We start from the raw sequence: 111,707 nt of genomic DNA, 5'->3' as shown, positions 1-111,707 counted from the left end.
GCCCAACGGGCCGCCGGTGCCGTACCCGGTGCAGTTCCGCGTGATCGGCACCGAGCCCGCCCAGCTGCGCGCCCGCGCCGACGAGGTGAAGGCCGTGCTGCGCGAGAGCCCCAACATGCGCGGCGTGAACGACAACTGGAACGAGTCGGTCAAGGTGATCCGCCTCGAAATCGACCAGGCCAAGGCGCGCGCGCTCGGCGTGACCAGCCAGGCGATCGCCCAGGCTTCGCGCACCATGTTCAGCGGCACCACGGTCGGCCAGTACCGCGAGAACGACCTGCTGATCGACATCGTGCTGCGCCAGTCCGCCGACGAGCGCGAGGCGATTTCGGACATCGGCAACGCCTACATCCCGACGACCACGGGCCGTTCGATCCCGCTCACGCAGATCGCCCGTCCGGTGTTCACCTGGGAGCCCGGCGTGATGTGGCGCGAGAACCGCGACTACGCGATCACCGTGCAGGGCGACGTGGTGGAAGGCCTGCAGGGCGCCACCGTGACCGAGCAGCTGCTGCCGAAGCTGCGCCAGCTCGAAGCTGGCTGGCATGCGGCCGGGCAGGGTGGCTACCGCATCGAGGTGGCGGGCGCCGTGGAGGAAAGCTCCAAGGGCTCGGCCTCGATCGTGGCGGGCGTGCCGATCATGCTGTTCCTGGTGTTCACGCTGCTGATGCTGCAGCTGCACAGCTTCAGCCGCTCGCTGCTGGTGTTCATCACCGGCCCGATGGGCATCGCCGGCGTGGCCGCCGCGCTGCTGCTGCTGAACCGGCCTTTCGGCTTCGTGGCGCTGCTCGGCGTGATCGCGCTGATGGGCATGATCCAGCGCAACGCCGTGATCCTGATCGACCAGATCGAGCTCGACCGCGCCGCCGGCGTGCCGGCCTGGGACGCGATCGTCGAGTCGGCCGTGCGGCGCCTGCGTCCCATCGTGCTGACCGCCGCGGCGGCGGTGCTGGCGATGATCCCGCTGTCGCGCAGCGTGTTCTGGGGGCCGATGGCCGTGGCCATCATGGGCGGGCTGATCGTGGCCACCGTGCTGACGCTGCTGGCGCTGCCGGCGATGTACGCCGCGGCCTTCCGCATCAAGCGGGAGCCGCAAACCGCTGCCGCCTGACAAGGCGCTTTTCACGGGCCGTTGTCGCGCGGCCCGTATCCCTTGCACGAGAGTGGGTGAAATCCCCCAAAGGGGGAAGCCGGAAGGCCCCTATTCTTGCGTTTAAAATGCGCGGTTGACCGATTTCAGGCGGACGGTCTTGGGCCAGCGGTTTTTCCGCAGCGCCGAGGCCGTCCGCCTTTGCATTCACCTGAAATTTGGCATCGCGCGGGTGGCGAAATTGGTAGACGCACCAGGTTTAGGTCCTGACGTTCGCAAGAACGTGCCGGTTCGAGTCCGGCCCCGCGCACCAGCCACACCCCTCACAAGGAAGACACCATGACCGTGAACGTTGAAACTCTCGAGAAGCTCGAACGCAAGATCACGCTGACCCTGCCGGTCGGCACCATCCAGAACGAAGTCGATTCGCGCCTCAAGAAGCTCGCGCGCACCGTCAAGATGGACGGCTTCCGTCCCGGCAAGGTGCCGATGAACGTCGTGGCCCAGCGCTACGGCTACTCGGTGCACTACGAAGTCATGAACGACAAGGTCGGCGAGGCCTTCTCGCAAGCCGCCAACGAAGCCAAGCTGCGCGTCGCCGGCCAGCCCCGCATCACCGAGAAGGAAGAGTCGCCCGAAGGCCAGCTCGCCTTCGACGCGGTCTTCGAAGTGTTCCCCGAAGTCAAGATCAACGACCTGTCGGGCGCTGAAGTCGAGAAGCTGTCGGCCGAAGTCGGCGACGAAGCCATCGACAAGACCCTGGACATCCTGCGCAAGCAGCGCCGCACCTTCGCCCAGCGCGCCCAAGACGCCGTGGCCGAAGACAACGACCGCGTGACGGTCGACTTCGAAGGCAAGATCGACGGCGAACCCTTCCAGGGCGGCAAGGCCGAAGACTTCCAGTTCGTCGTCGGCGAAGGCCAGATGCTCAAGGAATTCGAAGACGCCGTGCGCGGCATGAAGTCCGGCGACAGCCGCACCTTCCCGCTGTCGTTCCCGGCCGACTACCACGGCAAGGACGTGGCCGGCAAGCAAGCCGACTTCATGGTCACCGTGAAGAAGATCGAAGCCTCGCACCTGCCCGAAGTCAACGAACAGCTGGCCAAGTCGCTCGGCATCGCCGAAGCCACCGTGGAAGGCCTGCGCGCCGACATCAAGCGCAACCTCGAGCGCGAAGTGAAGTTCCGCCTGCTGGCCCGCAACAAGAACGCCGTGATGGACGCCCTGGTGGCCAACGCCGAACTCGACCTGCCGAACGCCAGCGTGCAGTCGGAAGTCGCCCGCATGATCGAAGGCGCCCGCGCCGAACTCAAGCAGCGCGGCATCAAGGACGCCGACAAGGCCCCGATCCCCGAAGAAGTGTTCCGCCCGCAAGCCGAGCGCCGCGTGCGCCTGGGCCTGGTCGTGGCCGAGCTGGTGCGTGCCAACAACCTGCAGGCCAAGCCCGAGCAGATCAAGGCCCACATCGACGAGCTGGCCGCCAGCTACGAGAAGCCGCAAGACGTCGTGCGTTGGTACTTCAGCGACAACAACCGCCTGGCGGAAGTCGAAGCCGTGGTCATCGAAAACAACGTGACCGACTTCGTGCTGGGCAAGGCCAAGGTCAACGAAAAGTCGGTGTCGTTCGACGAACTGATGGCGCAGCAGCAGTAAGCTGGTTTCCGTCGCTGCATGCAGCAACGCCGATGGGGCTTGTGCTTTGCGGCACGAGCCCCATTTCACTCAGGCGTACAGTTCAATCAGAGCGAACGAATCCATTTTCCGGAGAGCAAATTCATGAGCGCACAGGAAATTCAAGGCCTCGGCATGATCCCGATGGTCGTCGAGCAGTCGGGCCGCGGCGAGCGGTCCTATGACATCTACTCGCGTCTCCTCAAGGAACGCATCATCTTCCTGGTGGGCGAGGTCAACGACCAGACGGCCAACCTCGTGGTGGCCCAGCTGCTGTTCCTCGAGAGCGAGAACCCGGACAAGGACATTTCGTTCTACATCAACTCCCCGGGCGGCAGCGTGAGCGCCGGCATGGCGATCTACGACACGATGCAGTTCATCAAGCCGTCGGTGTCGACCATGTGTCTGGGCTTCGCGGCCAGCATGGGCGCCTTCCTGTTGGCGGCCGGCGAGAAGGGCAAGCGTTTCTCGCTGCCCAACTCGAAGATCATGATCCACCAGGTGCTGGGCGGCGCACGCGGCCAGGCCACCGACATCGAGATCCATGCGCGCGACATCCTGCGCACCAAGGACCAGATGAACCGCATCCTGGCCGAACGCACCGGCCAGCCGCTGGAAAAGGTCAAGTCGGACACCGAGCGCGACTACTTCCTGACCGCTGACGAGGCCAAGGATTACGGCCTGGTCGACCAGGTCGTCTCCCAGCGCGGTTAATGCCGCCCGGCGCCTCGGGCGCCCAAAAGGCAAAAACGGCGTTTCCCACACGGGAAACGCCGTTTTTGTTTAGTTATCATTGTCCATACCCTGTCACGAGGCAAAAGTCCATGGCCGAAAAAAAAGGCACCTCCAGCGAAAAAACGCTTTATTGCTCGTTCTGCGGCAAGAGCCAGCATGAGGTCAAGAAGCTGATCGCGGGCCCTTCGGTCTTCATCTGCGACGAATGCATCGACCTGTGCAACGAAATCATCCGTGACGAGCTGCCGGCCGGTGAGGAAGCGCGCGACGCGCGCAGCGACCTGCCCACGCCGCTGGAGATCAAGACCAACCTCGACAACTACGTGATCGGCCAGGAGCCGGCCAAGCGCATGCTGTCGGTGGCGGTCTACAACCACTACAAGCGCCTGCGCCACAAGGAAAAGAACACCAAGGGCGACGAGGTCGAGCTCAGCAAGAGCAACATCCTCTTGATCGGCCCCACGGGTTCGGGCAAGACGCTGCTGGCGCAAACGCTTGCGCGCATGCTCGACGTGCCCTTCGTGATGGCCGACGCCACCACGCTGACCGAAGCCGGTTATGTGGGCGAGGACGTCGAGAACATCATCCAGAAGCTGCTGCAAAGCTGCAACTACGAGGTTGAGCGCGCCCAGCGCGGCATCGTCTACATCGACGAAATCGACAAGATCTCGCGCAAGTCCGACAACCCCTCGATCACGCGCGACGTGTCGGGCGAGGGCGTGCAGCAGGCGCTGCTCAAGCTCATCGAAGGCACCATGGCCAGCGTGCCGCCCCAGGGCGGGCGCAAGCACCCGAACCAGGACTTCCTGCAGATCGACACGACCAACATCCTGTTCATCTGCGGCGGCGCCTTTGCGGGCCTCGAGAAGGTCATCGAAAACCGCACCGAGGCCTCGGGTATCGGCTTCGGCGCCGCAGTGAAGAGCAAGGCCCAGCGCAGCATCACCGAGGTGTTCCGTGAAGTCGAGCCCGAAGACCTGATCAAGTTCGGCCTGATCCCCGAACTCGTGGGCCGCATGCCCGTGGTCGCCTCGCTGGCCGAGCTGAGTGAAGACGCGCTGGTGCAGATCCTGACCGAGCCCAAGAATGCGGTGGTGAAGCAGTTCACCAAGCTGCTGCAGATGGAGGGCGTGGACCTCGAAATCCGTCCCGCGGCGCTCAAGGCGATCGCCCGCAAGGCGCTGGCCCGCAAGACCGGTGCGCGCGGCCTGCGCTCGATCCTTGAACAGTCGCTGATCGACACCATGTTCGAATTGCCGAACGCGACCAATGTCGACAAGGTGGTGGTCGAGGAATCGACCATCGACGAAAACAAGCCCCCGCTGCTCGTGTACCGCGAAACGGCGAAAAAGGCCTAAAGGACAAGGACGCTCATGTCTGGTCATACCCCATTGCCCCCCGAAGCCCTCGACCTGCCGCTGCTGCCGCTGCGGGACGTCGTGGTGTTTCCCCACATGGTGATCCCGCTCTTCGTGGGTCGCCCGAAGAGCATCAAGGCGCTCGAGCTGGCGATGGAGGCCGAGCGCCGCATCATGCTGGTGGCCCAGAAGGCCGCTGCCAAGGACGAGCCCTCGGTCGAGGACATGTTCGAGGTCGGGTGCGTCTCGACCATCCTGCAGATGCTCAAGCTGCCCGACGGCACCGTGAAGGTGCTGGTTGAAGGCCAGCAGCGCGCCCGCGTGAACCGCATCGATGACGGCGAGACGCACTTCTCGGCCAACGTGACGCCCGTCGAGGCGCCCGAAGGCGGCGAGAAGGGCACCGAGGTCGAGGCGCTGCGCCGCGCGGTGATGCAGCAGTTCGACCAGTACGTCAAGCTGAACAAGAAGATTCCGCCCGAGATCCTCACCTCGATCTCGAGCATCGACGACGCCGGCCGTCTGGCCGACACCATCGCCGCCCACCTGCCGCTCAAGCTCGACAACAAGCAGGCCGTGCTCGACCTCGACGATGTCAAGGCGCGCCTGGAAAACCTGTTCGGCCAGCTCGAGCGCGAAGTCGACATCCTGAACGTCGACAAGAAGATCCGTGGCCGCGTGAAGCGCCAGATGGAGAAGAACCAACGCGACTTCTATCTCAACGAGCAGGTCAAGGCCATCCAGAAGGAGCTCGGCGAAGGCGAAGAGGGCGCGGACATCGAGGAGATCGAGAAGAAGATCAAGCTCGCCAAGATGTCCAAGGAAGGCCTGAAGAAGGCCGAGGGCGAGCTCAAGAAGCTCAAGCTCATGTCGCCCATGTCGGCCGAAGCCACGGTGGTGCGCAACTACATCGACGTGCTCATCAGCCTGCCGTGGAGCAAGAAGACCAAGATCAAGCACGACCTGGCCAATGCCGAGGCCGTGCTCAACGCCGACCACTACGGCCTCGAGAAGGTCAAGGACCGCATCCTCGAATACCTCGCGGTGCAGCAACGCGTCGACAAGGTGAAGGCACCCATCCTGTGCCTCGTGGGCCCACCGGGCGTCGGCAAGACCTCGCTGGGGCAGTCGATCGCGAAGGCGACCGGCCGCAAGTACACCCGCATGGCGCTGGGCGGCATGCGTGACGAAGCCGAGATCCGCGGCCACCGCCGCACCTACATTGGCGCGCTGCCGGGCAAGGTGCTGCAGGGGCTGAGCAAGATCGGCACGCGCAATCCGCTGTTCCTGCTGGACGAAATCGACAAGCTGGGCACGGACTTCCGCGGCGATCCGTCGAGCGCTCTGCTCGAAGTGCTCGACCCCGAGCAGAACCACACCTTCGGCGACCACTACGTGGAAGTCGACTTCGACCTGAGCGACGTGATGTTCGTCGCTACTTCGAATTCGATGAATATCCCGCCGGCGCTGCTGGACCGCATGGAAGTCATCCGCCTCTCGGGTTACACCGAGGACGAGAAGACCAACATCGCGATCAAGTACCTGCTGCCCAAGCAGATGAAGAACAACGGCGTGAAGGACGACGAACTGGCCGTCACCGAAGCCGCCGTGCGCGACATCGTGCGCTACTACACGCGTGAAGCCGGCGTGCGTTCGCTCGAGCGCGAGTTGTCCAAGATCTGCCGCAAGGTGGTGAAGGGTCTGCTGCTCAAGCAACTGACGCCCAAGGTCACGGTGGACGGCGAGAACCTCAACGAGTTCCTCGGCGTGCGCAAGTACAGCTTCGGCCTGGCCGAGAAGCAGAACCAGGTCGGCCAGGTGGTCGGCCTTGCGTGGACCGAAGTCGGCGGCGACCTGCTGACGATCGAAGCCGTGACCATGCCCGGCAAGGGCGTGATCAGCCGCACCGGTTCGCTGGGCGACGTGATGAAGGAATCGGTCGAGGCTGCGCGCACCGTGGTGCGCAGCCGCTCGCGCCGCCTGGGCATCAAGGACGAGGTGTTCGAGAAGCGCGACATCCACATCCACGTGCCCGACGGCGCCACGCCCAAGGACGGCCCGAGCGCGGGCGCTGCGATGACGACGGCCTTCGTGTCGGCGCTCACGGGCATCCCGGTGCGTGCCGACGTCGCGATGACCGGCGAGATCACGCTGCGCGGCGAAGTCACAGCCATCGGCGGCCTGAAGGAAAAGCTGCTGGCCGCATTGCGCGGCGGCATCAAGACCGTGCTGATCCCCGAAGAGAACGCCAAGGACCTGCAGGACATTCCCGAGAACGTGAAGAACGGCCTCGAGATCGTGCCGGTGAAGTGGATCGACAAGGTGCTCGAGATTGCGCTCGAGAAGATGCCCGAGCCGCTGTCCGACGAAGAGGTAGCCGCTTCGGCTGCTGCGGTGGCCGAACTGGCCAAGCAGCGCGCTGGAGCGCCGGCCGTCGAAGGCTCGGTCAAACATTGATCGATTGATTGCAGAACTTGTGAAGCCTCAAAAAATTGGTATATAATTTGAGGCTCGAAACGCGGGAATAGCTCAGTTGGTAGAGCGCAACCTTGCCAAGGTTGAGGTCGAGAGTTCGAGACTCTTTTCCCGCTCCAGTTTTGAAAAAGGGAAGCAAGCAGCTTCCCTTTTTTTCGCAGTTCGATTTCGTTATTCAGCGTGGCGCGATAGCAAAGCGGTTATGCAACGGATTGCAAATCCGTCTAGCCCGGTTCGACTCCGGGTCGCGCCTCCACCCTCTCGTCAAGACCGATCGGCTCCGATACACAAGCCCCGCCAACCGACGTTGCCGGGGCTTGTTTCATTTGGGTTATCGTCGATGTTCAACCCGAGGCCCGGATGGTGAAATTGGTAGACACATCGGACTTAAAATCCGCCGCTTCCTTAATCGGGGCATACGGGTTCGACCCCCGTTCCGGGTACCACCATATTTACAAGGGAGTATTTGATGCCTCGCTACAACGCTCCATTTGAGATCCATGTGCATGGCGATGTGCCGCTGCGCTCGGACGTGAGCTTCGAGCAGATCCAGGAGGCGCTGCGGCCGCTCTGGAAATACGCAGGCGCCAAATCGCTGGCCGACGGTGCCACCAGCACCTACGAAGAAGAACCCGGCATCCGCTTCGAGCAGAAGGACCACACGCTGCAGATCTGCTGGACCGTGCCGGGCGACGAAGACTTCCGCCAGGCGCTTGACGAGATGTGCATGGGCCTGAACGAACTCTCCGAGCGCGGTGCCGCGATCGAAGTCACCTTCTACGACACCGATTTCGACGAGGAAGAGGGCGACCCCGACGAAGAATCGCGCGACGACTTCCTGATGCTGTTCGTGGGTCCCAACCCGGCCGCGATCATGCAGGTGCAGCGCGACCTGCTGGTCGAAGACGTGGTCAATCTCATGGAGCGCCACTTCGACGGCGCCGAGTTGGGCGGCGTGGTCGCCGAAATCGATCGCCTTTTCAGCGACCGTTTCGACGCGCTCGTGAACTCGCTCGAAATCGGCAAGCGTCCGCGCGGCGCCGGTGGGGCCGGCGGCGGCAGCGGTGGTGGTCACGGCGGTGGCCGTCGTCCGCGCCACCTGCACTGATCCTTCACTCCGCCCGGTCCCAAGGCCGCATGGCCCTGTTCCCAGCCTCCGCGTTGCGCCCCGGCGTGCGCAAGCGCGAGGTGTTCGGCTGGGCGATGTACGACTTCGCGAACTCGGGCTACACCACGGTCGTGATCACGGCGGTGTTCGCCGCCTACTTCGTCGGCGGCATCGCCAAGGGCGCGCCCTGGGCCACCTTCGCGTGGACCGCGGCCCTCAGCACCTCGTACGCCATCGTGATGCTCACGATGCCCGCCATCGGCGCCTGGGCCGACTTGCGTGCCGCCAAGAAGCGCGTGCTGGTCATGACGACGACGGGCTGCGTGCTCGCCACGGCGGCTCTGGCGCTCACGCCGGGTTTCGCGGGTGGCTCCATGGGCGTCGCGCTCGCGATGGCGCTGGTGATCGTCTCCAACGCGTTCTATTCCTACGGCGAGTCGCTGACCGGTGCCTTCCTGCCCGAGCTGGCAACGGCCGAGGGCATGGGCAAGGTGAGCGGCTGGGGCTGGGCCTTCGGCTATGTTGGCGGCATGCTGGCGCTGGGGCTGTGCCTGGCGTACGTGCTGTGGTCGCAGGCCCATGGGCTGCCGGCGGCGCACTTCGTGCCGGTCACGATGCTGATCACGGCGGCAATCTACGGCGTGGCCGCCTGCGTTACCTTCGCGCTGCTGCCCGAACGCGCCGTGCCGCAGGCCAGTCGAGGCGAGGACAGTGCCTGGCGGCAGTTGCGCGCCACCTTCCAGCAGGCCCGTGCCTACCGCGACTTCATGTGGCTGCTGGTCTGCACCGTCTGCTACCAGGGCGGCGTGGCGGTCGCGATCACGCTGGCCGCGATCTATGCGGAGCAGGTGATCGGCTTCGTCGCGAGCGAGACGATGGTGCTGATCTTCGTGCTCAACGTTGCGGCGGCGGTCGGCGCCTTCGCCTTCGGCTACGTGCAGGACCGCATCGGCCACAAGGTGTCGCTGGCCGCCACGCTGCTCGCGTGGATCGCGGTCTGCGTGATCGCCGCGTGGGTCACGACCAAGGGCGGCTTCTGGTGGGCCGCCGCCATCGCAGGGCTGGCGATGGGCTCGAGCCAGTCGGCCGGGCGCGCGATGACCGGCTACCTCGCACCGCCACAGCAGCTGGCCGAGTTCTTCGGCCTCTGGACCTTCGCCACGCGCCTGGCCAGCATCATCGGCCCGCTGAGCTTCGGTGCCATCACCTGGGGCACCGGCGGCAACCAGCGCATCGCGATTCTCTCGACGGCCGTGCTGTTCATCGGCGGGCTGTTGCTGTTGTTGCCGATCGATATGCAACGCGGCCGCAAGGCCGCGCTGCAGGCTCGCTAGTTACTCAACGGCGCTCAGGGCAGCTTGTCGCCGAACAGGCTGTCGCGCGTGAGCGGGTAGCCGGCTTCCGGCGCATATCGCTGGACCCAGTTCGCCGGGTTCTTCACACGCGCCGCGAAGGCCGCCAGGTCCGAGCGGTCGAGCGAGCCGTTGTAGATCGCGTTGGTCTGATTGACCGGGCTCACGGTGAAGCTGAACGCCGTGCCGGCCGTCGTGAGCGCATCGGGAATCGCGCCGGCGGCGGCGCCGAGCGTGATGCTCGCCAGGTAGTTGCCGACCGCCGTGATCTTGCCGGCCTTGCCTTCGCCCAGGCCTTCGATCGTGCCGCCCGCGATGGCGTAGACGGTTTCCGACTTGCCGATGCCGCCCGGCGAGCCCAGCGTGAAGCCCTTGTCCGCGATCGGACTGCCCACGACGTCGGTCTGGATCGTCACGATGGTGCCGGCCGGCAGGTTCTGGTTCGCGGTCCAGAAGAAGGCCGTCTCGTTGGTGATGTCGGTGAACTCTGCCGCGTCCTTCTTGCGGTCGCGGTCGGTGAACAGCACCTGCGTGCCGCCATTCACCGCCTTCAGCAGCACGAAGGCATAGGCGTCGGGCACCTCGGCGTTGGCGGCCATGAAGAGCAGGTCGCCTGCCGCCAACGGCGTGGGCGTGCCGGCCGTCGTGAAGCCCAGTGTCGTCGTGTCGTTGATGCCCGCGAAGGCGTTGCCGGCGGCGTCGGTGATGGCGTCGGCATCGACCGTGACGTAGTAGCCGGCGTTCATCGCGAGCTTGGCCGTGGGCACCAGCGTCAGCACGTTGAACGCCACCTGCACGCGCGCGGCGGGGCTGTTGGCGTGGAAGGTCTCGACCACCGCACCGTCGGCTGCATGCAGCACGATGCGCCCGGACCCGAGGCGCACCGCCTCGTTGAACGACAGGATGATCGAGGTGTCGAGGTTGACGCCCACGCGGCCGGCCGGCGGCGACGCCTTCTGCAGCTTCGGCGCGGCCGTGTCGACCCACGGCGCGCCCAGGCGCACGACGAAGCCGTCGAACTTCTGCTCGGCGGCGGGCAGGTCCTTCGAGGCCGTCTTGCCATCCCACTTGGTGTCGCCGTTGTCCAGCAGCAGCTGCACTTGCGTGCCGGCCTTCACGGGGCCCGGCACCTCGACGACCGATTCGAAGCTGCCGCCCGTGGCCTTGCGCAGCGCGTCGAGGTCGTTCGACAGCTCGACCGGCGCGCTGTTCGGATTTCCGTCCCAGGCGAACAGGGCGAAGTTGCGCTCCACCTCCGGCACGGCCGCGCCCGCGGGCCCGGCAACGATCAGGTAGCTGCCGTCGGTGCCCTTGTCGATCGAGCGGATGCCGCGGCCGCCCAACTCCAGTTCGATGGGCGCGCCGAAGACGGCTTGCGTGGCGGTGCCGGCCATCAGCGCGGCATGGTTCTGCAGCGGCACGATCAGCGCCTTGGCGCGCACTGAGGCGCCGGTCTGCGGCGCGCGAAAGCCCAGCCACAGGGCGGTGTCGCCCGGCGCACTGGTCATGCCTTCGATCGAGAAGCCATCGACGCGCTCCGGCACGACGCCGGCAGCGGCCGACACGGCAAAGCCGAAGTGGTTGGCGCCGAGCCCGTGGGCGTTGCCCGTGTCCCAGGCGATGAGCTGCGCTTCGAGCAGCGAAAACTGGCCCACGTAGTCGAAGGTGGTGGCCGCGCCGGTGCCGCCGACTTTCACCGCGAAGAGGTGCGAGCGGTCGGCCGCCGCGTCGCCGCCGTCCTTCTTGTTGCTGTTGGAGCCGGTGAAGTACAGCGTGTCGCCGATGCGCGTGCCGGCTTCGAGGTCGAGCTCCTTGGCGAGCTTGGGGCCTTCGAGCTTGTAGCTCCACTCCTTCACCGCCGCGCCGCCGGCGCGCGGGTACACGCGCAGCACGTTCGATTCGTCGTCCGCCACCAGCATGAAATCGCCGGGCAGGGCGAGGGCGGTCGATGCGTCGGACGAGCCTTCGGTGGTGCCTGCGTTGGGCGTGAACTGCGCCTTCGAGACGAGCTGGTCGGGCTCGGGCTGCACCACGGTGGGCGGTGTGGTCGGCGGCGGGTTGGCGACAGGCGGGAAGAATCCGCTGAAGCCGCCAGCGTCACCGCCGCCGCCGCAGGCAGCGAGCAGGATCGAGAGGGTGCCGGCGAGCAGCATGGGGCGGAAGGGGATGCGGGTCGGGTGAGAAAGCGAACTCATGGTGCGTGGCCGTTCTTTGAAACAAACCGCGCATGCTGTTGCTTTCGTATGACGGGTCCGTGAATGACCCGCCGGGTTTCAAGTGCGCCTCAGGGCACCTGCTGCAGCGACTTGGGCACCTTGTAGCGCTCGCCGTCATAGCGCAGCGTCACGGTGCTGAACTTCGCGGGCAGCGCCTTCTCGACGCAACCCTGGTCTTCCTGTTCCTGCGCGCGGCTTTGCACCAGCGTGCGCGACAGCTGCAGGTCGGCCAAGCCGTTGCTCGTGGTGCGCGCGACCGACAGCATGGTGCGCAGCTTCTCGAAGTGGCCGGTGCAGGTGGCGTCCCAGCCGCCGTTGTCGTGATCGAGCTCGATCTCCTGCAGCACCTGCTGCAGCTTGTTGCCGCGCTGCACGTACAGGCGCACGGTCTCGCTGGCTTGCGGGCCCGAGGTCGTGCTGTTGCCGCGGTAGCGCACGCGCAGGCCGAAGGCGCGCGTGTCGGGCGACAGCACGTAGCGCGAGGTGTCGACGCGAATCTCCTGGATTGCGGTGGTGGCGTCTTCGTCGAGCGCCTCGGGCAGGAAGATCCGCCCGATCACCGTGTCGCGGTCGGTGTTGCCGTTGTCGGGCCGCTGGATCAGCAGCAGCGCGAGGTCGAAGACCTTGGCGCCCTTGTCCGTGGTCTCGCGCGGCATGGGCAGCACCACGATGCTGCGGCCGGGAAACGCCGGCCAGACCTTGCAGGCGGCCAGCCGCTCGTCGAGCGGCTGCTTCGGATAGAGCTTGGCGTGCATGCGCTCGGCCAGCCCGCTTTCGCAGGCGGCGTGGCCCAGGCCGGCGGCTGAGGCCAGGCCCAGCAGGACCAGTGCATGACGCAGGAAGAAGAGGGCGCGCATGGCGGGTGAGTGGATGTCAGGCCGCGTTCGCCGCCGGCACCGAAGCGCCTTGCGCGCGTGCGGGCAGCCAGCGCGCCGCGGCGGCTTCGAGCACCGCCAGGTCGCCGCTGCTCTCGAGCACCAACCCGCCTTCGCTGCCGTCGTCGGCAAGCCGGCCGAGTGACGCCAGCACGCGGCGCGTCTGCTGCGCGACCGGTGCGCCGGTGTCGATGAAGCGCAGCGTCGGCGGTGCGTGGCGCTGCAGCTCGTCTTTCACGAGCGGGTAGTGCGTGCAGCCGAGCACCACGGTGTCGACCTGACCCGCGCCGTCGCCGAACGGGCCGGCCTGCGCCATGTAGCGCGCGCACAGCGCGGCGATGCCGGGGTTGTCGAAGCCTTCGATGGCCTTCACGAGGCCGTCGCACGGCACGGGTCGCACCGTGGCCGAGCCGCCAAAGGATTCGCGCAAGGCCGCGTACCGGGCGCTGGCCAGCGTGCCGCGCGTGGCCAGCACCGCGATGTGACCGGTGCGGCTCGTCGCCACGGCGGGCTTGAGCGCCGGTTCCAGGCCCACGATGGGCAGCGCGGGGAATTCGGCGCGCAGCACGTGGATCGCCGCCGTGGTGGCCGTGTTGCAGGCCACCACCAGCGCCTTGATGTCGTGCGCGCGCAGCAGGTGTTCGACCACCTGGCGCGAGTGCGCGATGACGTAGGCGTCGCCGCGTTCGCCATACGGCGCGTTCGCGGTGTCGGCGAAGTAGACGAAGCGTTCCATCGGCAGCTCGGCCTGCAGCGCGGCGAGCGTGCTCAGCCCCCCGACGCCGCTGTCGAACACGCCGACCGGGTTCAAGCGACTTCCAGCGGAATGGTCTTGAACTCGCCGCTGGCGATGCGCTTTTGCCACTCGGCCGGGCCGGTGATGTGCGCGCTGGTGCCGCCGGCATCGACCGCCACGGTCACGGGCATGTCGACCACGTCGAATTCGTAGATGGCTTCCATGCCCAGGTCTTCGAAGCCCACCACCTTGGCGGTCTTGATGGCCTTGCTCACGAGGTAGGCGGCGCCGCCCACGGCCATGAGGTAGGCGCTCTTGTGCTTCTTGATCGCCTCGATGGCGACCGGGCCGCGCTCGGCCTTGCCGATCATGGCGATCAGGCCCGTTTCGGCCAGCATCATCTCGGTGAAGCCGTCCATGCGCGTGGCGGTGGTCGGGCCGGCGGGGCCCACGGCTTCGTTGCCGACCGGATCGACCGGGCCGACGTAGTAGATGACGCGGTTCTTGAAGTCCACCGGCAGCTTCTCGCCCTTGGCCAGCATGCCCTGGATGCGCTTGTGCGCGGCGTCGCGGCCGGTGAGCATCTTGCCGTTCAGCAGCAGCGTGTCGCCGGGCTTCCAGCTCGCCACTTCGGCGGGCGTGAGTTGGTCGAGGTTGACGCGCTTGCTCTTCTTTTCGTCGGGAGCCCAGTTCACGTCGGGCCACAGGTCCAGCGACGGCGGATCGAGGTAGACCGGGCCGCTGCCGTCCATCACGAAGTGCGCGTGGCGCGTGGCGGCGCAGTTGGGGATCATCGCCACGGGCTTGCTGGCCGCGTGCGTGGGGTACATCTGGATCTTGACGTCGAGCACGGTGGCTAGGCCGCCCAGGCCCTGCGCGCCGATGCCCAGGGCATTGACCTTCTCGAACAGTTCGAGGCGCAGCGCCTCGACCTTGCTGAGCTCGGCGCCCGAGGCGGCCTTGGCCTGCAGCTCGTGCATGTCCAGGTCGTCCATCAGACTTTCCTTGGCCATCAATGCGGCCTTCTCGGCCGTGCCGCCGATGCCGATGCCTAGCATGCCGGGCGGGCACCAGCCGGCGCCCATGGTCGGCACGGTCTTGAGCACCCAGTCGACCACGCTGTCGCCGGGGTTCAGCATGACCAGCTTGCTCTTGTTCTCGCTGCCGCCGCCCTTGGCGGCCACCGTCACCTCGACGGTGTTGCCCGGCACGATCTCGGTGAAGATCACCGCGGGCGTGTTGTCCTTGGTGTTCTTGCGATCGAACTGCGGGTCGCCCACGACCGAGGCGCGCAGCGTGTTGTCGGGGTGGTTGTAGCCGCGGCGCACGCCTTCGTTGATGGCGTCGTCCAGCGAACCGGTGAAGCCGCCCCAGCGCACGTCCATGCCCACCTTGAGGAACACGTTGACGATGCCGGTGTCCTGGCAGATCGGGCGGTGGCCCGTGGCGCTCATCTTGCTGTTGGTCAGGATCTGCGCAATGGCGTCCTTGGCGGCGGGGCTCTGCTCGCGCTCGTAGGCCTTGGCCAAGTGGGCAATGTAGTCCGCGGGGTGGTAGTAGCTGATGTACTGGAGCGCGGCGCTGATCGATTCGATCAGGTCGGCCTGCTGGATCGTGGTCGTCATGGTGGGGAGTCTTCTTGGAGGGGGAACGCCCTCGATTATCTCAGCCACCAATACCGCAGGCCGGCGCCGGGCGAAAGGGCGCCGGCGCGGGGGGAGGCCGTGTTACCGGGCCGCGGCGCGCGCCTGCGCAATCCAGCCGTCGAAGGTCGCCTGGTGCACCCGAATCCACCCGTCGGTGTGCCGCGTCACGTCCTGCATGCTGTTCGCGCCTTCGCTCATGCGCAGGTTCTGCGCGTTGATGTCGCTGATCGGCAGCTTCATCACCTCGAACAGGCGGCCGGCGGCGGGGTTCTTCTCGATGAAGGCCCGGTTGGCGACGATGCGCTGCTCGTTGGCCAGGAAGCCGTAGTTGCGGCCGTTGGGCAGCCGGGTGTCGACCTGTGCGCCGGCCTGCGCGGGCGAGAACGGCACCTGCAGCCAGACCACGTCCGCGCCCGGACGAAGCACGGCGCTCACCCAGTAGGGCGTCCAGGTGTAGTAGAGGATCGGCTTGTCCTGCTTGAAGCGCGCGATGGTGTCGGCCATGAGCGCGGCGTAGCTGCCCTGCTTGTGGGTCACGCTGTCGCGCAGCTGGTAGGCGCTCAGGTGGCCCTCGATGGCCAGTTCGCAGCCCCAGCCGGGGTTGCAGCCGGTGAGGTCGGCCTTGCCGTCGCCGTCGGCGTCGAACAGCTTGGCAATCGCCGGGTCCTTCAGCTGCGCGAGGTTGGTGATGTTGTATTGCTCGGCGGTCTTGCGGTCGATGAGGTAGCCCTGCACCGCGCCGTCGGAGTACGTGCCCTGGCGCCACAGCTTGGCGTCGCCGCCGCTGTTCTTATAGAAGTCGGCGTGCAGCAGGCTCCAGTGGTTGGCCATGAAGGTGGCGTCGCCGTTGGCAATGGCCAGGTGCTCGGTGGCGGGCTCCAGGTCTTTCATCGGTTCGACGGTGTAGCCGAGCTTTTCGAGCGCGCGCATCACCAGCAGCGTCTGGAAGGCTTCCTCGGCAAGCGAGCTTTTCAGCGGTTGCACGGTGATGCCCTGGCCGGGCAGGTCGTTGGCGGCCTGTGCGGTCGCACCGAAGGCGATAAGGCCCAGCGCCAGGAGGCCGCGGGCAAGGAAGAGGCGGGTGGTCTTCATGCGTGGATGTCCTCCGTGACGGTCAGTGCGCTTGCGTCGAAAGGGCGGGCACGGCGTCGTTGGCGTGTTGCTCGCCGCGCGAGGGCGTGCCCACGAGGCGCTGCAGCGTGCGCAGCGCGAAGCCGGCCGGGCCGGTGTGCCACCAGCGGTGGCCGGCGCTGCGGCGCGACTTGCCCATGGCCTGCGTCAGGCGGTCCAGCGTGATCGCCAGCAGCACGATGCCCAGGCCACCGACGGTGGCCAGGCCCATGTCGAGCCGGCCGATGCCGCGCAGCACCATCTGGCCCAGGCCGCCCACGGCGATCATCGAGGCGATCACCACCATCGACAGCGACAGCATCAGCGCCTGGTTGATGCCCGCCATGATCGAGGGCATGGCCAGCGGCAGCTTCACCTTCACGAGCATCTGCCAGGGCGAGGCGCCGTAGGCGCGCGCGGCCTCGATGAGGTCGGGGCGCACCTGGCGCAGGCCGAGGTTGGTCAGGCGCACCAGCGGGGCGAGCGCGAAGACGATGGTCACGATCACGCCCGGCACGTTGCCGATGCCGAACAGCATCACCACCGGCACGAGGTACACGAAGGCCGGCGTGGTCTGCATGGCGTCGAGCACCGGGCGCATCACGCGCTGGGCCCGGTCGCTGCTGGCCAGCAGCACGCCCAGCGGCAGGCCGATGACCATGCAGAACACCAATGAGGTCAGCACCAGCGACAGCGTGACCATGGCCTCGGGCCAGATGCCCAGCACGGTCACCAGCATCAGCGACACGACGGTGCCGATGGCCAGCGCGCGGCCGGCGAACTGCCAGGCGAGCAGGCCGATGAGCGCGATCATCGGCAGCGCGGGCAGGGCGGTGAGCAGGCCCTGCACCGAGTTGAGCGTGCTGTCGATCGGCAGGCGCACGGTCTGGAAGAAGGGCCGGAAATGCTCCACCACCCAGCCCAGGCCCTGGTTGATCCAGGCTTCGACGGGCAGCGAGCCGTCCCACAGGCGGTGCAGCGCGAAGCCGTTGGTGGCGGTGTCGGCTTGGCCCGCGAGGGCGTGCGCGGTGTTCGCCGGCGCATCGAGCCAGGCGCTGGCTGCCGAGGTGTCAGGCGCGGCGGAGATCGCTTCCCACGGGTCGAGGGCAACAGGGGGCGCGGCGGGCGTGTCCAGGACGGGGGTGTCCAGCAGGGGCGCGTTCAGGTCGGAAGGCAATGTGGTGTCGTTCATCGTTCAAGGTCCTTCGTGGATTCAGTGCGGCTCGGCGGCGAGTGCGGGCGCGGCATGCGGCGAGACGGGTTCGATCGGCGGCGTGTCGCGGTCGAGGAACTTGAGCAGCGTCGTCTTGCTGATCGCGCCGCAGAAGCGGCCGTCGCCGGCCACGACCGGCAGTGCGCAGGGCGCCTGCGCGAGCTGGCCGATCAGGCCGGCCACGGGGGCTTCGGCGTCGATGCGCGGCAGGTCCTCGAGGAAGGCGTGCTGCAACCCGAGCGGGCCCGAATGCCCGTCGAGCGCACCGCGCAGCGTGTCGGCCGAGACCACGCCCAGGAAGCGCTTGGTCGGGCTGGTCACGTAGGCGAAGTCGCGGTCCTGGTCTTCGAGCAGCTTGAGCGCCGCGCGTGCGCCGCGCTCGGGGTGCTCGCACACCACGGTGAGCGACTTGCGCGCGATGTCGGCCGCCTTGAACACCGCCGCCGCGTCCACGCCGCGCACGAAGCTGCGCACGTAGTCGTCGGCCGGCGTGCGCAGGATCTCGTCGGGCGTGCCGACCTGGATCACGTGGCCGTCCTTCATGATCGCGATGCGGTCGCCGATGCGCATGGCTTCGTCCAGGTCGTGCGAGATGAAGACGATGGTGCGCCGCTGCACCTGCTGCAGCCGCAGCAGCTCCGACTGCATCTCGGTGCGGATGATCGGGTCGAGCGCCGAGAAGGCCTCGTCCATCAGCAGGATCGAGGGGTCGGACGCCAGCGCGCGCGCCAGGCCCACGCGCTGCTGCATGCCGCCCGAGAGCTCGTCGGGGTAGCTGTCGCCCCAGCCCGAAAGGCCCACCTGCGCGAGCGCGAGGTCGGCTTGCGCGAGGCGGTCTTTCTTGCGCGTGCCCGACAGCTCCAGGCCGAAGGCGGTGTTCTCGCGCACCGTCATGTGCGGCATCAGCGCGAACGACTGGAACACCATGCTGATGTCCTTGCGGCGCAGCGCGCGCAGCTTGCTGTCGGAGTGCTCGTTGATGTCGGCGCCATCGATCACGATGCGCCCGGCGGTCGGCTCGATGAGCCGGTTCAACAGGCGCACCAGCGTCGACTTGCCCGAGCCCGACAGGCCCATGATCACGAAGATCTCGCCGGCCTGGATCTCGAAGGTGGCATCGAACACGCCGATCGACTGGCCGGTCTTCGCCAGGATCTCCTTCTTGGAAAAACCTTGGCGGACCAGCTCGAGGGCTTGCTCGGGCGAGTCGCCGAACACCTTGAAGACATGGTCGATGAGAATTCCTTTGGCCATATGCCGGGGCTCCTTGAGTGAAGGGTGGACTCAGCACCGCCCCGGAGGGCGGCAACGGCCACGCCATCAGCCCGATGAGGGAGCTGCCCGACAGCGCGCATGAAGATTGCGCATGCGCATGCAATGGCCCGGCGAGCCCCGAGGGCTGCCGACAGGCACTGAAGACGACTTGGCGACGAAGCCAGTGCCCGCCGGATGCTTCATTCGCAGACAACGGGCCTGGTCGAGGGGCGCCGCCTGGATGAGCGTGACGTGGCAATGGGGCCGGAAAAAAGATCCGGCCGGTTTGCCGGGCTGAGCCCGGCGTGAAGGGCCTTGCACCGCGACGGGATTCGCTGATCCGCGAGTAGTGCAAGGGTGACCAACATGACTTGTTGGTCGTCGGAAGCCGCTAATTATAACTTTTTGGCATGACGCGAGTCAACCCACGGGCGTATCGTGTCTGTGGGACCCGGGCGAAAGGCCTCGTCAGATGCGAGCCATTCTTATTGAGACCATACTCGGCACCGCGCCCGGTGAGCGGGCGCAACCATCCAAGACTGTGGAGCCATTTTTCTCATGACGACTTCTCCCAAGACCCGTGCCGAGCGCGACACCTTCGGCCCGATCGACGTGCCGGCCGACAAGCTGTGGGGCGCACAGACGCAGCGCTCGCTGCAGAACTTCGACATCTCCGGCGAGCAGCAGCCGCGCGAGATCATCAAGGCGCTGGCCCAGGTCAAGCGCGCATCGGCCGTGGTCAATCACGCGCTGGGCCTGCAGGACGAGAAGAAGACGAACGCCATCGTGGCCGCGGCCGACGAGGTCATCGCCGGCAAGCATCCGGGCGAGTTCCCGCTGGTGGTCTGGCAGACCGGCTCGGGCACGCAGAGCAACATGAACGTCAACGAGGTGCTGGCCAACCGCGCCAGCGAACTGCTCGGCGGCGAGCGTGGGGAAGGGCGCCTGGTGCACCCGAACGACGACGTGAACCGCAGCCAGTCGAGCAACGACGTGTTCCCCACCGCCATGCACGTGGCGGCCGTCGAGGCCATCACGCACAAGCTGCTGCCCGCCATCGCCAAGCTGCGCGGCACGCTGGCGAAAAAGGCCGAAGACTTTGCCGACATCGTGAAGATCGGCCGCACCCACCTGCAGGACGCCACGCCGCTCACGCTGGGCCAGGAGTTCTCGGGCTACGTGGCGCAGTTGGCGCACGGCGAGGCGCACGTGCGCGCCGCGCTGCCGCACCTGTGCGAACTGGCGCTGGGCGGCACGGCCGTCGGCACCGGGCTCAATGCGCCCAAGGGCTATGCGGAGCAGGTCGCGGCCGAACTCGCGAAGCTCACGAGCCTGCCGTTCGTGACCGCACCGAACAAGTTCGAAGCCATGGCCAGCGTCGACGCGCTGGTGCACGCCCACGGCGCGCTGAAGACGCTCGCCGCCAGCATGAACAAGATCGCCAACGATGTGCGCTGGCTCGCAAGCGGCCCGCGCAGCGGCATCGGCGAGCTGAGCATTCCCGAGAACGAACCGGGCTCGTCGATCATGCCGGGCAAGGTCAATCCGACCCAGAGCGAGGCCGTCACGATGCTGGCCGCGCAGGTGTTCGGCAATGACGTGGCGATCAACATCGGCGGTGCTTCGGGCAACTTCGAGCTGAACGTGTTCCGGCCGATGGTGGCGCACAACTTCCTGCAGAGCGTGCGCCTCTTGGCCGACGGCATGGTGAGCTTCAACGACCACTGTGCCGTGGGCATCGAGCCGAACCGCGAACGCATCACGGAGCTGGTGCAGCGCTCGCTGATGCTGGTGACGGCGCTGAACACGCACATCGGCTACGACAAGTCGGCCTACATCGCGAAGAAGGCGCACAAGGAAGGCACGAGCCTGCGCGAGGCGGCGATTGCGTCGGGGCACCTGACGGCCGAGCAGTTCGATGCGTGGGTGGTGCCGGAGAACATGACCGGTCGCTGATCCGCTCCGCAACCCCCAATGAAAAAAGGACCCGCGAGGGTCCTTTTTCGTTGCCGGCCGATCGATCAGTAGCCGATCGTGTAGCGCTGGCGCGAGTGCGCGGGCTTCTCGAGTTCGTCGATGAACGCGATCGCGTAGTCCTCGAAGGTGATCCAGCTGCGGCCTTCGGCGCTCACCAGCAGGTCGTCCTTGCCGAGGCGGAACTTGCCGGTGCGCTCGCCTTCGACGAATTCGGCGGAGGGCGACAGGAAGGTCCAGTCGAGGTCCTTTTCGCTGCGCAGCGCATCGAGGAACACGCCGCCGGCCGTGGCTTCGGCGCGGTAGGCATCCGGGAAGTTCGGCGTGTCGATCACTTTCAGGCCGGGCGCCGCGAACAGGCTGCCGGCACCGCCGACCACCAGCAGGCGCTTCACGCCCGCGCGCTTCACCGGCTCGATGACGGCCGCGGGCGGCACGGTGGCGAAGTGCGCGGCGCTGAACACGGCGTCATGGCCGGCCACGGCCTTTTCGAGGGCGGCGGCGTCGAGCGCGTCGACATCGACGGTCTTGACGTTGGCACGGCCCGCCAGCTTCGCGCTGGCGTGGCGGGCAATGGCCGTCACGGTGTGGCCGCGGCGCAGCGCTTCGTCGAGAAGGCGACCGCCGGCTCGTCCGGTGGCGCCGAGGATGGCGATGTGGCTCATGAGGGACTCCAGTCAAAAGTTGGGAAGGGGGTGAACCGCATCTTAGGTTTCTGGTTTCGAAAGAAATACCTCGAATTCCGCGCTTCTTTATTCCTAAAATCGTTCGAATGGACCGATTGAACGCAATGCGGGTGTTCGTGACCGTGGTGGACGCGGGCAGCCTCTCGGCCGCGGCCGACAAGCTCGACCTGTCGCGCCCGGTGGTCACGCGCTACGTGGCCGAACTGGAGCAATGGACCGGCGCACGCCTGCTGCACCGCACGACGCGCCGCCTCAGCCTCACGGCGGCGGGCGAAGAGCTGCTGCCGCGCTGCCGCCAGGTGCTCGAACTCGCGGGCGACATGCAGGCGGCGGTGCGCCATCCGGCCGACGCGCCGAGCGGGCAACTGCGCATCACCGCCAGCACCTCGTTCGCGCAGGCGCAGCTGGCCGGCGCCGTGGCCGACTACGTGCGGCGCTATCCGGGCGTGGCGGTCGACCTGGTGCTGCTCGACCGCGCGGTGAACCTGGTGGACGAGCGCATCGACCTCGCCATCCGCGTGTCGTCCGAGATCGACCCGAACCTCATCGCGCGCCGGCTCTCGGTGTGCCGTTCGGTGGTCTGTGCGACACCCGATTACCTGAAGGCACACGGCCAGCCGCAGCGCGTGGAAGAGCTGGCGCAGCGCAACTGCCTCACGCATTCGTATTTCGGCCGCAGCCTGTGGAACTTCACGCGCAAGGCCGACGGCCTGCCGGTCTCGGTGGCCGTGGCCGGCAACCTCTCGACCAACGACGCGGCCAGCCTGATGGCGCTGGCACGGGCCGGGGCGGGCATCGCGATGCTGCCCACCTATCTGACGTCGGGGTTGCTGCAATCGGGCGAGCTGGTGTCGCTCTTTCCCGATCACGAGCCGCAGGTGCTGGGGGTGTATGCGGTGTACGCCTCGCGCAAGCACATGCCGTCTGCGCTGCGCACCTTGCTCGATTTCCTGGCCGAGCGCTTCACCGAAGTGCCGGCCTGGGACACGCCTTCCTAGTGGTGGGCGTTGGCGGCGGCCGCCTCGTTCATCAGCTTGTCGGTGTAGGCGATGGCCATGGCCGAGAACAGGAACGCGATGTGGATCACGGTCTGCGCGATCAGCACCTTGTCGGTGTAGTTGTCCGCGTTGATGAAGGTCTTGAGCAGGTGGATCGAGCTGATGCCGATGATGGCGGTGGCCAGCTTCACCTTGAGCACCGAGGCGTTCACGTGGCTCAACCACTCGGGCTGGTCCTGGTGGCCTTCGAGGTCCATGCGGCTCACGAAGGTCTCGTAGCCGCCCACGATCACCATGATCAGCAGGTTGGAGATCATCACCACGTCGATCAGCGCCAGCACCACCAGCATGATCACCGTCTCGTTGAGCGCGCCGACCGGTGCGGTGGTCTTGTAGCCGATGCTCGCGATCAGGGCCTGCAGCGCATCCTTGTTGCCGAAGGCGGCTTCGACCAGGTGCAGCAGCTCGACCAGGAAGTGCACCACGTACACGCCCTGCGCCACGATCAGCCCCAGGTACAGCGGCAGCTGCAGCCAGCGGCTCGCGAAGATGAGCCGGGGCAGTGGCTTCAGCGGGGAACTGCGTGCTGGTACGGGCGCGTTCCGGGCGTCGAAAGGATCGGGGGCGGACATGAAGTAAGAAGACAGATGTAAAAAGTCGGGCGATTCTAGAGGTCTCCCAGTGACGCACTCGTGATAACCCTGCGAACTAACATCGACCCCGTCAGTGGCCCGTAAGTGCGTGCCCCGACATTACGGCCGCATTCAATCAGGAGACAAGAGCATGAGCAGCGCATCGAAGAACATTGAATCCGTCCTGGTCGAGAACCGCGTGTTCCCGCCCGACGCCCGCGCCACCGAAGGCGCCCGCATTGCCGGCATGGCCGCCTACGAGGCGCTGTGCAAGGAAGCCGAACAGGACTTCGAAGGCTTCTGGACCCGCCTGGCCAAGGACAACCTCCAGTGGACGAAGCCCTTCACCCGCACCCTGGACGAATCGAAGGCGCCGTTCTACGAATGGTTCGGCGACGGTGAGCTCAACGCCAGCGCCAACTGCCTGGACAAGCACATCGGCACCCCGGTCGAGAACAAGACCGCCATCGTCTTCGAAGCCGACGACGGCGCCGTCACCCGCGTCACCTACAAGGAACTGCTGGCCCGCGTGAGCCAGTTCGCCAACGCGCTCAAGGCGCAGGGCATCAACAAGGGCGACCGCGTCATCATCTACATGCCGATGACCATCGAAGGCGTGGTCGCCATGCAGGCCTGCGCGCGCATCGGCGCCACCCACAGCGTGGTGTTCGGCGGCTTCTCGGCCAAGGCGCTGCAGGAGCGCATCATCGACGCGGGCGCCGTGGCCGTCATCACCGCCAACTACCAGCTGCGCGGCGGCAAGGAACTGCCGCTGAAGGCCATCGTGGACGACGGCATCGCGCTGGGCGGCTGCGACACGCTCAAGACCGTGCTCGTGTACGAGCGCACGCCCACCGCGTGGAACCGCGTCGAGGGCCGCGACAAGACCTTCACCGAAGCGCTGGCCGGGCAGAGCACCGAGTGCGCGCCCGTGCCGGTCAATGCCGAGCACCCGCTGTTCATCCTCTACACCTCGGGCTCCACCGGCAAGCCCAAGGGCGTGCAGCACGCCACCGGCGGCTACCTGCTGTGGGCCAAGCTCACGATGGACTGGACCTTCGACATCCGCCCCGAAGACCTGTTCTGGTGCACCGCCGACATCGGCTGGATCACCGGCCACACCTACGTCGCCTACGGCCCGCTCGCGGCCGGCGCCACGCAGGTCGTGTTCGAAGGCATCCCCACCTTCCCGCATGCGGGCCGCTTCTGGGAAATGATCCAGAAGCACAAGGTCTCGATCTTCTATACCGCGCCCACCGCCATCCGCTCGCTCATCAAGGCGGCCGAAGGCGACGAAAAAGTGCACCCGAAGAACTGGGACCTGACCAGCCTGCGCATCCTCGGTTCGGTCGGCGAGCCGATCAACCCCGAGGCATGGATGTGGTACCACCGGAACATCGGCGGCGAGCGCTGCCCGATCGTCGACACCTTCTGGCAGACCGAAACGGGCGGCCACGTCATCACGCCGCTGCCGGGCGCCACGCCGCTGGTGCCGGGTTCGTGCACCTTGCCGCTGCCGGGCATCATGGCCGCCATCGTCGACGAGACGGGGAAAGACCTGCCCAACGGCGCCGGCGGCATGCTGGTGATCAAGCGGCCGTGGCCCTCGATGATCCGCACCATCTGGAACGACCCCGAGCGCTTCAAGAAGAGCTACTTCCCCGAAGAAATGGGCGGCACCATCTACCTGGCCGGCGACGGCGCGGTGCGCAGCGCCGACCGCGGCTACTTCCGCATCACGGGCCGCATCGACGACGTGCTGAACGTGTCGGGCCACCGCCTGGGCACGATGGAAATCGAATCGGCGCTGGTGTCCAAGACCGACCTCGTGGCCGAAGCCGCGGTGGTGGGGCGTCCCGACGACGTGACGGGCGAGGCCGTGTGCGCCTTCGTCGTGCTCAAGCGCGCGCGCCCGACCGGCGAGGAAGCCAAGCAGATCGCCAACGAGCTGCGTGCGTGGGTCGCCAAGGAAATCGGCCCCATCGCCAAGCCCAAGGACATCCGCTTCGGCGACAACCTGCCCAAGACGCGCAGCGGCAAGATCATGCGGCGTTTGCTGCGCAGCATTGCCAAGGGCGAGGCGATCACGCAGGACACCTCGACGCTGGAGAATCCGGCGATCCTCGACCAGCTGTCCGAGACGAACTGAACCCAGGGTTGGCCGAATCCGGCCAATCCGGAACAGTTGTCACGAACGCGCTGTACAGAGGTGTAGGACATGGCCGTTTGTGCGGCCATGTGCACCAAAGCGGGCTCCTTGCTGAGGTAAAACCGATGTCGTCACCGCGCGCCACGACAGGCGCGCGGCTTTTGTCATCGTGATCGGTTGTTTGCAAGGAGGCGCCACATGGGCGTGAGATCCGCTTTTCTTTTTGTCATCGTGCTGCTCATCGCGGGGCTTGCCGCGCTGAACTGGGGCACGTTGTCGGCACCCACCGACGTGTGGCTGGGCTTCATGAGCGTGTCGGCGCCGCTGGGGCTGATCATGCTGGGGCTCACGGCCGTGCTCGCGGCCTTCTTCCTCGTGTACGTGCTGTACCTGCACAGTTCGGTGCTGCTGGAGACCAAACGCCACACGAAGGAAATGCAGACCCAGCGCGACCTCGCCGACAAGGCCGAGGCCTCACGCTTCACCGAGCTGCGCAACTTCCTGGAAGCGCAGGAGAAGCAGCACATGTCGCACAACGCCGACCGGCACACGGCGCTGCTGGCGCGCATGGATCAGCTGGAAAGCGCGGTCAAGCTGCGTTCGGACCAGACTGACAACACGGTGGCGGCGCACATCGGGCAGCTCGAGGACCGCATCGAGCGCCGTCCGGTGCCCAGCGACATCAATCCGAGCATCTGACCGGGCGTGTCGCGCGCTTCGTTTTTCTTCTGATTACTTCGTCGACAACACCCAGGCTGCGAGCTTCTTCGCATCGGCTTCGCTGACCTGGTTGTTGGCCGGCATCGGCACCGGGCCCCACACGCCCGAGCCGCCCTTGATGATCTTGGTGGCCAGCGTGTTGGCCGCACCCTTGTCGTCCTTGTACTTGGCCGCGATGTCCTTGAACGACGGCCCGAGCACCTTGCGTTCGACCGCGTGGCAGCTCATGCAGTTCTTCGACGTGGCGAGGGCCAGGTCGGCAAAGGCGGGCGCCGCGAGGCCGAGGCCCAGGGCTGCCATCAACATCGTTCTTTTCATGGGGCTGTTTTCGTAAGGGCTGAGTTACATTCGATCCAACGCGATTGTAGGTAGCGCGGTGCACACGCACCGGCGGCGATACCGACCAACTCGGAGGGTATTCGCGATGTGGTTTCTGCTCTTGGGCCTGCTTGGTATAGCCCTCAAATATTTCGAAGTGGGCATGGTCGCCGGCTGGAGCTGGTGGATCGTGCTGAGCCCGTTCGCGCTGGCGCTGGCCTGGTGGGCCTGGGCCGATTCGTCGGGCTACACCAAGCGCAAGGTCATCGAGCGCGAAGAGCGACGCAAGCAGGCGCGCATCGACCGCCAGAAGACCAACATGGGCCTGCGCACCAGCAACGGTCAGCAGCGCCCGCGCCGCTGACCACGCGGCTCCGTCACCCGCGCCGCATGCCGACAGGACGCGCGCCATGGACGACGAAGCCGCCACCCACGCCTTGCTCGTCTTCGGGCTGTCGCTGCTGGTCGGGCCGGCCGTCGGTGCGCTGGTCGGGCGTTTCAAGACTTTCTTCTGGGGCGCAGGCATTGGCGCCTTGCTGATCGGCTGCGCAGGCCTGTACGGCGCGGTCACGGTGGGCTGGCAGCGCTACCAGTCGATCGCGGGCACGGCCAGCACGCAGGGCAGCCTGGTCGAGTTCGTGGAAGAGCGCAGCAAGGACAGCAAGGGCTACGTCACCACCACGCGCGCACCCCTCGTCGAATACACCGCCGCCGACGGGCAGAAACGCCGCGTCAAAGGGCTCGGCGGCAGCCTGTCGGACAAGGAGTGGGGCGATGCGGTCGAGGTGCGCTACAGCACCGCCGACCCGGCCCAGGCGCTGGTGGCCGACTTCCAGAACATGTGGGGCATCGTCTGGGGGCTCGGCCTCTTCGGCGGCTTTCCGACGATGTTCGGCCTGTTCTTCACCGGCATGGCGCTCAAGGAGGGCCGCAGGGGCCGGCCGGCGCCAGTGCGCGAGCCGACGCCCACGCAGAAGAAATGGCGCACGCGCGGCACGGTGCTGGCGAACGTGGTGTTCCTGGCCGGCTTCGCGCTGGTGTTTCTCTATCCCGACGACAGTGCGATGAAGCAGTTCGGTGCGGGTTTTCTCACCATCGGCGCGGGGGCGCTGCTGCACTTCGTCGTGCAGAGCTTTCCCCCGGCGATGGATTTCGAAGCCCGGGCCATCTTTGCGATCGTAGGTTTGGGCTTTGTCGCCTTCGGCTACGGCGCTTGGATGATGGGCTGAGTCCGCTTCAGAACTTGTCGAGCACCGCACCCGAGCTCGCGCTCGAGGCGTTGAACGCGAACTTGGCCTGCACGCCGCGCGTGTAGCGCGGGGCCGGCGGCGCCCAGCCTTCGCGGCGCTTGGCGAGTTCGGCTTCGGGCACGTTGAGTTCGAGCTTCAGTTCGTGCGCGTCGATGGTGATCGAGTCGCCTTCGTTGACGAACGCGATGGTGCCGCCCGCCGCCGCTTCGGGCGCGACGTGGCCGACCACCATGCCCCAGGTACCGCCCGAGAAGCGGCCGTCGGTGATGAGGCCGACGCTTTCGCCCAAGCCCGCGCCGATCAGCGCACCCGTGGGGGCCAGCATTTCCGGCATGCCCGGGCCGCCCTTGGGGCCGAGGTAGCGCAGCACCATCACGTCGCCGGCGACGATCTTGCCAGCCAGGATGGCCTGCAGCGCCGACTGCTCGTCGTCGAACACGCGGGCCGGGCCGGTGATGACCGGGTTCTTCAGGCCGGTGATCTTGGCCACGGCACCTTCGGGCGACAGGTTGCCCTTCAGGATGGCCAGGTGGCCTTCCTCGTACATCGGGTTGTCGATGGGGCGGATCACGTCCTGGTCGGCGCGCGGCACGTCGGGCACGTCCTTGAGCACTTCGGCGATGGTCTGGCCGCTGATGGTGATGCAGTCGCCGTGCAGCAGGCCGGCCTTGAGCAGCACCTTCATGACCTGCGGAATGCCGCCGGCCTGGTGCAGGTCGACCGCGAGGTACTTGCCCGAGGGCTTCAGGTCGCAGATCACGGGCACCTTCTTGCGCATGCGCTCGAAGTCGTCGATGGACCACTCCACGCCAGCGGCGTGAGCGATGGCCAGGAAGTGCAGCACCGCGTTGGTCGAGCCGCCGGTGGCCATGATGACCGCCACGGCGTTCTCGATGGCCTTCTTGGTCACGATGTCGCGCGGCTTCAGGTCTTTCTTGATCGCCTCGATCAGCACCTTGGCCGATTCTTTGGCCGAGTTGGCCTTTTCGTCGTGCGGGTTCGCCATGGTCGACGAGTAGGGCAGCGAGATGCCCAGCGCCTCGAACGCGCTCGACATCGTGTTGGCCGTGTACATGCCGCCGCACGAGCCCGTGCCGGGAATGGCGCGCTTCTCGATCTCGTGCAGATCTTCGTCGCTCATGTTGCCGGCGGCGTTCTGGCCCACGGCTTCGAACACGCTGACGATGTTCAGGTCCTGGCCCTTGTAGCGGCCCGGCAGGATGGTGCCGCCGTAGACGTAGATGGCGGGCACGTTGGCGCGCAGCATGCCCATGAGGCCGCCGGGCATGTTCTTGTCGCAGCCGCCGACCACCAGCACGCCGTCCATCCACTGGCCGCCGACGCAGGTCTCGATGCAGTCGGAGATGACCTCGCGGCTCACCAGCGAGTACTTCATGCCTTCGGTGCCCATCGCCATGCCGTCGGAGATGGTGGGCGTGCCGAACACCTGCGCGTTGCCGCCGGCTTCTTCGATGCCCGCGATGGCCGCGTCGGCCAGCTTCTGCAGGCCCGAGTTGCAGGGCGTGATGGTGCTGTGGCCGTTGGCGACGCCGACCATCGGCTTCTTGAAGTCGCCTTCCTCGTAGCCCATGGCGTAGAACATCGAGCGGTTGGGGGCGCGGCTCTTGCCTTCGGTGATGTTCGCGCTGCGGCGATTGATCTGGATGGTCTTGGTGTCCATGGTGTCTCTTCTGTCGTGGGAGATCGTGAGGGGAGCGCCAAGTATCGGACTTCTGATTGATTGGTTCCAATCCAATTTGAAGCGCGGATTGATATGCTTGGCATATGAATGAAGCCCTCATCGACCTGCGCGCCTGGCGCCAGTTCGTGGCCGTGGCCGAAGAACTGCACTTCGGCCGCGCCGCCCAGCGCCTGCACATGACGCAGCCGCCGGTCACGCAGGCCATTGCCCAGCTCGAAAAGACGCTGGGCGTGGTGCTGTTCGACCGCACCCGAAGGCGCGTGGCGCTCACGCCGGCCGGCGAGGCGTTGCTGCCCGACGTGCGCGAGCTGCTGGCGCGCGCCCAGGCGCTGCCGGCGCGGGCGCGTGCGGCGGCGGCAGGGCAGGTGGGGCGGGTGCGGATCGCCTTCGTCTCGACGGTCGGGTTCGAGCAACTGCCGGCCTGGGTGCGCGAGTTCCGCGTGCTGTGCCCCGAGGTGGCGCTGGAGCTGGTCGAAGCCACCGGCGACGTGCAGCTCGAAGCCTTCGCGCGCGGCGAGATCGACGCCGGCCTGATGCTGCATTCGCCGGGCGCCGCGCCGCCGGGGCTGGCCTGCCTGCCGGTCGAGGTGGAGCCGCTGGTGCTCGCATTGCCCGCCCAGCACCGGCTGGCCGAGGCGCGGCCGGTGCCGCTGGCCGAGGTGCTGGACGAGCCGCTGGTGATCTTTCCGCGCCGCATCGTGCCCTCGCTGCACGACGCGATCTTCGACCTGTACCACGCGGCCGGGCGCACGCCGCAGGTGGCGCAGGAGGCGATCCAGATGCAGACCATCGTCAACCTCGTGTCGGGCGGCATCGGCGCGGCCTGGGTGCCGCACAGCGTGATGCAGTTCCGGCGCGCGGGCGTGGTCTACCGGCAGGTCCACGAGTTCAAGGGCGTGGGGCGCCGCCGCGTGACCTTGCCGGTGTGCGAGACCAGCCTCGTATGGCCCGCGCAGGCGGCGCACCCGGCGCTGGCGCGCTTCGTGGCCTTCGTGCGCGAGCGAGCCGGTCGCGTGCCGGCGTAAGGCTCAGGCGCTGCGCGCCGTCCGGCCGGCCGGCGAGGGCGCATCGAGTGTGGCCGCCAGCAGCGTGTCGAGCCAGCCCGCGAAGGCCTGCACCCGCCGCGACAGGTTGCGCCGGTGCGGGTAGACGAGGTGCACCGGCAGCGGCTCGGCGCGCGCGTCGGGCAGCACTTCCACCAGCTCGCCGGCCGCGAGGTGCTCGCGCACGTCGTAGGCCGGGATCTGGATCAGCCCCAGCCCTGCCAGCGCGCAGGCGATGTAGGTCTCGGCGTTGTTCGCCGCCACCTGGCTGCGCAGGCGCAGCACCTGGGTCTCGCCGTCGCGCACTTGCCATTCCCACGGTGCGGCCCGGCCGCTGGTCGGCGAGGCGTAGTTGACCGCCATGTGCTGCGGCAGGTCGGCCGGCGTGCGCGGCGTGCCGTGGCGCGCGAGGTAGGCGGGGCTGGCGCAGTTGATGAGCGTGAAATGCCCCAGCGGCCGGGCCACGAGGCTGCTGCTGGCGAGCGGGCCGACGCGCAGGGCGCAGTCCACGCCTTCGAGCACGAGGTCGACCGCGCGGTCGCTGGAGCCCAGCTCGAGCTCGACCGCCGGGTGGCGTGCAAAGAAATCGGGCAGCGCAGGCGCGATCAGCAGGCGTGCGATGCGGCTGGGCACGTCGACCTTGAGCCGGCCGCTCACGCTGCTGTGCGCGGGCTGGAACTGCTGCTCCATGTCTTCCATGTCGGCCACCAGCGCGCGGGCCCGCTCGAGCAGCACCTCGCCGTCGGGCGTGAGGCCCACGCGGCGCGTGGTGCGGTGCAGCAGGCGCGAGCCCAGGCGGGCCTCGAGCTGTTGGATGGCGGTCGAGATGGTGGCGCGCGGAAGCGCCAACCGGTCGGCGGCGCGCGTGAAGCTGCCGGTTTCGGCCACGCGCAGGAAGACCTGGAGGAGTTCGATGCGGTCCATGGCGGCGGGGCTGATTGTTCGTGGTTTCAAGAACAGTTTAGCCTTGAATGAATGATTTATCTGCAACTTGGCGATCAATAGACTGGCGGCTCGTCACACATCCCGTCCCGGGTCTTTCACTCACTCAGAGGAATCCATCCATGTCCGCACGCACGCTCACGAACAAGGTCGCCGTCATCGCCGGCGGTGGCAAGAACCTCGGTGCCCTCATCGCCCACCAGCTGGTCGACGGCGGGGCCCGCGGCATCGCCATCCACTACAACAGCGACGGCTCGCGCGCCGAGGCCGAGCAGACGGCCGCCGCGCTGAAGGCCAAGGGCGCCGACACGCTGCTGGTGCAGGGCGACCTCGCGGTGGTCGAGAACAACGTGAAGCTGTTCGACCAGGCCGTGAAGCATTTCGGCCAGGTCGACCTGGCGATCAACACGGCGGGCGTGGTGATCAAGAAGCCGATCCTGGACATCACCGAGGCCGACTACGACAAGAGCTTCGACGCCAATTCGAAGGCCGCCTTCTTCTTCATCCAGCAGGCCGGCCGCACGCTGGCCGACGGCGGCAGCATCGTGACGCTGGTGAGCTCGCTGCTGGCGGCCTACACGCCGTTCTATGCCATCTACCCGGCGGCCAAGGCGGCGGTGGAGCACTTCACGCGCGCCGCCTCCAAGGAGTTCGGCGAGCGCGGCATCTCGGTGAACGCCATCGGCCCGGGCCCGATGGACACGCCGTTCTTCTACGGCCAGGAAAGCCCCGAGGCCGTGGCGTACCACAGCAGCGCCGCCGCGCTCAGCAAGTACTCGAAGAAGGGCCTCACCGACATCGAGGACATCGCGCCCATCGTGCGCTTCCTGGTCACCGAGGGCTGGTGGATCACGGGCCAGACGATCTTCGCCAACGGTGGCTACACCACGCGCTGACCCGCCGATATCCGGCAAGATGCGCCCAGGAGGACAACGCAGATGCACACAGTCATGGTGATGGGGGGCGGCTTCGCGCTGCTGGTGGTGTTTCTTCTGGGCGGCCGCTTTATGGGCGACGGCTCGGCGATGGCGCTGGCCGCGGCGGCCAAGTGGTTCATTCCGGCGTGGTTCGTCGGCGCGGGCATCAACATGGCCGTGGGCGTGCTCAAGGCCGGGTACTCGGTGGCCGAGGAGCTGCCGATCTTCCTGTTCATCTTCGCGGTGCCGGCCCTGGTGGCGGGGTTGCTGTGGTGGAAGTTCGGGCGCTGACATTGCCCTGAATGCCCCCGTGGCGGCGGCGTCATTGCGCCACGGCACAATCGTCGGATGCTCATGTATCCGCAGATCAATCCCATCGCCTTGCAGCTGGGGCCGGTGGCCATCCACTGGTACGGCCTGACCTACCTGGCGGCCTTCGCGCTGTTTTATTTCCTGGGCACGCGCCGCCTGCACCACGAGCCGTTCCGCTCGCTGGCCACGGCCGGCGTGTGGCAACGCAAGGACATCGAGGACATCCTGTTCCTGGGTGTCATGGGCGTGATCGTCGGCGGCCGGCTCGGCTACTGCCTGTTCTACAAGCCCGAGTACTACCTCACGCACCCGCTCGAGATCCTGTACGTGTGGCAGGGCGGCATGAGCTTCCATGGCGGCCTGCTCGGCGTGATCGGCGCCATGGTGTGGTTTGCGCGCTCGCGTGCGCGGCCGTTCTGGCAGGTGATGGACTTCGTCGCGCCCTGCGTGCCGACCGGCCTGGCCGCGGGCCGCGTGGGCAACTTCATCAACGGCGAGCTGTGGGGCCGCTTCAGCAGCCCCGAGCTGCCGTGGGGCATGGTGTTCCCGCAAAGCGGTTCGATGCTGCCGCGTCATCCGTCGCAGGTCTACCAGTTCCTGCTCGAAGGGCTGCTGCTGTTCGTCGTGATGTGGCTCTATGCGCGCAAGGAGCGCAAGCAGGGCCAGGTGGCCGCGGTGTTCCTCATCGGCTATGGCGTGCTGCGCTTCGTGGCCGAGTACTTCCGCGAGCCCGACGATTTCCTGGGCCTGCGCGCGCTCAGCCTGAGCCAGGGCCAGTGGCTCAGCGTGCCGATGGTGATCGGTGGCATTGCGCTGTGGATCTGGTTCGGCCGCGCCGGCAAGACGGGCAGCACCGCGCGCGCCTGACGCTCCACGCCCCCCGCACAACGCGGCGCGACACCTTCGGGTGTGCGCCGTTTTTTTCGTCCGTCTCAGGGTAATTCCGGGCCGCAAGGGCAGGGCGCGGCCCTTGCATTGCGTTAACCATGCACTCACAATTATGCGTAATTACAGGAAATTACGCGAAACGCCCACCGACTTTCCGAGTCTTCAACGCATGCGCCTGGTCCCCAATTCCCTCCACGACGAAGTCGCCGCCACGCTGCGCGAGCAGATCTTCGACGGCACGCTGTCGCCCGGCAGCTTCGTGGACGAGGTGGCCCTGTGCGAGCGGCTGTCGATCTCGCGCACGCCGCTGCGCGAGGCGCTGAAGGTGCTCACGGCCGAAGGCCTGCTGCGCCACGAGCCGCGCCGCGGCTGCTTCGTGAACGAGGTGACCGAGCGCGACCTCGACGAGATCTTTCCGGTCATTGCGCTGCTCGAAGGGCGCTGCGCCTACGAAGCCGCGCGCAACGCCAGCGACGCCGAGCTGAACGAGCTCGACGCGCTGCACGAGCGCCTGGTGCGCCACGCCAAGGCGCGGCGCATCAACGACTACTACGCCACCAACCACATCATTCACGAGGCGATCATCAAGCTCGCCGACAACAAGTGGCTGGCCCAGGTGATCGGCGACCTGCGCAAGATCCTGAAGCTCGCGCGGCTGCAGCAGCTGCACGCGCCGGGGCGGCTCGACCAGAGCCTGTCGGAGCACCTGGCCGTGTTCGCGGCGCTCAAGGCGCGCGACAGCGAAGGCGCCGACGCCGCCATGCGCACCCACATGACGCGCCAGCGCGAAGCCTTGCGCGAAGTCATGCAACAGCAGAAATCCAGGGTGATGCCGTGACACGCATCAGCACCGACACAGCCAACGGCACAGGAGCAGATCGATGAGTGCGACCGAGTGGTTCCAGGCGCGCCTGCGCATGGGCGAATCGTCCAAGGTTCCCATGGCGAGCAACGGCGCCACGAAAGTCCCGGCCCGTCACACGCCCAAGCCCAGCGCCCGCACCACCGCCGAGCGGCTGCAGGCCACGCTGCGCAAGGCCGACGAGGCGCTGTCGCCGCGCACGCTGCGCCGCGTGCTGGCCGAGCTGCAGGCGGTGATCGATCCGCGCGTGAGCGAGGTCGAGGGCGGCCGCCGCGCCCATGCCATCGCGCAGGCCTACGCCGGCGCGTCGCCCGAAGAGCGCCGCGACTACTGGGCGCTCATGAGCGAGCATTTCGCCGCCGACGCGGGCAAGCTCAAGAGCGCGCGCGACCAGCACCAGAGCGCCGTCGGCACGCCCGACGAAGGGCAGGCCGAGTTGCGCCTGCGCCGCGCGCTGGTGTCGCCGCGCATGCGGCTGCTGCAGCGCTTTGCGGTCGAGCCCGGCGGCATGCGCTTCCTGGTCGACCTGCGCGCCGACCTGCTGCCGTGCCTGAAGTCCGACAAGCGCCTGCTCGCGCTCGAGGCCGAGCTGGAGCACCTGTTTTCCACCTGGTTCGACGTGGCTTTTCTCGAGCTGCGCCGCATCGACTGGAACTCGCCGGCCTCGCTGATCGAGAAGCTCATCCGCTACGAGGCGGTGCACGACATCAAGAGCTGGTCCGACGTGAAGAACCGGCTCGATGACAGCGACCGCCGCTGCTACGGCTTCTTCCATCCGCGCCTGCCGAACGAGCCGCTGATCTTCGTCGAGGTGGCGCTGGTCGACCGCATCAGCGAAGGCATCATGCCGCTGCTCGACGAGGCCGCCGCGCCGGTGCAGCCGGCCAAGGCGACCACCGCGATCTTCTATTCGATCAGCAACACGCAAACCGGCCTGCGCGGCGTGAGCTTCGGCGACTCGCTCATCAAGCGCGTGGTCGAAACCCTGCAGGACGAACTGCCGCGCCTGAAGACCTTCGCCACGCTGTCGCCCATTCCGGGCCTGCGCGCGTGGCTCGCCAAGAACGCCGGCGAGCTGCTGCCGCGCCTGGACGAGAAGCGCGAAGCCGAACTCGGCCGCCTCGTCGGTTCGGTTCCGCCCACGGCCGAGCGCCTGCTGGCTGCGGTTGATGCGGCCGCAGAACTCGACGCGAAATCGCCGCTGCGCCAATGGCTGCTGCAGGCCACCGCCGAGTACCTGGGCCGCACGCTGGTCGACGGCACGCCGGCCGACCCGGTGGCGCGCTTCCACCTGGGCAACGGCGCGCGCGTCGAACGGCTCAACTGGGCCGGCGATCCGTCGGCCAAGGGGCTCAAGCAGTCGTACGGCCTCATGGTCAACTACCTGTACGACCTCAAGCGCCTGGACCGGCATCGCGCCTGGCTGGCCGAAGGCAAGATCGCGGTTTCGGGAGACATCGAAGGCCTGTTCCTCAAAAAAGGCTGAGTCCGTTCGCTTCGCCGCGGCAGCGCTGCGGCCCGCACCTTGACCGCCGGAGGGCGGCAACATCTACAACGACGACGACAGGAGACGAGACAGATGACGCAACAGAGTTTTCAACGACGCGATGTGCTGCGCGTCGCCGCAGCAGCCGGGGCCGTGGCCCTGTGCGGTGGCGCACGTGCCCAGGGCTGGCCGACCAAGCCCGTGACCATGGTGGTGCCGTTCCCGGCCGGCGGAGGCACCGACGCCTTCGCGCGCCCGCTGTCGGCGCAGTTCTCCCGCGCGGCGGGCCAGACGCTGGTCATCGACAACCGCGGCGGCGCGGGCGGCACCGTGGGCGCGAGCATCGCGGCCAAGCTGCCGGCCGACGGCTACTCGCTCTTCATGGGTGCCGTGCACCACGCGATCGCGCCGTCGATCTACCCCAAGCTCGACTACGACCTCGAAAAAGACTTCGTGCCCCTGATGCTGCTGGCCAACGTGCCGCAGGTGGTGGTGGTCAACCCGAAGCGGGTGCAGGCCGCGACCATCCAGGAGCTGATTGCCACCGCCAAGCGCAACCCCGGCAAGCTCAACTACGGTTCGGCCGGCTCGGGCACCTCGCACCACCTGGCGGGCGAGCTGTTCAAGCTGCAGACCGGCACCTTCATCACCCACATTCCGTACCGCGGCGCGGGCCCGGCGCTGTCCGACCTGATCGCGGGCAACGTCGACCTGATGTTCGACGGCCTGGGTTCCTCCGCGCAGCACATCAAGGGCGGCCGCATCAAGGCGCTGATGGTCGCCGGCGCCAAGCGCAACCCCGCATTCCCCGACGTGCCCTGCGCCGCCGAAGTGGGGCTGCCCGACTACACCGTCACCACCTGGTACGGCCTGTGGGCGCCCAAGGGCACGCCGGCCGAAGCGCAGACGCAGATCATCGACACGATGAAGAAGGCGCTGGGCACCGACGAGCTGAAGGCCATCTGGGCCCAGAACGGCTCCGAGATCCCGAACGTCACGAACGCCGCCTACGGCCGCTTCGTCAACGCCGAGATCAAGCGATGGGCCACCGTCGTGAAGGCCTCGGGCGCCAAGCTCGAATGACCGAGCGGCAGGTCTCGCTGCGCCGCGAAGGCGCCGTGGCGCTCGTCACGCTGTCGAACCCGGGGCGTCTCAATGCGATGACGCGCGCCATGTGGCGCGAGTTGCGCGCGGTGTTCGACGGCCTGCACAGTGACACCGCGCTGCGCTGCGTCGTCGTGCGCGGGGAGGGCGGTGCCTTCTGCGCGGGCGGCGACATCTCCGAGTACCCCTCGTTCCGCTTCGAGGAAGCGAGCCTGCGCGAATTCCACGAGAACGAAGTCTGGGCCGCGCTGCAGGCGATGCTCGACTGCCCGCTGCCGCTGGTGGCCCAGATCGAAGGCGCCTGCATGGGCGCCGGCGTCGAGATCGCCAGCTGCTGCGACATCCGCCTGGCCGGTGCGTCGGCGAAGTTCGGCGCGCCGATCGCGAAGCTGGGTTTCCCCATGGCGCCGCGCGAAGCCGCGCTGGTGCATGGCGCCATCGGCGACGTGCTGGCGCGCGACATGCTGCTGGCCGCCGGCGTGCATGGCGCGCAGCGGTTGTACGACGCCGGCTTTCTCTTGCACGTGCTGCCCGACGCCGAAGTGCCCGCTGCCGCGCAGGCCCATGCGGCGCGCATTGCCGCGCTGTCGCCGCAGGCCGCGCGCCTGCACAAGGCCACCTTCACCGCACTGAAGAGCGGCGGCGCGGCGGCGCAGCAGCTGCTGGCCACCGCGTATGACTATGCCGACACCGCCGAGCACCGCGAGGGCATCGATGCCTTCCTGGGCAAGCGCCCTCCGAATTTCCGACCTTCCTGAGCCTGCCGTTTGATGATGACGAAGATGATGAAGACGAAGTCCTCCCCCAACGCCAACCTGTTCGCCGCCTTGCGCGCCGCCTTTCCCGCCGACCTCGATGCCATCGCGGTCGAGACCGAGAACGGCCTGCACTATTCGTGGCGCGACCTCGACCGCGCCAGCGCGATGATCGCCAACCTGCTCGACGGCCTGAAACTCGAGAAGGGTGCGCGCGTCGCCGTGCAGGTCGAGAAATCGGTCGAAGCCATGCTGCTGTACCTCGCGACCCTGCGCGCGGGCTACGTGTTCCTTCCGCTCAACACGGCCTACCAAAGCGCCGAGATCGAGTACTTCATCGGCAACGCCGAGCCCGCCGTGGTCGTGTGCACCGGCCGCAACGCGGCCTGGGTGCGCCCCATCGCCGAGGCGGCCGGCACGCGCCATGTGTTCACGCTGGACGACGACCGCACCGGCACGCTGCTCGACGCGGCGGCGCGCTGCAGCGACCGCCACACCGTGGCGGTCAAGAAACCCGACGACCTCGCCGCCATCCTGTACACCAGCGGCACCACCGGCCGCAGCAAGGGCGCGATGCTCACGCACCGCAACCTGCTGTCGAACGCCGAAGTGCTCAAGGACTACTGGGGCTGGACGAAGGGCGACGTGCTGATCCACGCGCTGCCGATCTTCCACGTGCACGGCCTGTTCGTGGCGCTGCACGGTGCGCTGCTCAACGGCAGCAAGATCCTGTGGTTCTCGAAGTTCGACCCCAAGCGCATCGTCGCCAAGCTGCCCGAGGCCACGGTGTTCATGGGCGTGCCCACGCTCTATGTGCGCCTGCTGGCCGAGCCGGGCCTCACGCGCGAGGCGGTGCGCACCATGCGCCTGTTCGTCGCGGGCTCGGCGCCGCTGCTCATCGAGACCTTCGACGAATGGCGCGAGCGCACCGGCCACACCATCCTCGAGCGCTACGGCATGAGCGAGACCGCCATGCTCACGTCCAACCCGTATGACGCCAAGAAGGGCGAGCGCCGTGGCGGCACCGTCGGCTTCGCGCTGCCCGGTGTGCAACTGCGCGTGCGCGACGACGAGGGCAAGGACCTGCCGGTCGACGAGATCGGCGGCATCCAGGTCAAGGGCCCCAACGTGTTCGCCGGCTACTGGCGCATGCCCGAGAAGACGAAGGAAGAGTTCACCGCCGACGGCTTCTTCAAGACCGGTGACGTGGGCAAGATCGATGGGCGCGGCTACATCACCATCGTCGGACGCAGCAAAGATTTGATCATCAGCGGCGGCTACAACGTCTACCCGGCCGAGATCGAGGGCTACATCAACGAGATGGCCGGCGTGGCCGAAAGCGCCGTCATCGGCGTGCCGCACCCCGACTTCGGCGAGGTGGGCGTGGCCATCGTGATCCCCAAGGGCGGCGCCACGATCGACGCCGACGCCATCGTGGCCGAGCTCAAGGCCAAGCTGGCGAACTTCAAGATCCCCAAGCGCTGCTTCGTCGTGCCGGAGCTGCCGCGCAACACGATGGGCAAGGTGCAGAAGGCGCTGCTGCGCGCGGAGCACAAGGGATTGTTCGCCGCCTGAGCCCCGCCGCGCGCCCGGGCTTCAGGCGGCGGGCGCGAGCCCGTTCATCAGCCCGCTGCGCGCGTGGCAGTTGATGTACTCGTAGCTTTGCTCGTCGGCCTTCAGCACCGACACCTCGTGGTACAGGCGCAGGCGCAGCTCGAAGTTCAGCGCCTGCACGTAGCGCATGAAGCTGCCGAAGATCGCGACGTGCGTCGGGTGCGACTCGGCCCAGCGCTCCATGTCGGCCAGCGAGCGCCAGTAGCTCAGACCGAAAGACTTCTGCAGCGGTGCACCGTGTGCGTCGAGGTGGTGCATGAAGCGGTTGCTGTAGCAGCCGATGGGCAGGCCCTGGTCGCGCAGGAAGTCCATGCCTTCGCGCAGCACCGGGGCCATGTCTTCCAGGTAGAGCTGGCGTTCCTGGCCGGTGGTCTCGGTCCACTCCTGGCCCGAACGGATCATCGCGAGGTGCGTGTGGCCCGCGATGCGCACGCGCCGGCCTGACGCAGGCGTGTCGGCGATCACCGCGCGCGTGCCCGAAGGCGCGAGCGCGTCTGCCTGCGCGAGCGGGAGTCGATCGCGCATCGACCCCCAGTAGCCGTGCTCCTGCAGTTCGCCGCTCACACCGCCCATCACCACGCCGATGCCCTCAAGGCGGTCGGGCGTGCTGAACAGGGTCTCGAAGTGCGCAGCACGCGGGGACGCGATTTCGCGGAAGTAGCCGAGGCCTTCATGCAAGCGCTCGTCGGCGTTCCACCAGGCCTCGATGGTGGGCGTGGCACACCAGCGCGCGAACGCCGCTGCATCGTGCCAGTAGGCGATCGCGATCAGGTTGTCGTACCCGTCGGCGTCGACGCAGTGGGCCAGGTCGTGGTGACCGGGGCCGTCGGGCAGGGCGAAGTCGCCAGCGATCTTCAGGAGCGCGGCGCAGGCCCGGCCCTGCATCGCCGGGCCGTGCGATTGCACGCCGAAGTAGCCCATCACGACCTGGGTCGTCGCCGCGGGCGCGCGCGCCGACCAGCCGGGGGAGGGTGGCGTGTGGTCGTCTGCCACGCGGCGCTCGCGGGTGCGCGGGCAGCGCAGGTGCTCGGGGATGGCCGATTCCATGGTGCGGCTCCGTGGTCGGCTCAGGCCACGACCGGCTCGGGCACGCTGCCCTCGGGCTCCGGCGTGAGCTGCACCACCACGGGTGTGCGCCGCGTCTTGTTCAGCAGCAGCTGCGTGACGTCGGGCCGCGAATAGTGACCGCTCGGATCGGCCGCCGCCTTGGCGAGCGCGATCATGCCGAGGTCGATGTCGGCGATCACCAGGCCTTCGGCGTCCTCGGCCAGCGGCGTGCCCAGCGGCGAGCCGTCCGGGCCATAGATGCGCGCATGCCCGCCGCCGACGCCCAGCATCTGCCGCTTGCCGTCGTCGGTGCACATCAGCTCGCTCATGGCCTTCGACACCGTGGCGCAGGGCGCGATGACGAAGCAGCCGCCCTCGACCGCATACACCTGGCTCGCGGCGTTGTTGACCTCATGGCCCAGCGCGTAGGCCGCGCCGCGGTAGAGCGAAAAGCTCGGCCACGCGCCGCAGTGGATCTGCTCGTTCTGCGCGTACATCGCGTACTTGCTCAGCGGCTGCAGGTGTTCCCAGCAGCACAGCGAGCCGATGTTGCCCAGCGGCGTCTCGACCACGTGCAGGTCGGCGCCGTCGCCTTCGCCGAACACGGTGCGTTCCACGTGCGTGGGCTTGAGCTTGCGGCGCGTCTGCACGGTGCGGCCTTGGTCGTCGATCAGCGCCTGCGCGATGTAGAGGCTGCCCGCCGCTTTCTCGCTGTAGCCGAGCGAGAGCCAGATCTTGTGCTGGCGCGCCGCCGCCTGCAGGCGTTCGAACTCGGGCGAGCCGATGACCAGCGAGTTGTCGTGGTAGCGCTGCACGAACTGCATGCCCCAGGCCGGCGAGTCGAGCCAGACCCACCACGGGTAGCCCGGCACCCAGGTCTCGGGAAAGGCGATGAGCTGCACGCCCTGTTTCGCGGCCTGCGCCATGAGGTCGATGGTCTTGTCGATGGTGGCGTCGAGGTCGAGGAAAACAGGCGCGGCCTGCACGGCGGCGACGCGGAGCTTGGGGTGGACGGTGGTCGGCATGGGGTGTTCTCCAGAGGGCAATGAACGTAACGAAATCCCCACTGTGCGCACCGGGTTTGCGCGGTGGCATGCGGGTTGCATGAAGCGTAAATTCGCGCCGCCGGAACGCCTTGACCCGGATTGGCGGCGTTCTTGTTCCAGCGTTGCATGCGCCTTGCGAAGGCGCTCCGAGGACCCCGATGACCCCCCTGCTCAGCACCGATGCCGTCCCGCGCGACCAGCGGCTCGCGTACTGGACCGACATGATCTGCAACGTCTACGTGCAGCTCGAATGCGACGCGGTGCGCCCCGGCGACGGCGGCGACTTCGAGGGCAGCATCCGCCAGCATGCGCTGCCCGGCCTCGGCATGTCGGTCGTGACCTCGCGGGCGCAGAAGGTGATGCGCACGCCGGGCCACATCGCGGCGTCGAGCGACGACTGTTTTCTCGTGAGCATCCAGGCGCGCGGGCAGGGCGTGGTGCGCCAGGACGGGCGCGACGCCGTGCTCGGCGCCGGCGACTTCGCGCTGTACGACAGCACGCGGCCTTACCAGCTGCTGTTCGACCAGCCCTTCGAGCAGATCGTGCTCAAGCTGCCCGGCGAGCGGCTGCGCAGCGAACTGCGCGACACCGAGGCGCTCACGGCCACCACGGTGTCGGGGCGCGAGGGCGCGGGGCACCTGCTGCTGGGCATGATCCGCACGCTGCGCGAGGACTTCGACGCGCTGCAGCCGGCCTCGGCGCTGGCGGTGGCCCATGGCGTGCAGAACATCCTCGTGGCCGGCCTGCAGACGCTGCCCGCGGCGCACGCACCGGCGCTCAGCAAGCTCACGGCGTACCACCTCGCGCGCGTGAAGCAGCGCATCGACGAGCAGCTGGCCGATCCGACGCTGTCGGTGGGCACGCTGGCGGCGCAGCTGGGCATGTCGGTGAGCCACATCCACCGCGTGTTCAAGAGCGAGCCGCTGACGCCCTCGCAGTACATCTGGGAGCGCCGGCTCGACGCATGCAGCCGCGACCTGCTGGAGCCGCGCCTGGCAGGGCGGCCCGTGGGAGAGATCGCGTACGGGAGGGGGTTCAACGACGCGGCGCATTTCAGCCGCGCGTTTCGCGAGCGCTTCGGATGTTCGCCGCGCGAATGGCGGCAGCAGCGCTCGCCGCAGTGACCGCGGCCACGGCGCAGCGGCCGTCGCCGGGGTGACCGGGTCTTCTTACTGAACCAGCAGCACCGAGATGTCGGTCTCGGCCACGACCTTGGTCGCGACCGAGCCCATCAGCGCGCGGCCCAGGATGCCGTGGCCGTGCGTGCCCAGCACGATCAGCTCGGCCTTCGATTCGGTGGCCGACTTGAGGATTTCCTCGGCCGCGTGGCCGTGGCGCGCGTCGGCGGTGAAGTTGGCCACGCCTTTTTCGGCGAACCAGGCCTTCACCGGGTCGAGCACCTTGGCGTTTTCCTCGGCGTAGTAATCGGCGACGATTTCCTTGCTCAGGTGGCGCGCCACGTGGCCGGAGATGCCGGTGCAGACATTGACCACCACCAATTCATGGCCGTCCACGAACATGGCGCGGTTGGCGAGCAGGTAGTTGAGGGCCTTTTGCGTGTAGGCGCTGCCGTCGACTGCAATGAGGATTTTCATGGCTTTCCTTCTACGACTGTGAACAAGTGCCGCATAGGATGGCACAGGAAAGCCACGGGGTGTTTGATATGCCTCAGCCCCGCAGGCCCTTCCAGAGCATGTAGGCGGCCAGCAGGTACAGGATGCTCGCGAACACGCGCTTGAGCTTTTTCACCGGCAGGCTGTGCGCGGCTCTGGCGCCCAGCGGGGCGGTGAACACGCTGCAGGCTGCGATCACCACGAGGGCGGGCAGCCAGATGTAGCCGAAGGCGCCAGCCGGCAGGCCCTGCACCGACTGGCCGCTGAGCACATAGCCCAGCACGTTGGCCACCGCAATGGGAAAGCCCAGCGCCGCACTGGTCGCCACCGCGTTGTGGATCGCCACGTTGCACCAGGTCATGAACGGCACGCTGATGAAGCCGCCGCCCGCGCCCACCAGGCCCGAGATGAAGCCGATGACGCCGCCCGCCGCGAGCTGGCCGCCGGTGCCGGGCATCTGGCGCGTGGGCTTGGGCTTCTTGTCGAGGAACATCTGCGTGGCCGAGAAGCCCACGAACAGCGCGAAGAAGATGGCCAGCGCCGTGCCCTTGAGCAGCGCGAACACGCCCAGGCTGCCCGCGAGGCTGCCGATGACGATGCCGGGGGCCAGGCGCTGCACGATGTCCCAGCGCACCGCACCGCGCTTGTGGTGCGCGCGCACGCTGGACACCGACGTGAAGATGATCGTCGCCATCGAGGTCGCGATCGCCATCTTCACCGCGAGGTCGGCCGGCACGCCGCGCTGGCCCATGATGATCGTGATGAACGGCACCATCAGCATGCCGCCGCCGATGCCCAAGAGGCCCGCGAGGAAACCGGTGCCCAGGCCGAGCGCGGCGAGTTCGGCGATCAGGAGCGGGTCGAGCAGGGCGGTGAAGTTCACGGGGTGTTGGGAAAAAGAGCGGCTGAAAAAGCAACGGCCCCGTGCGGTGAAGCAGGGGGCCGTGGCGGGAAAAGGTGTCTGCAGATGGTGTGCCGGACCCGCATCCTGAACCAGGGTTCAGGTGGGCGAGGGCAGCAGGACTTCGGGTTCATCTGACGCGAGATGATCACGCCCGTCAAGCGATGTACCAAGCCCGGCTCCGGAGAGCATTGGAACAAGGAAATATTAAGCCCGACACGTCTGCAGACAAAACGGATTTTACGCCCCGGATGTGCCGGGCCGCGTGCCCTCAGAGCAAATGTCCATCGCCCGCCAGGGCCTGATCGAGTCTCTGAATGAGCTGGGCGGCCTGCGGGTCGGTGTCACCGGAGGTTTCGTCGGTGCTCGTTGCAGGTGCAACGGCAGGGGCCGGTGCGGCGGCAGCAGCGGCAGAACTGGCCTGCTGGGCCGCGAGATCGAAAGCCAGGTTCAGCGAGGCGAGCACCGCGATGCGATCGCGGGCCTTCACCTTGCCTGCGTCGCGGATCTTGCACATGGCCGCGTCCACGCGGTCGACGGCCTCGCGCAATTGCGCTTCGCCGCCGTCGGGACAGCCGAGCAAATAGCTCTGGCCCATGATCTGTACTTCAATCTGCTTCATGCGTGATGGGAATCTTCGGAAGGGGGTTCGGCCGGCAGCCGTTCGAGCAGGGCATCGAGGCGGGTGCGGGCCGCGGCGAGCCGCGACTTCAGGCCGTCGCGTTCACGCGTGAGCGCATCGACCTGTTCCTGCAGCAGCGCGTTGGTGCGCTGCACCTCTTCGTGACGCACGAGCAGGCGTTCCACACGCTCGGCGATCTGGTCGATGGGGCTGGAGGCGGGCATGGTTGGCGATTGTAGTTTCCCGGGAATTCGGAACATCCGGCGCACCGCGCGGGGCGCGCACCGGACGTGGCCGAGATTCTGGGGCCTGCGCCGCTCGTGATCAAACCCGGTGTGGTGTGTGCGCCCCGTGGGCCTAAAATCCTGCCCGTTGGTGCTCGCGGCGTGGTTCGCACGGCGCAGTTCAACGGGAAGCAGGAGTGGACGCCCCCCGGGGCCGAAGCCGCCTGCGCTGCCCCCGCAACGGTCAAGCAGACGACGCCGCAACGCGTCACCCCTTTCCATCCAGCCACTGGGCGCCCTGAAACAGGTGCCTGGGAAGGCGGCAAAGGGTCGATCTGCCAGCCCGGATACCGGCCAACAAGGCGGCTGCCGCATCGGCAGCCATGACGCCCATGGCGCCGGCGGGGAAGCCGGCCAGGGCATAGAAGTTCGTTCGGTTCACCCCATGATTTCCTGTGTTTCCCTCTCCAGCGGCCGCGCCAGCGTGCGCCGCAACCGTCCCGCGTGCCTGCCGCTGACGCTCGCCCTGGCTTCGGCCTTCGGCGGCCTGGCCCTGCTGCCGCTGGCCGCGCAGGCGCAAGCCGCAGCAACCGCATCCGCACCCGCTGCCGCCACGCTCGACGAGACCGTCGTCACCGCCAACCGCACGCCGCAGGCGCTGTCGGACCTGGTGGGCGATGTCTCCGTCATCGACCGCAAGACCATCGAGCGCAGCGGCGCGACCGGCGTGGCCGACGTGCTGGCGCGCCTGCCCGGCATGGAGATCTCGCGCAGCGGCGGCGTGGGCAACGCCACCAGCGTGTTCATCCGCGGCGCCGAATCGCGCTTCACCGCGGTCTACCTGGACGGCGTGCGCATCGATTCGCAATCGACCGGCGGCGCCGGCTGGGAAGGCATTCCGCTCGCGCAGATCGACCGCATCGAAGTGCTGCGCGGCCCGGCCGCCGCGGTGTACGGCTCGGACGCCGTGGGCGGCGTGATCCAGCTCTTCACCAAACGCGGCGAGGAGGGCGTGTCGCCCTACGCCGGCATCGGCTTCGGCAGCCACGGCCTGCGCCGGATCGAAGGCGGCGTGAGCGGCAAGTCGGGCCTGCTCGACTACTCGTTCGGCGTGGCGCATGAAGAAAGCAAGGGCTTCAACATCCAGCCGATCGCCAAGCGCACGCCCTCGAAGGACGGTTTCACCAACCCCGACCGCGACGGCTACCGCAGCACCTCGGGCAACCTGAAGCTGGGTTTCCAGATCACGCCCGACCAGCGCATCGACGCCACCTTGCTCACCAGCAACACCGAGGCCGCCTACGACCCGTCGGTGAGCTTTCGCACCAAGCCGCCGATCACCTTCCGCAACGACCTGTCGACCAACGAGCTGCGCACCGCCGGCCTGACCTGGTCAGCCAAGTGGAACGACATCTACAGCACCCGCCTGCAGGTGACCGATTCGCAGACCGTCTACAAGACCCAGCCCTCGTTCTATCGCACCGAAACCCGCCTGCGCGGCTACCTGTTCCAGAACGAATTCCGCTTCGGCGCGCACCTGGTGACCGCCACGCTCGAGCGCCGCGAAGACGTGCTCGAGAATGCGCCCACCACCTCGGCCAAGCTGTTCTCGCGCGACCGCTCGCAGAACGCCGCCGCACTGGGCTACGGCTACGTGAAGGGCCCGCATTCGCTGCAGCTGCACGTGCGCCATGACGACGACAGCGAGTTCGGCGGCAAGACCACCGGCAGCGCCGCCTACGGCTACGCGATCACGCCGAGCCTGCGCGCCACCGTGTCGGCCGGCACCGCGTTCCGCGCGCCCACGCTGTACCAGCGCTTCAGCGAGTACGGCCTGGCGAGCCTGCAGCCCGAATCGAGCCGCAACGTCGAGCTGGGCCTGCAGTACACGGCCGGCGCCACGCAGGCCGGCATCGTGCTGTACCGCAACCGCGTGCAGAACCTGATCGTGTTCGACGGCAGCGCCAAGGGCTGCCAGTCGTCGTTCGGCTGCTATGCCAGCACGGCGCGTGCGCGCTACCAGGGCGTGACGCTCACGGGCGGCCACCGCATCGGCGACGTCACGCTGCGCGCCTCGCTCGACTACCAGGACCCGCGCGACCTCGCCACCGACCACCTGCTGGCACGCCGCGCCCGGGCCCACGGCACGCTGGGCGCCGACTGGCGCATCGCCGGCTGGACGCTGGGCGCCGAGCTCCAGAGCTCGGGCAAGCGCTATGACGACGCGGCCAACACCGTCAAGCTCGGCGGCTACACGCTGCTGAACCTGTCGGCCAGCAAGCAGATCATGCGCGACCTGAACCTCGTGGCGCGCGTGGACAATGTGGGCGACAAGGACTACCAGTTCGCACGGCTCTACGCCACCGGGGGCCGTACCGCGTACGTCGGACTCAAGTGGACTCCGCAGTAAACACCCGCCGCCCTTTGCCCGGCGCAGCCGTCACCTGCGCCGCGGTGCTCGTGGCCGCGCCGGCCTCGGGGCAGGGCAAGACCACGGTCGCGGCCGCGCTGGCGCGGCTGCACGTGCGCCAGGGCCGCCGTGTGCGGGCCTTCAAGTGCGGTCCCGACTTCCTCGATCCGCACTGGCTCGCGCTGGCGACCGGCGCGCCGGTGCATTCGCTCGACCTGTGGATGACCGGCGAGGCCGACTGCCGCGCGCGCCTGCATGCCGCCGCGTGCGAGGCCGACCTGGTGATCGTCGAAGGCGTGATGGGGCTGTTCGACGGCACGCCCAGCGCGGCCGAGCTGGCCGAGCGCCTGGGCCTGCCGGTGCTGGCCGTGATCGACGCCCAGGCCATGACCGGCACCTTCGGCGCGCTGGCCTACGGCCTGCAGAACTTCCGCCCGGGCCTGCCCTGGGCCGGCGTGCTCGCCAACCGCGTGGCCGGCGAGCGCCATGCCGACATGCTGAAGGACGCATTGCGCGAACCCGGCGACTGGCTCGGTGCATTGCCGCGCAGCGCCGATTTCGCGCTGCCCGAACGCCACCTGGGACTGGTCGGCGCCGCCGAACTCGGCGACGCGATGGTGCGGCTCGATGCCGCGGCCGACGTGCTCGCCGCCACGCCGCTGGGTCAGCGCGCGCCCGGGCAGCTGCCGCAGGTGCGCTTCGAGCCCGCGCCGACGGCGCCCGTCGCGCCGCTGCTGGCCGGACGCACCATCGCCATCGCGCGCGACACGGCGTTCTCGTTCATCTACCCGGCCAACCTCGAGGTGCTCGAAGCCCTCGGTGCGCGGCTCGCGTTCTTCTCGCCGCTGGCCGACGAACCGCTGCCGCCGTGCGACGCCGCCTGGCTGCCCGGCGGCTACCCCGAGCTGCATGCGGCCGTGCTGTCGGCCAGCGACCGGCTGCGGCTCTCGCTCGCCAACCACGTCACGGCCGGCAAGCCGATCTGGGCCGAGTGCGGCGGCATGATGGCGCTGTTCGACGAACTCGCCACGCGCGACGACGCCGAGCCGACCGACGTGCACCGCCTCTGGGGCGTGCTGCCGGGGCGGGCCGTCATGCAGAAGCGGCTGGCCGGCCTCGGCCCGCAGCAGCTCGACCTGGGCGCGCATGCCTTGCGCGGCCACACCTTCCACTACTCGCGCTGCGAGACGCCGCTCGCGCCTGCCGCGCGCACCGTCGGCACGCGCGGCGGCGAGGCGCTGTACGTGCACGGGCCGGTGCGCGCGAGCTACTTTCATGCGTGGTTCGCGTCCAGCCCGGAAGCGACCGCGCGGCTCTTCAGCGCCATGCCCCTCGAACTCGACAGCCACGCCGCACAGGCGCCCCCCGATGCCCCTCACTGAGCACGAATTCATCCTCGGCGGCCAGAAAAGCGGCAAGTCGCGCCGCGCCGAACAGCGCGCGGCCGACTGGCTGGCCCAGGCGCCCGCATCGCGCCGCGCGGTGCTGATCGCCACCGCGCAGGCCCACGACGACGAGATGCGCGAGCGCATCGCCCGCCACCAGGCCGACCGCGCCGAGCGCGTGCCCGGCCTGCAGACCCTCGAGGAGCCGATCGAGCTGGGGCGCGCCATCGTCACGCAGAGCGCGCCCGACACGCTCGTGGTGGTCGACTGCCTCACGCTGTGGCTCACCAACCTGCTGATGCCGCTGCGCACCGAAGGCGCCGCGGTGGTCACGCGCACGCCCTCGGCGCACGCCACGCTGCTGCTCATCGCGCTGCGCGAGGCGCGCGGGCCCGTGGTGCTGGTGGGCAACGAGATCGGCCTGGGCGTGATCCCGCTGGGCCGCGAGACCCGCGCCTTCGTCGACGTGCTCGGCCGGCTGAACCAGGACGTGGCGGCCGCCTGCCACCGCGCGACGCTGATGGTCGCCGGCCTGCCGCTGACGCTGAAGGCGCCCGGCGCATGAAGTTCGAATCCGTGAAGACCTGGCTGCGCGCGCTCTCGCTCGGCCTGGCGTTGGTGGTGTGCGCGCAGGCTGCGCAGGCCGTCGATGTGGTCGACGAGCGCGGCGTCACCGTGCACCTGGCGCAGCCGCCGCAGCGCATCGTCTCGCTGCTGCCGTCGCTGACCGAAGGCGTCTGCGCGCTCGGCGCCTGCGACCGCCTGATCGGCGTCGACCGCTATTCCAACTCGCCCGCGCAGGTGCGCGCGCTGCCGCAGCTTGGCGGCGGGATCGATCCGAACGTCGAAGCCATCGTCGCGCTCAAGCCCGACGTGGTGCTGCTCGCCAAGTCGTCGCGCGTCACGCAGCGGCTCGAGGCACTGGGCTTGAAGGTGATCGTGCTCGAACCCAAGAGCCATGCCGACGTGCGCCGCGTGCTGGGCGCGCTCGACCAGGTGCTCGGCACGCACGAGGCGCCCGCCGTGTGGCGCGCCATCGACGCGGCCGTGTCGGCCGCGGCACAGTCGCTACCGGCCAGCGCCAAGGGCCTGCGCGTGTACTTCGAGGTCAACACCGGCCCCTATGCGGCGGGCGATTCGTCCTTCATCGGCGAGACGCTCGCGCGGTTGGGCGTGAAGAACATCGTGCCGGCGTCGCTCGGCCCCTTTCCCAAGCTCAACCCCGAGTTCGTCGTGCGCGCGAACCCCGACCTCATCATGGTCAGCGTGCGCAGCGCGATGGGGCTGGAGCAGCGACCCGGCTGGGGCGGCATCCGCGCGGTGCGCGAAGGCCGCGTGTGCCGCTTCGACGCCGAGCAGACCGACGTGGTCGTGCGACCCGGCCCGCGCATGGACGAGGCCGCGCGCCTGATGGCACAGTGCCTGTCGGACAAGGGGCGGTGAGCGGCATGCATTCCGCGCACCTGCGTCGCGTGCTGCTGCTCGGTGCCGGCCTGCTGGTGCTGGGCGCGGCGCTGCTGCTCTTCGGCCTGGGCATTGGCAGCACCGGTTTCCAGAGCCTGCTGTCCGCGCGGCACGACCCGGTGGCGCTGCAGATCGTGTGGGACATTCGCCTGCCGCGCACCCTCGGCGCGTGGTTGGCGGGCGCGCTGCTCGGGCTTGCGGGCGCGGTGGCGCAGGGCCTGTTCCGCAACCCGCTGGCCGATCCGTACCTGCTGGGCAGCGCCTCGGGCGCGTCGCTCGCCGTGGCGCTGGCGCTGATGCTCTTCGGCGGCTCCGTCACCAGCACGCAATGGGTGATGCGCCTGGGGCTCACCGGCGCGGCCTTCGTCGGCGCGGTGGCCGCGGTGCTGCTCACGCTCACGCTGGCGCGCGGCGTGCAGCAGACCCTGCGGCTGTTGCTGGCGGGCGTGATCGTGGGCGTGGTGCTGGGCGCCGCCAAAGATCTGATCACCATCGCCTCGGCCGACATTCTTCAGGCGCTGCAGGGCTTCGTGCTCGGCAGCACCGGGCTGGTCGGCTGGGCCGCCTGCGCCGTGATGGCGGCGGTCGGCGCGGCCTGCCTGCTGCTGGCCTGGGCGCTCGCGCCGGTGCTCGACGGGCTCGCGCTCGGCGAGGCCACGGCGCGCAGCCTGGGCCTGCCGCTGGGCGCCATGCGCGCCGCGCTGGTGGCGGTGCTGGCGCTGGCGACTGGTGCCGCCGTCGCGCAGACCGGCCTGATCGCTTTCGTCGGCTTGGCCGCGCCGCACCTGGTGCGCTCGGTGGTCAAGACCACGCATGCGCGGCTGATCGTGCTGTCGGCGTTGATGGGCGGGCTGCTGCTGATGGCCGCCGACCTGCTGGCGCGCTGGCTGATTGCGCCGCAGGAGCTGCCAGTGGGCGTGCTCACGGCCGTGCTCGGCGGCAGCTACCTGCTGTGGCTGATGCACCGGCGCGGCGCGAAGGGAGGCGGCCTATGAGCCGCACGCCATCCGCCGCGCTCGAAGCGCATGGCCTCAGCGCCACGCTCGGGTCGGTCGAGGTGCTGCACAGCATCGACCTGTCGCTGGCAGCCGGCCGCTGGACCAGCATCGTCGGGCCGAACGGTGCCGGCAAGTCGACGTTGTTGAAAGCGCTGGCAGGTCTGCTCGCACATCGCGGCGAAGTGCGGCTCTTCGGCGAGGCGCAAGCCGCCGTGCCGGCCCGCGTGCGCGCGCGGCGCCTGTCCTGGCTGGGCCAGAGCGGCACGGGCGAGGGCAGTGCCGACGATTTGATGGTCTACGACGTCGCCATGCTCGGACGCCTGCCGCACCAACGGTGGCTCGCGGCACCCAGCGACGCTGATCGCGATGCCGTCGAACGCGCGCTGCGCAGCACCCAGGCTTGGGACTGGCGCGACCGTCCGCTGGGGCAGCTGTCGGGCGGCGAACGCCAGCGCGTGCTGCTGGCGCGCGCGCTGGCGGTCGAGGCCGAGCTGCTGCTGATGGACGAGCCGCTGGCCAACCTCGATCCACCGCATCAGGCGGACTGGATGCAGACGGCACGCGAACTGGTCGCGCAAGGCCGCACCGTGGTCAGCGTGTTGCACGAGCTGCCGATGGCGCTGGCTGCGGATGAACTGGTGGTGATGAATCGGGGGCGGGTGACGCATCACGGTGCTTGTTCCGACCCTGAGACTCACCAGGCGCTGGAGCAGGTGTTCGACCATCGCATTCGCGTGCATCGCGTGGCGGACCAGTGGATCGCATTGCCGCTATGAAGCTTCGCGCATCAAGTCATTCGGGGCGCGCTCCCGCCGACGGGGCACCTTGCTCCGCGAATGTCCTCCGCCCTTCGGGCTCCCCCTTGATTTCGCTGCGCAAGGCATCCCATCGGCGTGAGCGTGGGGCAGTGCGGTCATTGATCGGCCGCACACCAGCGCCGCTTCCCGTGCGCAGGACACTGGGTGCTTCCCGCAGCGAAATCAAGGAGGAGGCCGCAGGCCGGGGGACATTCGCGGAGGGAAGTACCCGGTGGCCTGTGCACACGCCCTGAACGACAGCGCCAAGAACACAAGCAAACGGAAAACCTCATGCAAATAGAAGCCCCTCCCAGCGAAAAGCCCTACGAAAAGCCCGAAGGCGAACGCCGCGGCATCGTCATCGTCAACACCGGCGACGGCAAGGGCAAGAGCACCGCAGCATTCGGCCTCGCGTTGCGCGCACACGGCCGCGGCAAGGCCGTGAAGATCTACCAGTTCATGAAGGTGCCTTCGGCGCGCTTCGGCGAGCACCGCATGTTCGAGCAGATCGGCATTCCCATCGAAGGCCTGGGCGATGGCTTCAGCTGGAAGAGCCAGGACCTCGAACGTTCGGGCCAGCTCGCGCGCGACGGTTGGGAAAAGGCCAAGGCCGCGATCCTGTCGGGCGACTTCTTCCTCGTGGTGCTCGACGAGATCACCTACCCGCTGATCTACGGCTGGCTGCCGCTCGAAGGCGTGCTCGAGACCTTGCGCGCACGCCCCAAGCACGTGCACGTCGCTCTCACCGGCCGCCGCTGCCCGCCCGAGATCATCGAGCTGGCCGACACCGTCACCGAGATGCAGATGGTCAAGCACGCGTTCAAGGCCGGCATCCCGGCGCAGCGCGGCATCGAGGACTGACCCCGATGGTGGCGCATGCGTTCGCGGCCGACGAGGCGAAGGCGGTGTACCGCGCCATCCACGAGCGGCGCGACATGCGCCACTTCGCGGGCGGCGAGGTGGCGCCCGAGGTGCTGCGCCGCCTGCTCGACGCCGCGCACCACGCGCCCAGCGTCGGCTTCATGCAGCCGTGGCGCTTCATCCGCGTGCGCGGCGAAGGGCTGCGCCGGCAGTTGCATGAGGTGGTCGAGCGCGAACGCGTGCTCACCGCTCGCGCGCTCGGTCAGCGCGAAGACGAGTTCATGCGCCTCAAGGTGCAGGGCGTGCTCGACGCGGCCGAGTTGCTGGTGGTGACGCTGGCCGACGGCCGCGAGCCGCATGTGTTCGGCCGCCGCACCTTGCCGCAGATGGACCTGGCCTCCGCCTCCTGCGCGATCCAGAACCTCTGGCTCGCCGCGCGCGCCGAGGGGCTGGGCATGGGCTGGGTGTCGCTGTTCGAACCCGCCGAGCTGAGCATGCTGCTCGGTCTGCCCGAAGGCGCCGAGCCGATCGCCTTGCTGTGCCTGGGCCCGGTGCATGCGTTCTACGAAGAGCCGATGCTGCAGCGCGAACGCTGGGCCCGGCGCGCGCCGCTGGCCTCGCTGGTGTTCGATGAAAGCTGGGGCCGGCCGTCGGACCTGTTCGATTCTTCTTCCACTTCATCTTCTTGCGTGGAGCCCACCTGATGCTGGCCTTCGACACCGTTCTCTTCGAGCTCGCGCGCCTGTTCCTCTGGCCCGTGACGCTCGGCGTGCTGCTGTCCTTCGTCTATGCGGTGTACTGCCTCGGCGCCTTCGGCATCGAGTGGTGGCAGCGCCGGCGTGACCCGTCGCGTGCGCTGGTGCTGCAGCGCCACGCCCAGGCCAGCCAGGAACAGATGGAGCTGGTCGTGCTCAAGCAGCTCGAAGGCGTGCGCCTGTGCAGCCGCGTGGCGCCGATGCTGGGGCTGATCGCCACCATGATCCCGATGGGCCCGGCGCTCGTGGCCGTGGCCTCGGGCGAATCGCAGGGCGTGGCGCAGAGCCTGGCGCCCGCGTTCGCGGCCGTGATCGTGGCGCTGGCCTCGGCCTCGATCACCTTCGTGGTCTACACGGTGCGCCGCCGCTGGCTCATGCGCGAGCTGGTGACGCTGCTCGACGCGCGGGACCGGCTGTCATGAGCCGGCGCCAGTTCTCCATCCTGAGCAGCCTGGACAGCGACGACGACGACCCCGTGCTCTCGACCATCAACCTGATCGACGTCTTCATGGTCGTCATCGGCATGCTGATGATCGCGGTCATCAACAACCCGGTGAACCCGTTCTCGCAGGACAAGGTGACGGTCATCCGCCACGAGGGCCAGCCCGACATGGAGATCATCACGCGCGAAGGCCGGAAGGTCACGCGCTTCAAGGCCAGCGGCGCAACGGGGCAGGGCGACGGCGAAAAGGCCGGCACCGCCTGGCGCCTGAAGGACGGCACGATGATCTACGTGCCGGCGGATGCGGTGCCGGCGTCGGGCGGGAAGTGACGCGGCTTTTCGTCTTCTGGCTCGGGTTCCTGTGCCTGATGGCGCAGCCTGCGGTGGCGGCCGGGTCGCGTGTCGTGGTGTTGAGCACGGCGCTGGTGTCGCCTGCGCGCGTGGTGCGGCTGCAGACGGCAGCGCGTGCGGCCGGCGTGCCGTTGCAGGTGGTGTCGGCTGCGCAGGACACGCCCGAGGCACTGGCTGCCGCGCTCGATGGCGCGCGCCTGCTGGTCATCGATGCGCCGCACCTCAGCGTCGCGCAGTCGGCGGCGGCGCGCTTCGGCGATGTCATTGCGCGAACCTCCGTTCCCTATGTACAGATCGGTGAATTCGCGCTCGTGGCGAAAGGCCAGAACCCACCCGAGGTGCCACCGCTCGCGGCCGAACGCGGCGTCGATGCGGTCTGGGCGCAGCGCCTGCGCGCCTACTGGCGCTTTCCGGGCGAGGCGAACCTGAAGGCCTCGGTGCAGGCGATGGCGCGGGTCGGCGATTCAGCCGGACTCCCTGACCCCGTGCCGTTGCCGCTCGCGGGCTTTTATCACCCTGACTGGCCGCGCGTCGAAAGCAGCATCGCGGCCGTCGAAGCACTGCCGAGCGGGCAGGGCACCGTCGCCATCGCCGTCAACAGCGCCACGCTCACCAGCGACGACACCGGCTGGCTCGACGGCCTGATCGGCACGCTCGCGCAGCGTGGCCTGCGCGCCTACGCCTTCTACGGCCCGCGCCAGCAGAAGGACCTGTTCTTTCGCATGACGCACTCGGGGGAGGGCGAGCACGAGCGCCGCGTGGCCGATCTCCTCATCAACGCCGCGCTGGTGTTCAGTCCGAACGAGCGCAAGGCCGAACTCGAACGCATCGGCGTGCCCGTGCTGCAGACGCTGCCCTCGCTGGCCATGGACGCGGCGCAATGGGCGCGCAGCAAGGACGGCCTGGCGCAGACCGACATCGCGGCCTACTACAGCCCGAGCGAACTCGCAGGCATGACCGACCCGATGCTGGTCACCGCGCGCGACGCCGCCACCGGCAGCCTGCAGCCGCTGCCCGCGCAGCTCGACGCCGTGGCCGACAAGGCCGCCGCGCTGCTGCGCCTGCGGCGCACGCCCGCCGCCGAGCGCCGCGTGGCAATGCTGGTCTACAACTACCCGCCGGGTGAGGCGAACTTCGGCGCGTCGTTCCTCAACGTGCCGCGCAGCGTCGACCGGATGCTGTCCGCGATGCAGGCGGCCGGCTACCGCACCGAGGCGCCGGGCGCGGACGCCGTCATTGCGCAGGTGCAGGCCACGATGAAGGCCTACTACCCGACCGCGCAGGGCGGTGATGCGTTGCAGCCGCTGCTCGACCAGGGCCTGGCCGACACGCTGCCGCTGTCGCAGTACCTCGCCTGGTTCCGCGCGCTGCCTTCCGACACGCAACGCCGCATCGAAGCCTACTGGGGCCCGCCCGAGGCCTCGACGATGCTGCGGCCCGTGGCCGGCGCACCGGCCTTCGTAGTGCCGCGCGTGCAGTTCGGCCAGGTGGTCGTGCTGCGCCAGCCGCCGCGCTTCGAGCCCGGCACGCAGGTGGCCGACAAGGCGCAGCAGGTGTACCACCGCGCGGCGGTGCCGCTGAGCCACGGCTACCTCGCCACTTATCTCTGGCTGCGCAGCCGCTTCGGCGCCGACGCGCTGGTGCACGTGGGCACGCATGGCACGGTCGAATGGTCGGCGGGCAAGGAGCGCGGGCTCTCGGTGCAGGACGATCCGCTGCTCGCGCTGGGCGACGTGCCCAACGTCTACCCGTACATCATGGACAACCTCGGCGAGGCGACGACCGCCAAGCGCCGCGGCCGCGCGACGATGGTGAGCCACTCGACGCCCATGTTCACGCCCGCGGGCTTCCGCCCCGGCGTGCGGGACATGCACGACCGCCTGCACGACTGGGAAACGCTGTCGCCCGGCGCGGTGAAGACCGCACTGGAACGGCGCCTCACCACCGACTTCGTCGCGCAGCACTACGACCGCGACCTGCAATGGACGCCCGCGCGCATCCGCGCCGATTTCGCCGGCTTCATCGCCGTGCTGCATCCGTACCTCGACGAGCTGGCGCAGACCGCGCAGCCGCTGGGCCTGGCCACCTTCGGCGAGGCGCCCGATGCGCAGCGGCGGCGCCAGACGATCCTGCAGATCCTCGGCAAACCCGTGGCGCAGGCGATGGGCGAAGACCTCGACGAGATGTTCCTCACCGATGCGCAGGGCATCGCGGCCTCGAAGCCCGCGCGCTGGCTGGAGGCCGTGCTGGCGGGCAGCGACACGGCCGACTCTGAACCTTTGCGCACCCTGGCCACACGGGCCCGCGCGCTCGACGCCGTGCTGGCCCACAACGAGGAAATCGAAGGCCTGCTCACCGCGCTCGACGGCCGTTATCTGACATCGCGCTACGGCGGCGACCCGGTGCGCGACCCCGACAGCCTGCCGACCGGGCGCAACCTCTACGGCTTCGACCCCAGCCGCGTGCCCACGCGTGCCGCCTGGGACACCGGCGTCGCCGCGATGGACGACTGGATCGCCGCGCACACCCGCACCCACGGCGGCCGTGCGCCGCAGAAGATCGCCTTCACGCTCTGGGCCGGCGAGGCCTCGCGCCACCAGGGCGTGACCGAGAGCCAGGCCTTCCACGCACTGGGCGTGAAGCCGCGCTGGGACGAGGCCGGGCGCATGGTCGGCATCGAGATCGTGCCGGCCGCGGTGCTGAAGCGGCCGCGCATGGACGTGCTGATCAGCGTCACCGGTTCGTACCGCGACCAGTTCCCGCACGTGATGCGCTGGCTCGACGAGGCCGTGCAGCAGGTGGCCGCGCTCGACGAGCCCGGCAACGCCGTCGCGCAGCACAGCGAGGCGATGGCGCGCACGCTGCGCGCCGGGGGCGCGACGGCGGCCGAGGCGCGGCGCTGGTCGACCGCGCGCGTGTTCTCGAACGAACAGGGCAGCTACGGCGCCGGGCTCGAGGAAGCGGTGCTCGCCACCGAACTCTGGAAGGGCCAGCAGCGCGGCGGCGGCGACGCGCAGATGGCCGGGCTCTACATGGACCGCATGGGCCACGCCTACGGGCGCGGCCTCGACGGCGCCACGCGCCCGGGCGCCTTCGCGGGCAACCTCGCGCAGGTCGATGCGGCGCTGATGGCGCGCACCTCCAACCTCTACGGCGTGCTGACCAACGACGACCCGTTCCAGTACCTGGGCGGCATCGCGCTGGCCGTGCGCCATCTCACGGGCAAGGACCCGGCGCTGTACGTGCAGAACCTGCGCGACGGTGCAGCCGTGCGCACCGACACCGTCGCCGGCGCCATCGCGCGCGAGATGCAGACGCGCTACCTGCACCCGCAATGGATCGAGGCACAGAAGGCCGAGGGCTACAGCGGCGCGCTGCAGGTGCTCAAGACCGCGCAGTTCCTCTGGGGCTGGCAGGCGACCGCGCCCGCCGCCGTGCGCGCGGACCACTGGCAGTCGTTGCACGAGGTCTATGTGCGCGACACCTACAAGCTCGGCACGCGCCAGTGGCTGGAACGCGAGAACCGCGCCGCCTTCGCGCAGACGCTGGAACGCATGCTCGATGCCGTGCGGCTGAACTACTGGACGCCCGATGCCGCGACGCGGCGCGAACTGGCGCAGGCCTACACGGAGGCGGTGCGCGCCACGGGGCTGCGGGAACGCAACGAGGCGGTGCAGCGGTTTGCGCAGGCTGCGTTGGTGCCCTCGCCTGTCACTGCTCCTGCACCGGTCGTCGCCGCACCCGCCGTCGCGCCCGTCGAAGCGAGCCAGCCCGCACCCGCATCGCCCGCCGCAGCGGACCTCGCACAACCGGTGGCCGGCCTCCAGCTGAAGCCCGTCGCCGACACCCCATCGCCCCCGCCGCCATCCGCCGTGCTGCCGCGCCTGCTCGCCGCATTCGGCGCAGCCTTGCTGCTGGCCCTCGGCGCGCTGGTGCAATGGCGGCGTGGCCGGGCCGTGCCTGCCGCCTGATTCACGAGAATGCCTGCCATGCCCGCGCTCGATCCCTTCACCGTCTTCGCCCTCGCGCTGGTCGCCGCCCTGTGGCTGGCGCTGGCCATCGACCGCTGGCTGGGCGAGCCGCCCGCCGCGCTGCATCCGGTCGTGTGGATGGGGCGCTACCTGGACTGGATGGGCAGCCGCCTCGCACCGCGCGCGGCCGACGCGAAGCCGCGCGACCTGCCCGGCTTCGCGATGGGGGCGCTCAGCTGGTGCGTGGGCGCGATGGCCGCGTTCGCCGTCGCGTCGGCGGTGCAGAGCCTGGCGATGCAATGGCTGCCGGTCTGGGGCATGGCCGTGGTGCTCGGGCTCGCGTTCAAGCCGCTCTTTGCATGGCGCATGCTGCGCGACGAGGTGCTGGCGGTCGAGACCGCGCTGGACGAATCGCTCGAGGCGGGCCGTGCACGGCTCGCGCGCCTCGTGAGCCGCGATGTCTCGGTGCTGAGCGAGCGCGAAGTGCGCGAGAGCGCCATCGAGTCGCTGGCCGAGAACCTCAACGACTCGCTGGTGGCGCCCGTGTTCTGGTTCGTGCTGTTCGGCCTGCCGGGCGCGGCGCTCTACCGCTTCGCCAACACCGCCGATGCCATGTGGGGCTACCGCGGCGAACGCGGCGGGCGCGACTGGACCTGGTTCGGCAAGTGGGCCGCGCGCGCCGACGACGTGCTTTCGTGGCTGCCCGCGCGCCTCACCGTGCTGCTGCTGGCCCTCGCGGCCGGCCGCTGGCCGCGCGGCGTGGCCCGCGAGGCGCGCCGCACGCCGTCGCCCAACAGCGGCTGGCCGATGGGGGCGATGGCGCTGCTGCTGGGCGTGCGGCTCGCGAAGCCGGGTGTCTATGCGCTGAACGGGGAAGGGCGCGCTGCCACGTCGGCCGACACCGCGCGCACCGCGCAGCTCGGTGAACGGGCGGCGTGGGGGCTGGCGGTGATCGCTTCGCTCGCGATGCTGTCGCCGTTGCTGGCGAGGTGGGCATGACGAATCAATCCATGGTGCACGGCGGCCCCGACGAGACCGGCGCCGCGCCGCACGACTTCTCGACCAACGGCAACGCGGTCGGCTCGTGTCCCGCGGCGCTGGCTGCACTGCGCGAAGTCGACGCGGCGCACTATCCCGATCCGCGCTACACCGCGCTGCGTTCCGCGCTTGCCGATTTCCACGGCGTGGCCGTGGAGCGCATCGCGATCGCCGCGAGCGCGAGCGAATTCATCCACCGTATCAGCGCGGTTGTGGCACAACGCGGTGGCGAAGAGGTCTGGTTGCCCGCGCACAGCTACGGCGACTACGAACGTTCGGCCCAGGCCTGGGGCCTCGGCGTGAAGCGCGCACCTGAGGAGGCCGACGGCGCCGCGCTGCGCTGGTGCTGCGAACCGTCGAGCCCGTTCGGCCAGTCGCAACCCGACATCGCGCAGCATGCCGCGAGCGATGCCGTCTGCGTGCTCGACATGGCCTACGAACCGCTGCGCCTCGAAGGCCAGCCCTCGCACGACGCCGCACAGCGCGACCGCCTCTGGCAGCTGTGGACACCGAACAAGGCCATGGGCCTCACGGGCATCCGCGCCGCCTACGCCATCGCACCTGCGAACAGCGACGTTGCAGGTCCACTGCTGGAACGATTCGAACGTCTTGCGCCGTCGTGGCCGCTGGGCACACACGGCGTGGCGCTGCTCACGACCTGGACCAGCGACGAAGCGCAAGGCTGGCTGGCGCGCAGCCTCGACATCCTGCGCGACTGGAAGGCACGGCAGCGCGCCGTGTGCGAATCGCTGGGCTGGCAGGTGCTGCCCGGCGACGCCAACTTCTTCGGTGCGCAGCCCGACGTGCCGTACCCGCCCCGCGCCGCCGCGCTGCGCGCCGAGGGCATCAAGCTGCGCGACTGCGCCTCCTTCGGCCTGCCGGGGCACCTGCGCCTGGGCGTGCTGCCGCCGGCCAGCCAGCACGCATTGAAGGCCGCGTGGGCGAGGGCCAGCGCCGCACGACACAGCGGCTGAACGCACCTCGCACCACAATAGGGCCGTCTCAAGAAAAGGAAAACGAACAGGCCCATGCTCTACGCCATCACCACGCTCTTCCTGTGCCAGCTTGCCGGCGAACTGCTCGTGCAGTGGCTGTCGCTGCCGATTCCCGGTCCGCTGATCGGCATGCTGCTGCTGTTCGTCGGCCTGCTGGTGCGCGGCGGCGTGCCGCAGGAATTGACCGACACCTCGGGCCACTTGCTGCGCAATCTGATGCTGCTGTTCATCCCGGCGGTGACCGGCGTCATGCTGCATTTCGAGCGCGTGGGACGCGAGTGGCTGCCGTTCCTGGCGGCCGGCGTCGTGGGTGGCGCCTTCACCATGGCGGTGACCGCGCTCACGCTGCGCTGGATGATCCGCATCACGGGCAAGGACGCCGAATGAACACGCCCGTCAAGTTGTCTGAAATCTGGGTCTTCCTGGCCCAGTCGCCGCTGCTGTGGCTGTCGCTCACGCTGCTGGCCTACCTGGGCGCGCTGTGGCTGCATGCGCGCAGCGGGCGCAACCCGATGGTCAACCCGGTGCTGGTGTCGGTGATCGTCATCGTGGGCGTGCTGCTGCTCACGCGCACGCCGTACGACACGTACTTCGAGGGCGCCAAGTTCGTCCACTTCCTGATCGGCCCGGCCACCGTGGCACTGGCCGTGCCGCTGTACAGCCAGGTCGGTCGGCTGCGGCGCCTGTGGCTGCCGATCGGCGTGGCGCTGCTGGTGGGCTCGGTGGCCGCCATCGTGTCGGCCATCGGCATCGGCTGGGTGCTCGGCGGTTCGCGCGAGCTCCTGATGTCGCTCGCGCCCAAGTCGGCCACCATGCCGATCGCGATGGGCGTGGCCGAGAAGATCGGCGGCCTGCCGTCGCTGGCGGCCGTGGCCGCGGCCATCGCCGGCATCTCGGGCGCGATCATGGCCACGGGCCTGCTGAATCTGCTGCGCATCAAGGAACCCGCGGTGCGCGGCTTTGCCGTCGGCATGGCGGCGCACGGCATCGGCACGGCGCGCGCCATCCAGGTGAACGAGACCGCGGGCGCGTTCTCTGCGCTGGCGATGGGGCTGAACGGCATCGCGACCGCGCTGCTGGTGCCGCTGATCGTGAAGCTGATGACCGTCTGACATTCATTCATTCCATCCATCGAGGAGCACGACCCATGTCCGAGTACACCGCCGAGATCGTCTGGGAGCGGGACGACCAGGACTTCCTGGCCAACACCTACAGCGGCCACCACGTGCTGCGCTTCGATGGCGGCGCGCAGGTGCCGGGCTCCTCGTCGCCGCACGTGGTGCCGCTGCCGTTCTCCGACGCGTCGGCGGTCGACCCGGAAGAAATGTTCGTGGCCTCGCTGTCCAGTTGCCACATGCTGTGGTTCCTCACCATGGCGGTGAAACGCAAGTTCGTGGTCGACCGCTATGTCGATGCGGCCACGGGCGTGATGGAGAAGAACGCCGAAGGAAAGATGGCGATGACTGTCGTCACGCTGCACCCGCAGGTGAGCTTTTCGGGCGAGAACCTGCCCACGCGCGAGCAGATCGAACACTTGCACCATCGGGCGCATGAGGAGTGTTTCATTGCGAATTCGGTGAAGACCGAGGTGCGGTGCGAGCCGGTCTACTGACAAGAATCGCTCTCCGCACGCGCTGGCAGCGCTGATCCAGCCCTGAGAGGAGGGCGGGAAGGGCGCCCCTCAGCGCCTCTGCAACCGCGGATTCTTCGCAAACAGATCCGCCGCCCAGTCCACAAACGCCCGCACCTTCGCGCTCAGGTGCCGGTTCGGCGGATACACGACATGGATCGGCAGCGGGTCGCGCTGCCAGTCGGCCAGCACCTCGACGAGTTCGCCGCTTTCCAGCAGCGGCTCGGCGGTGAAGGTGATGCACTGCGACAAACCGAAGCCCGCGAGCACGGCCGTCATGTGCGCGTTGCTTTCGTTGACCGACACGCGGTAGGGGCCGTTGAGCTCGATGTACTCGTCGCCCTTCTTGAACTCGTGCGGGTACACGCGCCGGGTGGTGCCCGAGAAGTAGCTCACGACGTGGTGGCGCTTCTCGATGTCGTTCGGATGTTGCGGCGCACCATAGCGCTTGATGTAGGCCGGCGAGGCCACGGTGACGAAGTGCAGGGTGCCGATGCGGCGCGCCACCAGCGACTGGTCGCTGAGCTCGCCCGCACGGATCACGCAGTCGACGTTGTCGCTGATCAGGTCGACGGTGCGGTCGCTCACGCCCAGGTCGACCTGGATGTCGGGGTAGCGGTCGCAGAAGCTGGCCAGGTTGGGCAGGATGATCTGCTGCGCCACCGAGGTGCCCACGTCGATGCGCAGCCGCCCCGTGGGGTTGGCCTGCGCATTCGTCATGCTGGCTTCCATGTCGTCGAAGTCGTTCAGCAGCCGTGCGGCGCGCTCGAAGTAGGCGGCGCCGTCGGGCGTGACGGTGACGCGCCGCGTCGTGCGGTTGAGCAGCTTCACGCGCAGGCGCGATTCCAGCGCCTGGATCTGCTTGGTGACGGTGCCCTTGGGCAGGGCCAGAGAGTCGGCGGCACGGGTGAAGGTGCCGGCTTCGACCACGCGGACAAAGATCCGCATTGCCTGGATTTGATCCATCGAATGCCTGTTCAGGGAGACCGGCGTGTGCCGGAAGGAGGCGGATTCTCACACAAGGAATGCGCCCCTACGGTATGCCCGATTGTTCTCCGTTTGGAAACAGAGTAGGGCTGTGTTTCCTGTTTCAACGCGCTTGTAGCGCCTTATATTTCAACCATCGCCCATCCCCCTGAGGTCGCCCATGTCACCCCGTCCATCGTCCCGGTCCGCTGAAGCTGCTGCGCTTGCCGCGGCGCAAGGCGTGGAGTCCGATCTGTCGATCGAGCTGCCCGGCCGCGAGCCCGTGGCTGCCCGTGTCTACGGTCAGCGTCCGCGGGGCGAGACCGTGCCGCTGGTGCTGCATTTCCATGGCGGCACCTTCATCTGCGGCAACCTCGACAACGGCCGCAACGTGGCCCGGCTGTTGGCCGGCGCGGGTGCGGTGGTGGTCTCGCTGGACTACCCGCTGGCCCCGGCGGCCCCGTTCCCGGAGCCGGTCGAGGTGGGCTATGCGGCGCTCGAATGGCTCTACAAGCAGCGCGTGAAGCTCGGCGGCAAGGGCGCCCAGGTGTACCTGGCCGGCGAAGAGGCCGGCGGTAACCTGGCGGCCAGCGTGGCCCTGGTGGCCCGCGACCGCGCCCATCCGCCGCTGGCGGGCCAGATCCTGCTGTCGCCCATGCTCGACCCGTGCGCCGGCACTGCCTCGCTGCGCAACGCGACCAACGACGCCGCCGAGTGCCGCTGGGCCACGGGCTGGGCCAAGTACCTGAGCTGTCCCTCGAACGCCACGCACCCCTATGCGGTGCCCAGCGGATCGCTGCGGCTGGCCGCCCTGGCACCGGCGCTGGTGCTGGTGGGGCCCGACGACGCGATGCGCGACGAGGCCATGACCTTCGCGGGCCGCCTGCGCTCGGCCGGCATCGAGGTCACGAGCAGCGTGCTGACCGGCGCCGACAACTGGCCCAAGGCGCTGTACGACACCGAGGCCGTGGGATGCGCATCCTGCGAAGCCAGCGTGCAGCAGCACTTCCGCGAGTTCTTCAGCGCCACCACACCGCCCCCGGCGGTCCCTGAGCCCAGCTAGGCCCGCGAGGGTCCGCTCCGCCCCTGAACCAAGCCGCCGCCTCCACAGAGGCGGGTGGCAGGGCTTTCTGTTCTCTGAATTCCGCCTCCTGACGCCGCCGGCGCCGGGATGGCCCGTTGCATCCCGAAAAAGTCATCGAGAAGGACGAACCATCATGTCGAACAAGAACGAACAATCGCTGTCTTCCATCACCCGCAAGGGGCTGTGGCCCGCCGTGACCGGCCTCACCGCGGTGCTGGCCGTGGCCGCCGCGGTGGTGGGCATGTACAGCTTCAAGGCCGAGGCGACCGCCCCGGTCGCCGCGCAACAGGGCACGCCGGTGTCGGTCGCCACCGTGGCGTCGAGCGAGATCAACGCCTGGGACGAGTTCTCGGGCCGCCTCGAAGCCGTGCAACGCGTCGACGTGCGCTCCCGCGTGGCAGGCGCCGTGCAGGCGGTGCACTTCCGCGAAGGCGCGCTGGTGAAGCAGGGCGACCTGCTCATCACCATCGACCCGGCGCCGTACGCCGCCGAAGTGGAGCGTGCCGAAGCGCAGGTGGCGTCGGCGCAGGCTCGCCAGGCCTTCAGCCGCAGCGAGCAGGAACGTGCCCGCCGCCTGTGGGACGAGCAGGCCATCGCGCAACGTGAACTCGACGAGCGCGTGAACGCCGGCCGCGAAGCCGAAGCCAACCTGCGCGCCGCGCAAGCTTCGCTGCAGACCGCACGCCTGAGCCTGGGCTACACCCAGGTGCGCGCACCGGTGTCGGGCCGCATCGGCAAGCTCGAAGTGACGGTGGGCAACCTGGTGGCCGCCGGCCCCGGCGCGCCCGTGCTGACCACGCTGGTGTCGGTGAGCCCGATCTACGCGAGCTTCGATGCCGACGAGCAGGTCATCACCCGTGCGCTGAAGGACCTGCCGGCCAACGCCGGCGCCCGCGGCCAGATCGACACGATCCCCGTGCAGATGGGCACCGCGGGCCTCGAGGGCACGCCCTTCACCGGCAAGCTGCAGCTGATCGACAACCAGGTCGACGCCCGCAGCGGCACCGTGCGTGTGCGTGCTTCGTTCGACAACAAGGACGGCGCGCTCATTCCCGGCCAGTTCGCCCGCATCCGCATGGGCCAGGCCCGCAACGACACCGCGCTGCTGGTGAGCGAGCGTGCCATCGGCACCGACCAGAACAAGAAGTTCGTGATGGTCGTGGGCGACGACAACAAGGCCATGTACCGCGAGGTGACGCTGGGCGCGCCCATCAACGGCCTGCGCGTGGTGAGCAAGGGCCTGAAGGCCGGCGATCGCGTGGTGGTGAACGGCCTGCAGCACATCCGCCCCGGTGCGCTGGTGGTGCCGCAGACCGTGACCATGGACGCCAAGCTCGATACGAAGCAACAACAACCGGAACGCGTGGCCGAGGCCGCGAAGTCCTGATTTCGGAGGAGGGCGCCCTGGCGCCCGCCGGAGAACCAACATGAATCTCTCAAAATTCTTCATCGACAGGCCGATCTTTGCCGGCGTGCTGTCACTCCTGATGCTGATCGCCGGCCTGATTGCGCTGCGCGGTCTGCCGATCTCGGAGTACCCGGAAGTCGCGCCGCCTTCGGTGGTGGTGCGCGCAACGTACCCCGGCGCCAACCCGAAGGTGATCGCTGAAACGGTGGCCACGCCGCTCGAAGAGCAGATCAACGGCGTCGAAGGCATGCTCTACATGGGCAGCCAGGCGACGACCGATGGCGTGATGACGCTCACGGTCACCTTCCGCCTCGGCACCGATCCCGACAAGGCCCAGCAGCTGGTGCAGAACCGCGTCTCGCAAGCCGAGCCGCGCCTGCCTGAAGAAGTGCGGCGCCTCGGTATCACGACCGTCAAGAGCGCACCCGACCTGACGATGGTGGTCCACCTCGTCTCGCCGAACAACCGCTACGACATCAACTACCTGCGCAACTACGCGGTGCTGAACGTCAAGGACCCGCTGGCGCGCATCGAAGGCGTGGGCCAGGTGCAGATCTTCGGCGGCGGCGACTATTCCATGCGCGTGTGGCTCGACCCGCAGAAGGTCGCGCAGCGTGGTCTGTCGGCTTCCGACGTGGTGGCTGCGATCCGTGGCCAGAACGTGCAGGCCGCGGCCGGCGTGGTCGGCGCTTCGCCAGGCCTGTCGGGCGTGGACATGCAGCTGTCGATCAATGCGCAAGGGCGCCTGCAGAGCGAAGAAGAGTTCGGCGACATCATCGTCAAGAGCGGCACCGACGGCGCCGTGACCCGCCTGCGGGACATCGGCCGCCTCGAAATGGGCGCCGCCGACTACTCGCTGCGTTCGCTGCTGAACAACGACCCGGCCGTCGGCATGGGCGTGTTCCAGGCACCGGGCTCCAATGCGCTCGACATCTCGTCCAACGTTCGCAAGACGATGGAAGAGCTCAACAAGAACATGCCGGAAGGCCTGGAATACCGCATCGCCTACGACCCGACGCAGTTCGTGCGCGCATCGATCGAATCGGTGATCCACACGCTGCTCGAAGCCATCGCGCTGGTGGTGCTGGTCGTGATCCTGTTCCTGCAAACGTGGCGCGCGTCGATCATTCCGCTGCTGGCTGTGCCGGTGTCGGTGATCGGTACCTTCGCGGTGCTGCACATCCTCGGTTTCTCGATCAACGCGCTGAGCCTGTTCGGGCTGGTGCTGGCGATCGGCATCGTGGTGGACGACGCCATCGTGGTGGTGGAGAACGTCGAACGCAACATCGAGGCCGGGCTCACGCCGCGCGAGGCCACGTACCGCGCGATGCGCGAAGTGTCGGGCCCCATCATTGCGATCGCGCTGGTGCTCGTGGCCGTGTTCGTGCCGCTGGCGTTCATCAGCGGCCTCACGGGCCAGTTCTACAAGCAGTTCGCGGTGACCATCGCGATCTCGACGGTGATCTCGGCCATCAACTCGCTGACGCTGTCGCCCGCTCTTGCGGCACTGCTGCTGCGCGGCCACGACCAGCCGAAGGACGCGTTGACGCGCGGCATGGACAAGGCCTTCGGCTGGCTGTTCCGCGGCTTCAACAAGTTCTTCCATCGCGGCTCCGAGGCCTACAGCGGCGGTGTCAAGCGCGTGATCTCGCGCAAGACGCTGATGCTGGTGATCTACCTGGCGCTGGTCGGCGTGACCTTCGGCCTCTTCAAGGCGGTGCCCAGCGGCTTCGTGCCGGCGCAGGACAAGCAGTACCTCATCGGTTTTGCCCAGCTGCCCGACGGCGCCACGCTCGACCGCACGGAAGAGGTGATCACCCGCATGGGCGAGATCATGAAGAAGAACCCGAACGTGGAAGACGCCATTGCCTTCCCGGGCCTGTCGATCAACGGCTTCACCAACAGCTCCAACTCGGGCATCGTGTTCGCCACGCTCAAGCCCTTCGACCAGCGCAAGCGTGCCGACCAGAGCGGCGGTGCGGTGGCCGGCCAGCTCAACGGTGCGTTCTCGAGCATCCAGGACGCGTTCATCGTGATGTTCCCGCCGCCGCCGGTGGCAGGCCTGGGCACGACCGGCGGCTTCAAGCTGCAGATCGAAGACCGCGCCTCGGTTGGCTACGACCAGATGGACGTCGCGGTGAAGGCCTTCATGGCCAAAGCGTATGCAGCGCCTGAACTGACGGGCATGTTCACGAGCTGGCAGGTCAACGTGCCGCAGCTGTACGCCGACATCGACCGCACCAAGGCGCGCCAGCTCGGCGTGCCGGTGACGGACATCTTCGACACGATGCAGATCTACCTCGGTAGCCTGTATGCCAACGACTTCAACAAGTTCGGCCGCACGTACTCCGTGCGCGTCCAGGCCGATGCGCCGTACCGCGCTCGTGCCGAAGACGTGGGCATGCTGAAGGTGCGCTCGACCTCGGGCGAGATGGTGCCGCTGGCCGCGCTGATGAAGGTCAACTCGACCTTCGGTCCGGAACGCGCCATGCGCTACAACGGCTACCTGGCCGCGGACATCAACGGCGGCCCGGCCCCCGGCTATTCGTCGGGCCAGGCGCAGGACGTGATCACCAAGATCGCGGCCGAGACGCTGCCCAAGGGCGTGAGCTTCGAGTGGACCGAGCTGACGTATCAGGAAATCCTGGCCGGCAACTCCGCCTTCCTGGTGTTCCCGCTGGCGATCCTGCTGGTGTTCCTGGTGCTGGCTGCGCAGTACGAAAGCCTGACGCTGCCGATCGCGATCATCCTGATCGTGCCGATGGGCATCATGGCCGCGATGGCGGGCGTGTGGATCTCGGGGGCGACAACAACGTCTTCACGCAGATCGGGTTGATCGTGCTGGTGGGGCTGAGTGCGAAGAACGCGATTCTGATCGTGGAGTTCGCACGGGAGCTGGAGTTTGCGGGCCGGACACCGATCCAGGCCGCGATCGAAGCCAGCCGCCTGCGCCTGCGCCCGATCCTGATGACCTCGCTGGCCTTCGTCATGGGCGTGCTGCCCCTGGTGCTCTCGACCGGCGCCGGCTCCGAGATGCGCAAGGCGATGGGCGTGGCGGTGTTCGCCGGAATGATCGGCGTGACGGCCTTCGGCCTGTTCCTGACGCCGGTGTTCTACGTGCTGATGCGCCGCCTGGCGGGCAACCGGCCGCTCAAGCTGCACGGCGAAGTGCCGCACGGCGACGACTTCGTGTCGGCCGACCATCCGGTGGCGCCTTCGCACGGTGGCGGTGGCGGCGGTCTGCACCCGGTGCCGGCCTCGCCGCGCCCCTCGCATGGCGCGCATGACTGATCGACAAGAAGAAAGAAGGTTGTCCATGACATTCGCAATCCCAACCCTGATGCGCCCCTTGCGCGCCGCCGTGTTGCCGCTGGTGGCGGCCCTGGTGCTGGCCGGTTGCGCCAGCGTGCCTTCGGGCATGCCCACGGTGCCGACCGCGGCGCAGTTCAAGGAACAGCCGGGTGCCACGGCCCCGGCCGGCTTCACCCGGGCCACGCCCGCCGAGGCGCAACCGCGCGGCGAGTGGTGGCTGGCGTTCAACGACCCGGTGCTCAACACGCTGATCCAGCGCGCCGAGGTCGACAACACCAACATCCAGGCCGCCGCCGCGCGGCTGGCCGAGGCCCGCGCGCTGGCGCGCAGCGCCCAGGCCGACCGCCTGCCGCAGATCGGCCTGGGCGCCGGCGCCAACCGCGGTGCGGGCCTGGACAAGGCCACGGCCAGCACCCGGCCGGGCACCATGACCAACATCGGCGCCACGTTCTCGTACGAGGTCGACCTGTTCGGCCGCCTCTCGGGCGCGGCCGATGCGGCCAAGCTCGACGCGGCCGGCCGCGAGGCGCTGCTGCAGAGCACCCGGCTCGCGGTGCAGGCCGAGGTGGCGCAGACCTACCTGCAGCTGCGCGCGCTCGACGCCGAACGCGTGCTGGTGCGCGAATCGGTCGCCGCCTACCGCGACACGCTGCGCCTGACGCAGCGCCGCCAGCAGGCCGGCGACATCGCCGAGCTCGACGTGGCGCGCGTGCAGACCGAGGTGTCGTCCACCGAGTCGGACGCGCTCGCGCTCGACCGCCAGCGCGCCCAGGTGGAACACGCGCTGGCCGTGCTGGTGGGCGATTCGGCGTCCAGCTTCGGCATGCGGCCCGACGACTGGGGCACCGCGCTGCCGGTGATCCCGCCGGGCGTGCCGTCCACCGTGCTCACGCGCCGGCCCGACGTGTCGGCCGCGCAGAGCGCCGTCATGGCGGCGCAGGCCCGCGTGGGCGTGGCGCAGACCGCGTGGTTCCCGAACATCTCGCTGACCGGCGCGGCCGGCTACGCCTCGCCCGAGATCGGCGACCTCTTCAAGTGGTCGGCCCGCTCGTGGGGCGTGGGTGCGCTGCTGTCGCTGCCGATCTTCGACGGCGGGCGCCGCGAAGCCGGCGTGCAGGGCGCCAACGCCCAACTCGACGGCGCACTGGCCAGCTACCGCTCGCAGGTGCTGGTGGCGTTCCAGGAGGTCGAAGACCAGCTGGCGGCCATCCGCATCCTGCAGGAGCAGTCGGTGGTGCAGGCGCAGGCCGTGACCTCGGCCCAGCGCGCCACCAGCCTGTCGGACACGCGCTACCGCAATGGCTACGTGAGCCAGCTCGACCTGCTCGACGCGCGCCGCAGCGAGCTGCGCAACCGGCGCCAGGCGCTGCAGGTGAAGTCGGCCCAGTACCAGGCGACGGTGGGGCTGATCCGCGCCATCGGCGGCGGGTGGGAAGTGCCGGCCACGGAGAAGGTGGCGGCCCGCTGATCGGGTCGATCCGGGCTCAGGCGCGGTCGCCCGGGCCCGGATGCGTCGCCGTGGCGGCGGCCTGTTTCAGCGCCACCGCACCCAGCGCGAGCGCACTCGAATAGCTGGATTGCGGGCGCGCAGCCACCCGCAGCGGCCGGTAGCCGAGCGTGTCGGAGGTGCTGCCGGTGTCGTGGACGGCTTCGAGCAGGAGCCAGTAGAACCGGCCCGGCTCGCGTTCCTCGACCGTCAGCGCCAGATCGTTGAGGGCGGACATGGCTTGGCGGATGCGGCCCGCAGCGGGCCGCATCCCTTGGTACGTCCGACTCGGCTTTCCGGATTCGGTTCAGCGCTCAACGACAATCCCCGGATGAGTTCTAGAGCGACAAGCGGACCGGCGCGCTGCGTCATGGTCCTGGGCACCACCAGCGGCGCCGGCAAGAGCTGGCTGGCCACCGCGCTGTGCCGGTGGTATGCCCGCCAGGGGCTGCGGGTGGCGCCGTTCAAGGCGCAGAACATGAGCAACAACGCCCGCGTGGTCGAGGGCGGCGAGATCGGCAGCGCCCAGTACTTCCAGGCCCTGGCCGCCAACGCCGTGCCCGACGTGCGCATGAACCCGCTGTTGCTCAAGCCCGAGCGCGACACCCACAGCCAGGTGGTGCTGATGGGGCAGGTGAGCGAGGCGCTGTCGACCCTGCCGTGGCGCGGGCGCAGTGAGCGCGTCTGGCCGCAGATCGCGCAGGCCTTCGACGAACTGCGCGCCGAGAACGACGTGGTCGTCATCGAAGGCGCCGGTTCGCCGGCCGAGATCAACCTCATGGCCAGCGACATCGTCAACCTGCGCGTCGCCCGCCATGCCCAGGCGCGCTGCCTGCTGGCGACCGACATCGACCGCGGCGGCGCCTTCGCCCACCTGTACGGCACCTGGGCGCTGCTGCCCGAGGCCGACCGGGCGCTCATCCATGGCTTCGTGCTCAACAAGTTCCGGGGCGACGCGTCGCTGCTGGCCCCCGCGCCACAGCAGCTGCAAGAACTGACCGGCGTGCCCACCGTGGCCACGCTGCCCATGTGGTGGCAGCACGGCCTGCCTGAGGAAGACGGCGTGTTCGACGACCGCAGCCGCGCCAGCGGCGTGGTCACGCGCACGGTGGCAGTGGTCGCGTACCCGCGCCTGAGCAACCTCGACGAATTCCAGGCCTTGAAGAACGTGCCCGGCGTGCGCCTGGTCTGGGCCCGCACACCGGCCGACGTGGCCGGCGCAGACTGGATCGTGCTGCCGGGCTCCAAGCACACGAGCGGCGACCTGGCCTGGCTGCGCGCGCAGGGGCTGGACCGCGCGGTGGCCGAGCACGCAGGGCGCGGCGGCGCCGTGCTGGGCGTGTGCGGCGGGCTGCAGATGCTGGGCGAGGCGCTGGTCGATCCGCATGGCATCGACGGCAACGCGCCCGGGCTCGGGCTGCTGCCGCTCGTGACCGTGTTCGAGCGCGAGAAGACCGTGCGGCACCGCGAGGCGACGTTCTCGGCGGACCTCGTCGCCGGCCCCTGGGCCGCGCTGGCGGGCGTGCGCATCGCCGGCTACGAAATCCACCACGGCCAGACGGCCGCCCACCCCCAGCTGGCCCACGACGGCAGCGCCGTGATGCCCGAGGGCCTGGCCTGGCAGAACGCGCGCGGCAACGTGATGGGCCTGTACCTGCACGGCCTGTTCGAAGACCCGGCCGCGCTGCAGTCGCTGTTCGGCACCACGGCGCCCACGCTGGACGCCACCTTCGACGGCCTGGCCGACTTCATCGACACCCACTTCGACGCCGGCGTGCTCGCCGGCCTGATCGCATGACCGACACCGATTTGATTCCCGCCGTTCCAGACATCGCCGACGCCGCGCTCGCGGCGCGCCTGCAGGGCGCGCTCGACAACAAGACCAAGCCCGTCGGCGCGCTGGGCCGCCTCGAAGCGCTGGCGCTGCGCATCGGCACCATCCTGGGCTCCGAGCAGCCGGTGCTCGACGCACCGCAGATGCTGGTGTGCGCGGGCGACCATGGGCTGGCGGCGCGCGGCGTGTCGGCCTATCCGAGCGACGTGACCTGGCAGATGGTCGAGAACTTCCTGGCCGGCGGGGCGGCGGTCAGCGTGCTGGCGCGCCAGCACGGCCTGGCGCTCACCGTGGTCGATTGCGGCGTGCGGCGCGACTTCCAGCCGCGCCCCGGCCTGGTGTCGCGGCGCATCGCCGCCGGCACGGCCGACGCCTCGGCTGGCCCCGCCATGACACCCGAACAATGCGCCCAGGCCATCGCCAACGGCCGCGAGGTGGTGCGCGCGCTGCCGGGCAACGCGCTGCTGCTGGGCGAGATGGGCATCGGCAACAGCTCGTCCGCCGCGCTGCTGCTGTCGCGCCTGGCCGGGCTGGACATCGGCCCGTGCACCGGTGCCGGCACGGGGCTCGACGCCGACGGCCTCGCACGCAAGCGCGAGGTGCTGCGCGAGGTGCTCGCCCTGCACGCGGGCGCCACCGCGCCGCTCGAGGCACTGGCCGCGTTCGGCGGCTTCGAGGTTGCGACGCTCGTCGGCGCCGTGCTGCAGGCGGCGCAGGAGCGGCGCGTGATCGTGGTCGACGGCTTCATTGCCAGCGCCGCCGTGCTGGTCGCCCAGGCGATCCGCCCGCAGGTGACGCAACGCTGCGTGGCGGCGCACAGCTCGGCCGAGCCGGGGCACACGCTGCTGCTGAAGCACCTCGGGCTCGAGCCCTTGCTGAACCTCGACCTGCGACTGGGCGAGGGCTCGGGCGGCGCGCTGGCGTGGCCGCTGCTCGAATCGGCCTGCCGCATCCTGCGCGAGATGGCGAGCTTCGAATCGGCGGGCGTGTCGCGCCAGCAATGAACGGCGTGCGCCATTTCCTGCTGGCGGTCCAGTTCTTCACCCGCGTGCCGGTGACGGGAAAACTCGCCGCCTGGGTCGGCTTCAGCCCGCAGATGCTGCGCGCCGCCGCGGCGCACCTGCCGGCCATCGGCTGGATCGCGGGTGGGGTGGCGGCGGCGGTGTTCGTCGCTGTGGGGGCGGGCCTGCCGGGCGTGGCAGGGGCGCTGGTCGCGGCCGTGCTGAGCACCGTCGCCACCGTGATGCTCACAGGCGCCTTCCACGAAGACGGCCTGGCCGACGTGGCCGACGGCCTCGGCGGTTCGGCCAGCCGCGAGCGCGCGCTGGAGATCATGAAGGACTCGCGCATCGGCGCCTTCGGCGCGGTTGCGCTGGTGCTGGCGCTGGGCCTGAAGTTCGGCCTGCTGGCCGCGCTGGCCGCGCGCGGGCTGGACGTGGTGGCCGTGTCCATCGTCGGTGCGCATGTGCTGTCGCGGCTGGCGCCGCTGTTCCTGATCCGCTGGCTGCCCTACGTGGGCGACAGCAGCGGCAGCAAGGCCAAGCCGCTGGCCGACGCGATCAGCGGCGGTGCGCTGCTCGTCGCCGTGCTGTGGGCCGCACCCGCCGTGGCGCTGCTGCTGTGCGCGCACGACGCGGTGCATGTGGGCGCGGCGCTCGTGGCGCTGGTGCTCGCGGGTGGCTGGATGGCGCGGCTCTTCGTGCGTCGGCTGCAGGGCTTCACGGGCGACGGGCTCGGCGCGACGCAGCAGGTGTGTGAACTGGCGATCTACCTCGCGCTGGCGTGGAAGGCATGAGCGCCGCGACCGCCCAGCTCTGGCTGCAGCGCCACGCGCCGGTGATCGCGCCGGCGGGCCTGTGCTACGGCGCGACCGACCTCGATGCCCACGCGGACGGCACGCAGGCCGCGGCCGCGCGCATCGCCGCGGTGCTGCCGGCCGGCATCGCGCTGTGGAGTTCGCCGCTGCGGCGTTGCGCCATGCTGGCGGATGCCATCGTCGCGCTGCGGCCCGATCTGTCGGTGCGGCGCGATGCGCGGCTGGCCGAGATGAGTTTCGGCGCCTGGGAAGGGCGCCTGTGGTCGGCCGTGGCCCGTGAGGAATTCGAGGCCTGGACGAATCGTTTTGCCGATGCCCCCGCAGGAGGCGACGGCGAGAGCGTGCGCGCCTTCATGCAGCGCGTGGCCTCGGCGCATGCCGACTGGCTGGCGACCGGCGCCGATGCGCTATGGGTCACGCATGCCGGCGTGCTGCGCGCGGTGCAGTTGCTGTCGCAGGGCGTGACGTGCCCCGAACGGGCCGATCAATGGCCCAACGACGCGGCGGCCTTCGGCGACTGGCGCGTGGTCGCCGCGCCGGTCGGCTGACGAGGCGCTGTCAGTTCTTGGCGCGCCACTGCTCGCGCCAGAGACGATCGAGCTGCCCCGCGAACTGCGGCGAGGGGCCACCCAGGAGCTGGTTCTGCCCGTTGCGCTGTACCAGCCCATAGAGCCGGCCCGAGCCCTGGTCGTACAGCGCGATGGCGTTGTGGTCGTAGCAGTCGTGCGGCTTGCAGAAGGCGTGCAGCAGGTAGCGCGTGCCGTCCACCGTCACCCATTGCGGCTCGGGCGCCGGGCCTTCGCGGCGCACCAGCCAGCGTTCAGTTTCCCGTGTGCCCAGCGCGGCGCGCCAGGCCTTGTCCATCGCGGGGCCCCGGGCGAGGGCGGCCGGGCTGCCCGTGGCGGGTGCCGGCGGCTTGGGGGCGGCGGTCGCGGGTCGGCGGGCGGCGCCGCGGCCCGCGCCGGACCGTCGCAGCGCCAGTAGCGCTGCTTCAGCAGCTCCGACCCCAGCTGGCCCATGACCGGCTTGTCGGCCTTCAGCGTGATCGACTGGCCGCGCGCATCGCGAAAGACCAGGAAATTCATCATCGCGTTGTCGCCCTTGTCCACGCGGCTTATCAGCGCCACGTCGAAGTTCGGCGGCGGCGGCTGGTTGCCGAAGAAGCTGTGCGCCGTGTCCGGCTGGCGGCCGACCACGCGGCGCTTGCCGCGCTCGGCGATCAGCATGTCTTCGCGCACCTGCAGCGTCGGTGCCGCTGCGTCGGCGCAGTTGGCGGACCAGCGTCCGCCGTAGAGCGCCATCGTCTCCGGCGGCAGCACGCCGTCGCGCGACCAGGCGGCGCCCGCGCTGCACAGCGCTGCGAGAAAGAGGAGGGCGGCGGAAGGCGTCTTCTTGAAAATCGTTGTCGTCGTCATGTGCGAGGTGGTGTGTGCCGCTCAGGCGGTCTTGGGGGCCGGTGTCTTGGGCTTGAACGAGCAGAAGGTGGAGACCGCGCATTCCCAGCAGCGCGGCTTGCGCGCCACGCAGACATAGCGCCCATGCAGGATCAGCCAGTGGTGTGCGTGCAGGCGGAATTCGGGTGGGATGCGCTTTTCGAGCTTGAGTTCCACGTCCAGCGGCGTCTTGCCGGGCGCAAGCCCGGTGCGGTTGCCGATGCGGAAGATGTGCGTGTCGACCGCGATGGTCTCTTCGCCGAAGGCCACGTTGAGCACCACGTTGGCCGTCTTGCGCCCCACGCCCGGCAGCGCCTCGAGCTCGGCGCGCGTGCGCGGTACCTCGCCGCCATGCAGCTCGACCAGCATCCGGCAGGCCTCGATCAGGTGCTTGGCCTTGCTGCGGTATAGCCCGATCGTCTTGATGTACGACTCCAGCCCTTCAACCCCCAGGTCGAGGATCGCCTGCGGCGTGTTCGCCACCGGATACAACCGGCGCGTCGCCTTGTTCACGCCCACGTCGGTGGCTTGCGCCGACAGCAGCACGGCGGCGAGCAGTTCGAAGGGCGTGGTGTATTCGAGCTCCGTGCGCGGCTCGGGGTTGGCGGCCTGCAGGGTGGCGAAGAAGAGGGGGATGTCGGATTTTTTCATGGGTCGTGGGGGTCGCCGTTCACTGCGTGGGGCTCGCGGGGCGCATGCCGCACAAGGCAGGGCGAGCACCGGCGTTTGCGGCGATGGATGCAATATATCGTCGAAAAGCCATGGCCCTACGCAGCTTTCCTGCCCGGGCTTTCGCGACAATGACGCCCAGAAAGTGAGACTGACCATGCAATTCGCCTCCCGCCTCGACAACGTCGAAACCTCCGCCATCCGCGAACTCTTCAAGCTGCTGGGCAAGCCCGGCATCATCAGTTTTGCGGGCGGTTTCCCGGACAGCGCCATGTTCGACGTCGAGGGCCTGAAGGAGGCGAGCCAGAAGGCGCTCACCGAAGAAGCCGGCGGGGCCCTGCAATACGGCGCCACCGAAGGCTACGAGCCGCTGCGCAGCCAGCTCAGCGCCTTCATGAAGACCAAGGGCGTCGATGTGGACCCGAGCGGCCTGATCGTCACCACCGGCAGCCAGCAGGCGCTCGACCTGTTGGGCAAGACCATGATCTCGCCCGGCGACAAGGTGATCGTCGAAGGCCCGACCTTCCTGGCGACGATCCAGTGCTTTCGCCTGTACGGCGCGCAGCTCATCAGCGCGCCCATCGATGCCAACGGCGTGAAGACCGACGAGCTCGAGAAGCTCATCGCCGAGCACAAGCCCAAGTTCGTCTACCTGATCCCCACCTTCGGCAACCCCAGCGGCGCCATGCTGAGCCTGGAGCGCCGCAAGAAGGTGCTCGAGCTGGCCGTGAAGTACCAGACGCTGATCGTCGAGGACGACCCCTACGGCGACCTGTACTTCGGCGAAGCACCGCCGCCGTCGATCATGTCGCTGAGCAAGGACGTGCCTGGCAGCCGCGAGCTGCTCGCGCACTGCGGCAGCCTGAGCAAGGTGCTCAGCCCCGGCCTGCGCATCGGCTGGATGATCGCGCCGCCCGAGCTGCTGGCCAAGGCCACGATGTGCAAGCAGTTCAGCGACGCCCACACCAGCACCTTCGCGCAGGCCACGGCCGCGCAGTACCTCAAGAGCGGCCGCATGCCCGGCACGCTGGCGCATGTGCGCGAGGTCTACGGCCAGCGCGCGCAGGCCATGGGCGCCGCGCTGAAGCGCGAGCTGGGCGATGCGGTGAGCTTCACGCAGCCCAACGGCGGGCTGTTCTTCTGGGCGCGCCTGACGAGCGCCAACGGCAAGCTGGCCGATGCCAACGAGCTGGCCAAGCGTGCGATCGAGAAGCTGGTGGCCTTCGTGCCCGGCGCGCCGTTCTTCGCCGAGAAGCCCGATGTGGCGACACTGCGCCTGAGCTTTGCCACGGCCGACATCGAGAAGATCGAAGAGGGCGTGAAGCGCCTCGGCCAGGCCCTGTAACGCCGACGTTCAGGGGGACCGGTGCAGCCGGGGCGCTGCCAGCAGGTCCAGGTTGTCTGAAATGGCCGCATCCACGTTCGGATAGCGGCCTTTCATTTTGGAGAGCGTCATGATGGTCTGCAGCGCCTTCAGGTCCTTGACCGACGGCGCGACCTTGATCTGCGCAATGGCCGCCGGGGCGTTGCCGCCGTTCACCAATGCCATCACCTTGCTTGCCCAGTCGTTTGCGCGTGCCATGTCTTCACCTGCTTTCCATTTGAACCGCCGACTTTACACAGCGGGTTACCATCACCCATGAGAAAAACCTTCCAGCTTCAGGTCGAGGGCAAGCACCCCGACCGTCACCTCGAAGCCGTCAAGCACGAGATTCGCAAGTACATCAAGCGCGAGCGCCGCCGCGACCTGCCCGAAGGCGCCGACTTCTGGGACTTCGACTGCCGGTTCGGCAGCGCCCAGGAATCCGCCGAAACCATCCACCTCACAGCCATCACCGGCCTCATCGACGGTGTGGTGAAAGAGGGCGGCAAGCAGTTCTACATCGAGATCCTGGCCAAGCCCGGCAAGCGCCAGCCGCGGCCCGCGGGTGCGCCCGGCCACGCCGAGAACGACGACGAGGAATAAGCCCCGTCAGATCAGCGCCTGCGCCAGCCGCAGGCCATGCCGCTGCTCCGCCTCCTGCAGCGAGCGCGCAATCGACGGGTGCAGCCGCACCCCGTTCGCCGATTGCGCTTCCCGACGCTTCAACCCGCCTTCACCCGGCAGCCGCACAGGCCTGGCCGGGTCGATGGGCGCGTTGTCGCGGCATTTCGCGGCCACGTGGTCCATCTGGCGCAGGAAGGCGTCCTTGCCGCCGAAGGCGTGCAGGTCGTGCAGCGTGAGGTGCACCGTCGCGCCCCAGCCTTCGGGCGGGTCGGCGCGGCCGTGGCCCGCGAGGCCGGCCGTGAGCGTCTCGACCAGCAGCGCCATGCCGTAGCCCTTGTGGCCGTGGCTCAGGCCGCCCACGGGCAGCAGCGTGCCGGGCGGCTGGTCGAACAGCACCTGCGGGTTGTTCGACGGCTTGCCGGAGGCGTCGATGAGCCATTCCTCGGCGAAAGTCTCACCGGCCGCGCGCTTGCGGTTGCTCATGCCGTTGGTGGTGATCGAGGCCGAGATGTCGACCATCACGCCGCCCTGCGACAGCGGAAAGCCCATCGCCAGCGGGTTCGGCGTGAACACGGCCTGCGTGCCGCCGAAGGGCGCGACGCTGGCGGTGTTGGGGTCGGAGCAGGCCAGCAGCATCAGCATGTCTTCCTGCAGCGCGCGCAGCATGTAGACCGCGAGGCAGGCGATGTGGTGGCTGCGGCGAATCACGAGCGAGGCCGTGCCCAGTTCGCGCGCACGCGGCACCAGCAGGTCCATGCCCTGGTCCATGAGCCAGGGGCCGGGCAGGCGCTTGCCGTCCCACAGCACGGCGGCGGGGCGGTCGGACAGCGCCTCGGGCGCACCGTCGCGCGTCATGCCGCCCGATTCGATCTCTTTCACATAGCCGGCCAGCAGCGCGAGGCCGTGCGTGTCGTGGCCCAGCAGGTCGCCTTCGACCAGCGTGCGCGCCACGCTGTCGGCCATCGAGGCCGCGAGCCCCGCCTTCTGCAGCAGGGCGCTGGCGTAGTCGCGCAGCGCGTCGGCGCGGTACAGCGGGGCGGCCTCGGTCATTTCAGGATTTCCAGCACGCGGTCGAGCCCGCCTTCGTTGATCGCCACCATGGCCTGCTCGCGCACCTTCGGCTTGGCGTGATAGGCCACCGACAGCCCGGCCTCGCCCATCATCGGCAGGTCGTTGGCGCCGTCGCCCACGGCGATGGTTTCCTGCGGCGAGATGCCCATGAGCGAGGCCACTTCGAGCAGCGTGCGGCGCTTTTCGGCGCCGTCGCAGATGTCGCCCCAGCTTTGCGTCACGACCTGGCCGGTGAGCTGGCCGTCGGCTTCGTCGAGCAGGTTGGAGCGCGCGAAGTCGATGCCCAGGCGGTCCTTCACGCGGTTCGCGAAGAAGGTGAAGCCGCCCGACACCAGCAGCACCTTGAGGCCGGCCTTCTTGCACGCGGCGACCAGCTCGGTGGCGCCCGGGTTGAGCTTCAGGCGCTCGTCGTACACCTGCTGCAACGCGGCCACGGGCACGCCCTGCAGCAGCGCCACGCGGCGGCGCAGGCTTTCCTTGAAGTCCTTGATCTCGCCGCGCATCGTGGCTTCGGTGATCGCAGCCACCTCGGCCTTCTTGCCGACGGCATCGGCGATCTCGTCGATGCACTCGATGTTGATGAGCGTCGAGTCCATGTCGAACGCGATCAGCTTGAAGTCGGCGAGCTTCAGCGGCGGCTTCACGCGCTGGAGGACGAGGCCGGGGGAGAGTTCAGTCGTAGCGCTCATGCGGGGGCGGTTTCCTTGACGAGGGGTTGTCCGAGGCTGCGCAGCACGTCGCGCACCATCTGGGCGCGGTCCTTCGGCTCCTTGAGTTCGCGCTCGATGCGCAGCTTCTCGTTGCCGGCGAGCTTGATGTGCTTGTTCTTCTGGATCAGCTGGATGATGGCCATGCCGTCCACCGGCGCGTCCTTGCGGAAGGTGATGTTGATGATGCCCGGCGCCGCATCGACCTTGACCACGCCGTAGGGCCGCGCGAGCACGCGCAGGCGGTGCGTGTCGATCAGCGTCTGGGCCTGCGGCGGCAGCTTGCCGAAGCGGTCGACGATTTCTTCCAGCAGCGTGTCGATCTGGTCGGGTGTCTTCGCGGTGGCGAGCTTCTTGTAGAACGACAGCCGCAGGTGCACGTCGCCGCAGTAGTCGTCGGGCAAGAGAGCGGGGGCGTGCAGGTTGATTTCGGTGGTGACCGACAGCGGCGAGAGCAGGTCGGGCTCCTGCCCGGCCTTCAGCGAGCGCACGGCTTCGCTGAGCATCTCGTTGTAGAGCTGGAAGCCGATCTCCATCATGTTGCCGCTCTGGTTCTCGCCGAGCACTTCGCCCGTGCCGCGGATCTCCAGGTCGTGCATCGCGAGGTAGAAGCCCGAGCCCAGTTCTTCCATCTGCTGGATCGCCTCGAGCCGCTGCGAGGCCTGCTTGGTCAGGCCCTCGGTGTCGGGCACCATGAGGTAGGCATAGGCTTGGTGGTGCGAGCGACCGACGCGGCCGCGCAGCTGGTGCAGCTGCGCCAGGCCGAATTTGTCGGCGCGGCTCATCACGATGGTGTTGGCGGTGGGCACGTCGATGCCGGTCTCGATGATGGTCGAGCACAGCAGCATGTTGTAGCGCTGGGCCACGAAGTCGCGCATCACGCGCTCCAGCTCGCGCTCGGGCATCTGGCCATGGGCCACGGCGATGCGGGCCTCGGGCAGGATTTCTTCGAGCTTCTGGCGCCGGTTCTCGATGGTCTCGACCTCGTTGTGCAGGAAGTAGACCTGGCCGCCGCGCTTCAGCTCGCGCAGCACGGCTTCGCGGATCACGCCCGTGCCCTCGTTGCGCACGAAGGTCTTGATGGCCAGCCGGCGCTGCGGCGCGGTGGCGATCACGCTCAGGTCGCGCAGGCCTTCGAGCGCCATGCCCAGCGTGCGCGGAATCGGCGTGGCGGTGAGCGTGAGCACGTCGACCTCGGCGCGCATCGCCTTCATCGCCTCCTTGTGGCGCACGCCGAAGCGGTGCTCCTCGTCGATGATGAGCAGGCCCAGGTTCTTGAACTTGACCGACTGCGAGAGCAGCTTGTGCGTGCCCACCACGATGTCCACCTGGCCCTCGGCCAGGCCCTTGGCGGCGGCCGTGATTTCCTTGGCCGAGCGGAAGCGGCTCATCTCGGCGACCTTCACGGGCCACTTGGCAAAACGGTCGACCAGCGTCTGGTAGTGCTGCTCGGCAAGCAGCGTGGTGGGCGCCAGGAAGGCCACCTGTTTGCCGCCGGTGACGGCGATGAAGGCGGCGCGCAGCGCGACCTCGGTCTTGCCGAAACCCACGTCGCCGCACACGAGGCGGTCCATCGGCTGGGGCGAGATCATGTCCTGCACCACGGCGTGGATGGCGGCCTTCTGGTCGGCGGTTTCCTGGAAGCCGAAGTCGTTGGCGAACACCTCGTAGTCGGCCGGCGAGTAGCGGAAGGCATGGCCCTCGCGCGCGGCGCGGCGGGCGTAGATGTTGAGCAGCTCGGCGGCCGAGTCGCGCACCTGTTCGGCGGCCTTGCGCTTGGCCTTTTCCCACTGGCCGGAGCCCAGCTTGTGCAGCGGCGCCTCGTCGGCGCTCACGCCGGTGTAGCGGCTGATCTGGTGCAACTGGCTCACGGGCACGTAGAGCGTGGCTTTGTCGGCGTACTCCAGGTGCAGCATTTCCTGCAGCAGCGGCTTGCCGTCGGCGCCCGTGCCCTGGCCCAGGTCCATGTGGATCAGGCCGCGGTAGCGGCCGATGCCGTGCGCGCTGTGCACCACCGGGTCGCCCACGTTGAGTTCGGACAGGTCCTTGATCAGCGCTTCGACGTCGCTGACCTGTTCCTGCTTCTTGTTGCGCCGGCGCGTGGTGGGCGCGGTGGCGAACAGCTCGGTCTCGGTGACGAAGTCGATCGCCTGTTCGCGCCACGCGAAGCCCGAGGCCAGCGCGGCGGTGGCGATGCCGATCTTCTCGTCGCCCGAGGCTTCGAACTCGGCCAGCGAGTCGAAGGCCGGCGGGTTCACGCCGCTGGCGCGCAGGAAGTCGAGCAGGCTCTCGCGGCGGCCGTCGCTCTCGGCGATGAGCAGCACGCGGTGCGGCGTGGCGGCGATGTGGGCCTTCAGGCCGACCAGCGGGTCTTCCGCGCCGCGCACGACGGCAAAGGGCGGCAGCTTGTCGAACTCGGCGTAGGGCGCGTCGGTGGCGATGTCACCGCGAATGGCCAGCTGCGCGTGCGGCTTGGCGCGCTGGTAGAACTGCTCGGCATTGAGGAACAGCGCGTCGGGCGGCAGCGCGGGGCGCTCGGGGTCGCCCTGCACCAGGCGGTAGCGCTCGTTCGTGTCCTGCCAGAAGTGCTGAAACGCGGGTTCCAGGTCCCCGTGCAGCACGACGGTGGCGTCGGGGCCGAGGTAGTCGAACACCGTGGCCGTCTCGTCGAAGAACAGCGGCAGGTAGTACTCGATGCCGGCGGTGGCCACGCCGTTGCCCATGTCCTTGTAGATGCGGCTCTTGGTCGGGTCGCCCTCGAGCAGTTCGCGCCAGCGGCTGCGAAAGCGCGCGCGGGCGTCGTCGTCCATCGGGAACTCGCGGCCCGGCAGCAGGCGCACCTCGGGCACGGGGTAGAGGCTGCGCTGGGTGTCGGGGTCGAAGGTGCGGATGGAGTCGATCTCGTCGTCGAACAGGTCGACGCGAAACGGCACCGGCGAGCCCATCGGGAACAGGTCGATCAGGCCGCCGCGCACCGCGTACTCGCCCGGGCTCACCACCTGCGTGACGTGGCTGTAGCCGGCCAGCGTGAGCTGGGCCTTGAGCTTGGACTCCTGCAGCTTCTGCTTGGCCTTGAACTGGAAGGTGTAGCCGGCCAGGAAGGCGGGCGGCGCCAGCCGGTACAGCGCGGTGGTGGCGGGCACCAGCACCACGTCGGCCTCTTTCTGGCTGATGCGCCACAGCGTGGCCAGGCGCTCGCTGATCAGGTCCTGGTGCGGCGAGAAGCTGTCGTAGGGCAGCGTCTCCCAGTCGGGGAAGAGGGCGCAGCGCAGCTCGGGCGCGAAGAAGGCGATTTCGTCGATGAGCCGCTGGGCGTCGTTCGCGTCGGCGGTGAACATCGCGGTGGCGCGACCCGCGGCCTTCTCGCGCATGCCGAGCTGGGCCAGCATCAGCGCATCGGCGGACAACGGGGGACGCGGCAGCGTGAAACGCTTGCCCGCCGGGAGAAGGGGGAGGTCCATGGAGCGGTTCGAAAAATGCACGACACCCCGCGCCGGACGGCGAGGGGTGTGCGAATGTCAATTCTAGAATGGCGGCCCCTTATCCGCTTGTCGGCCATCGGCCCGTGCCGCACCCTCCATGTCTTCTTCCCGTTTCTACGTGCTGATCCCCTGTGCCGGTTCCGGCCACCGCGCCGGCGGCGCGCAGCCCAAGCAGTACCGGCGCCTGGCGGGCCAGTCGATGGTGGCCCACACGGTGGACGCGTTCCGCGCGCTGGCTGGGCGTTTCGCGGGCGTGGCCGTGGTGGTGTCGCCCGACGACCGCGAGGTGCAGACGGCGCTGCCACGCTTCCCGACGACGGGCGAATATCTGCTGCGCGTGGGCGGCCTGACGCGCGCCGCCTCGGTGCGCAACGGCCTGGCGGCGCTGCGCCAGAAGGGCGCCGGGCCGCACGACTGGGTGCTGGTGCACGACGCGGCGCGCTGCCTGGTCACGTCCAGCCAGATCGAGGCGCTGATCGCCGCCTGCGAGCACGACGCCGTCGGCGGCCTGCTGGCGCAGCGGCTGGCCGACACGCTGAAGGTCTCGTCGACCGACAGCCGCTCGACCCAGACCCTGCCGCGCGCCGACAAGTGGCTGGCCCAGACGCCGCAGATGTTCCGCATCGGCATGCTGCTCGACGCGCTGGAGCGCGTGGGCGACGTGGTGACCGATGAGGCCAGCGCCATCGAGACCCTCGGCCTGGCGCCGCTGCTGGTGCCCGGCAACGCGCAGAACTTCAAGGTCACCTTCCCCGAAGATTTCGCACTGACCGAGGCGGTGCTGCTCGGCCGCAAGAAGGCCATGGCATGACGACGACCCCGTTCAACATCCGCATCGGCGAAGGCTGGGACGTTCACCAGCTGGTGACGGGGCGCAAGCTCATCCTGGGTGGCATCGAGGTGCCGCACACCACCGGCCTGCTCGGGCATTCGGACGCCGACGTGCTGCTGCACGCCATCACCGACGCGCTGCTCGGCGGTGCCGGGCTGGGCGACATCGGCCGGCATTTTCCCGATACCGACGCCCAGTTCCGTGGCGCCGATTCGGCCGTGCTGCTGGCCGAGGCGGCGCGCCGCGTGCGGGCCGCCGGCTGGGAGATCGGCAACGTCGACAGCACCGTGATCGCGCAGGCGCCCAAGCTGGCGCCGCACATCCCGGCCATGTGCCAGCGCATCGCCGACACGCTGGGTATTGCGCTCGATCAGGTCAATGTGAAAGCCAAGACGGCCGAGAAACTCGGCCCGGTGGGCGAGGGCCGGGCGATGGAAGCCCGCGCCGCGGTGCTGCTGCACCGCTGACGCGCGTCCTCAGGCGACCTGCTTCTTGCCCGACACCTCGCCGGGCTTGCTGCTGCCCGCCGGCATCGCGCGCGGCATCCGGATGTGGGCCGCAAGGCCCCGGCCCGGCGTGCTGGTGAGCGCGAAGGTGCCGCCCATGCGCTCGATGTTCTTCGCCACGATCGACAGCCCCAGGCCGGCACCGGCCGCCGAGGTGCGCGCCGCGTCGCCGCGGAAGAAGGGTTTGGTCAGCTGCACGAGCAGGGCGGGCTCGACGCCCGCGCCGTGGTCGCGCACCTTGATCAGCACCGCGTCGTTGTTGGCCTGCGCCTGGATCGTGACGTCCGCCACGCCGGTCGACGGCGTCTTGCCGTAGCGCCGGGCGTTCTCGACCAGGTTGGAGATCACGCGCGTGAGCTCCACCTCGTCGCCCATCACCTTCAGGTCGGCGGGCACGTCGACGTGGATGTTCATCTCTTCGTAGTCCTGCACGGCGTAGGTGCAGGCGTCGATCACGTCGCGCAGCAGCACGGGGCGCTGGTCGACATGGTCGGGGCGGGCGTAGTCGAGGAACTTGTCGATGATGGCGTCGAGCTGCGCGATGTCGGCGGCCATGTGGTCGCGCGCGTCTTCGTCGGCCACGCTCATCTCGGTCTCGAGCCGCAGCCGGGCCAGCGGCGTGCGCAGGTCGTGCGAGATACCGGCCAGCATGATGGCGCGGTCCTGCTCGATCTTGGCGAGCTGGTCGGCCATGCGGTTGAAGCCGATGTTGACCGCGCGGATCTCGTTGGTGCGGGCGCGCTCGTCGAGCCGGTGCGCCTCGTACTCGCCCTCGCGCACCTGCAAGGTGGCGCGCGACAGCTGCTTGAGCGGCAGGTTGATGAGCCGCGTGATCAGCGCCGCGCCGGCGAGCGACAGCGCCATCGCCGTGCTGAGCCAGACCAGCCAGGTGCGCCCGCCCACGCGGCTGAAGCGCGTGGGGTCAAGCAGCAGCCAGTAGGTGTCGCTCTCGATGGTGAAGCCGATCCACAGGCCCGGCTCGTCGTTGACGCGGCTGGCGACGGTGGTGCCTTCGCCGAGTTGAGCGATCAGCTCTTCGGTGACGCGCTCGTCGAGCGCGCCGCTGGTGTAAGGCTGGAAGCGGTCGTTGGGCTCGCGCGGCAGGATGCGTACGCCTTCCTGGTCGGCCAGCGTCTTGATCAGCGAGACCCGCGTGATCGCGTCCGAGTACACCAGCGCCGCGCGTGTGAGGTTCACGAGCGAGGCGATCTGGTGTCCGGTCTGGATGGCGCGTGGCTCGTACTCGAGCGAGCGGAAGGTCTGCAGCCACGCGACCGTGCAGCCGATCAGCAGCAGTGCGAGCAGAAAGAAGGTGCGCCAGAAAAGGCTGAAACCCAGCTTGAGGCCGGGGCGGCGGTCACGCTGCGCGCTCGCTTCGAGCGGGCTGGGCATCGTGACCTGTGCCCCGTCCTCCTGGGCCGGGTCAGGTCGGGCGGAATGGAGGCCGATGGCCACCTCTCAGCGGATCGTCAGGCCGTGCCGTCCGGCACGAACACGTAGCCCACGCCCCAGACGGTCTGGATGTAGCGCGGCGCCGCGGCGTCGGACTCGACCAGCTTGCGCAGGCGCGAGATCTGCACGTCCAGGCTGCGGTCGAAGGGCTCGAATTCGCGCCCGCGTGCCAGCTGGGCCAGCTTTTCACGCGACAGCGGCTGGCGCGGATGGCGCACCAGCGCCTTCAGCATCGCGAACTCGCCGGTGGTCAGCGAGAGTTCTTCGCCGTCCTTCTTCAGGGTGCGCGAGCCGAGGTCGAAGGCGAACGGGCCGAAGGTGACGGTCTCGTTCTCGGTGGAGGGGGCGCCGGGCGCCTCGAGCGGCGGACGGCGGCGCAGCACGGCGTGCACGCGGGCCAGCAGTTCGCGCGGGTTGAAGGGCTTGCCGAGGTAGTCGTCGGCGCCGACTTCGAGACCGACGATGCGGTCCACGTCCTCACCCTTGGCGGTGAGCATGATGATCGGCGTGCGGTCGTTGGCGGCACGCAGACGGCGGCACACGGAGAGGCCGTCTTCGCCGGGCATCATCAGGTCGAGCACGATCAGGTCGACCGTGTCGCGCAACAGGATGCGGTTGAGCGCCTTGCCGTCCTCGGCCACGATCACTTCGAATCCTTCCTGCGTCAGGTAGCGGCGCAGCAGGTCGCGGATGCGGGCGTCGTCGTCGACGATCACGATCTTGTCGGTGCGAGCGGGAACTTGAGTCATTTCTACAACGTTGAATTTGTAACAGCGCCGATTCTGAAGGCGTTAGGACCCCATTGCTGCCGAATTCCGTAGTGGTTGACACTAAGTTACACAACTTGCGGCCGCTCGCCGTCTGGTCATCCGGGCTTTGCCCGGCGGTGGCACAGTCCGTGCTGCCTTATGACGATTGCGCGATGAGACCTTCTTTTTCTGCCTTGCCTCTGCTTTTTTTCGCATGCGCCTGTGGTGCGACGTCCGTCGCTTCCGAAGGGTTTTTGCGGGTCAGTGAAGGGCGCCGCAGCGAAGTGCGCGATGCCGTGGCCGCGCACCGGGCGGCCCAGCGGGAAGAGCAGCGCCGCGGCGAAGCGCTGGCGGGGCGCCGTCTCACGGCGGGCGAACTCTTCGAGTTGAGGCAGCAGGTCCGGGGGCAGTGGGTGCCCGCGGGAACGGGTGTACTTCTGAATTCGGCAGAATCACAGCCTGCCGAGCGCATCGTGCCGGTACCGCAGCCCGTCGCCAGTCCGCAAACCGCGCCGCGCAGCCTGCGCCACTGAAGAAGAAGGCGCGGGCGAGGGCTTTTCCTCGCATCCACCAGGGAGAAATCTGTCTTGAAGACTGTTCAATTGATCGCGGCCTGCGCCGCGCTGACCTTTGCCGGCGCCGCCTTGGCCCAGAATGCCGTCATGCCTGCTCCACAAAACGTGCTCCAGCTGTCGGCCTCCGGCACTGTCGAAGTTCAGCAAGACCTGCTGAGCATGACCCTCGTCACCACGCGCGACGCCGCCGAGGCGGGCACCGTGCAGACCCAGCTCAAGACCGCGCTCGACGCCGCGCTGGCCGAGGCCAAGAAGAATGCGCAGCCGGGCCAGCTCGACGTGCGCACGGGGAACTTCAGCCTCTCGCCGCGCTACACCAAGGACGGCAAGATCAATGGCTGGCAGGGGGCGACCGAACTCGTGCTCGAAGGCCGCGACTTCGCGCGCATCACTCAGACGGCCGGGCGCATCAGCACGCTCAGCGTGGGCAACGTCGGCTTCGGTCTGAGCCGCGAACAGCGCGCCAAGACCGAGACCGAGGCGCAGAACATCGCCATCGACAACTTCAAGCAGAAGGCCGGCGAGCTGGCCAAGGGCTTCGGCTTCGGCGGCTACACGCTGCGCGAGGTGTCGGTGAACGCGAACGACAGCGGCCCGATCCGCCCGCGCGTGATGGCCATGCAGGCCAAGTCGTTCTCGGCCGCCGATTCGGCCGTGCCGGTTGAGGCGGGCAAGACCAGCGTGGTCGTGAACGTCTCCGGCTCGGTGCAGCTCAAGTAAGAAGACAAAGAGCGCAGCGCCGGCGGGCGAGTGCCGCCGGCGTTTTTTCGTTGTCTCTGTTGATTTACTGAGCCGTCCAGCCGCCATCCATGGCCCAGGCGACGCCCCGCACCTGATCGGCGGCGGGAGAACTCAGGAAGACGGCCAGCCCGCCCAGTTGCTCGACCGTCGTGAACTGCAGCGAGGGCTGCTTTTCTCCCAGCAATTCGTTCTGCGCCTGGAGGGCCGAAATGCCTTCGCGGGCCGCGCGGTCGTCGATCTGCTTTTGCACCAGCGCCGTGAGCACCCAGCCCGGGCTGATCGCGTTGCAGGTGACGCCGGTGGTGGCGGTTTCGAGCGCCACCGACTTGGTCAGGCCGACGATGCCGTGCTTGGCTGCGACATAGGCCGACTTCTGCGCCGAGGCCACGAGCCCGTGCGCCGACGCCACGTTGATGATGCGGCCCCAGTTGGCCTCGCGCATCGCGGGGATCGCCAGGCGCGTCGTGTGGAAGGCGCTCGTGAGGTTGATCGCGAGGATCGCGTCCCAACGTTCGGTCGGGAAGTCCTCGACCTTGGCGACGTGCTGGATGCCGGCGTTGTTGACGAGGATGTCGACGCGGCCGAACTTCGACGCGGCGAACTTCATCATGTCCTCGATCTGGTCGGGCTTGCTCATGTCGGCCCCGTGGTACTCGGCGCGCACGCCGAGCGCCTCGATCTGGGCCTTGGGGGTGTCGGTGTCGCCGAAGCCGTTGAGCACGATGTGTGCGCCCTGTTGGGCCAGCGCCTTGGCGATGGCGAAGCCAATGCCACTGGTGGACCCCGTGACAAGCGCGGTTTTGCCTTTGAGCATGAAGATCAATCTCCGGATGAATTAGGATGCAACGAGACCATTATCCGCACCCGAACCCCTCCGTTTCCATGACAGAACCGACCCTTCACGACGTGGCCTGCAACGACGCCCAGGGCGGTCATCGCATGGCCTATTGGCAATGGGGCGACGCGCACAGCGCACATGTCGTGATCTGCGTGCACGGGCTGACCCGGCAGGGGCGCGATTTCGACGTGCTCGCGCAGGCCATCGTGGCGCGCGCGGGCGGCGACGTGCGCGTGGTCTGTCCCGACGTGGTCGGGCGCGGGCGCAGCGACTGGCTGCGCGACCCCGCTTTCTATCAAGTGCCGGTGTATGCGGCCGACATGGTGACGCTGATCGCGCAGTTGCACGGCGAGCATCCCATCGACACGCTCGACTACGTCGGCACCAGCATGGGCGGGCTGATCGGCTTCGTGCTGGCCGGCCACAAGGAGCTGCCGCTGCCCCGGCCCATTCGCCGTTTCGTCGCGAACGATGTCGGCCCCACGGTCGAGCCCGCCGCCATCCAGCGCATCGGCGCGTATGTGGGCAAGAGCGGCCAGTTTCCGAGCGTGCAGGCCGCGGCCGATGCGATGTGGGCCCTGTCGACCACGTTCGGGCCGCACACGCCCGAGCAGTGGCGCGCGCTGTCGCAGCACATGGTGGTGCCGGCGTCCGAGCGCAGCGCCGACGGTGCCGCCAAGACCGCCAGTGCCGGCCCGGTGGGCGAGGGCGCCTGGGTGCTGCACTACGACCCGGCCATCGGCGTGCCGTTGCGGGCCATCACGCCCGAGATCGCGGCGCAGGGCGGGGCGGTGATGTGGAGCCTGTACGACGCCATCGAGGCGCGCGCGCTGCTCACGCGCGGCGCGGCGTCCGACCTGCTGTCGCCCGAAACGGCGGCCGCGATGACGCAGCGCGGGCCGCGTGCCACGCTCGTCGAGTTCGAGGGCGTGGGGCACGCGCCGACTTTCGTCGATCCCGCACAGGTCGCCGTCGTCACGAATTTCCTGTTCGATTGAGGGCATCGTGAAGCGAGAGTCTGCGAACCTTCAGACGGCACCCCTGTCCGACGGCGTCATGGTCGATTACCCGCTGTCGGCCGCCACGGCCGACCGCTCACCGGTCATGGAGAACATGCTGGCGCGCGCCCGTGCGTTCGCCGAGCCGCTGATTGCCGACGAAAAGCTCGACACCGGCGAGAACACGCTGGCGCACGCCGATGCGGTGGCCGCCATCGTTGCGAAGATGGGTGGCTCCGAGGCAATGCAGGCCGCGAGCTACCTCGTGTACTCATGCCAGCACCTGAACCGCCCGCAGGAAGTGATCGCCAAGGTTTTCGGCGACAACTTCGCTGCGCTCGCGGTCGAGACCACCAAGCTCGTGCGCGTGCAGGAGCAGGCGCGAACGGCCTCGCAAGGACACCACGCCGAAGGCGCCGGCGCGCAGACCGAGAACGTGCGCAAGATGCTGCTCGCGTTTTCGCGTGACCTGCGCGTGGTCATGCTGCGGCTGGCCTCGCGCCTGCAGACGCTGCGGCATGCGGCGGCCAGCAAGCAGCCCGCGCCCGAAAGCGTGGCGCGCGAGTCGCTGCAGGTGTTTGCGCCGCTCGCGAACCGGCTGGGCATCTGGCAGGTGAAGTGGGAGATCGAGGACCTCTCGTTCCGCTTTCTCGAGCCCGAGACCTACAAGCTGATCGCGCGGCTGCTCGACGAGAAGCGCATCGAGCGCGAAGGCCATGTCGAGCAGTTGCGCTCGCAGCTGGAGCACGAACTGCAGGCCGAGGGCGTCAAGGCCACGGTGCAGGGACGCCCGAAGAACATTTACAGCATCGTCAAGAAGATGCGCGGCAAGTCGCTCGACTTCGAGCAGGTCTTCGACATCCTCGCGCTGCGCGTGGTGGTGCCGGACGTGAAGGACTGCTATGCCGCGCTGGCCTGGGTGCACTCGCACTTCCAGCCCATCGACGAGGAGTTCGACGACTACATCGCGCGGCCCAAGCCCAATGGTTACCAGTCGCTGCACACGGTGGTGCGCGAGATCGTCGACGGCAAGGTGGGCAAGCCGATCGAGATCCAGATCCGCACCGAGGAAATGCACGACCACGCCGAACATGGCGTGGCGGCGCACTGGGCCTATAAGGAAGCGGGCCACAAGGGCTATGCGGGCGTGTGGGCGAGCGGCGAGTACGACGCCAAGATCGCTGTGCTGCGTCAGCTGTTGGCCTGGGAGCGCGACCTGTCGGGCGGGCTGCAGGGGCAGGGCCTGTTCGACGATCGCATCTATGTGCTCACGCCCGATGCCGCCATCGTCGAGTTGCCGCAGGGCGCAACGCCGGTCGACTTCGCCTACACGGTGCACACGACGCTGGGCCATCGCTGCCGCGGCGCGCGTGTTGATGGCGCGATGGTGCCGCTCAACACGCCGCTGTCGAACGGGCAGACGGTCGAGATCATGGCGGCCAAGGAAGGCGGGCCGTCGCGCGATTGGCTGAATGCGGAGCTGGGTTATCTCGCGAGCCACCGCGCACGCGCCAAGGTGCGCGCCTGGTTCAACGCGCAGATCACGCACGAGACCGTGGCACGCGGACGCGAGGCCGTCGAGAAGCTGCTGCAGCGCGAAGGCAAGACGGCCATGCGGCTCGAAGACCTGGCGTCGCAGCTCGGCTTCAAGTCGGCTGACCATCTGTTCGAGGTCGTCGGCAAGGACGAGTTTTCGCTGCGCAACATCGAGACGCTGCTGCGTCCGCCCGAGCCGGCGCTGAACCCTGACGACGGCGTCCAGATCAAGAAGGCGCGCGGCAGCGAAAAGTCGGGCAAGGGCGGTGTGCTGGTGGTGGGCGTGTCGTCGCTGATGACGCAGCTTGCCAAGTGCTGCAAGCCGGCGCCGCCGGATGCGATCCGTGGCTTTGTCACGCGTGGCCATGGCGTCAGCGTGCATCGCGCGGATTGCAGCAACTTCCGCACGATGGCCGCGAAGGACGGCGAACGCGTGATCGATGTCGAATGGGGCCTGCCGAAGAAGGGCGCGGATGCACCGGTCTACGCAGTGGATGTGGCTGTGGAGGCGGCCGACCGCCAGGGCTTGCTGCGCGATATCTCCGACGTGTTCGCACGCGAGAAGATGAACGTGATCGGCGTGCAGACGCAGTCGATCAAGGGCACGGCGTGGATGACTTTCACCGTGGAAATCGCCGATGCCGCGCGTTTGACGCAGGTGTTGAGTGTGGTGACTGCAGTGACTGGTGTGCGATCTGCACGTCGGCGCTGAAAAGGGCCATTTCTCCTGCTATACTCGATGCTTCTCTTAGGCGCGTAGCTCAGTTGGTTAGAGCACCACCTTGACATGGTGGGGGTCGTTGGTTCGAATCCAATCGCGCCTACCAAATTCAAACACGGGTTGCAGCGATTTCGCTGCAACCCGTTCGTCGTTTGGGCGACGTGTTTGTCTCTGGATTCGCCCGTCGTCCTGAGTGATCGGCGCAAGCGAAAACCCCTTTCACGGGCGGCCCTTCGCGCGGTGCAGGCAAGGTGCCTGAGCCATGTGGTTGTGCTACCTTGAGCGGTCTGCCAACCTTCTCGAATTTCCTTGATAAGCGATCTGATGAATACGCGATCAACGCCAGTTGATCGGGCGCACGCCGACCACCGCGTGGCCGCATTGCTCAAGCAAGCCCCTCTTGAATTCGCGCGCGCGGTCTACGGCATCAATGACCTTGCCGCCGGCCGCGCCGACACCATGGCCGCACGCGAAGTGGCGCGTGCACAACGACAGGGCATGCCAGTGACCGAGGAGCGCGCCGAGCAGCGCGCACGCGCCTATCTTCCGACGGCGGGGCAGGAGCATTGCCCCCGGTGCTGGGTGGTCTATGGGCAGAAGATCCCGCTGCGATTCAGGTTGTCGACCCCGGAACGCCCCGAAACTGCGGCGTGTCATGCGTGCGGTGCCGAGTACGCGACGGCGCCGGATGCCTGAAGAAGAATCACGGTCAGGGTAAACCTTGTCGCGATGCAGCAAAACCGCTCCCTAGAATCATCCGATGACATGGGCGTCCATGTGAAGGAGTCTGTAGTGCAGAGCAAGAAGTCCGGGGTGAAGCCGGTCCAGCGTGTGATCAAGAAGTACCCCAACCGACGGCTCTACGACACGGAGACATCCACGTACATCACGCTGACCGAGGTCAAGCAGCTGGTCATCAAGAACGCGCAGTTCGTGGTGCGCGACGCCAAGACCGGCGACGACCTCACGCGCAGCATCCTGCTGCAGATCATCCTGGAAGAAGAGGCCGGCGGCGCGCCGATGTTCACCGAGCAGGTGCTGGCCAACATCATCCGTTTCTACGGCCAGGCCATGCAGGGCTACATGGGCCCGTACCTCGAGAAGAACATCCAGGCCATGACCGAGATGCAGGCCCAGCTCGCCGAAAAGGCCGAAGGCCTGACGCCCGAGATGTGGTCGCGCTTCATGACCATGCAGTCGCCGATGATCCAGGGGCTGATGGGCAACTACGTCGAGCAATCGAAGAACGTCTTCCTGCAGATGCAGGAGCAGATGCAGAAAAACACCGAGCAGGTGCTGGGCGCCTTTGGCATCAAGCGCCCCTGAGCGCCGCGCGGCGGCCCGCCCGAATGGGGTGACTGCCCGATGAATGCCCCGCTGTCACCGATAGCTGGGACAATAGAGGCCTATGAGCGAAGTTGCCTCCCCTGAACGTACCGTCACGCCGACCGCCCCCAAGGTCGGCTTCGTCAGCCTTGGTTGCCCCAAGGCCTTGACCGATTCCGAATTGATCCTGACCCAGCTGAGTGCCGAGGGGTATCAAACCGCCAAGACTTTCGAGGGTGCCGACCTCGTGATCGTCAACACCTGCGGCTTCATCGACGATGCGGTGAAGGAAAGCTTGGACACCATCGGCGAAGCGCTCGCCGAGAACGGCCGTGTGATCGTCACCGGCTGTCTGGGCGCCAAGACTGGCGACCAGGGCGGCAACCTCGTACGCCAGATGCACCCCAGCGTGCTGGCCGTCACCGGCCCGCATGCCACTCAGGAAGTGATGGACGCGGTGCACGCCAACCTGCCGAAGCCGCACGATCCGTTCATCGACCTCGTGCCGAACACCTTCGGCGTGGCCGGCCTCAAGCTGACGCCGCGGCACTATGCCTACCTGAAGATCAGCGAAGGCTGCAACCACCGCTGCACCTTCTGCATCATTCCCTCGATGCGCGGCGACCTGGTCTCGCGTCCGGTGGGTGATGTGCTCAGCGAAGCCAAGGCCCTGTTCGAGGGCGGGGTGAAAGAGCTGCTGGTGATCAGCCAGGACACCTCGGCCTACGGCGTCGACGTGAAGTACCGCACCGGCTTCTGGGACGGCAAGCCCGTCAAGACCCGCATGCTCGAACTCGTGCGCACGCTGGGCGAAATTGCCGAGCCGTATGGCGCCTGGGTGCGCCTGCACTACGTGTACCCCTATCCGAGCGTTGACGAAATCATTCCGTTGATGGCGAGCGGCCTGGTGCTGCCGTACCTCGACGTGCCGCTGCAGCACAGCCACCCCGACGTACTCAAGCGCATGAAGCGGCCGGCCAGCGGCGAGAAGAACCTGGAGCGGATCGCGCGTTGGCGCGAGGTCTGCCCCGAACTCGTGATCCGCAGCACCTTCATCGCCGGCTTCCCGGGCGAGACGGAGCAGGAGTTCGAGCACCTGCTCGACTTCATCCGCGAGGCCGAAATCGATCGTGCCGGCTGCTTTGCCTACAGTCCGGTCGAAGGCGCCACCGCCAACGATATTCCGGGCATGCTGCCCGAAGCCGAGCGCGAAGCGCGCCGCGCCCGCTTCATGGAGGTGGCCGAGGCCGTGTCGATCGCTAAGCTGCAAAAGCGCATCGGCTCGACGATGCAGGTGCTGGTCGATTCAGCGCCGGCGCTGGGCCGCAAGGGTGGGGTGGGGCGCACGTACGCCGACGCGCCGGAGATCGACGGCACTGTTCGCCTCCTGCCGCCCGAGAAGATCAGCAAGACGATGAAGGTCGGCGAGTTCACGCGTGCACGCATCGTGGGCGCTGAAGGCCACGACCTGATCGCGTTGCCCGTTTGATGCACCTGATTCAAACGGCCAAGAAAAAAGCCACCGGAGGCCGGTGGCTTTTTATAGAAGACCTGGTAAGGGTCTGTTCAATCTTGGTGCCCAGAAGAGGACTCGAACCTCCACGATGTTACTCGCTAGTACCTGAAACTAGTGCGTCTACCAATTCCGCCATCTGGGCTAATTTTGCTTCTCAGCAAAGACTACGATTATATACACAAATTTGGCGCGCTCTTTTGAGCGTGTCGAAATTTCAGCTTCTGCACGACATCGCTCGTGCGGCGGGTGGGTGCGATCGTGCGTGCATGGCCGGCATCGAGGGGCGTGATCTGACGATCGCGTCGCCCGTTTGATGCAGTTTCGAGCGGCCATGAAAAAAGCCACCGGAGACCGGTGGCTTCAATCGGATGACCTGGTAAAGGTCTGTTTAAACTTGGTGCCCAGAAGAGGACTCGAACCTCCACGATGTTACTCGCTAGTACCTGAAACTAGTGCGTCTACCAATTCCGCCATCTGGGCCCACATGACTGCAGAAGCAGCCACGTTTTGAATTTCAGGAAAGAAGGAGATCATATCAAAAATAATGTCACTTCCAGCAGCTTGTTGGATGAAATCGAAGGAACTGTTCAAGGACATCGCGACGGGCACGGCTTCGTGCAACGCGACGACGGCGAGGCAGACATCTACCTGCCACCGAACGAGATGCGCGCGGTGCTGCACAAGGATCGCGTCAAGGCGCGCATCGTGCGACAGGACCGTCGCGGCCGCCCCGAGGGGCGCGTGGTCGAGATCGTCGAGCGGCCCGAGCAACCCATCATCGGCCGCCTGTTGCACGAAGGCGGGATCTGGCTCGTTGCACCGGAAGACAAGCGCTACGGCCAGGACGTCCTGATCCCGAAGGGCGCGACCGGCCCCGCCAAGGTCGGCCAGGTGGTGGTCGTCCAGCTCACCGAGCCGCCGGCCTTGTTCGGCCAGCCCGTGGGCCGCGTAAGAGAAGTGCTGGGCGAGATCGACGACCCCGGCATGGAAATCGAAATCGCAGTGCGCAAGTACGGCGTGCCGCATGAGTTTTCCGCGGAGTGCCTGGCGCAGGCCAAGGCCCTGCCCGAGAAGGTGCGCCCCGCCGACAAGAAGGGTCGCATCGACCTCACCGACGTGCCGCTCGTCACCATCGACGGCGAAGACGCCCGCGACTTCGACGACGCCGTGTACTGCGAGCCCGCCAAGGTGGGCCGCGGCAAGGGCTGGCGCCTGCTGGTCGCCATCGCCGACGTCAGTGCTTATGTGCAGACCGGCTCGGCCATCGACATCGATGCGTACGACCGCGCCACCAGCGTCTACTTCCCGCGCCGCGTGATTCCGATGCTGCCCGAGAAGCTGTCGAACGGCCTGTGCTCGCTCAACCCCGAGGTCGAGCGCCTGTGCATGGTGTGCGACATGCTGGTTGCCGCCGATGGCGAGATCTACGCCTACCAGTTCTATCCGGCCGTGATGTTCAGCCATGCGCGCTTCACGTACACCGAAGTCGCCGCCATCCTCGGCAACACGCGCGGGCCCGAAGCGGCCAAGCGCAAGGACCGCGTCAAGGACCTGCTGAACCTCGCCGACGTCTACAAGGCCCTGCTCAAGCAGCGCGGCAAGCGCGGCGCGGTCGACTTCGAAACCACCGAGACGCAGATCATCTGCGACGACGCCGGCCGCATCGAGAAGATCGTGCCGCGCACGCGCAACGAGGCGCACCGCCTGATCGAGGAGGCGATGCTCGCCGCCAATGTCTGCAGCGCTGACTTCATCGCCGAAGGCAAGCACCCGGGCCTGTTCCGTGTGCACGAAGGCCCGACGCCCGAGAAGAAGGAAATCCTGCGCGGCTACCTGAAGGCCATGGGCGTGGGCCTGAGCATCACCGACGAGCCGCGTCCCGGTGAGTTCCAGGCGATCGCCGAAGCCACCAAGGAGCGTCCCGACTCGCAGCAGATCCACACCATGCTGCTGCGTTCGATGCAGCAGGCGATCTACACGCCGTTCAACAGCGGCCACTTTGGCCTGGCCTACGAGGCCTACACGCACTTCACGAGCCCGATCCGGCGCTACCCCGACCTGCTGGTGCACCGCGTGATCAAGGCGATCCTCGGCAAGACGCGCTACCAGTTGCCGATGCTGCCGACGCCCGGCGAAGCGCATGCCAAGCTGGCCAAGCGGCTCGCTTCACGCGTCAAGGCGCCGACCAACAAGCCGCAAAAGGCGACCGTCGCGCCCAGCAAGGAAGTGCTGGCCTGGGAAGCCGCCGGCCTGCATTGCAGCGCTAACGAGCGCCGTGCCGACGAAGCCAGCCGCGACGTCGAGGCCTGGCTCAAGTGCAAGTACATGCGCGAGCACCTTGGCGAGGAATACGGCGGCGTGGTCACCGCGGCCACCACCTTCGGCATCTTCGTCACGCTCGATGCGATGTACGTCGAGGGGCTGGTGCACATCACCGAGCTCGGCGGCGAATACTTCAAGTTCGACGAGATGCGCCAGGAGCTGCGCGGCGAGCGCACCGGCATCCGCTACGCCATCGGAACGCGGGTGCGGGTGCAGGTGAGCCGCGTCGACCTCGATGGCCGCAAGATCGATTTCCGCCTCGTGCGCGAAGGCGAAGACCTGACCTCGCGTGCGATGAAGGACAAAGGCAGCGCACCGGTGAAGGCGTCGGCCAAGCGAAGCGCCCGCCACAAGGCGGAGGCCGGTGGCGAGTCAAGGTCGGAGCACGGCGGCGGCGCTGCCGTGGCACCTGCCGGCCCGCAATCGGCCATGCAGGCCTTCAAGTCGGCGGTGAAGAAAGCCGCCAACAAGATGCAGGGCAAGGGGCGCAAGCCCCGCCGTGGATGAGATGCGCCGTGCACACTACGTGTTTACCGTGTGTGTATGGACCAGCTGAAAAGGAGACATGAAGCATGAGCGTGGAAAACAACAAGGGCCGCATCGCGATCGTCACGGGCGCCGGGTCGGGCATCGGCCGCGCGGCCGCGCTGGCCTTGCTGGCTGACGGCTGGAGCGTGGCCCTTGCGGGGCGCCGCCTCGAGCCGCTGGAGCAAGTGGCGGAAGAATCGGGCGCGGGTGCGCGCGCCTTCGCGGTGCCGACCGACGTGGCCAATGCCGATTCGGTGCAGGCGCTGTTCGGCGCCACGGTCGAGCGCTTCGGGCGCGTCGACCTGCTTTTCAACAACGCCGGCGTGGGCAACCCGCCGGGACCGTTCGAGGACTGGACGCCCGAGCAGTGGAAGGGCGTGGTGGACATCAACCTCACCGGCATGTTCTTCTGCATCCAGCAGGCCTTCCGCACGATGAAGGCGCAGACGCCGCGGGGCGGTCGCATCATCAACAACGGTTCGATCTCGGCGACAACGCCGCGGCCGAATTCCGCGGCTTACACCTCGACCAAGCACGCGGTCGAAGGCCTGACCAAGACCGCGTCGCTCGATGGTCGCAAGTACGACATCGCGGTGGGGCAGGTGGACGTGGGCAATGCCATGACCGAGCTGGCCGCGCGCATGGCCACCGGCGTGCCGCAGGCCAGCGGCGAGCTAGCGATTGAGCCGCTGATCGACGTCAAGATCGTCGGCCAGTCGGTGCTCTACATGGCGAACCTGCCGCTGGAAGCCAACGTGCTCTTCCACACGATCATGGCCACGAAGATGCCCTTCGTCGGGCGCGGCTGAGTCCTGCGCTCAGCTAGGCGCGCGGCGGGCCAGCGAGCCCGCCGTAAGCGGGGCCGCATCGGCCGGCCACAGGTCGGCGATGCGGCCGTGCTGCCAGACGGCTTCGCATGCCGCCTCGAATGCGGGGCGGCGCATCGCGAGCGCCGCGCCGATCATGCCGGCGAGCACATCGCCGGTGCCTGCGGTGGCAAGGCGGGCATTGCCGGTCGGGTTGATGACCGGCGGCCCGTCGCTCGCGTCGGCAATCACTGTTCCAGATCCCTTGAGCACCGTCACCGCGCCGAAGCGCGACGCCAGCGCGCGGGCCGCGGCCAGGCGGTTGGCTTGCACGCCACCCGTCGTGTCGCCGAGCAGGCGCGCGGCTTCCAACGGGTGCGGCGTGAGCACGGAGGGAGCGCCGGCCTGGCCTCGCGCGATCAGTTGCGCCTGAAGTGACGGATCGGTGGCGATGGCGTTGAGCGCGTCGGCGTCGAGCACCAGCGCGGCGGCCGTCGACAGCACGCGCGGCAGCAGCTCGCGCACGGCATCGCCGCCACCGCAGCCGCACACGACCGTCATGCCGGCGAGGTCCAGGGCATGGGCGTCGCGCAGCATCAGCTCGGGCTGCGAGGTGTCGACCGGCGCTGCGCGGGGATCGAGCAGTCCGACGAACACGCGTCCTGCGCCGGCATGGAGCGCGGCCGAGCCGGCCAGCAGCGCGGCACCAGCCATGCCCGAGGCGCCGCCGATCACCGCGACATCGCCGTAGCTGCCTTTGTGCGAGGCGTGGGTGCGCGGCTGGATATCGGGCGTGCTTGCGAGGCGGGCCGTCGGTCGCTCCTGGATGAAAGCGCGGCAGCCCAGATCGTCGAACCACACCGTGCCGGCTGCGTCGCGGCCTTGCGCCGTGAACAAGCCGGGTTTCAGCGTGAGGAAGGTGAGGGTGGTGCGGACCGATGCCGGTGCTTGATCTGTGTTGGAGGCCAGCATGCCGGTGTCGGCGTCGAGGCCCGAGGGCACGTCGATGCTGAGCACCGGCGAGGCGCTCGCGTGCATCCGCGCAAGCCATTCGGCCATCGTGCCCGAGGGCGGGCGGGTTGATCCGATGCCGAGCAGCGCATCCATCGCCAGCTCGAAGCTTGATGGCGGCGCCGAGGCGAAGGTGACGCCCGCATCGCGCGCACGCTGCAGCGACGCCTTGGCATCCGCTGGCAGCCGGCCTTCATCGCCCACGAAGGTGACGACCGGAGAGAAGCCGCGATGCCGCAGTTGCGCCGCGGCTTCGAAGCCGTCGCCGCCGTTGTTCCCGGGGCCGCAGGCGATCCAGATCGTTCGCGCGTGTGGCGCGAGCGCCATTGCGAGCCGCGCCGCGGCGAGGCCGGCGCGCTGCATCAGCGTGTGAGGGGGCAGGGCGGAGGCGGCCGCCTGCTCGATGCGGCGCGTGGCGGCGATGTCGAACAGGTCGGCGGCGCTGGCGGACGTGATGCGATGCATCGAGCCATTGTGCCGCCGACGCCGCGCCTCCTATCATCGACCGATGACGCTCAAGACCTTCGGCTGGTTGCTGCTTCTGCTGCTGGCGTGCCTGGCCGGCTTCGTTGGCGCGGCCGCAGCGATGATCGCCGGCGCGGCCTGGGCGGTCGGCCTGCTGATCGTGGTGTGGGGGCTGTTCCTGCTGGCCGAGGTGTTGCGCCGGGTGCCGCTGCGCGACATCGCGTGGGCCCTGGGCGTGGGCTATGGCATCGGCGTGATCCGGTGGCTCGACGTGCCGGTCGAGGCAGGGTCCGGCACGCAGTGGCTGATGTTGAGCCTGGACCTGCTGGTGCTGGTGTTCTTCGGGCTGATCGCGCCGGCGATCCTGGGGTTGATCGCCCAACGCTGGGCGCCCCGGCCCGAACTGCCGGTGGAAAAACCGGCCACCCCCGAGCAACTGCGCCGCTGGGGTCCTAAAGACTGAGCCGCTCGATCCCCAGGCCTTCGAGGTCGATGCCGGGGTCTTGCCCACCGATCAGGTCGCCGAGCACGCGCGCGCTGCCGCACGACAGCGCCCAGCCGCTCGAGCCGTGGCCCAGGTTGAGCCACACACCGGGAATGCCGCTGGCACCCAGCACCGGTGGGCCGTCGGGCAGCATCGGGCGGGCGCCTTTCCATTGCTGGATGCCCGACTGCAGCGTGGCTGCGCCGGGAAACCAGTCGTGCAGCACCTTGTAGAGCGTCTGGATCGCGGCCGGGCTCATGGCGTCGGGCGAGCCGCCGATCTCGGCGCTGCCGGCCACGCGCACGCGCTGGCCCAGGCGGGAGATCGCGACCTTGTAGCGTTCGTCCATCACCGCGCTGCGTGGTGCGTTGAGCGGCTCGCGCACCGGGGCGCTGACCGAGTGACCGTAGACCGGCGCCAGCGGAATGCGCAATCCCAGCGGACGCAGCAGCGCGGCGGACGACAGGCCGGCGCACACCACGATGGCGTCGAACTGCAATGCGTCCGAGCCGCTGGCCAGCGTCAGCGAGGTGGGCGTGGCGCGGCTCAGGGGGGCGATGTCGCAGTTGAAGTGGAACTGCGCGCCCAAAGCCTCCGCTTCCCACTTGAGCAGCAGCGCGAACTGGCGGCAGTTCGCGACCTCGTCTTCTGGCAGGTGGATCGCGCCTGCCAGCGGGGTGTCGGGGTTGAGCGCGGGCTCGATCAGGCGGGCCTCGTCGGCGTCGATCTCGCGGAACACGCTACCGGCCGAACGCAGCACCTCGAGTCCGGGCTGCACCAGTTTTTTCTCGCGCTTGGAGCGCAGCAGCACCAGGTAGCCATCGCTGCGTTCATAGTTCAGCTCGCGCGCTTCGGTCACCGCGTGCAGCCGGGTGCGGCTGTAGAAAGCCAGCCGCTGCATGCGGGCGCGGTTGGCCAGGTAGGTCTCGAGCTTGCAGGCCTTCTGCCAGCGCGACATCCAGCTGAGGTCGCGCGAACTCAGCGGCCAGCGCAGCTTGATGGCGCCGTGCGAAGACAGCAGCGAGCGCAGCACCTTGCCGCGCATACCCGGTGCGGCCCACGGCGTGACATAACCCGGCGCGACCACGCCGGCGTTGGCGAAGCTGGCCTCTTCGGCGGCGGCGCCGCGGCGCTCGAACACGCTCACTTCATGGCCGTCGGAAACCAGTTCCCAGGCGGTGGTGACGCCGACGATGCCGGCGCCCACGATCGCGATTTTCATTGAAATGTTCTAGATAAAAGAAGCGGCTGACGCCCGTGAGGCGGGCGGTGCCAGCGGTTATTTCTGCAGCGTGCGTTCGGCCTGGAGGGCCACCGCGAGCACGGCGTCGTCGTGCATCGCGCCGTGCCACAGCATCAGGCCGACCGGCAGTTCGCCGGCGACGTGGCAGGGCAGCGAAATGGCGCAGCCGTCGAGCATGTTGACGATCGACGGGTTGCGCAGCAGCAGCGCGTTGACGCGGAAGAATTCGTCGTCGCGCTCGGCGCCCGGTGCCACGCTGGCGATGGACGGCGCCGTGATCGGCACGGTCGGCGACACCACGGCGTCGAACGGTGCCAGCGCCTTCTCGACACGGGCGATCCAGTCGCGGCGGGCGCGGACCAGGTCGATGTACTCGTGCGCCTTCATGCCCGCGCCGCGCAGGATGCGCTGCGCCACGCGCGGGTCGTAGCCGGCGCCGCTGCGCTCCAGCAGCAGCCGGTGCCAGGCGTACGACTCGGCCGCCGAGAAGCCGCCGGTGGCGTTGATGGCCTGCAGGTCGGCCAGCTCGGGCAGTTCGATCTCGTGGATATGAGCGCCCGTGGCGCGCAGGGTCGCGAGGGTGCGCTCGAAGGCCGTGGCCACGGTGGGCTCGAGGTCGTCGAGGAAGACGTTCTTCACGACGGCCAGCCGGTAGGCCGACAGCGGCGCCGAGCCGGGCGTCACCTGCCGCGCCGAGAGAATTTCGTGCGCGGTGACGGCGTCGCGCACCGAGCGGGTCATGGCGCAGACGGTGTCGAGCGTGGTCGACAGGGGCAGTGCGCCGTCGGCCGGCGTGAGGCGGGCGGTGTTCTTGAAGCCGACGATGCCATTCAGTGCCGCCGGGATGCGGATCGAGCCGCCGGTGTCGGAGCCCAGGCCGATGAAGGCCGCACCGCTCGCCACCGAGATCGCCGCGCCGGAGGACGAGCCGCCCGGAATGCGCGGCGTGGCAGCGTCACTCACGTTGGCCGGCGTGCCGTGGTGCGGGTTGACGCCGACGCCGGAAAAGGCGAACTCCGTCATGTTGGTGCGCCCGGTCAGCACGCCGCCGGCGGCGCGCAGTCGGGCCACGGCGAGCGAATCGGCTGGGGCGGCCGGTGCGTGCGAGAGCACGGCCGAGCCGGCGGGTGTCGGCTGGCCGGCGACGTCGAACAGGTCCTTGCTGGTGAAGGCAAGCCCGGCGAGGCGGCTTTCGGGCGCCGATGCGGCGGCGGCCGCGCGGGCCTCGTCGAACATCGTGCGGGTGAAAACGTGGGCGCAGGCGGGAGATTCGGAGAGGGCGATGGCGCGCTCCATTTCGGTGCGCGCATCGGAACCGCCAGCCAGAAGGGTGAGACGGGTGGCGTGAAGGTCGTTCATGGCGTCGAGGGTACCTTGGAACGGCTCGGTTCGAGGGAGGAGGGGGTGGCCGCCGTGCTATACTCTTTGGGTTTCGCTGGTTATGCGACAGTTTTGTCGCCGCCAGTCAAGCACATCCGCAAACCGGCCCAATCAAGGTGTTGCGACCCCGTCGAAGGGGCGCAAAACGGGCTGGATTTTAGACCCAACCTTTGGAGTAAATTCAATGTCGACCACCATGCGCGAAATGCTGGAAGCCGGTGTCCACTTCGGTCACCAAACCCGCTTCTGGAACCCCAAGATGGCTCCGTTCATCTTCGGTCACCGCAACAAGATTCACATCATCAACCTGGAAAAGTCGCTCCCGATGTTCCAGGACGCGATGAAGTACGCCAAGCAACTCACGGCCAACCGCGGCACGATCCTGATGGTCGGCACGAAGCGCCAGGCCCGTGAAATCGTCGCTGCAGAAGCCCGCCGCGCCGGCGTGCCTTTCGTCGACACCCGCTGGCTCGGCGGCATGCTGACCAACTTCAAGACCGTCAAGACCTCGATCAAGCGTCTGAAGGACATGAAGGCCCAGCAAGAAGCCGGCCTCGACAGTCTGAGCAAGAAAGAACAGCTCACGTTCTCGCGCGAAATCGCGAAGCTCGAGAAGGACATCGGCGGCATTCAGGACATGGCTGCGCTGCCCGACGCCATCTTCGTGATCGACGTGGGCTTCCACAAGATCGCCGTGGCCGAAGCCAAGAAGCTCGGCATCCCGCTGATCGGCGTGGTCGACTCCAACCACTCGCCCGAAGGCATCGACTACGTGATTCCTGGCAACGACGACTCGTCGAAGGCCGTCACGCTGTACGCCCGTGGCATCGCCGACGCGATCATCGAAGGCCGCAACAGCGCCGGTGGTGACGTGGTCAAGGCCGTTGCCGAAGGCAGCGGCGACGAATTCGTCGAAGTCGAAGAAGGCGCTTCGGCCTGATAGGCGCGTTCGCGAGCCTGAAGAAGGGGCTTTGGTGCCCCTTTTTTTTAACCTGATTTTTGGATTTACGGAGATACACAAATGGCTGCAATCACCGCAAGCATGGTCGGCGAACTGCGCGCGAAGACCGATGCGCCCATGATGGAATGCAAGAAGGCTCTGACGGAGGCCGACGGCAACATGGAAAAGGCCGAAGAGCTGCTGCGCATCAAGCTCGGCAACAAGGCTGGCAAGGCATCGGGCCGCATCACTGCTGAAGGCGTGGTCACGGCTTTCGTCGACGGCGCTGCCGGCGGCATGATCGAAATCAACTGCGAAACCGACTTCGTCACCAAGAACGACAGCTTCCTGGCCATGGCCAATGCTGCCGCGATGCTGGTCGCCAAGAACAATCCCGCAGACATCGCCGCGCTGGGCGCGCTGGCCTACGAGCAGGACGGCTTCGGCCCTACGCTCGAAGACGTGCGCAAAGGCCTGATCGGCAAGATCGGCGAGAACATGAGCTTCCGCCGCTTCAAGCACTTCACGGGCAACGGCAAGCTGGCGTCGTACCTGCACGGCACGCGCATCGGCGTGATGGTCGAATTCGAAGGTGACGACACCTCGGCCAAGGACGTCGCGATGCACATCGCCGCCATGAAGCCGGTCGCCATCCAGGCATCGGATGTGCCTGCCGAGCTGATCGAAAAAGAGCGCGCCGTGGCCGCTGGCAAGGCTGAAGAAGACCGCAAGACGGCCGAAGCCGAAGGCAAGAAGCCGCAGCCGGCCGACATCGTTGCCAAGCGCATCGAAGGCGGCGTGCAGAAGTACCTCAAGGAAGTCTCGCTGCACAACCAGCCGTTCGTGAAGAACGACAAGCAGACCGTCGAGCAGATGCTCAAGGCCGCCGACACCACGATCAAGGGCTTCACCCTGTACGTGGTCGGCGAAGGCATCGAGAAGAAGGTCGACGACTTCGCAGCCGAAGTGGCTGCCCAGGTCGCTGCTGCCAAGGCTGCCGCCTGATCCGGCAGGCCTCCAAGCGGCGGTGCGCGACAGCGTGCCGCCGCTTTTTCACCGCCACGTTTTACACTCGCCCCCGCCAACCCTCTAAGGAAAATGCCCATGTCTGATGCCCGCCCAGCCCACAAGCGAATCTTGTTGAAGCTGTCGGGTGAGGCACTGATGGGCGATGACGCCTTCGGCATCAACCGCGCCACTATCGTGCGCATGGTCGAAGAAGTGGCCGAGGTCGTGAACATGGGCGTCCAGGTGGCGGTCGTGATCGGCGGCGGCAACATCTTCCGCGGCGTCGCGGGAGGCTCCGTCGGCATGGACCGCGCCACGGCCGACTACATGGGCATGCTGGCCACCGTCATGAACTCGCTGGCCCTGGCCGACGCGATGAACAAGCAGGGCCTCGTGGCCCGCGTGATGTCCGCCATCGCCATCGAGCAGGTGGTCGAGCCCTATGTGCGCCCCAAGGCCCTGCAGTACCTCGAAGAGGGCAAGGTCGTGGTGTTTGCGGCCGGTACCGGCAACCCCTTCTTCACGACCGACACGGCCGCCGCGCTGCGCGGTGCCGAGATCGGCGCCGAGCTGGTGCTCAAGGCGACCAAGGTGGACGGCGTCTACACCGCCGATCCCAAGACCCACCCCGAAGCCACGCGCTACGCCTCGCTCACCTTCGACGAGGCGATTGCGCAGAATCTCGGCATCATGGACGCCACGGCCTTCGCGCTGTGCCGCGACCAGAAGCTGCCGATCAAGGTGTTCTCGATCTTCAAGAACGGCGCCCTCAAGCGCGTCGTGATGGGCGAGGACGAGGGCACGCTGGTGCATGCCTAGGAGTAAATGAGATGACCATTGCAGACATTCGCAGTGCGACCGACGCGAAGATGAACCAGTCGCTCGCCGCCTTCCAGAACAACCTCACCAAGATCCGCACGGGCCGCGCCAACTCGGCACTGCTCGACTCGATCCACGTCGAGTACTACGGCTCGCAGGTGCCGCTGAGCCAGGTGGCGAACGTGTCGGTGCTCGACTCGCGCACCATCAGCGTCCAGCCCTGGGAAAAGGGCATGGGCGCCAAGATCGAGAAGGCCATCCGCGAAAGCGACCTGGGCCTGAACCCGGCATCGATGGGCGACCTGATCCGCGTGCCGCTGCCCGCCATGAGCGAAGAGCGCCGCAAGGAAATGACCAAGCTGGTCCGCAACGAAGGCGAAAGCGCCAAGATCGCGACGCGCAACCTGCGCCGCGACGCGAACGAAGCCGTCAAGAAGCTCGTGAAGGACAAGCTGGCCTCGGAAGACGATCAGAAGCGCGCCGAAGGCGACATCCAGAAGGTCACCGACAAGCACATCGCGGAAATCGACCGTCTGGTCGCCGCGAAAGAAGCGGAGATCATGGCCGTTTGAGGCTCCGCATGGCCTCCTCGCCGCAGACGACGCCCCCTCCGCACCACGTTGCCATCGTCATGGATGGCAATGGCCGGTGGGCCACCAAGCGCTTCCTGCCCCGCGTGGCGGGGCACAAGCAGGGCGTGGAGTCGCTGCGGCGCTGCGTCAAGGCCTGCGCCGACCGTGGCGTGGGCGTGCTCACCGTGTTCGCGTTCTCCTCGGAGAACTGGAACCGTCCCCCTGAAGAAGTCTCCGGCCTGATGCAGCTGATGGTCGGGGCACTCGCACGCGAAGTGCCGCGCCTCAACGCCGATGGCGTGCGGCTGCATTTCGTGGGTGAACGCGCCGGCCTGTCCGACAAGATGGTGGCCGGCCTGGTGTCGGCCGAGCAGACCACGGCCCACAACACGCGTCTGATTCTCAACATCTGCTTCAATTACGGCGGGCGCTGGGACATCGCCCGCGCCGCGGCCAAGCTCGCCGAGCAGGGCCTGCCCATGACCGAGATGAACCTCGATCGCGCCATGGCGCTGGCCCACGTGCCCGACCCCGACCTGTTCATCCGCACGGGTGGCGAGCAGCGGCTGTCGAATTTCCTGCTTTGGCAGAGTGCCTACGCCGAGCTGTTCTTCAGCGACAAGCTCTGGCCCGAGTTCGACGAAGCCGCACTGGACGAGGCCATTGCCGCGTTCCAGGGCCGCGAGCGTCGCTTCGGCCAGACCTCGGCGCAGGTCTCGGCTTCCGCGGCCTGACAACGGCCCGACACCACCTTCCGCATGCTCAAACAACGCATCCTCACGGCGATCGTGCTGCTCGCGATCCTGCTGCCGGCGCTGTTCTACCGAAACCACATTCCCTTCGCCTGCGTGATGCTGGTGCTGATCGGCGCCGCCGCGTGGGAGTGGGGGCGCCTGAACGGCTACGGGCAGGGTATGTCGCTGTTCCTGGGCGCCGAGATGGTGGCGCTGTGCGGGCTGTCGTGGTGGCTGGGGCTGCTGGAGCAGCGCCTGTTCCTCATGTGGTCCCTGGCCAGTGCGGCCTGGGTGCTCGGCGGCGCGGCGCTGCTGCGCGTCGCGGTGCCCGGCTGGCCGCGCATTCCGCGCGGACTGCGGCTGGTGGGCGGCCTGCTGGCGCTGTGGGTCGCATGGCTCGCGGCGGTGCAGGCGCGCATGGTCGGCATCAACTTCCTGCTGTCGATCCTGGTGCTGGTCTGGGTGGCGGACGTGTTCGCCTATTTCGCCGGCCGCGCCTTCGGCCTGAAGTTCACGCGCGCCAAGCTGGCGCCCGCCATCAGCCCCGGCAAGAGCTGGGAAGGTGTCTGGGGCGGCATGGCCGGCGTCATCGTGCTGGCGTTCGCCTGGGTCTGGGCCGACAAGAGCCTGGGCGCCACGGTGCCCAGCTTCTACACCCGCCTGCATGAGCGCGGCTGGTGGCTGCTGCTGATCGGGGCGGTGTTCCTGGCGGCGATGAGCGTCGTCGGCGACCTCGTCGAATCGTTGATCAAGCGCAGCGCCGGCGCCAAGGACAGCAGCCGGCTGCTGCCCGGCCACGGCGGCGTGCTCGACCGCGTGGATGCCCTCTTGCCGGCACTTCCCATTGCCATGATGCTGGCTTTCCTGTGAACACTCCCAAACAACGTGTCACGGTGCTTGGCTCGACCGGTTCGGTCGGTGTCAGCACGCTCGACGTCATTGCCCGTCACCCCGAATGCTTCGAGGTGTTTGCGCTCTCGGCGGCCACCAAGGCCGACGAGCTGCTGGCCCAATGCGCGCGCTTCTCGCCGCGCTTCGCCGTCATGGCGAGTGCGCCGCATGCCGCGCTGCTGGCTGAAAAGCTCAAGCAGAACAATCTGCCGACCCGCGTCCTGATGGGCGACGATGCTCTCGAAAGAATAGCGTCGGACGACGAAGTCGATGCCGTGATGGCCGCCATCGTCGGTGCCGCCGGCCTGGCACCCTGCCTGGCTGCTGCGCGCGCCGGCAAGCGCCTGCTGCTGGCCAACAAAGGAAGCCCTGGTCGTCGGCGGCGAGCTGTTCATGCGCACGGTGCAGGAGGGCGGCGCCACGCTGCTGCCCATCGACAGCGAGCATTCGGCCATTTTCCAGTCGCTGCCCGAAGACCCGTCCACCTGGGCGCGGCGCATCGACAAGATCATCCTGACCGCCTCGGGCGGCCCGTTCCGCACCCGGGCACCCGACACGCTGGGCGCCGTGACGCCCGAGCAGGCCTGCGCGCACCCGAACTGGGTCATGGGCCGCAAGATCTCGGTCGACTCGGCCACGATGATGAACAAGGCGCTCGAGGTGATCGAGGCGCGACACCTGTTCGGCGTGTCGCCGGAGCAGATCGAGGTCGTCATCCACCCGCAGAGCGTGGTCCATTCGATGGTGCAGTTCACCGACGCCTCGGTCATCGCGCAGCTCGGCACGCCCGACATGCGGGTGCCGATCGCGGTCGGGCTGGCCTGGCCGGAGCGCATCGAAAGCGGGGCGGCACGGCTCGATTTCCGCCAGATGGGCTCGCTGACCTTCGACGCGCCCGATCCTGCGCTGTTCCCCGGCCTGGGCCTGGCGTGGCAGGCCTTGCGCGCTGCGTCGGGCACCACGGCGGTGCTGAACGCGGCCAACGAGGTGGCGGTGGCCGCCTTTCTCGACCGGCGCCTGCGTTTCGATCGCATTCATGCGGTCAACCTGGAAACTTTGGAGGCGGTCATGCCCTCCAAGCCGGCATCGCTGGCCGACCTGCTGGCGCTCGACGCCAGCGCCCGCGAGGCGGCCAATGCCGCCGCGGCACGTTTCGCGGCCTGATTCCCTACAGCGCAGAGGACCCTGATGCTCACCGTCATAGCTTTTTTGTGGTCGCTCTCGGCGTCCTCATCGCGGTCCACGAATACGGCCACTACCGCGTGGCCGTGGCCTGCGGCGTCAAGGTGGAGCGCTTCTCGGTCGGCTTCGGCAAGGCCCTCCTGCGCTGGCAGCCCAAGCGGCAGCATCCGGGGCAGCAGACCGAGTTCGTGATCGGCGCCTTTCCCTTCGGCGGCTACGTCAAGATGCTCGACGAGCGCGAAGGCCCCGTGGCGCCCGACGAGCGGCACCGCGCCTTCAACACCCAGCCGCTGCGCTCGCGCGCGGCCATCGTGGCCGCCGGCCCGATCGCCAACCTGCTGCTGGCGGTCGTTCTGTACACGGCGGTCAACTGGATCGGCGTCGACGAGCCCGTGGCCAAGCTGGCCCGGCCGGTGGCGGCGTCGCTGGCCGAGTCGGCCGGCCTGCGCGGCGGCGAACACATCACCCAGGCCGGTTTCGACGGCGACCTGTCGCCGGTCCAGTCCTTCGAAGACCTGCGCTGGCGCATGACGCGCGGCGCGCTCGATGGCCGCGACCTCACGCTCGAAGTGGCGGGCGAGGGTGGTCGGCCCGGCCGTCAACTGGTCCTGCCGCTGAGCCGCATGGAGGCCAAGGACGCCGATCCGCAGATGTTCCGCAAGATCGGCGTGGTCGCACCGCTGACCCGCCCCGAGATCGGTGAGGTCGTGGCGGGCAGCGCGGCCGAGCGTTCGGGCCTTCGCCACGGCGACCTGGTCCTGACCGTCGGCGACACCCCCATCCTCGACGGGCAGCAGCTGCGCGAAGTCATCCGGGCCTCGGTCGACGCCTCCGGGCAGGCGCGCACGCAGACCTGGCAGCTCCAGCGCGGCGGCCAGCCGCTCTCGCTCGAGGTCAAGCCGGAAGTGCGCGAAGAGGGCGCCGCCAAGGTCGCGCGCATCGGCGCCTACGTCGGCGCGCCGCCCGAGATGGTCACGGTGCGCCAGGGCGTCATCGACGGCGTCTGGCGTGGCGTGGTGCGCACCTGGGAGGTGTCCGCGCTCACAGTTCGCATGATGGGCAAGATGCTGATCGGCGAGGCCTCGATCAAGAACCTGAGCGGTCCCTTAACAATTGCTGATTACGCCGGCAAGTCCGCCAGCCTCGGTCTGACGCAGTACCTGGTCTTTCTCGCTCTCATCAGCGTGAGCCTCGGGGTGCTCAACCTGATGCCGTTGCCGGTCCTCGATGGGGGGCACCTGATGTATTATCTTTGGGAGGGCCTGACCGGGAAAAGCGTCTCCGACGCCTGGATGGAACGGCTGCAGCGTGGCGGTGTCGCCTTGCTGCTGGTGATGATGTCGGTCGCACTCTTCAACGACGTCACGCGGCTCTTTGGTTAACTTTCTGCCGGCCCTTTCCGTGCCGGCCCAATTCACAGATGAACACAAACTTCAGTCGCTTTCGCCTGCGTAGCGTTGCCGCGGTGGTGGCCAGCACGCTGGCGGCCACGGCCGCTTGGGCCGTCGAGCCTTTCACGGTGCGCGATATCCGCGTCGAAGGCTTGCAACGCGTCGAGGCCGGCACGATCTTCGGGTCGCTGCCCCTGCGTGTGGGCGACACCTACAGCGACGAACGCGGCTCGGCCGCGATCCGTGCGCTGTTCGACCTGGGGTTGTTCAAGGACGTGCGCATCGACGTCAACGGCAACGTGCTGGTGGTGATCGTCGAAGAGCGGCCCACCATCGCCGACGTCGACTTCGTCGGCGCCAAGGAATTCGACAAGGCGGCGCTGCAGAAGGCGCTGCGTGAAATCGGGCTGGCCGACGGTCGCCCGTACGACAAGGCCCTGGCCGACCGCGCCGAGCAGGAGCTCAAGCGCCAGTACGTGAGCCGCAGCCTCTACAACGCGAACGTCGTGACCACCGTCACGCCCATCGAGCGCAACCGCGTGAACCTGACGTTCACCGTGACCGAAGGCGAGTCCGCCCGGATCCGCGAAGTGCACGTGGTCGGCAACAAGGCCTTCAGCGAATCGACGCTGCTGAGCCTGTTCGACCAGGACAGCGGCGGCTTCATGAGCTGGTACACCAAGTCGAACCAGTACTCGCGCGCCAAGCTCAACGCCGACCTCGAGACGCTGAAGAGCTACTACATCACCCGCGGCTACCTCGAGTTCCGCATCGATTCGACCCAGGTCGCCATTTCGCCGGACCGCAAGGACCTGAGCGTCACGGTGAACATCACCGAAGGCGAGAAGTTCGTGGTGGCGGGCATCAAGCTCGACGGCAACTACCTGGGCCGCGACGACGAGTTCAAGTCGCTCATCACGATCAAGCCCGGCGAGCCCTACAACGGCGAGCAGGTCACGGAGACCACCAAGGCCTTCAGCGACTACTTCGGCACCTTCGGCTACGCCTTCGCCCGCGTGCAGGCGCGTCCGGACATCGACCGCGTGAACAACCGCGTCACGCTCACGCTGCAGGCCGAGCCTTCGCGCCGCGTGTACGTGCGCCGCGTGTCGGTCGGCGGCAACAACAAGACGCGCGACGAAGTG

The 111,707-nt window shown here is 68.2% G+C and carries 100 protein-coding genes, 7 tRNA genes, 3 pseudogenes and 1 riboswitch (2 of these 111 only partly in view); of the genes and pseudogenes, 75 read left to right on the top strand and 35 right to left on the bottom strand.

Going from position 1 to position 111,707, the window contains the following annotated elements:
* The 11 genes from FFI97_RS08270 to FFI97_RS08220 form a co-directional block, all read left to right on the top strand.
* A protein-coding gene (locus tag FFI97_RS08270) for an efflux RND transporter permease subunit (RefSeq protein WP_139703707.1) crosses the window boundary here: on the top strand, positions 1-1,111 show its 3' portion. The gene continues 2,060 nt to the left of window position 1, outside the view; only the last 1,111 of its 3,171 coding nucleotides appear in the window; its start codon lies beyond the left edge, outside the window; its stop codon occupies positions 1,109-1,111.
* Between the two features lie 205 nt (positions 1,112-1,316).
* Positions 1,317-1,403, top strand: a tRNA-Leu gene (locus FFI97_RS08265).
* A 26-nt stretch (positions 1,404-1,429) separates the two neighbouring features.
* Positions 1,430-2,743: a trigger factor gene (gene tig / locus FFI97_RS08260; protein ID WP_095745076.1), complete on the top strand. Its 1,314-nt coding sequence runs from the start codon at positions 1,430-1,432 to the stop codon at positions 2,741-2,743.
* A gap of 123 nt (positions 2,744-2,866) precedes the next feature.
* Positions 2,867-3,475, top strand: coding sequence for an ATP-dependent Clp endopeptidase proteolytic subunit ClpP (gene clpP / locus FFI97_RS08255; RefSeq protein ID WP_062475843.1), 609 nt, complete (start codon positions 2,867-2,869; stop codon positions 3,473-3,475).
* Between the two features lie 110 nt (positions 3,476-3,585).
* Positions 3,586-4,854, top strand: coding sequence for an ATP-dependent Clp protease ATP-binding subunit ClpX (clpX, locus tag FFI97_RS08250; protein ID WP_062475840.1), 1,269 nt, complete (start codon positions 3,586-3,588; stop codon positions 4,852-4,854).
* Positions 4,855-4,869: 15 nt separating this feature from the next.
* The gene (gene lon / locus FFI97_RS08245; protein WP_139703709.1) at positions 4,870-7,311 is read left to right on the top strand and encodes an endopeptidase La; all 2,442 of its coding nucleotides are present in this window, start codon (positions 4,870-4,872) and stop codon (positions 7,309-7,311) included.
* Positions 7,312-7,372: 61 nt separating this feature from the next.
* A tRNA-Gly gene (locus FFI97_RS08240) sits at positions 7,373-7,448 on the top strand.
* 63 nt (positions 7,449-7,511) lie between these two features.
* Positions 7,512-7,585, top strand: a tRNA-Cys gene (locus FFI97_RS08235).
* Between the two features lie 98 nt (positions 7,586-7,683).
* A tRNA-Leu gene (locus FFI97_RS08230) sits at positions 7,684-7,775 on the top strand.
* Positions 7,776-7,798: 23 nt separating this feature from the next.
* Complete coding sequence (locus tag FFI97_RS08225; protein ID WP_095745079.1) at positions 7,799-8,437, top strand: DUF6806 family protein; 639 nt, start codon at positions 7,799-7,801, stop codon at positions 8,435-8,437.
* Positions 8,438-8,466: 29 nt separating this feature from the next.
* Positions 8,467-9,771 carry an MFS transporter gene (locus FFI97_RS08220; protein WP_139703711.1) on the top strand — a complete coding sequence of 435 codons (1,305 nt, stop codon included), beginning with the start codon at positions 8,467-8,469 and terminating at the stop codon, positions 9,769-9,771.
* A gap of 14 nt (positions 9,772-9,785) precedes the next feature.
* Here the strand turns inward: FFI97_RS08220 and FFI97_RS08215 are convergent, their stop codons facing one another.
* The 7 genes from FFI97_RS08215 to proV all read right to left on the bottom strand — a co-directional run bounded on the left by FFI97_RS08215 (position 9,786) and on the right by proV (position 18,839).
* Positions 9,786-11,984 carry an Ig-like domain-containing protein gene (locus FFI97_RS08215; protein WP_139703713.1) on the bottom strand — a complete coding sequence of 733 codons (2,199 nt, stop codon included), beginning with the start codon at positions 11,982-11,984 and terminating at the stop codon, positions 9,786-9,788.
* 89 nt (positions 11,985-12,073) lie between these two features.
* Positions 12,074-12,862: a hypothetical protein gene (locus FFI97_RS08210; RefSeq protein ID WP_139703715.1), complete on the bottom strand. Its 789-nt coding sequence runs from the start codon at positions 12,860-12,862 to the stop codon at positions 12,074-12,076.
* Positions 12,863-12,878: 16 nt separating this feature from the next.
* The gene (gene murI / locus FFI97_RS08205) at positions 12,879-13,691 is read right to left on the bottom strand and encodes a glutamate racemase (protein ID WP_139703717.1); all 813 of its coding nucleotides are present in this window, start codon (positions 13,689-13,691) and stop codon (positions 12,879-12,881) included.
* Positions 13,688-15,241 (bottom strand): fumarate hydratase, encoded by a 1,554-nt coding sequence (locus FFI97_RS08200; protein WP_062475824.1) that lies wholly within the window; start codon positions 15,239-15,241, stop codon positions 13,688-13,690. Before FFI97_RS08200 ends, murI begins: the two co-directional genes overlap by 4 nt.
* A gap of 102 nt (positions 15,242-15,343) precedes the next feature.
* Positions 15,344-16,354, bottom strand: a complete 1,011-nt coding sequence (gene proX / locus FFI97_RS08195) for a glycine betaine/L-proline ABC transporter substrate-binding protein ProX (protein WP_139703719.1) — start codon at positions 16,352-16,354, stop codon at positions 15,344-15,346.
* Positions 16,355-16,376: 22 nt separating this feature from the next.
* Complete coding sequence (gene proW / locus FFI97_RS08190; RefSeq protein ID WP_139703721.1) at positions 16,377-17,564, bottom strand: glycine betaine/L-proline ABC transporter permease ProW; 1,188 nt, start codon at positions 17,562-17,564, stop codon at positions 16,377-16,379.
* A 21-nt stretch (positions 17,565-17,585) separates the two neighbouring features.
* Positions 17,586-18,839 carry a glycine betaine/L-proline ABC transporter ATP-binding protein ProV gene (gene proV, locus FFI97_RS08185; RefSeq protein WP_139703723.1) on the bottom strand — a complete coding sequence of 418 codons (1,254 nt, stop codon included), beginning with the start codon at positions 18,837-18,839 and terminating at the stop codon, positions 17,586-17,588.
* A 558-nt stretch (positions 18,840-19,397) separates the two neighbouring features.
* Between proV and fumC the strand changes: the two genes are divergently transcribed.
* Positions 19,398-20,795 carry a class II fumarate hydratase gene (gene fumC, locus FFI97_RS08180; protein ID WP_139703725.1) on the top strand — a complete coding sequence of 466 codons (1,398 nt, stop codon included), beginning with the start codon at positions 19,398-19,400 and terminating at the stop codon, positions 20,793-20,795.
* A 65-nt stretch (positions 20,796-20,860) separates the two neighbouring features.
* Here fumC and FFI97_RS08175 read toward each other — a convergent pair whose 3' ends face one another.
* Complete coding sequence (locus tag FFI97_RS08175; protein WP_139703728.1) at positions 20,861-21,478, bottom strand: NAD(P)-dependent oxidoreductase; 618 nt, start codon at positions 21,476-21,478, stop codon at positions 20,861-20,863.
* A gap of 107 nt (positions 21,479-21,585) precedes the next feature.
* Between FFI97_RS08175 and FFI97_RS08170 the strand changes: the two genes are divergently transcribed.
* Positions 21,586-22,497, top strand: a complete 912-nt coding sequence (locus FFI97_RS08170) for a LysR family transcriptional regulator (protein ID WP_139703729.1) — start codon at positions 21,586-21,588, stop codon at positions 22,495-22,497.
* Here the strand turns inward: FFI97_RS08170 and FFI97_RS08165 are convergent.
* Positions 22,494-23,129: a YqhA family protein gene (locus FFI97_RS08165; protein WP_062475803.1), complete on the bottom strand. Its 636-nt coding sequence runs from the start codon at positions 23,127-23,129 to the stop codon at positions 22,494-22,496. The two genes, FFI97_RS08170 and FFI97_RS08165, sit on opposite strands and share 4 nt — an antisense overlap.
* A 151-nt stretch (positions 23,130-23,280) precedes the next feature.
* On the opposite strand from FFI97_RS08165, the gene acs reads away from it, so the two are divergent.
* Both acs and FFI97_RS08155 read left to right on the top strand, forming a co-directional pair.
* Entirely contained in the window at positions 23,281-25,278 is a 1,998-nt protein-coding gene (gene acs / locus FFI97_RS08160) for an acetate--CoA ligase (RefSeq protein WP_095745088.1), read from the top strand.
* 198 nt (positions 25,279-25,476) lie between these two features.
* The gene (locus FFI97_RS08155; RefSeq protein ID WP_062482638.1) at positions 25,477-25,977 is read left to right on the top strand and encodes a hypothetical protein; all 501 of its coding nucleotides are present in this window, start codon (positions 25,477-25,479) and stop codon (positions 25,975-25,977) included.
* Between the two features lie 33 nt (positions 25,978-26,010).
* On the opposite strand, the gene FFI97_RS08150 is transcribed toward FFI97_RS08155, so the two are convergent.
* Complete coding sequence (locus FFI97_RS08150; RefSeq protein WP_062482639.1) at positions 26,011-26,316, bottom strand: c-type cytochrome; 306 nt, start codon at positions 26,314-26,316, stop codon at positions 26,011-26,013.
* Between the two features lie 106 nt (positions 26,317-26,422).
* On the opposite strand from FFI97_RS08150, the gene FFI97_RS08145 reads away from it, so the two are divergent.
* Both FFI97_RS08145 and FFI97_RS08140 read left to right on the top strand, forming a co-directional pair.
* The gene (locus FFI97_RS08145) at positions 26,423-26,680 is read left to right on the top strand and encodes a TIGR04438 family Trp-rich protein (RefSeq protein ID WP_101492947.1); all 258 of its coding nucleotides are present in this window, start codon (positions 26,423-26,425) and stop codon (positions 26,678-26,680) included.
* A 46-nt stretch (positions 26,681-26,726) separates the two neighbouring features.
* Positions 26,727-27,545: a DUF3592 domain-containing protein gene (locus FFI97_RS08140; RefSeq protein WP_139703731.1), complete on the top strand. Its 819-nt coding sequence runs from the start codon at positions 26,727-26,729 to the stop codon at positions 27,543-27,545.
* A 7-nt stretch (positions 27,546-27,552) separates the two neighbouring features.
* Here the strand turns inward: FFI97_RS08140 and ilvD are convergent, their stop codons facing one another.
* On the bottom strand, positions 27,553-29,247 hold the full coding sequence (ilvD, locus tag FFI97_RS08135; protein ID WP_139703733.1) for a dihydroxy-acid dehydratase: 1,695 nt from the start codon (positions 29,245-29,247) through the stop codon (positions 27,553-27,555).
* A 104-nt stretch (positions 29,248-29,351) separates the two neighbouring features.
* Between ilvD and FFI97_RS08130 the strand changes: the two genes are divergently transcribed.
* A complete protein-coding gene (locus FFI97_RS08130; RefSeq protein ID WP_139703735.1) occupies positions 29,352-30,293 on the top strand; it encodes a LysR family transcriptional regulator in 942 nt (313 codons plus the stop codon).
* A gap of 3 nt (positions 30,294-30,296) precedes the next feature.
* Here the strand turns inward: FFI97_RS08130 and FFI97_RS08125 are convergent, their stop codons facing one another.
* Complete coding sequence (locus tag FFI97_RS08125) at positions 30,297-31,235, bottom strand: LysR family transcriptional regulator (protein ID WP_139703791.1); 939 nt, start codon at positions 31,233-31,235, stop codon at positions 30,297-30,299.
* A gap of 140 nt (positions 31,236-31,375) precedes the next feature.
* Here FFI97_RS08125 and FFI97_RS08120 point away from each other — a divergent pair, with 140 nt between their 5' ends.
* The 8 genes from FFI97_RS08120 (at position 31,376) to FFI97_RS08085 (ending at position 39,152) form a co-directional block, all read left to right on the top strand.
* The gene (locus FFI97_RS08120; protein WP_139703737.1) at positions 31,376-32,149 is read left to right on the top strand and encodes an SDR family oxidoreductase; all 774 of its coding nucleotides are present in this window, start codon (positions 31,376-31,378) and stop codon (positions 32,147-32,149) included.
* Positions 32,150-32,191: 42 nt separating this feature from the next.
* Positions 32,192-32,461 (top strand): hypothetical protein, encoded by a 270-nt coding sequence (locus FFI97_RS08115; RefSeq protein ID WP_139703739.1) that lies wholly within the window; start codon positions 32,192-32,194, stop codon positions 32,459-32,461.
* A 57-nt stretch (positions 32,462-32,518) separates the two neighbouring features.
* The gene (gene lgt, locus FFI97_RS08110) at positions 32,519-33,349 is read left to right on the top strand and encodes a prolipoprotein diacylglyceryl transferase (protein WP_139703741.1); all 831 of its coding nucleotides are present in this window, start codon (positions 32,519-32,521) and stop codon (positions 33,347-33,349) included.
* Between the two features lie 190 nt (positions 33,350-33,539).
* Positions 33,540-34,208 (top strand): GntR family transcriptional regulator, encoded by a 669-nt coding sequence (locus FFI97_RS08105; RefSeq protein ID WP_062480546.1) that lies wholly within the window; start codon positions 33,540-33,542, stop codon positions 34,206-34,208.
* Positions 34,209-34,251: 43 nt separating this feature from the next.
* Complete coding sequence (locus FFI97_RS08100; protein ID WP_139703743.1) at positions 34,252-35,718, top strand: malonyl-CoA decarboxylase; 1,467 nt, start codon at positions 34,252-34,254, stop codon at positions 35,716-35,718.
* Between the two features lie 93 nt (positions 35,719-35,811).
* Positions 35,812-36,801, top strand: coding sequence for a Bug family tripartite tricarboxylate transporter substrate binding protein (locus FFI97_RS08095; protein WP_062480542.1), 990 nt, complete (start codon positions 35,812-35,814; stop codon positions 36,799-36,801).
* Positions 36,798-37,580, top strand: a complete 783-nt coding sequence (locus tag FFI97_RS08090) for an enoyl-CoA hydratase/isomerase family protein (protein ID WP_139703745.1) — start codon at positions 36,798-36,800, stop codon at positions 37,578-37,580. The genes FFI97_RS08095 and FFI97_RS08090 overlap by 4 nt, the downstream gene beginning before the upstream one ends.
* A gap of 27 nt (positions 37,581-37,607) precedes the next feature.
* Entirely contained in the window at positions 37,608-39,152 is a 1,545-nt protein-coding gene (locus tag FFI97_RS08085; RefSeq protein WP_139703793.1) for a malonate--CoA ligase, read from the top strand.
* A 21-nt stretch (positions 39,153-39,173) separates the two neighbouring features.
* Here the strand turns inward: FFI97_RS08085 and FFI97_RS08080 are convergent, their stop codons facing one another.
* Together FFI97_RS08080 and FFI97_RS08075 are read right to left on the bottom strand one after the other, a co-directional pair.
* Positions 39,174-40,238 (bottom strand): phenylacetaldoxime dehydratase family protein, encoded by a 1,065-nt coding sequence (locus FFI97_RS08080; RefSeq protein WP_139703747.1) that lies wholly within the window; start codon positions 40,236-40,238, stop codon positions 39,174-39,176.
* Positions 40,239-40,258: 20 nt separating this feature from the next.
* Complete coding sequence (locus FFI97_RS08075; protein ID WP_139703749.1) at positions 40,259-41,263, bottom strand: carbon-nitrogen hydrolase family protein; 1,005 nt, start codon at positions 41,261-41,263, stop codon at positions 40,259-40,261.
* A gap of 179 nt (positions 41,264-41,442) precedes the next feature.
* Here FFI97_RS08075 and FFI97_RS08070 point away from each other — a divergent pair, with 179 nt between their 5' ends.
* Entirely contained in the window at positions 41,443-42,408 is a 966-nt protein-coding gene (locus tag FFI97_RS08070) for a helix-turn-helix domain-containing protein (protein WP_139703751.1), read from the top strand.
* 45 nt (positions 42,409-42,453) lie between these two features.
* Here FFI97_RS08070 and FFI97_RS08065 read toward each other — a convergent pair whose 3' ends face one another.
* The 4 genes from FFI97_RS08065 to FFI97_RS08050 all read right to left on the bottom strand — a co-directional run bounded on the left by FFI97_RS08065 (position 42,454) and on the right by FFI97_RS08050 (position 44,644).
* The gene (locus FFI97_RS08065; RefSeq protein ID WP_139703753.1) at positions 42,454-42,879 is read right to left on the bottom strand and encodes a universal stress protein; all 426 of its coding nucleotides are present in this window, start codon (positions 42,877-42,879) and stop codon (positions 42,454-42,456) included.
* A gap of 73 nt (positions 42,880-42,952) precedes the next feature.
* Complete coding sequence (locus FFI97_RS08060; RefSeq protein WP_139703755.1) at positions 42,953-43,780, bottom strand: sulfite exporter TauE/SafE family protein; 828 nt, start codon at positions 43,778-43,780, stop codon at positions 42,953-42,955.
* Positions 43,781-44,069: 289 nt separating this feature from the next.
* Complete coding sequence (locus tag FFI97_RS08055; RefSeq protein ID WP_139703757.1) at positions 44,070-44,420, bottom strand: cell division protein ZapA; 351 nt, start codon at positions 44,418-44,420, stop codon at positions 44,070-44,072.
* Complete coding sequence (locus FFI97_RS08050) at positions 44,417-44,644, bottom strand: hypothetical protein (RefSeq protein ID WP_056581479.1); 228 nt, start codon at positions 44,642-44,644, stop codon at positions 44,417-44,419. Before FFI97_RS08050 ends, FFI97_RS08055 begins: the two co-directional genes overlap by 4 nt.
* Before the next feature lie 132 nt (positions 44,645-44,776).
* A riboswitch (cobalamin riboswitch) is annotated at positions 44,777-45,018 on the top strand.
* A gap of 71 nt (positions 45,019-45,089) precedes the next feature.
* Between FFI97_RS08050 and FFI97_RS08045 the strand changes: the two genes are divergently transcribed.
* The 16 genes from FFI97_RS08045 (at position 45,090) to FFI97_RS07970 (ending at position 61,723) form a co-directional block, all read left to right on the top strand.
* A complete protein-coding gene (locus FFI97_RS08045; protein ID WP_139703758.1) occupies positions 45,090-47,054 on the top strand; it encodes a TonB-dependent receptor domain-containing protein in 1,965 nt (654 codons plus the stop codon).
* Positions 47,039-48,436 carry a cobyrinate a,c-diamide synthase gene (locus FFI97_RS08040; RefSeq protein WP_139703760.1) on the top strand — a complete coding sequence of 466 codons (1,398 nt, stop codon included), beginning with the start codon at positions 47,039-47,041 and terminating at the stop codon, positions 48,434-48,436. Before FFI97_RS08045 ends, FFI97_RS08040 begins: the two co-directional genes overlap by 16 nt.
* Positions 48,423-49,004, top strand: coding sequence for a bifunctional adenosylcobinamide kinase/adenosylcobinamide-phosphate guanylyltransferase (locus FFI97_RS08035; protein WP_070060494.1), 582 nt, complete (start codon positions 48,423-48,425; stop codon positions 49,002-49,004). Before FFI97_RS08040 ends, FFI97_RS08035 begins: the two co-directional genes overlap by 14 nt.
* Entirely contained in the window at positions 49,001-49,882 is an 882-nt protein-coding gene (locus FFI97_RS08030; RefSeq protein WP_139703762.1) for an ABC transporter substrate-binding protein, read from the top strand. Before FFI97_RS08035 ends, FFI97_RS08030 begins: the two co-directional genes overlap by 4 nt.
* A 5-nt stretch (positions 49,883-49,887) precedes the next feature.
* Positions 49,888-50,898 carry a FecCD family ABC transporter permease gene (locus FFI97_RS08025; RefSeq protein WP_095747588.1) on the top strand — a complete coding sequence of 337 codons (1,011 nt, stop codon included), beginning with the start codon at positions 49,888-49,890 and terminating at the stop codon, positions 50,896-50,898.
* Positions 50,895-51,677 carry an ABC transporter ATP-binding protein gene (locus FFI97_RS08020; protein ID WP_139703764.1) on the top strand — a complete coding sequence of 261 codons (783 nt, stop codon included), beginning with the start codon at positions 50,895-50,897 and terminating at the stop codon, positions 51,675-51,677. Before FFI97_RS08025 ends, FFI97_RS08020 begins: the two co-directional genes overlap by 4 nt.
* A gap of 312 nt (positions 51,678-51,989) precedes the next feature.
* On the top strand, positions 51,990-52,559 hold the full coding sequence (gene cobO / locus FFI97_RS08015) for a cob(I)yrinic acid a,c-diamide adenosyltransferase (protein ID WP_139703766.1): 570 nt from the start codon (positions 51,990-51,992) through the stop codon (positions 52,557-52,559).
* 5 nt (positions 52,560-52,564) lie between these two features.
* A complete protein-coding gene (gene bluB / locus FFI97_RS08010) occupies positions 52,565-53,263 on the top strand; it encodes a 5,6-dimethylbenzimidazole synthase (RefSeq protein WP_144004402.1) in 699 nt (232 codons plus the stop codon).
* On the top strand, positions 53,263-53,736 hold the full coding sequence (locus FFI97_RS08005) for a MotA/TolQ/ExbB proton channel family protein (protein ID WP_139703768.1): 474 nt from the start codon (positions 53,263-53,265) through the stop codon (positions 53,734-53,736). The genes bluB and FFI97_RS08005 overlap by 1 nt, the downstream gene beginning before the upstream one ends.
* Positions 53,733-54,086 carry a DUF2149 domain-containing protein gene (locus tag FFI97_RS08000; RefSeq protein ID WP_062479884.1) on the top strand — a complete coding sequence of 118 codons (354 nt, stop codon included), beginning with the start codon at positions 53,733-53,735 and terminating at the stop codon, positions 54,084-54,086. The genes FFI97_RS08005 and FFI97_RS08000 overlap by 4 nt, the downstream gene beginning before the upstream one ends.
* Positions 54,083-58,078: a cobaltochelatase subunit CobN gene (cobN, locus tag FFI97_RS07995; protein ID WP_260684937.1), complete on the top strand. Its 3,996-nt coding sequence runs from the start codon at positions 54,083-54,085 to the stop codon at positions 58,076-58,078. The genes FFI97_RS08000 and cobN overlap by 4 nt, the downstream gene beginning before the upstream one ends.
* Before the next feature lie 18 nt (positions 58,079-58,096).
* Positions 58,097-59,077 (top strand): adenosylcobinamide-phosphate synthase CbiB, encoded by a 981-nt coding sequence (gene cbiB / locus FFI97_RS07990; protein WP_139703770.1) that lies wholly within the window; start codon positions 58,097-58,099, stop codon positions 59,075-59,077.
* On the top strand, positions 59,074-60,090 hold the full coding sequence (locus FFI97_RS07985) for an aminotransferase class I/II-fold pyridoxal phosphate-dependent enzyme (protein WP_139703772.1): 1,017 nt from the start codon (positions 59,074-59,076) through the stop codon (positions 60,088-60,090). The genes cbiB and FFI97_RS07985 overlap by 4 nt, the downstream gene beginning before the upstream one ends.
* A 54-nt stretch (positions 60,091-60,144) precedes the next feature.
* Positions 60,145-60,498, top strand: coding sequence for a CidA/LrgA family protein (locus FFI97_RS07980; RefSeq protein WP_056581435.1), 354 nt, complete (start codon positions 60,145-60,147; stop codon positions 60,496-60,498).
* The gene (locus FFI97_RS07975; protein ID WP_139703773.1) at positions 60,495-61,223 is read left to right on the top strand and encodes an LrgB family protein; all 729 of its coding nucleotides are present in this window, start codon (positions 60,495-60,497) and stop codon (positions 61,221-61,223) included. Before FFI97_RS07980 ends, FFI97_RS07975 begins: the two co-directional genes overlap by 4 nt.
* A gap of 35 nt (positions 61,224-61,258) precedes the next feature.
* The gene (locus tag FFI97_RS07970; protein ID WP_139703775.1) at positions 61,259-61,723 is read left to right on the top strand and encodes an OsmC family protein; all 465 of its coding nucleotides are present in this window, start codon (positions 61,259-61,261) and stop codon (positions 61,721-61,723) included.
* Between the two features lie 69 nt (positions 61,724-61,792).
* Here FFI97_RS07970 and FFI97_RS07965 read toward each other — a convergent pair whose 3' ends face one another.
* Positions 61,793-62,707, bottom strand: coding sequence for a LysR family transcriptional regulator (locus FFI97_RS07965; protein WP_070060504.1), 915 nt, complete (start codon positions 62,705-62,707; stop codon positions 61,793-61,795).
* A 181-nt stretch (positions 62,708-62,888) separates the two neighbouring features.
* On the opposite strand from FFI97_RS07965, the gene FFI97_RS07960 reads away from it, so the two are divergent.
* From FFI97_RS07960 to FFI97_RS07945, 4 genes and pseudogenes are all read left to right on the top strand, one after another.
* A complete protein-coding gene (locus tag FFI97_RS07960; RefSeq protein ID WP_070060505.1) occupies positions 62,889-63,770 on the top strand; it encodes an alpha/beta hydrolase fold domain-containing protein in 882 nt (293 codons plus the stop codon).
* Between the two features lie 154 nt (positions 63,771-63,924).
* Positions 63,925-65,178 carry an efflux RND transporter periplasmic adaptor subunit gene (locus FFI97_RS07955; RefSeq protein ID WP_062479898.1) on the top strand — a complete coding sequence of 418 codons (1,254 nt, stop codon included), beginning with the start codon at positions 63,925-63,927 and terminating at the stop codon, positions 65,176-65,178.
* 40 nt (positions 65,179-65,218) lie between these two features.
* Positions 65,219-68,490 (top strand): annotated as a pseudogene (locus FFI97_RS07950) (efflux RND transporter permease subunit).
* A 25-nt stretch (positions 68,491-68,515) separates the two neighbouring features.
* Positions 68,516-69,979, top strand: coding sequence for an efflux transporter outer membrane subunit (locus tag FFI97_RS07945; protein ID WP_139703777.1), 1,464 nt, complete (start codon positions 68,516-68,518; stop codon positions 69,977-69,979).
* Positions 69,980-69,995: 16 nt separating this feature from the next.
* Here the strand turns inward: FFI97_RS07945 and FFI97_RS07940 are convergent, their stop codons facing one another.
* Positions 69,996-70,235, bottom strand: a complete 240-nt coding sequence (locus FFI97_RS07940; protein ID WP_139703779.1) for a hypothetical protein — start codon at positions 70,233-70,235, stop codon at positions 69,996-69,998.
* A gap of 93 nt (positions 70,236-70,328) precedes the next feature.
* Between FFI97_RS07940 and FFI97_RS07935 the strand changes: the two genes are divergently transcribed.
* Genes FFI97_RS07935 through FFI97_RS07920 form a run of 4 tightly spaced genes read left to right on the top strand, consistent with a single transcriptional unit; the run spans position 70,329 to position 74,195 of the window.
* On the top strand, positions 70,329-71,795 hold the full coding sequence (locus FFI97_RS07935) for a cobyric acid synthase (protein ID WP_139703781.1): 1,467 nt from the start codon (positions 70,329-70,331) through the stop codon (positions 71,793-71,795).
* Positions 71,792-72,835 carry a nicotinate-nucleotide--dimethylbenzimidazole phosphoribosyltransferase gene (cobT, locus tag FFI97_RS07930; RefSeq protein ID WP_144004401.1) on the top strand — a complete coding sequence of 348 codons (1,044 nt, stop codon included), beginning with the start codon at positions 71,792-71,794 and terminating at the stop codon, positions 72,833-72,835. The genes FFI97_RS07935 and cobT overlap by 4 nt, the downstream gene beginning before the upstream one ends.
* On the top strand, positions 72,832-73,626 hold the full coding sequence (locus FFI97_RS07925; protein ID WP_139703783.1) for an adenosylcobinamide-GDP ribazoletransferase: 795 nt from the start codon (positions 72,832-72,834) through the stop codon (positions 73,624-73,626). The genes cobT and FFI97_RS07925 overlap by 4 nt, the downstream gene beginning before the upstream one ends.
* A complete protein-coding gene (locus tag FFI97_RS07920) occupies positions 73,623-74,195 on the top strand; it encodes a histidine phosphatase family protein (protein ID WP_139703785.1) in 573 nt (190 codons plus the stop codon). Before FFI97_RS07925 ends, FFI97_RS07920 begins: the two co-directional genes overlap by 4 nt.
* Before the next feature lie 10 nt (positions 74,196-74,205).
* Here FFI97_RS07920 and FFI97_RS33890 read toward each other — a convergent pair whose 3' ends face one another.
* The 3 genes from FFI97_RS33890 to nth are packed head-to-tail and all read right to left on the bottom strand — an operon-like array spanning position 74,206 to position 75,731.
* Positions 74,206-74,511, bottom strand: coding sequence for an inhibitor of vertebrate lysozyme family protein (locus tag FFI97_RS33890; protein WP_260684936.1), 306 nt, complete (start codon positions 74,509-74,511; stop codon positions 74,206-74,208).
* Positions 74,418-75,062, bottom strand: a complete 645-nt coding sequence (locus tag FFI97_RS07915; RefSeq protein WP_260684935.1) for a hypothetical protein — start codon at positions 75,060-75,062, stop codon at positions 74,418-74,420. Before FFI97_RS07915 ends, FFI97_RS33890 begins: the two co-directional genes overlap by 94 nt.
* A gap of 21 nt (positions 75,063-75,083) precedes the next feature.
* Positions 75,084-75,731, bottom strand: coding sequence for an endonuclease III (nth, locus tag FFI97_RS07910; protein ID WP_095745121.1), 648 nt, complete (start codon positions 75,729-75,731; stop codon positions 75,084-75,086).
* A 175-nt stretch (positions 75,732-75,906) separates the two neighbouring features.
* Here nth and FFI97_RS07905 point away from each other — a divergent pair, with 175 nt between their 5' ends.
* Complete coding sequence (locus tag FFI97_RS07905; RefSeq protein WP_139704654.1) at positions 75,907-77,094, top strand: PLP-dependent aminotransferase family protein; 1,188 nt, start codon at positions 75,907-75,909, stop codon at positions 77,092-77,094.
* Positions 77,095-77,103: 9 nt separating this feature from the next.
* On the opposite strand, the gene FFI97_RS07900 is transcribed toward FFI97_RS07905, so the two are convergent.
* On the bottom strand, positions 77,104-77,331 hold the full coding sequence (locus tag FFI97_RS07900) for a hypothetical protein (protein ID WP_013541760.1): 228 nt from the start codon (positions 77,329-77,331) through the stop codon (positions 77,104-77,106).
* A gap of 57 nt (positions 77,332-77,388) precedes the next feature.
* Here FFI97_RS07900 and FFI97_RS07895 point away from each other — a divergent pair, with 57 nt between their 5' ends.
* Positions 77,389-77,715: a DUF6172 family protein gene (locus tag FFI97_RS07895; RefSeq protein WP_139704653.1), complete on the top strand. Its 327-nt coding sequence runs from the start codon at positions 77,389-77,391 to the stop codon at positions 77,713-77,715.
* Between the two features lie 6 nt (positions 77,716-77,721).
* Here the strand turns inward: FFI97_RS07895 and FFI97_RS07890 are convergent, their stop codons facing one another.
* The 3 genes from FFI97_RS07890 to mfd are packed head-to-tail and all read right to left on the bottom strand — an operon-like array spanning position 77,722 to position 82,975.
* On the bottom strand, positions 77,722-78,786 hold the full coding sequence (locus FFI97_RS07890) for an Ldh family oxidoreductase (RefSeq protein ID WP_139704651.1): 1,065 nt from the start codon (positions 78,784-78,786) through the stop codon (positions 77,722-77,724).
* Positions 78,783-79,496, bottom strand: coding sequence for a phosphoserine phosphatase SerB (serB, locus tag FFI97_RS07885; RefSeq protein ID WP_139704649.1), 714 nt, complete (start codon positions 79,494-79,496; stop codon positions 78,783-78,785). Before serB ends, FFI97_RS07890 begins: the two co-directional genes overlap by 4 nt.
* Positions 79,493-82,975, bottom strand: a complete 3,483-nt coding sequence (gene mfd, locus FFI97_RS07880) for a transcription-repair coupling factor (RefSeq protein ID WP_139704648.1) — start codon at positions 82,973-82,975, stop codon at positions 79,493-79,495. The genes serB and mfd overlap by 4 nt, the downstream gene beginning before the upstream one ends.
* A 118-nt stretch (positions 82,976-83,093) precedes the next feature.
* On the opposite strand from mfd, the gene ispD reads away from it, so the two are divergent.
* Entirely contained in the window at positions 83,094-83,807 is a 714-nt protein-coding gene (gene ispD, locus FFI97_RS07875; protein ID WP_139704646.1) for a 2-C-methyl-D-erythritol 4-phosphate cytidylyltransferase, read from the top strand.
* On the top strand, positions 83,804-84,295 hold the full coding sequence (gene ispF / locus FFI97_RS07870) for a 2-C-methyl-D-erythritol 2,4-cyclodiphosphate synthase (protein ID WP_139704644.1): 492 nt from the start codon (positions 83,804-83,806) through the stop codon (positions 84,293-84,295). The genes ispD and ispF overlap by 4 nt, the downstream gene beginning before the upstream one ends.
* A 9-nt stretch (positions 84,296-84,304) precedes the next feature.
* Here the strand turns inward: ispF and FFI97_RS07865 are convergent, their stop codons facing one another.
* Both FFI97_RS07865 and ompR read right to left on the bottom strand, forming a co-directional pair.
* Positions 84,305-85,726 (bottom strand): sensor histidine kinase, encoded by a 1,422-nt coding sequence (locus FFI97_RS07865; protein ID WP_139704642.1) that lies wholly within the window; start codon positions 85,724-85,726, stop codon positions 84,305-84,307.
* A 77-nt stretch (positions 85,727-85,803) separates the two neighbouring features.
* Positions 85,804-86,535 carry a two-component system response regulator OmpR gene (gene ompR, locus FFI97_RS07860; protein ID WP_007837017.1) on the bottom strand — a complete coding sequence of 244 codons (732 nt, stop codon included), beginning with the start codon at positions 86,533-86,535 and terminating at the stop codon, positions 85,804-85,806.
* A gap of 95 nt (positions 86,536-86,630) precedes the next feature.
* Here ompR and FFI97_RS07855 point away from each other — a divergent pair, with 95 nt between their 5' ends.
* The gene (locus FFI97_RS07855) at positions 86,631-87,068 is read left to right on the top strand and encodes a hypothetical protein (RefSeq protein ID WP_223301309.1); all 438 of its coding nucleotides are present in this window, start codon (positions 86,631-86,633) and stop codon (positions 87,066-87,068) included.
* Positions 87,069-87,122: 54 nt separating this feature from the next.
* A complete protein-coding gene (locus FFI97_RS07850) occupies positions 87,123-87,830 on the top strand; it encodes an SIMPL domain-containing protein (protein WP_139704640.1) in 708 nt (235 codons plus the stop codon).
* A gap of 64 nt (positions 87,831-87,894) precedes the next feature.
* Here the strand turns inward: FFI97_RS07850 and FFI97_RS07845 are convergent, their stop codons facing one another.
* Entirely contained in the window at positions 87,895-88,665 is a 771-nt protein-coding gene (locus FFI97_RS07845) for a 3-hydroxybutyrate dehydrogenase (RefSeq protein ID WP_139704638.1), read from the bottom strand.
* Between the two features lie 68 nt (positions 88,666-88,733).
* Between FFI97_RS07845 and FFI97_RS07840 the strand changes: the two genes are divergently transcribed.
* The 6 genes from FFI97_RS07840 to rimO all read left to right on the top strand — a co-directional run bounded on the left by FFI97_RS07840 (position 88,734) and on the right by rimO (position 94,759).
* A complete protein-coding gene (locus FFI97_RS07840; protein ID WP_260684931.1) occupies positions 88,734-89,687 on the top strand; it encodes an alpha/beta fold hydrolase in 954 nt (317 codons plus the stop codon).
* Between the two features lie 58 nt (positions 89,688-89,745).
* A complete protein-coding gene (locus FFI97_RS07835) occupies positions 89,746-91,935 on the top strand; it encodes a RelA/SpoT family protein (RefSeq protein WP_062480706.1) in 2,190 nt (729 codons plus the stop codon).
* 38 nt (positions 91,936-91,973) lie between these two features.
* Positions 91,974-92,050 (top strand) — tRNA-Val (locus FFI97_RS07830).
* A gap of 266 nt (positions 92,051-92,316) precedes the next feature.
* Positions 92,317-92,640: a hypothetical protein gene (locus FFI97_RS07825; RefSeq protein WP_223301311.1), complete on the top strand. Its 324-nt coding sequence runs from the start codon at positions 92,317-92,319 to the stop codon at positions 92,638-92,640.
* Positions 92,641-92,709: 69 nt separating this feature from the next.
* Positions 92,710-93,270 (top strand): polyhydroxyalkanoate synthesis repressor PhaR, encoded by a 561-nt coding sequence (gene phaR, locus FFI97_RS07820; RefSeq protein ID WP_062480702.1) that lies wholly within the window; start codon positions 92,710-92,712, stop codon positions 93,268-93,270.
* A gap of 82 nt (positions 93,271-93,352) precedes the next feature.
* A complete protein-coding gene (gene rimO / locus FFI97_RS07815; RefSeq protein ID WP_139704634.1) occupies positions 93,353-94,759 on the top strand; it encodes a 30S ribosomal protein S12 methylthiotransferase RimO in 1,407 nt (468 codons plus the stop codon).
* Positions 94,760-94,843: 84 nt separating this feature from the next.
* On the opposite strand, the gene FFI97_RS07810 is transcribed toward rimO, so the two are convergent.
* Both FFI97_RS07810 and FFI97_RS07805 read right to left on the bottom strand, forming a co-directional pair.
* Positions 94,844-94,928: transfer RNA gene (locus FFI97_RS07810), tRNA-Leu, on the bottom strand.
* 253 nt (positions 94,929-95,181) lie between these two features.
* Positions 95,182-95,266, bottom strand: a tRNA-Leu gene (locus FFI97_RS07805).
* 81 nt (positions 95,267-95,347) lie between these two features.
* On the opposite strand from FFI97_RS07805, the gene rnr reads away from it, so the two are divergent.
* Both rnr and FFI97_RS07795 read left to right on the top strand, forming a co-directional pair.
* Positions 95,348-97,615, top strand: coding sequence for a ribonuclease R (rnr, locus tag FFI97_RS07800; protein WP_409574620.1), 2,268 nt, complete (start codon positions 95,348-95,350; stop codon positions 97,613-97,615).
* A gap of 65 nt (positions 97,616-97,680) precedes the next feature.
* Positions 97,681-98,445 (top strand): SDR family oxidoreductase, encoded by a 765-nt coding sequence (locus FFI97_RS07795; RefSeq protein ID WP_101493008.1) that lies wholly within the window; start codon positions 97,681-97,683, stop codon positions 98,443-98,445.
* 9 nt (positions 98,446-98,454) lie between these two features.
* Here the strand turns inward: FFI97_RS07795 and FFI97_RS07790 are convergent, their stop codons facing one another.
* The gene (locus FFI97_RS07790; RefSeq protein WP_139704632.1) at positions 98,455-99,918 is read right to left on the bottom strand and encodes an NAD(P)H-hydrate dehydratase; all 1,464 of its coding nucleotides are present in this window, start codon (positions 99,916-99,918) and stop codon (positions 98,455-98,457) included.
* A gap of 43 nt (positions 99,919-99,961) precedes the next feature.
* Here FFI97_RS07790 and FFI97_RS07785 point away from each other — a divergent pair, with 43 nt between their 5' ends.
* A complete protein-coding gene (locus FFI97_RS07785; RefSeq protein ID WP_139704631.1) occupies positions 99,962-100,381 on the top strand; it encodes a hypothetical protein in 420 nt (139 codons plus the stop codon).
* Here the strand turns inward: FFI97_RS07785 and FFI97_RS07780 are convergent.
* A complete protein-coding gene (locus FFI97_RS07780; protein WP_139704629.1) occupies positions 100,371-101,624 on the bottom strand; it encodes a D-amino acid dehydrogenase in 1,254 nt (417 codons plus the stop codon). The genes FFI97_RS07785 and FFI97_RS07780 overlap by 11 nt on opposite strands.
* 57 nt (positions 101,625-101,681) lie before the next feature.
* Entirely contained in the window at positions 101,682-103,004 is a 1,323-nt protein-coding gene (locus FFI97_RS07775; RefSeq protein WP_139704627.1) for an amidase, read from the bottom strand.
* Between the two features lie 205 nt (positions 103,005-103,209).
* Here FFI97_RS07775 and rpsB point away from each other — a divergent pair, with 205 nt between their 5' ends.
* The 9 genes and pseudogenes from rpsB to bamA form a co-directional block, all read left to right on the top strand.
* A complete protein-coding gene (gene rpsB, locus FFI97_RS07770; protein WP_062471618.1) occupies positions 103,210-103,965 on the top strand; it encodes a 30S ribosomal protein S2 in 756 nt (251 codons plus the stop codon).
* An 81-nt stretch (positions 103,966-104,046) separates the two neighbouring features.
* Positions 104,047-104,970, top strand: coding sequence for a translation elongation factor Ts (tsf, locus tag FFI97_RS07765; protein WP_139704625.1), 924 nt, complete (start codon positions 104,047-104,049; stop codon positions 104,968-104,970).
* Positions 104,971-105,069: 99 nt separating this feature from the next.
* On the top strand, positions 105,070-105,792 hold the full coding sequence (gene pyrH / locus FFI97_RS07760) for a UMP kinase (protein ID WP_095947731.1): 723 nt from the start codon (positions 105,070-105,072) through the stop codon (positions 105,790-105,792).
* A gap of 11 nt (positions 105,793-105,803) precedes the next feature.
* Positions 105,804-106,364 carry a ribosome recycling factor gene (gene frr / locus FFI97_RS07755; protein ID WP_062471609.1) on the top strand — a complete coding sequence of 187 codons (561 nt, stop codon included), beginning with the start codon at positions 105,804-105,806 and terminating at the stop codon, positions 106,362-106,364.
* Positions 106,365-106,372: 8 nt separating this feature from the next.
* Entirely contained in the window at positions 106,373-107,098 is a 726-nt protein-coding gene (gene uppS / locus FFI97_RS07750; RefSeq protein ID WP_062471606.1) for a polyprenyl diphosphate synthase, read from the top strand.
* 24 nt (positions 107,099-107,122) lie between these two features.
* Positions 107,123-107,968, top strand: coding sequence for a phosphatidate cytidylyltransferase (locus FFI97_RS07745; protein ID WP_139704623.1), 846 nt, complete (start codon positions 107,123-107,125; stop codon positions 107,966-107,968).
* Positions 107,965-109,153: pseudogene (ispC, locus tag FFI97_RS07740) on the top strand (1-deoxy-D-xylulose-5-phosphate reductoisomerase). Before FFI97_RS07745 ends, ispC begins: the two are co-directional and overlap by 4 nt.
* Positions 109,154-109,174: 21 nt before the next feature.
* Positions 109,175-110,553: pseudogene (rseP, locus tag FFI97_RS07735) on the top strand (RIP metalloprotease RseP).
* A gap of 38 nt (positions 110,554-110,591) precedes the next feature.
* Positions 110,592-111,707: the 5' portion of an outer membrane protein assembly factor BamA gene (gene bamA / locus FFI97_RS07730; RefSeq protein ID WP_062471595.1), read on the top strand. Its footprint extends 1,317 nt past the window's final position; 1,116 of the gene's 2,433 nt are visible here — the first part of the coding sequence; it begins with the start codon at positions 110,592-110,594; the stop codon falls past the right edge of the window.

Source organism: Variovorax sp. KBS0712, assembly GCF_006323185.2.
Classification (GTDB): Bacteria; Pseudomonadota; Gammaproteobacteria; order Burkholderiales; family Burkholderiaceae_C; genus Variovorax; species Variovorax boronicumulans.
Note: the sequence above shows the minus strand (reverse complement) of the source record. Positions and strands in the feature narration are given on the sequence as shown.

What these genes read in the sequence shown, in the direction of transcription:
- tig (WP_095745076.1), top strand. Translation starts at nt 1,430, where the DNA reads ATGACCGTGAACGTTGAAACTCTCGAGAAGCTCGAACGCAAGATCACG.
- clpP (WP_062475843.1), top strand. Translation starts at nt 2,867, where the DNA reads ATGAGCGCACAGGAAATTCAAGGCCTCGGCATGATCCCGATGGTCGTC.
- clpX (WP_062475840.1), top strand. Translation starts at nt 3,586, where the DNA reads ATGGCCGAAAAAAAAGGCACCTCCAGCGAAAAAACGCTTTATTGCTCG.
- lon (WP_139703709.1), top strand. Translation starts at nt 4,870, where the DNA reads ATGTCTGGTCATACCCCATTGCCCCCCGAAGCCCTCGACCTGCCGCTG.
- FFI97_RS08225 (WP_095745079.1), top strand. Translation starts at nt 7,799, where the DNA reads ATGCCTCGCTACAACGCTCCATTTGAGATCCATGTGCATGGCGATGTG.
- FFI97_RS08220 (WP_139703711.1), top strand. Translation starts at nt 8,467, where the DNA reads ATGGCCCTGTTCCCAGCCTCCGCGTTGCGCCCCGGCGTGCGCAAGCGC.
- FFI97_RS08215 (WP_139703713.1), bottom strand. Translation starts at nt 11,984, where the DNA reads ATGAGTTCGCTTTCTCACCCGACCCGCATCCCCTTCCGCCCCATGCTG.
- FFI97_RS08210 (WP_139703715.1), bottom strand. Translation starts at nt 12,862, where the DNA reads ATGCGCGCCCTCTTCTTCCTGCGTCATGCACTGGTCCTGCTGGGCCTG.
- FFI97_RS08200 (WP_062475824.1), bottom strand. Translation starts at nt 15,241, where the DNA reads ATGACGACCACGATCCAGCAGGCCGACCTGATCGAATCGATCAGCGCC.
- proX (WP_139703719.1), bottom strand. Translation starts at nt 16,354, where the DNA reads ATGAAGACCACCCGCCTCTTCCTTGCCCGCGGCCTCCTGGCGCTGGGC.
- proW (WP_139703721.1), bottom strand. Translation starts at nt 17,564, where the DNA reads ATGAACGACACCACATTGCCTTCCGACCTGAACGCGCCCCTGCTGGAC.
- proV (WP_139703723.1), bottom strand. Translation starts at nt 18,839, where the DNA reads ATGGCCAAAGGAATTCTCATCGACCATGTCTTCAAGGTGTTCGGCGAC.
- fumC (WP_139703725.1), top strand. Translation starts at nt 19,398, where the DNA reads ATGACGACTTCTCCCAAGACCCGTGCCGAGCGCGACACCTTCGGCCCG.
- FFI97_RS08175 (WP_139703728.1), bottom strand. Translation starts at nt 21,478, where the DNA reads ATGAGCCACATCGCCATCCTCGGCGCCACCGGACGAGCCGGCGGTCGC.
- FFI97_RS08170 (WP_139703729.1), top strand. Translation starts at nt 21,586, where the DNA reads ATGGACCGATTGAACGCAATGCGGGTGTTCGTGACCGTGGTGGACGCG.
- FFI97_RS08165 (WP_062475803.1), bottom strand. Translation starts at nt 23,129, where the DNA reads ATGTCCGCCCCCGATCCTTTCGACGCCCGGAACGCGCCCGTACCAGCA.
- acs (WP_095745088.1), top strand. Translation starts at nt 23,281, where the DNA reads ATGAGCAGCGCATCGAAGAACATTGAATCCGTCCTGGTCGAGAACCGC.
- FFI97_RS08155 (WP_062482638.1), top strand. Translation starts at nt 25,477, where the DNA reads ATGGGCGTGAGATCCGCTTTTCTTTTTGTCATCGTGCTGCTCATCGCG.
- FFI97_RS08150 (WP_062482639.1), bottom strand. Translation starts at nt 26,316, where the DNA reads ATGAAAAGAACGATGTTGATGGCAGCCCTGGGCCTCGGCCTCGCGGCG.
- FFI97_RS08145 (WP_101492947.1), top strand. Translation starts at nt 26,423, where the DNA reads ATGTGGTTTCTGCTCTTGGGCCTGCTTGGTATAGCCCTCAAATATTTC.
- FFI97_RS08140 (WP_139703731.1), top strand. Translation starts at nt 26,727, where the DNA reads ATGGACGACGAAGCCGCCACCCACGCCTTGCTCGTCTTCGGGCTGTCG.
- ilvD (WP_139703733.1), bottom strand. Translation starts at nt 29,247, where the DNA reads ATGGACACCAAGACCATCCAGATCAATCGCCGCAGCGCGAACATCACC.
- FFI97_RS08130 (WP_139703735.1), top strand. Translation starts at nt 29,352, where the DNA reads ATGAATGAAGCCCTCATCGACCTGCGCGCCTGGCGCCAGTTCGTGGCC.
- FFI97_RS08125 (WP_139703791.1), bottom strand. Translation starts at nt 31,235, where the DNA reads ATGGACCGCATCGAACTCCTCCAGGTCTTCCTGCGCGTGGCCGAAACC.
- FFI97_RS08120 (WP_139703737.1), top strand. Translation starts at nt 31,376, where the DNA reads ATGTCCGCACGCACGCTCACGAACAAGGTCGCCGTCATCGCCGGCGGT.
- FFI97_RS08115 (WP_139703739.1), top strand. Translation starts at nt 32,192, where the DNA reads ATGCACACAGTCATGGTGATGGGGGGCGGCTTCGCGCTGCTGGTGGTG.
- lgt (WP_139703741.1), top strand. Translation starts at nt 32,519, where the DNA reads ATGCTCATGTATCCGCAGATCAATCCCATCGCCTTGCAGCTGGGGCCG.
- FFI97_RS08105 (WP_062480546.1), top strand. Translation starts at nt 33,540, where the DNA reads ATGCGCCTGGTCCCCAATTCCCTCCACGACGAAGTCGCCGCCACGCTG.
- FFI97_RS08100 (WP_139703743.1), top strand. Translation starts at nt 34,252, where the DNA reads ATGAGTGCGACCGAGTGGTTCCAGGCGCGCCTGCGCATGGGCGAATCG.
- FFI97_RS08095 (WP_062480542.1), top strand. Translation starts at nt 35,812, where the DNA reads ATGACGCAACAGAGTTTTCAACGACGCGATGTGCTGCGCGTCGCCGCA.
- FFI97_RS08090 (WP_139703745.1), top strand. Translation starts at nt 36,798, where the DNA reads ATGACCGAGCGGCAGGTCTCGCTGCGCCGCGAAGGCGCCGTGGCGCTC.
- FFI97_RS08085 (WP_139703793.1), top strand. Translation starts at nt 37,608, where the DNA reads ATGAAGACGAAGTCCTCCCCCAACGCCAACCTGTTCGCCGCCTTGCGC.
- FFI97_RS08080 (WP_139703747.1), bottom strand. Translation starts at nt 40,238, where the DNA reads ATGGAATCGGCCATCCCCGAGCACCTGCGCTGCCCGCGCACCCGCGAG.
- FFI97_RS08075 (WP_139703749.1), bottom strand. Translation starts at nt 41,263, where the DNA reads ATGCCGACCACCGTCCACCCCAAGCTCCGCGTCGCCGCCGTGCAGGCC.
- FFI97_RS08070 (WP_139703751.1), top strand. Translation starts at nt 41,443, where the DNA reads ATGACCCCCCTGCTCAGCACCGATGCCGTCCCGCGCGACCAGCGGCTC.
- FFI97_RS08065 (WP_139703753.1), bottom strand. Translation starts at nt 42,879, where the DNA reads ATGAAAATCCTCATTGCAGTCGACGGCAGCGCCTACACGCAAAAGGCC.
- FFI97_RS08055 (WP_139703757.1), bottom strand. Translation starts at nt 44,420, where the DNA reads ATGAAGCAGATTGAAGTACAGATCATGGGCCAGAGCTATTTGCTCGGC.
- FFI97_RS08050 (WP_056581479.1), bottom strand. Translation starts at nt 44,644, where the DNA reads ATGCCCGCCTCCAGCCCCATCGACCAGATCGCCGAGCGTGTGGAACGC.
- FFI97_RS08045 (WP_139703758.1), top strand. Translation starts at nt 45,090, where the DNA reads ATGATTTCCTGTGTTTCCCTCTCCAGCGGCCGCGCCAGCGTGCGCCGC.
- FFI97_RS08035 (WP_070060494.1), top strand. Translation starts at nt 48,423, where the DNA reads ATGCCCCTCACTGAGCACGAATTCATCCTCGGCGGCCAGAAAAGCGGC.
- FFI97_RS08030 (WP_139703762.1), top strand. Translation starts at nt 49,001, where the DNA reads ATGAAGTTCGAATCCGTGAAGACCTGGCTGCGCGCGCTCTCGCTCGGC.
- FFI97_RS08025 (WP_095747588.1), top strand. Translation starts at nt 49,888, where the DNA reads ATGCATTCCGCGCACCTGCGTCGCGTGCTGCTGCTCGGTGCCGGCCTG.
- FFI97_RS08020 (WP_139703764.1), top strand. Translation starts at nt 50,895, where the DNA reads ATGAGCCGCACGCCATCCGCCGCGCTCGAAGCGCATGGCCTCAGCGCC.
- cobO (WP_139703766.1), top strand. Translation starts at nt 51,990, where the DNA reads ATGCAAATAGAAGCCCCTCCCAGCGAAAAGCCCTACGAAAAGCCCGAA.
- bluB (WP_144004402.1), top strand. Translation starts at nt 52,565, where the DNA reads ATGGTGGCGCATGCGTTCGCGGCCGACGAGGCGAAGGCGGTGTACCGC.
- FFI97_RS08005 (WP_139703768.1), top strand. Translation starts at nt 53,263, where the DNA reads ATGCTGGCCTTCGACACCGTTCTCTTCGAGCTCGCGCGCCTGTTCCTC.
- FFI97_RS08000 (WP_062479884.1), top strand. Translation starts at nt 53,733, where the DNA reads ATGAGCCGGCGCCAGTTCTCCATCCTGAGCAGCCTGGACAGCGACGAC.
- cbiB (WP_139703770.1), top strand. Translation starts at nt 58,097, where the DNA reads ATGCCCGCGCTCGATCCCTTCACCGTCTTCGCCCTCGCGCTGGTCGCC.
- FFI97_RS07985 (WP_139703772.1), top strand. Translation starts at nt 59,074, where the DNA reads ATGACGAATCAATCCATGGTGCACGGCGGCCCCGACGAGACCGGCGCC.
- FFI97_RS07980 (WP_056581435.1), top strand. Translation starts at nt 60,145, where the DNA reads ATGCTCTACGCCATCACCACGCTCTTCCTGTGCCAGCTTGCCGGCGAA.
- FFI97_RS07975 (WP_139703773.1), top strand. Translation starts at nt 60,495, where the DNA reads ATGAACACGCCCGTCAAGTTGTCTGAAATCTGGGTCTTCCTGGCCCAG.
- FFI97_RS07970 (WP_139703775.1), top strand. Translation starts at nt 61,259, where the DNA reads ATGTCCGAGTACACCGCCGAGATCGTCTGGGAGCGGGACGACCAGGAC.
- FFI97_RS07965 (WP_070060504.1), bottom strand. Translation starts at nt 62,707, where the DNA reads ATGGATCAAATCCAGGCAATGCGGATCTTTGTCCGCGTGGTCGAAGCC.
- FFI97_RS07960 (WP_070060505.1), top strand. Translation starts at nt 62,889, where the DNA reads ATGTCACCCCGTCCATCGTCCCGGTCCGCTGAAGCTGCTGCGCTTGCC.
- FFI97_RS07955 (WP_062479898.1), top strand. Translation starts at nt 63,925, where the DNA reads ATGTCGAACAAGAACGAACAATCGCTGTCTTCCATCACCCGCAAGGGG.
- FFI97_RS07945 (WP_139703777.1), top strand. Translation starts at nt 68,516, where the DNA reads ATGACATTCGCAATCCCAACCCTGATGCGCCCCTTGCGCGCCGCCGTG.
- FFI97_RS07940 (WP_139703779.1), bottom strand. Translation starts at nt 70,235, where the DNA reads ATGTCCGCCCTCAACGATCTGGCGCTGACGGTCGAGGAACGCGAGCCG.
- FFI97_RS07935 (WP_139703781.1), top strand. Translation starts at nt 70,329, where the DNA reads ATGAGTTCTAGAGCGACAAGCGGACCGGCGCGCTGCGTCATGGTCCTG.
- cobT (WP_144004401.1), top strand. Translation starts at nt 71,792, where the DNA reads ATGACCGACACCGATTTGATTCCCGCCGTTCCAGACATCGCCGACGCC.
- FFI97_RS07925 (WP_139703783.1), top strand. Translation starts at nt 72,832, where the DNA reads ATGAACGGCGTGCGCCATTTCCTGCTGGCGGTCCAGTTCTTCACCCGC.
- FFI97_RS07920 (WP_139703785.1), top strand. Translation starts at nt 73,623, where the DNA reads ATGAGCGCCGCGACCGCCCAGCTCTGGCTGCAGCGCCACGCGCCGGTG.
- FFI97_RS33890 (WP_260684936.1), bottom strand. Translation starts at nt 74,511, where the DNA reads ATGGACAAGGCCTGGCGCGCCGCGCTGGGCACACGGGAAACTGAACGC.
- FFI97_RS07915 (WP_260684935.1), bottom strand. Translation starts at nt 75,062, where the DNA reads ATGACGACGACAACGATTTTCAAGAAGACGCCTTCCGCCGCCCTCCTC.
- nth (WP_095745121.1), bottom strand. Translation starts at nt 75,731, where the DNA reads ATGAAAAAATCCGACATCCCCCTCTTCTTCGCCACCCTGCAGGCCGCC.
- FFI97_RS07905 (WP_139704654.1), top strand. Translation starts at nt 75,907, where the DNA reads ATGCAATTCGCCTCCCGCCTCGACAACGTCGAAACCTCCGCCATCCGC.
- FFI97_RS07900 (WP_013541760.1), bottom strand. Translation starts at nt 77,331, where the DNA reads ATGGCACGCGCAAACGACTGGGCAAGCAAGGTGATGGCATTGGTGAAC.
- FFI97_RS07895 (WP_139704653.1), top strand. Translation starts at nt 77,389, where the DNA reads ATGAGAAAAACCTTCCAGCTTCAGGTCGAGGGCAAGCACCCCGACCGT.
- FFI97_RS07890 (WP_139704651.1), bottom strand. Translation starts at nt 78,786, where the DNA reads ATGACCGAGGCCGCCCCGCTGTACCGCGCCGACGCGCTGCGCGACTAC.
- serB (WP_139704649.1), bottom strand. Translation starts at nt 79,496, where the DNA reads ATGAGCGCTACGACTGAACTCTCCCCCGGCCTCGTCCTCCAGCGCGTG.
- mfd (WP_139704648.1), bottom strand. Translation starts at nt 82,975, where the DNA reads ATGGACCTCCCCCTTCTCCCGGCGGGCAAGCGTTTCACGCTGCCGCGT.
- ispD (WP_139704646.1), top strand. Translation starts at nt 83,094, where the DNA reads ATGTCTTCTTCCCGTTTCTACGTGCTGATCCCCTGTGCCGGTTCCGGC.
- ispF (WP_139704644.1), top strand. Translation starts at nt 83,804, where the DNA reads ATGACGACGACCCCGTTCAACATCCGCATCGGCGAAGGCTGGGACGTT.
- FFI97_RS07865 (WP_139704642.1), bottom strand. Translation starts at nt 85,726, where the DNA reads ATGCCCAGCCCGCTCGAAGCGAGCGCGCAGCGTGACCGCCGCCCCGGC.
- ompR (WP_007837017.1), bottom strand. Translation starts at nt 86,535, where the DNA reads ATGACTCAAGTTCCCGCTCGCACCGACAAGATCGTGATCGTCGACGAC.
- FFI97_RS07845 (WP_139704638.1), bottom strand. Translation starts at nt 88,665, where the DNA reads ATGCTCAAAGGCAAAACCGCGCTTGTCACGGGGTCCACCAGTGGCATT.
- FFI97_RS07840 (WP_260684931.1), top strand. Translation starts at nt 88,734, where the DNA reads ATGACAGAACCGACCCTTCACGACGTGGCCTGCAACGACGCCCAGGGC.
- FFI97_RS07835 (WP_062480706.1), top strand. Translation starts at nt 89,746, where the DNA reads ATGGTCGATTACCCGCTGTCGGCCGCCACGGCCGACCGCTCACCGGTC.
- phaR (WP_062480702.1), top strand. Translation starts at nt 92,710, where the DNA reads ATGGGCGTCCATGTGAAGGAGTCTGTAGTGCAGAGCAAGAAGTCCGGG.
- rimO (WP_139704634.1), top strand. Translation starts at nt 93,353, where the DNA reads ATGAGCGAAGTTGCCTCCCCTGAACGTACCGTCACGCCGACCGCCCCC.
- FFI97_RS07795 (WP_101493008.1), top strand. Translation starts at nt 97,681, where the DNA reads ATGAGCGTGGAAAACAACAAGGGCCGCATCGCGATCGTCACGGGCGCC.
- FFI97_RS07790 (WP_139704632.1), bottom strand. Translation starts at nt 99,918, where the DNA reads ATGCATCGCATCACGTCCGCCAGCGCCGCCGACCTGTTCGACATCGCC.
- FFI97_RS07785 (WP_139704631.1), top strand. Translation starts at nt 99,962, where the DNA reads ATGACGCTCAAGACCTTCGGCTGGTTGCTGCTTCTGCTGCTGGCGTGC.
- FFI97_RS07780 (WP_139704629.1), bottom strand. Translation starts at nt 101,624, where the DNA reads ATGAAAATCGCGATCGTGGGCGCCGGCATCGTCGGCGTCACCACCGCC.
- FFI97_RS07775 (WP_139704627.1), bottom strand. Translation starts at nt 103,004, where the DNA reads ATGAACGACCTTCACGCCACCCGTCTCACCCTTCTGGCTGGCGGTTCC.
- rpsB (WP_062471618.1), top strand. Translation starts at nt 103,210, where the DNA reads ATGTCGACCACCATGCGCGAAATGCTGGAAGCCGGTGTCCACTTCGGT.
- tsf (WP_139704625.1), top strand. Translation starts at nt 104,047, where the DNA reads ATGGCTGCAATCACCGCAAGCATGGTCGGCGAACTGCGCGCGAAGACC.
- pyrH (WP_095947731.1), top strand. Translation starts at nt 105,070, where the DNA reads ATGTCTGATGCCCGCCCAGCCCACAAGCGAATCTTGTTGAAGCTGTCG.
- frr (WP_062471609.1), top strand. Translation starts at nt 105,804, where the DNA reads ATGACCATTGCAGACATTCGCAGTGCGACCGACGCGAAGATGAACCAG.
- uppS (WP_062471606.1), top strand. Translation starts at nt 106,373, where the DNA reads ATGGCCTCCTCGCCGCAGACGACGCCCCCTCCGCACCACGTTGCCATC.
- FFI97_RS07745 (WP_139704623.1), top strand. Translation starts at nt 107,123, where the DNA reads ATGCTCAAACAACGCATCCTCACGGCGATCGTGCTGCTCGCGATCCTG.